Origin of the sequence: Mycobacterium sp. (assembly GCF_004298145.1) — a bacterium.
GTDB lineage: Bacteria > Actinomycetota > Actinomycetes > Mycobacteriales > Mycobacteriaceae > Mycobacterium.
On the sequence record NZ_SCRH01000052.1, the window covers coordinates 57,114 to 140,583 of the forward strand.

An 83,470-nucleotide genomic window follows, 5' to 3' on the forward strand; every position below is an offset into this window, starting at 1 on the left:
CGCCACCTGACCATCCACCGCGCCGACGGCAGCGAGAAAATCCGCCTCGACGACGCGGCGGCGGTCGTCGACGTGCTCGGTGAGCGATTCGGCATCGACATGGCCGGTATCGGCGAGCGGGGTGCGCTCGAGGCGCGCATCGGGCAGGTGCTGGACGCTTAGTCCGCTGCCGCTAGCGCGCCGAAAGCCACGGACCGAGCCGTCGCACCGCTTCCTCGATGTCGTTGGTGGGGCCGGCGAAGGACAGCCGGACGAACGAATTGCCCCGGGTGGTGTCGAAGTCGATACCCGGTGCGATGGCCACGCCGGCCTCTGCCAACAGTTTTGAACAGAACTCGAACGAGTCCTCGGTGAAATCAGAGACGTCGGCGTACACGTAGAAGGCGCCGTCGGTGGGCGCCAGCCGCTCGACGCCGATGCCGCGCAGCCCGTCCAGCAGCAGCGAGCGGTTCCTCGCGTAGTGGTGCAGGTTGCCGTCGGCTTCGGCCGTCGCCTCCGGGGTGAACGCCGCCACCGCGGCGAGCTGCGACAGCACGGGCGGGCAGATGGTGAAGTTCCCGGTGAGGCGATCCACGGCGCGGCGTAACTCGGCCGGCACCAGCAGCCAGCCCAGCCGCCAGCCCGTCATCGCGTAATACTTCGAAAAGCTGTTGACCACCACGGCATTCCGCGACGTCTGCCACGCACAGCTCGTCTGCGGTGCGCCTTCGTAGACCAAGCCGTGGTAGACCTCGTCGCTGATCAACCGCGCCCCCGACGCGTCGCACCAGGACGCGATCGCGGCCAGCTCCTGTGGCGCGATGACCGTTCCGGTGGGGTTGGCGGGGCTCGCCACGATGACGCCCTGCACCGGGGGGTCGAGCTCGGCGAGCATCTGCGCGGTGAGCTGGAAGCGGGTCTGCGGCCCGCAGGGGATCTGGACCACCTCACATCCCAATGCCGACAAGATGTTTCGGTAGCACGGATAGCCGGGGCTGGCCAGCGCCACCCGATCACCGACGTCGAAGCAGGACAGGAAGGTGAGCAGGAACCCGCCCGAAGAGCCCGTGGTGATCACCACCGCGTCGGGTTCGACCTCGAGCCCGTGCTGGCGCTGGTAGTCCGCGGCGATCGCGGCACGCAGCTCGGGGGTGCCCAACGACACCGAGTAACCGAGCTCGTTGGAGCGCACGGCCGCCGCCGCGGCCGCTCGCACCGGCTCGGGTGCTCCGACGCTGGGCTGGCCCGCCGACAAGTTGACCAGATCACCGTGGCTGCGCTGGCGTTCGGCCGCCGCCAACCAGACATCCATCACATAGAACGGTGGGATGCCGGCGCGCAGCGAGACTCGATCGGTCACGGCGTCTTGAGTACCTCGGATTCCAGTCGGCTAAGCAGCTCTCGTGGCGTATCCAGCAGATGCGCGCTGCCGTGGGCGCGTTTGAAGTACAGGTGCATGTCGTGTTCCCAGGTGATCGCGATGCCGCCATGCAGCTGGATGCCTTCGCCGGCCACGGTGTTCAGCGCCTCGGTGGCTGCCAGGCGGGCGGCGGCGGCGTTGGTGGGAGTGGGGTCCTCACACGCGTCGGCGACGACGGCCTTCGCCGCCGCGACCGTGACATACAGGTCGGCCATCCGATGCTTGAGCGCCTGGAAGCTGCCGATCGGCCGGCCGAATTGCACTCGGTCCTTGGCGTATTCGACGGTCAGCTCCAAACAGCGTTCGGCGGCACCGATCTGCTCGGCGGCCAGCAGGACGGCCGCCTTGCTCGCCAGGCCCGGGTCCGGGCCGATCGCCTCGGTCTCCTCCGGTTGCACCCGCGCCAGACGCCGGGTCGGGTCCATCGTGGTTACGGCCTGCGCGCTGAATCGGGTCCACCTGCTCAGCCGGCCATCCTCGACGGCGACCACGACGTCGGCGATGTCGCCGTTGACCACGTAGTCGGCATCGAGCACCAGCGCGCCGATCGAGGTGCCCTCGGCCAGGCCTCCCAGCGTCGCGGCGTCCGGCTCGGCGGCGCTCAGCAGCGCCAGCTCGGCCAGCGTGGTGCCCAGCAGCGGGGACGGCACCAGGGCACGACCCAGCTCCTGTAAAACCGCTGCGGCATCGGCCAATTCACCGCCCGCACCGCCCAACTCCTCGGGTATGACCAGGGCCGCGGCGCCGACCTGCTCGCACAGCAGTTGCCAGAGCGACTCGTCGTAGCCGCGGTCAGACTCCATGGCGGCGCGCACCGCCGCCGGACCGGCGTGCTTGGCCACCAGGGCGGCGACGGTCTCGGCCAGCATCTGCCGTTCTTCACTCATGCTCATAACGCCTCCAGCACTCGCCGCCGATGGTCCTCCGGCGTGCCCCAGGCGGATCGCAGCGCCTGCACCCGCAGCAGCAACAACGACAGGTCGTGCTCCTGGGTGAAACCGATCGCGCCGTGGGTCTGCAGCGCCGAGCGCGCGGCCAACAGCCCCGCCTCGGACGCCGCCGCCTTGGCCGCGCTGACGTCGCGCGGGTCCAGCGACAACGCCGCGCCGTGCACCAGCGGCCGGGCCAGTTCGATGGCGATGTGCACATCGGCGAGCTTGTGTTTGATCGCCTGATACGAGCCGATGACCCGGCCGAACTGGGTGCGTTGCTTGGCGTAGTCGACGGCGGCGTCGCGCAGCGCCTCGGCGGCGCCGACCAGTTGCGCCGCGGTGGCCAGCGCGCCGAACTCGTAGGCGCGCTTGACATCCGCCTCCCACGCCGGCCCAGCCGCGGTCACGTCGAACAGGCGCCGGCTGGGGTCGACGGACTCGTGCTCGTCACCCGCGGTGGCTTCGGCGACCCCGTCATCGTCGGCCAGCAGGACCAGCCCGGCCGCGTCGGCGTCGACGGCGCGCGGTACCCGCGGCGGCAGCGCGACGGTGGCGATGAGCTCACCGGAGGCCAGCGCGGCGCTGTGCTCGGCGTGATCGTCGGAGGCCAGCAATACCGGTGCCACAGCGATGGATTCGACCACCGGGCCGGGCACACACCAACGCCCGAGGCGCTCGATGGCGACGACCAGGTCGATCGGATGAGCCTCGATGCCGTCGAATTTCTCCGGCACGGCCAGGGCGGTGACGCCCAGGTTGGCCAGCTGCTCCCACACCTTGCGGCCCGGCGCGGTGTCGCCCGCGGCCCACGCGCGCACGGCGCCGGGCAGGTCCGCCGCGCCGAGCGCGGCGTCGATGCTGGCCGCGAAGTCACGCTGCTGTTCGTCTAGCGCAAATTTCACTGCTTGCCCCCGGACCTTTCGCGCGGCAGGCCCAGCAGCCGCTCGGAGATGATGTTGCGCTGAATTTCGTTGGTGCCGGCGTAGATCGGGCCGCCCAGAGCGAACAGCAGCCCCTCGGTCCACGGGCCGGCGAGCTCCCCGTCGGCGGCGAGGAGGTCGAGTGCCGTCTGGTGCAGTTCGACGTCGAGATCGGACCAGAACACTTTGGTCACCGACGATTCGGCACCCAGCTCACCGCCGAGGGCCAGCCTGGTCACCGTCCCGAAGGTCTGCAGCCGGTAGGACTGCGCCTTGATCCAGCCGTCGGCGACGCGGTCGGCGAACGCGGCCGGTGAGCCGCGGTCCTTCCACAGCCGCACCAACCGTTCCGCCGTCGCCAGGAAGCGGGCCGGGCTGCGCAGCGACATGCCGCGCTCATTGCTGGACGTGCTCATGGCCGCCCGCCAACCTTCGTGCGGGGTGCCGATCACGTCCGCGTCGGGCACGAAAACGTCGTCGAGGAAGATCTCACCGAAGCCGGTGTCGCCCCCCAGCTGGACGATGGGCCGCACGGTGACACCCTTGGCTTTCAGGTCGAACATAAAGTAGGTGAGCCCGTTGTGGCGCTCGGCGCCGGGGTCGGACCGGAACAGCCCGAATCCCCGCTCGGCGAACGGGGCTCGCGAGCTCCAGATCTTCTGCCCGTTGAGCAGCCAGCCGCCGTCGGTCTGGGTGGCGGTGGATCGCAGCGACGCCAGGTCGCTGCCCGACTCGGGCTCCGACCATGCCTGCGCCCAGATCTCTTCGCCGCTGGCCATTTTCGGCAGGATCCGGTCCTGCTGTTCTTCGGTGCCGCGCGCGAACAGCGTCGGGGCCAGCATCGAGGTGCCGTTGGCGCTGGCGCGGCCGGGCGCCCCGGCGCGAAAGTACTCCTCTTCGAACACCACCCAGTGCAGCAGCGGCGCATCGCGGCCGCCGTAGCGCTTCGGCCAGGTGATCACCGAAAGGCCGGCATCGAACAGCACCCGGTCCCAATACCGGTGCTGGTCAAAGCCTTCGGCGTTGTCATATGACTTCGTCGGGATCGACTCGGCGTTGGCCGACAAGAATTCCCGGACCTCGGCCGCAAACGCCGAGGTGTCGTCGTCTAGCTCCAGATCCATCAGTCCAGCTCTCGCAGTTGTGGTTTGACCACCTTGCCGCCCGCATTGCGCGGCAACGCGTCGACGAACCGCACCGACCGCGGTGCCTTGAAGTTCGCCAAATACTCACGGGTGTAAGCGATCACAGATTGTTCATCGAGCTCGGCGCCGGGCCGGGTGACCAGGAAGGCCCGGCCGACTTCGCCGAGGCGCTCGTCGGGAACCCCGATCACCGCGGCGTCGGCCACGCCCTCCATCCGGGCCAGCACCTGCTCGATCTCGGCGGGGTAGACGTTGAATCCGCCGCAGATGTACATGTCTTTCAGCCGGTCGGTGATGCGCAGGTTGCCGGCCGTGTCGAGCACACCGATGTCACCGGTGTGCAGCCAGCCGTCGGCGTCGATGGCGGCCGCGGTGGCCGCCGGGTCGTCGAGGTAGCCCAGCATCACATTGGGCCCGCGCAGCAACACCTCGCCCGATTCGCCGGATCCCTCGGCGTCGATGCGCAATTCGAAGTCGGCGAACGGGTGCCCACAGGTGGTGGCGACGGTGACCGCGTCGTCGTCGGCGCGGCACATGGTTCCCATGCCGTTGGCCTCGGTGAGGCCGTAGGCGGTCAGCACGATGTCGATGTCGAGTTCGGACTGCATGCGCTCGACCAGCACGACCGGCACGGTGGCAGCCCCGGTCACGGCGAAGCGCAGCGAGCTCAGGTCGTAGTCGTCGCGTGCCGGATGGTCCAGCAGGGTCTGGTAAATCGTCGGCGGCCCGGGCAGCACCGTGATGCGGTGTTGCTCGATCGCCTGCAGCGCGCGCAGCGGGTCGAAGGTCAGGTGCGGGATCAGCGTCGCGCCGGTCTGCAGGCAGGCCAGGATGCCGGCCTTGTAGCCGAAGTTGTGAAAGAACGGATTGATGCACAGGTAGCGGTCGTCGCCGGTGATCTTGCCGTTGGCCGCCCACGACGCCGAGGCCGACAGCGACTGCCGGTGCGCGCACAGGACGCCTTTGCTGCGGCCGGTGGTGCCCGAGGTGAACAGGATGTCGCTGACGTCGTCGGGCGTGACCGCCGCGGCGCGGGCGGCCACCGCGTTGAGATCGGTGCCGTGCGCGAGGAATTCGTCCCACGTCCCGTCTGGGGCGTCGATCGGTATCCGCACGACGTGCCGCAAAGCGGGCAGCGTCGCACGATCCAGATCGGCGACGCGGTCGTTGCCCAGGAATTCGCCCATGCCGAACAGCACCGGCGCCTCGACGCGGGCCAGAATGTCGCCGGCCTCTCCGGCCGTGTAGCGGGTGTTCAGCGGAACCATCGCGGCGCCGGCGTGGTGGATGGCCAGGCAGGCCACCACCCAATGCCAGGTGTTGGGCGACCAGATCGCCACCCGGTCGCCGGCCCGCACACCGAGGCCGATGAGCGCCGCCGCCGCCCGGCGCACCTCATCGCGCAACGCCGCGGCGGTGAAGGACCGTTCCTCGGTGATCAGGGCGTCGTGATCGGGGTGCTGGCGCGCGAAATGATCCAGCGCCGCGGGCACGGTGCGGGGATCGGTGGTCATCGGCGACGCTCCTCGAATGCTCTGAGTCAGATCGCTCGGCTCCTCACTCATGCCGCCACGCGGCATGCATCGTCACCGAGCTACAAAGCAAGTGCTTGGTAGGTTAGCCTACAAGGCATGCAGGATGTCGAGGAGTTCCGGGCCGAGGTCCGCTCGTGGCTCGCCGACAATCTGGTCGGTGAATTCGCAGCTCTGAAGGGCCTCGGTGGCCCGGGCCGTGAGCACGAGGCCTTCGAGGAACGCCGGGCCTGGAACCAGCACCTCGCCCAGGCCGGACTGACCTGCCTGGGCTGGCCGGTCGAGCACGGCGGCCGCGGGCTTTCCACCGCGCACCGGGTGGCGTTCTACGAGGAGTACGCCCGGGCCGACGCCCCGGACAAGGTCAATCACTTCGGCGAGGAGCTGCTGGGCCCGACCCTGATCGCGTTCGGGACGCCCGAGCAGCAGCGGCGTTTCCTGCCCAAGATCCTCGACGTCACCGAGCTGTGGTGCCAGGGCTATTCGGAGCCCGGCGCAGGCAGCGACCTGGCCAACGTGGCGACCACCGCCGAACTGGACGGCGATCGATGGGTGATCAACGGCCAGAAGGTGTGGACGTCGCTGGCGCACCTGTCGCAGTGGTGCTTCGTCGTCGCGCGCACGGAGAAGGGTTCCAGGCGGCACGCGGGGCTCTCGTATCTGCTGGTGCCGCTGGACCAGCCGGGCGTTCAGGTGCGCCCGATCGTCCAGATCACCGGCACCGCGGAGTTCAACGAGGTGTTCTTCGACGACGCCCGCACCGACGCCAACCTGGTGGTCGGTGAGCCGGGCGACGGCTGGCGGGTCGCGATGGGAACGCTGACCTTCGAGAGGGGCGTGTCGACGCTCGGACAGCAGATCCGTTATGCCCGTGAGCTTTCCAATCTGGCCGAGCTCGCGCAGCGCACCGGCGCCGCGGACGACCCGTTCATCCGCGAGCGGCTGACCCGGGCGTGGACCGGGCTGCGGGCGATGCGCAGCTACGCGCTGGCCACCATGGATGTCGAGCAGCCGGGCCAGGACAACGTGTCGAAGCTGTTGTGGGCCAACTGGCATCGCGACCTGGGCGAGTTGGCGATGGACGTCATCGGCAAACCCGGTCTGGCGTTGGCCGACGGCGAATTCGACGAATGGCAGCGGCTGTTCCTGTTCACCCGCGCCGACACCATCTACGGCGGATCCAACGAGATCCAGCGCAACATCATCGCCGAGCGGGTGCTCGGCCTACCCCGAGAGGTTAAGGGATGAGCGCTTGCGCGAAGACACGGGAGGAAGCATGAGTCTGTCCGAAGCTCCCAAAGAGATTGCCGGACACGGACTTCTGCAGGGCAAGGTGGTGGTCGTGACCGCAGCCGCCGGCACCGGTATCGGCGCGGCGACCGCACGGCGGGCGCTGGCCGAGGGGGCCGACGTGGTGATCTCGGACCACCACGAACGGCGGCTGGGGGAGACGGCCGACGAGCTGGCCGCGCTCGGGCAGGGCCGCGTCGAAAGTGTGCTGTGCGACGTGACGTCTACCGCCCAGATCGACGCGCTGTTCGCGTCGGCCACGGCCCGATTGGGGCGCATCGACGTCCTGGTCAACAATGCCGGGCTGGGCGGCCAGACGCCGGTGGTCGACATGACCGACGAGGAATGGGACCGCGTCCTGGACGTGACCCTGACATCGGTGTTTCGCGCCACCCGCGCGGCACTGCGCTACTTCCGCGAGGCGTCGCACGGTGGGGTGATCGTCAACAACGCCAGCGTCCTGGGCTGGCGGGCCCAGCACTCGCAGGCGCACTATGCGGCCGCCAAGGCCGGCGTGATGGCGCTAACCCGGTGCAGCGCAATCGAAGCCGCGGAGTACGACGTCCGGATCAACGCGGTGTCGCCGAGTATCGCGCGGCACAAGTTCCTGGACAAGACGACCTCGTCCGAACTGCTCGATCGGCTCTCGGCCGGCGAAGCGTTCGGCCGCGCCGCCGAGCCGTGGGAAATCGCGGCCACCATCGCGTTCCTGGCCAGCGATTACTCGAGCTACCTCACCGGCGAGGTCATCTCGGTATCGAGCCAGCACCCCTAACTAGCCAAGCAAGCGCTTGGTTGATACTCTGGTCGGGTGGACCGCGTGACCGGTCAGGCCAATAGCCGACGAGACGAGTTGCTGGAGCTTGCCGCGACCATGTTCGCCGAGCGCGGGCTGCGCGCCACCACCGTGCGCGACATCGCCGACAGCGCCGGCATCCTGTCCGGGAGTCTGTATCACCACTTCTCGTCCAAAGAGGAGATGGTCGACGAGCTCCTGCGCAGCTTCTTGGACTGGTTGTTCAACCGCTATCGCGAGATCGTGGCCAGCGAGTCCAACCCGCTGGAGCGGCTCAAGGGCTTGTTCATGGCCTCGTTCGAGGCGATCGAACACCGGCATGCGCAGGTCGTCATCTACCAGGACGAAGCCCAGCGGCTGTTGTCCCAGCCCCGGTTCTCCTACATCGAGGACATGAACCGGCAACAACGCAAGATGTGGCTCGAGCTGCTCCACCAGGGCGTCGACGAGGGCTACTTCCGGCCCGACCTCGACGTCGACCTTGTCTACCGCTTCATCCGTGACACCACGTGGGTGTCGGTGCGTTGGTATCAGCCCGGCGGACCGCTCACCGCGCAGCAAGTGGGCCAGCAATACCTCGCCATCGTTCTTGGCGGGATCAGCAAAGAAGGAGTCTGAAACATGCCCCGTGTCGGCGACGATGCAGAGCGAAGCGATGAAGAGGAGCGACACAAATGACAGAGGCGTACGTCATCGACGCTGTGCGTACCGCGGTCGGCAAGCGCGGCGGATCGCTGGCCGGGGTACATCCGGTCGACCTAGGTGCCTATGCGTGGCGCGGACTGCTCGACCGGGTCGACGTCGACCCCGCCGCCGTTGAAGACGTGATCGCCGGCTGTGTCGATGCCATCGGCGCGCAGGCGGGGAACATCGCGCGCCTCTCGTGGCTGGCCGCCGGCTATCCCGAAGAGGTGCCCGGCGTCACCGTCGACCGCCAATGCGGGTCCAGCCAGCAGGCCATTTCCTTTGGTGCACAAGCGATTTTGGCCGGGACCGCCGACCTGATCGTCGCCGGCGGCATGCAGAACATGAGCCAGATCCCGATCTCGTCGGCCATGACCGTGGGCGAGCAGTTCGGGTTCACCTCACCGACCAACGAGTCCAAGCAGTGGTTGCACCGCTATGGCGACCAGGAGATCTCGCAGTTCCGCGGTTCGGAGCTGATCGCCGAGAAGTGGAACCTGTCGCGCGAAGAGATGGAGCGCTACGCACTGACCAGTCACGAGCGCGCGTTCGCGGCGATCCGTAGCGGCCATTTCGACAACGAAATCATCACGGTCGAAACCGAATCCGGGCCGTTCCGGGTCGACGAGGGGCCGCGCGAGTCGTCCCTGCAGAAAATGGCCGGGCTCAAGCCGCTGGTCGAGGGCGGCCGGTTGACGGCGGCCATGGCCAGCCAGATCTCCGACGGTGCCAGCGCCGTGCTGTTGGCGTCCGAGCAGGCCGTCAAGGAGCACAACCTGACACCGCGGGCCCGCATCCACCACATCAGCGCCCGCGGCGCCGACCCGGTCTTCATGCTGACCGGGCCCATTCCGGCGACCCGCTACGCGCTGGACAAGACCGGGCTGTCGATCGACGACATCGACACCGTCGAGATCAACGAGGCCTTCGCGCCCGTGGTTATGGCCTGGCTCAAGGAAGTCAAGGCCGACCCGGAGAAGGTCAACCCGAACGGCGGCGCGATTGCCCTGGGGCACCCGCTGGGCGCCACCGGCGCCAAGTTGTTCACCACCATGCTCAACGAACTCGAGCGCATCGGCGGCCGCTACGGTCTGCAGACGATGTGCGAGGGCGGGGGCACGGCCAACGTCACCATCATCGAGCGCCTGTAACTGTTCGCTTTCGCGCTGAACGTGCACTCAGCGCGAGAATCTCGTCGTTCACTTTCCGCAATGAATGCACGCTCGGCGCGGTGGTTTGGGTCACGGGTCGCCGGCACCAGACCGATCCCGCCGAGGGCCGGTCGAGATGCTGTTCAGTTCGTCGGCTGGTCCTTGACCCGGAGGAAATGCTCGATGCCGAGCCGTGCGAACGTGCGGCGGTGGTCGGCCGGCAACATGGGCAAGGCGACAGCCTGGTCGACGACCTCGGGCTGCGCCACGTCGTAGCTCTCGCCCTGGGAGGAGATGGTTGCGTGTCCCGCGGCGAGGACGTTCCGCAACCAGTCCACCCGGGTGCCATACGGCAGCGGTACGACGAACCCGCCGTCCGTCCGGTCCGCGACGACCGGCGTGGCGTACTGTTTGCCTGACCGTCGCCCGGTGTGGTGGACGGCCGATGCGTACCAATGCTTACGGCCGGCCAGCCGCAACATGAACGGGTTGAGCAGGTATCTGTTGGAGACGCGGACCGCGCCGAGCAACGGCTTGGGCCACGCTTCGGGTATCAGCGTATTCATGACTCCACGATGAGCCGGGGCCCGCGCCGATGCCAGGGTCTTTGGTCGCCTGTCTAGCGTCCTTCGACCAGCGCGGACGCCGCCTGCAGGTGCTCGATCGCGTCACGCACGATCGAGCTGATCAGTTCGGCGCAGGACGGCAGGTCCTCGAGAATGCCGGCCACCTGTCCGGACGCCAGCACGCCGGCATCGGTGTTGCCCTCAACCAGCCCGGCTTTCAACAGCATTGGGGTGTTGGCCGCCATCACCACCTGCGACCAGGTCAGCTCCTTGCCGTGCCGCATCGCGAGGCCGTCGCTGATCATCGACCGCCACGTCATCCGTGACATCTGCTTGAATTTGGCCGCATTGCGCACGGCCGCGGACAGACCCCGTACCGGCGAACCGTTTTCCAGCTTCTCGACCAGGCCGGTGCGCAGCACCCGGTGCGGCATACCGTCCACGCGGGTGGTGACGACGGTGCCGTCCAGGGCGGCGTCCAGGTAGCGCCGCTTGACCGCATCGGGCACGGTCGAATCCGAGGTCAGCAGGAAACGCGTGCCCATCGCCACGCCGGCGGCGCCGTAGCTCAATGCGGCGGCAAGGCCGCGCCCGTCGAAGAACCCACCCGCCGCGATCACCGGGATCCCGGTGCCCTGCACGGCGTCCAGCACCGACGGCAACAGCAGCGTCGTGGCGACCGGCCCGGTGTGCCCGCCACCCTCACCGCCCTGCACGATCATCGCGTCGGCGCCCCAGCCCGCGACCTTGCGTGCGTGCTTGGCCGCGCCGATCGACGGAATCACCACCGCACCGGCATCTTTGAGCCGGGCGATGAGTTCCTGCTTGGGCGCCAGGGCAAAGGACGCGACCTTGACGCCTTCGCGGATCATCAAATCGACGCGGTCGCCGGCGTCGGCGGCGTCGGCGCGGATGTTCACGCCGAACGGCTTGTCCGTGGCGGCCTTGACCTTGGCGATCGCCGTCGCCAATTCGTCCAGCGTCATGGTGGCCGAGGCCAGGATGCCCAGCCCGCCCGCGTTGGCGGTGGCGGACACCAGTCGGGCGCCGGCGACCCAGCCCATCCCGGTCTGCACCACCGGGTGCTCGACACCAACCAGTTCGGTCAGCGGCGTGCGCAATCTCATGACCGGCATATTCATCAACGTATCTCTCGGTCGCGCAACGACTTCGGGTCGATCCTTTCCCGGATCAGGCGCAGCTCTTCGTCGGTCGGCAGCCGGGTCCCCCGGGCCTCGTCGAGGCCATGGATCTCAAACGAGGTGTTCTCGCGGACCTCGGCTGCCGAAACACCGGGGTGCAGGGACACCGCACGCATGGTCCGGTCGGGGCCGCCGAAGTCGAACACGCCGAGGTTCGACACGACCCGGTACGTGTTGGCGAAGCGAAACGCCGGATTGTCGGCATCCACCCTGTCCCAGCCGACACCGCAGACCACGTCCACCTTTTCGCTGAACACCCGCTTGGAATGGTTACCCACCCAGTAGCTGGTCGCGTGGTTGATGGCGTTGCCGGGGGCGCCGCGCACGCCGAACATCTGGCGTTTGGGTTGCTGTAGCGGGCCGAACGCCGAGATGTTCTGATTGCCGAACCGGTCAACCTGATTGGCGCCCATCACCACGTGGCGGCGACCCCAGGCCAGCGTCTCGAACACGCGGCCGAACGGCATCCATCCCTCGACGGCTCCGGTCGCGCCCAGCGCCGGGGTGTCGGCCAGCAACTGGGCCTCGCCGTCGGTCAGCAAGATGTCGGGGGAGAAGGTCAAGCGGGCCAGCCGCGCTCCGACCGAGGCCATGTTGGTCATCGGGCTGACCATGATCTCGCCTGCTCCGGCAAACAATTCGGCGCAGGCGACTGCGCACACCTCGGCGCGGGTGCTGTTCACTTTTCAGGCCTCCTCTGCGAATGCGCGGACCGCCGCCTGATAGTCGTCTTCGTTGCCCGACAAGTAGGTCTGGGTGAACTTCTCCCAGCCCTCGTCGGTCGAGGCCGCCTCGGCGTAGTGCCGCTGGAACTTCTCATCGCGACCGTAATCCGGTGCGGCAGTGGTGAAGTGGGCACCGCCAGGCGCCTCCACGACGCTGTCGACCATCATGCGGTTGACCAGCAGCGCCTGCGGCGGCACCGCCTTGACCAACTCCTGGGTGGAGACGATGCGCTCCACCGACAGGTGGCGCTTCTGTGCGGCCATCAGGAACAGATCGTCGAAGTAGGGATCGATGCCGGTGTAGGCGGCGTTGCCCTGGCTGTCGCCGAGGTGCAGGTGCACGAAGGCGGCGTCCAGGCGCAGCGCCGGCATGGCGATCAGGGTTTCGTGGCCACCGCCGGGCACCGGATACGGGCTGGTGACGGTCTGCAACTCACCCTCCCAGAAGTCGGGCACCGAACTGCCCAGCCCGGCCCGAATCGGCAGGAACGGCAGTCGTTGTGCGGCGGCCTGCAACCCGCAGCGCAGCATGCCCTCGTCCATTTCGCGGGCCTCGATCGCGCCGGCGGACCGGGCCTTGGCGAACCATGGGTCGTAGAACGGCGGGGAGTCCAGCGAGACGAACCCGTAGTAGGCGCGCTTCACCTTGCCGGCCGAGCACAACAGCCCGAGGTCGGGGCCGCCATAGCTGACCACGGTCAGGTCAGTGACATCGGTGCGCAGCAGGGCTCGCACGAATGCCATTGGCTTGCGCCGCGATCCCCAGCCGCCGATGCCGATGGTCATGCCGCTGCGCACCTGCGCGACGGCCTCGTCGACGCCGGTTCTTTTGTCGGTCATTCCTTCTTGCCCTTTGCCGTACCCGCGAATGCATCCCGGTGCTCGTCGGACACCCCGGCGAGATTGAGCTCGAACGTAAAGCCTTGCTCCATGCGGTAACTCGAGTTGACCCGTTGCACGTCGATGAGGTTCAGCGCCTCCTTGGCCGCGCGGATCACCCGGGTGTCCTTGGCGGCGATGTCCCGCGCGACGCGCAACGCCGCCTCATCCAGCTGATCCCGCGGCACCACCTCGTGCACCGAACCGAAGTGGTGCAGGGTGGCGGCGTCGACGGTGGCGGCGGTGAAGAACAGGCGTCGCATCAGGTGCTGGGGAACCAGCCGGGACAGATGGGTGGCCGCGCCGAGTGCGCCGCGTTCCACCTCGGGTAGCCCGAAGGTGGCGTCCTCGGAGGCGACGATGACGTCGGAGTTGCCGACCAAACCGATGCCGCCACCGACGCAGAATCCGTTCACGGCCGCGACGACGGGCACCGCGCACTCATAGACCGCGCGGAACGCGGCGAAGCAGCCGCGGTTGGCGTCGATCAGCGCGCTGAATCCCTCGGTGCGCTGCATTTCTTTGATGTCGACCCCGGCGTTGAAACCGCGGCCCTCGGCTCGCAGGATGACGACGTGGGTTTCGGGGTCCTGGCCGGCGGCGGTGATGGTGTCGGCAAGGTCGAACCAGCCGCGCGACGGGATGGCGTTGACGGGCGGGAAGTCGACGGTGACCGCGACGATGCCCGATTCGGTGGTTTTGGATGTGATGGGCAAGGTGCCACTTCCTTGTGGGGGGTAACTACCTAAGCAAGCACTTGCTTGGTACGCTAGCACAGTGACTGGCGCCGAAGCATGCCCCCCGCTTGAAGAAGCCATGAACTTGGGGCTGGCCGGGCGGGTGGTTCTGGTCACCGGCGGTGTCCGCGGCGTGGGCGCCGGCATCAGCTCGGTTTTCGCGGCGCAGGGCGCCACCGTCGTCACCTGCGCACGACGGCCGGTCGAGGGATTGCCGTATGAATTCCACTCCTGCGACGTGCGCGACGACGACGCGGTCACGGAATTGATCGACACCGTCGCGGACCGGCACGGCAGCCTCGATGTCGTCGTCAACAACGCCGGGGGATCGCCCTACGTGCTGACCGCGGAGTCCACCGCCAAGTTCAACCGCAAGATCATTGAGCTCAATCTGATTGGTGCGCTGTCGGTTTCGCAGCACGCGAACGACAAGATGCAAGCCCAGCAGCGTGGTGGGTCGATTATCAACATATGCAGCCTGAGCGGCCGGCGGCCGTCCCCGGGCACCGGCGCATACGGGGCGGCCAAGGCGGGTCTGGAAAGCCTCACCCAGACTTTGGCTGTCGAGTGGGGGCCGAAGGTCCGGGTGAACGCCTGTGTGGTCGGCATGGTGGAGACCGAACAGTCAGAACTGTTCTACGGTGACGCCGAATCGATCGCCGCGATCTCGAAGAATGTGCCATTGGGTCGCCTGGCCAAGCCCGAGGATGTCGGTTGGGCCGCAGCATTTTTGGCCTCGGACGCGGCCTCCTACATCAGCGGGGCCTCGTTGGAGGTGCACGGCGGCGGCGAGCCGCCGCACTATCTGTCCACCACGACCGCCAGTGCGGTCAAGTAGAGGAGACACGAACTATGGGAGTGGTTGACGGCCGTGTCGTCATCGTCACCGGAGCGGGCGGCGGTATCGGCCGCGCGCACGCGCTGGCCTTTGCCGCCGAGGGTGCGCGGGTGGTAGTCAACGACATCGGGGTGGGTCTGGACGGTTCACCGGCGGGCGGCGGTAGCGCCGCCCAGGGTGTGGTCGACGAGATCACCGCCGCCGGTGGCGAAGCCGTCGCCAACGGATCCAACGTCGCCGACTGGGACCAAGCCGCCGGCCTGATCCAGACCGCGGTCGAAAACTTCGGCGGCCTGGACGTTTTGGTGAACAACGCCGGCATCGTGCGTGACAGGATGATGGCCAACACCAGCGAGGACGAGTTCGACGCCGTCATCGCCGTGCACCTCAAGGGGCACTTCGCCACGATGCGCCACGCCGCGTCGTATTGGCGTGGCCTGTCCAAAGAGGGCAAGGCGGTCGACGCCCGGATCATCAACACCAGTTCGGGCGCCGGCCTGCAGGGCAGCGTCGGGCAGGGCAACTACAGCGCCGCCAAGGCCGGGATCGCGGCGATGACGCTGGTCGGCGCGGCGGAAATGGGTCGCTACGGCGTCACCGTCAACGCTATCGCGCCCTCGGCCCGCACCCGCATGACCGAGACCGTGTTCGCCGAGATGATGTCAACCCAGGACCGGGATTTCGATGCGATGGCCCCGGAAAACGTTTCCCCGCTGGTGGTTTGGCTGGGCAGCGTCGAATCGCGCGACGTGACCGGCAAGGTGTTCGAAACCGAGGGCGGCAAGATCCGGGTCGCCGAGGGCTGGGCGCACGGGCCGCAGATCGACAAGGGGGCGAAGTGGGATCCCGCGGAGCTGGGGCCCGTCGTCGCCGACCTGCTCGCCAAGGCGCGCCCGCCGGTCGCGGTCTACGGCGCCTAACGCATCGCCTGCGCCGAACGCACCGCCTGCGCCTAACGCATCGCCTGCGCCGAACGTGCACTCACGGTGACGATTTCGGTGATCTCTCACCGCCAGTGCACGTTCGGGGAGGTGGCTCGCACACCACGAGCGGGATGACTCGGTCGGCGGCTTCGCGGTACTTCCGATAGGGCGAGTACAGCCGCATCAGCGGCGGCCAATAGCGTTCGCGTTCAGCGTCCGTGGCGTCGCGGGCGACCAAATCCAGGCGCTGGGCCCGGATCTGCACCCGCACCTCGGGATTCTCTTTGAGATTGCGATACCACAACGGATCTTCGTCTCGCCCGGCGAAGGACGCCGGCAGGATCACCCGGTCGCCGTCGCGCAGGTACAAGGTCGCGGTGGTCCGCGGCTCGTTCGATTTGCGTCCGGTCGTCGTCAGCAGCGCCGCCGGAAACCGCAACAGCTTCGCGCCGAGTCTGCCGTTGGTTCGGCGGTATACCCAAATGTGCAGGCGTGCGAAGTACTTGAGCAGCAGCGCAATCGGACGAGAATTGCGAATCCAGTCGGGCATGCTGCCCAGGATAGTTCGGCTCAGGGGTCGCAGATCACGACCGGGATGACCCGATCGGTCCAGGACCGGTAGTCGTCGAACGAGGGATACATGGCGTTCAACTTGGGCCAGTACTCGGCGCGCTCGGCCTCGGTGGCATCGCGTGCCTGCAGTTGCAGCACCTCGTCTTTGATCTGCACCGAGACTTTCGGATTGGCCTTGAGATTGAGGTACCACAGCGGGTGTTTGTCGCTGCCACCTTTCGAGGCGACCAATACCACCCGACTCCCCTCGCGCAGGTAGAGCAGCGGGCTCACCCGCGGTTCACCGGTCTTGCGGCCCGTCGTGGTCAGCAGCGCGACCGGAGCCTTCTGGAACGTCCCGCCGAATTTTCCGTTGCTGCGTCGGTAGATCCACGTGTTGCCCTTGGCCATCCATTTGATGATGAAGCCGACCCAGGGTGCATTCAGTGAACGTGGCTTCGGTTTCGGCATGATGTTCCTCTGTGCTCGATCTGGCCGGCTCCTCCGCATCCCGCTTTGCGGGCGGCGTCGTTACCGGCGCTGCTGAATGAAGGGTCGGAAGCGAACCTTGATGTGGTGGATTTCGGCTTTCCCGCTTGCACTTTCGGCCGGAATCACGAAGGTCTCGTCGACGTGCGCGGCGAGCCGACGGCTACCGAACGCCGCCTTGGTCAGCACCTGGTACGCCGCGTGCACCTCGTCGCCGTCGATGCGGTAGTCCGGCGGCGTCGTGTGCGCCAGCAGACGATACTGGATTCCGCGATTCAGGCTGCGCCGCAGATGATTTCCCGAGAACCCGTTCTTGATTCCCTGCTCGATGCGGGTGCAGTGGGCCGCGAACGGGACGGCGTCGCCCTCATGGCTGACCAGGGCGTCGATGTAGGTCTGCGCCGCGGCGATGCGGCTCTCTTCGGAGACGATCAAGTCGCGAGCTAGATGCGCTCGATGATGGTGCCCGTCGACAGGGCGCCGCCCGCACACATCGTGATCAGGGCGGTGGTCTGGTCGGTGCGCTCGAGTTCGTGCAGCGCGGTGGTGATCAGCCGGCTGCCGGTGCTGCCCACCGGGTGGCCCAACGCGATCGCGCCGCCGTTCACATTCACCTTGTCCATGTCGGGGTTGTGCACTCGCGCCCACGACAGTACGACCGACGCGAATGCCTCGTTGATCTCGGTGATGTCGATGTCGCCCATCTTCATGCCGGCCTTCTCCAGCACCTTGGCCGTCGACTGCACCGGGCCATCGAGGTGATAGTAGGGCTCGGCGCCGACCAGCGCCTGGCTGATGATGCGGGCGCGCGGCCGCAGCCCCAGGGCCTTGGCTTTGTCCTCGTCCATCCACAGCACGGCCGCCGCGCCGTCGGAGATCTGCGACGACGTTCCGGCGGTGTGGATCCCGCCTTCGATGACCGGCTTCAGCGCGCTCAGACCCGCCAGGGTCGTCTCGCGCAGGCCCTGGTCGCGGGAGATGGTGACACGCTCCGACGTCGGCTGCTTGTTCTCGTCGAGTGCCGGGGCTTCGATCGGGGAGATCTCGCGGTCGAATCGTCCCTCGGCCCAGGCCTGCTTGGCCTTGGCCTGCGAGTAAAAGCCGAACTCGTCGATGTCCGCACGGGTGATGCCACGCCGCTTGGCGATCCGCTCCGCGGCGGTGAACTGGTCGGGCAGATCGATGTCCCACGAGGCGGGCCGCAGGATGGTGCGGTCGGGGCCGGCGTTGGCGCCGAGCCCGACGCGGCTCATGGCCTCGATTCCGCAGGCGATGCCGATGTCGATGGCACCCGCGGCGATCAGGCCGGCCACCAGGCCGTTGGCCTGCTGGCCGCTGCCGCACTGGCAGTCCACGGTCATGGCGCCGACGTGGTCCGGCAGCCCGGCGACCAGCCAGCTGACCCGGCTGATGTTGTTGGACTGCTCTCCGTACTGCGTGACGCAGCCGCCGATGACCTGTTCGACTTGGCCGGCTTCAAAGCCGGAATTGCTGCCGGCCTTCTCGACCAGCGCCTTCTGGACCGCTCCCAACAGCTCGGTGGCGTGCAGGCCGGACAGCCATCCGTTCCGCTTGCCGATGGGGCTACGAGTGGCTTCAACAATGACAGGGTTACCCATTCCGTCAGGCTAGAACACGTTTCATTACTCTGACAAGCGAGGATGGTGACCTGCCTTTTATCTGCGCAGGAGGCGTGTTTTACTGGCACTAGAACACGTTGCAATTAGTGTTGTAAAAGGAGCACACCCCACATGGCACCCCCCAACATTCCCGCCGACTTCGACTTTCTCGACCCCGACCTCAACCTCGCCGGATTACCCGTCGAGGAACTCGCCCAGCTGCGCAAGGCAGAGCCGATCCACTGGGTTGACATCCCGAATGGCGCGGGCGGGTTCGAGGACCACGGATATTGGATCGTCACCAAGCACGCTGACGTCAAGGAGGTGTCGCGCCGCAGCGACGTCTTCTCGAGCTGGTTGAACGGCGCCATCCCGACCTGGCCGCCGGAGATGAAGCGGGAACAGGTCGAACTGCAGCGCAGCGTCATGCTCAACATGGACGCACCCCACCACACCCGGCTGCGCAAGATCATCTCCCGCGGGTTCACGCCACGGGCCATCGGTCGGTTGGAAGCCGAACTTGCTCAGCGCGCCCAGAACATCGCCAAGGCCGCGGCGGCCGAAGGTAGCGGCGACTTCGTCGAGCAGGTGTCGTGCGAGCTGCCGCTGCAAGCCATCGCCGGCCTGCTCGGTGTTCCTCAGGAAGATCGCGACAAGCTGTTCCGCTGGTCCAACGAGATGACCGGCGGTGAGGATCCCGAGTACGCCGACATCGATCCCGCGCAGTCGTCGATGGAACTGATCATGTACGCGATGGCGATGGCCGAAGAGCGGGGCAAGAACCCGACCGACGACATCGTCACCACGCTCATCCAGGCCGACATCGACGGTGAGAAGCTCTCCGACGACGAGTTCGGCTTCTTCGTGGTCATGCTTGCGGTGGCAGGCAACGAGACCACCCGTAACTCGATCACCCACGGAATGATCGCCTTCGCCAACAACCCGGATCAGTGGGAGCTGTTCAAGAAGGAGCGCCCGTCGACAGCCGCCGACGAGATCGTCCGCTGGGCGACGCCGGTATCGGCGTTCCAGCGCACCGCCAACGAGGACACCGAGTTGAACGGCGTCCACATCAAGAAGGGCGAGCGGGTCGTCATGTCCTACCGGTCGGCCAACTTCGACGAAGAGGTCTTCGACGACCCGCACACCTTCAACATCCTGCGCGACCCGAATCCCCATGTCGGATTCGGTGGCACCGGCGCCCACTACTGCATCGGCACCAACCTGGCCCGGATGACGATCAACCTGATCTTCAACGCGGTCGCCGATCACATGCCGGACCTCAAGCCGATCGGCGAACCCGAGCGGCTGCGGTCGGGCTGGCTCAACGGCATCAAGCATTGGCAGGTCGACTACACCGGGAAGCCCGCGGTGACGTCCTGATGGACTTCGATCTCACTGCGACGCAACAGGCCGTCGCCGATGTGGTGACGTCAGTGTTCGAGCGTGAGTTGAGTTGGGACGCCTTGGTCGACGGGGGTGTGACGGCGCTCCCGGTGCCCGAACGCCTCGGCGGCGACGGCGTGGGCCTGCCCGAGGTCGCCACCGTGCTGACCGAGATCGGTCGTCACGGCGCCATCACCCCGGCCCTGGCCACCCTGGGTTTCGGCGTGGTGCCGCTGCTTGATCTGGCCTCCGACGAACAACAGGACCGGTTTTTGGCCGGTGTCGTCCAGGGCGGCGTGCTGACCGGGGCGCTCAACGAGCCCGGTACCGCGCTGCCGGACCGGCCGTCGACCGTGTTCGCCGACGGTCGGTTGTCGGGCACCAAGGTCGGTGTCGGCTATGCCGGACAAGCGGATTGGATGATTGTCACCGCCGACAGTGCGGTGGTCGTGGTGTCGCCGAAGGCCGACGGTGTCGAGGTGGTTCAAACCCCGACCTCGAACGACTCCGAGGAGTACACGGTCACGTTCGCCGATGTCGCGGTCGGGGACTCCGGCGTTTTGGTGGGCGCGACGGCGGCCCGGGTCAACCAGATGGTCCTGGCCGCCATCGGCGCCTACGTCGACGGCCTGGTGGCCGGGGCGCTGCGATTGACCGCCGACTACGTGGCCAACCGGAAGCAATTCGGCAAGCCGCTGTCGACGTTCCAGACCGTGGCCGCGCAGCTCGCGGAGGTCTACATCGCCTCGCGCACCATCGATTTGGCGGCGAAGTCGGTCGTGTGGCGGCTGTCGGAGGGACGGGACGCCGACAACGACCTGGATGTCCTCGGCTACTGGATCACCTCCCAGGCGCCGCCGGTGATGCAGCTCTGCCACCACCTGCACGGCGGCATGGGCATGGACATCACCTATCCGATGCACCGGTACTACTCCACGATCAAGGACCTGACCCGGCTGCTGGGCGGCCCGTCGTATCGCCTCGACCTGGTGGGAGCGCAATGTTCATAGACCTGACTCCCGAGCAGCGCCAGCTGCAAGCGGAACTGCGGGAATACTTTTCGAACCTGATCTCGTCCGACGAGATGAAGGCGATGGAGCAGGACCGTCACAACGAGGCCTATCGCGCGGTAATCCGGCGGATGGGCCGCGACGGCAAGCTCGGCGTCGGGTGGCCAAAGGAGTTCGGCGGCTTGGGCTTCGGCCCGATCGAGCAGTCGATCTTCGTCAACGAGGCGCATCGGGCCGACGTGCCGCTGCCCGCGGTCACGCTGCAGACGGTCGGCCCGACGCTGCAGCAGTTCGGTAGCGAGCTGCAGAAGAAGAAATTCCTGCCGGCGATCCTGGCGGGCGAGGTGCACTTCGCGATCGGCTACACCGAGCCCGAGGCCGGCACCGACCTGGCTTCCCTGCGGACCACCGCCATGCGTCAGGGCGATGAGTACATCGTCAACGGGCAGAAGATCTTCACCACCGGCGCGCACGACGCCGACTACATCTGGCTGGCCTGCCGCACCGATCCGGAAGCCGTGAAGCACAAGGGCATCTCGATCCTGATCGTCGACACCAAGGATCCCGGCTACTCCTGGACTCCGATCATCTTGTCCGATGGCGCCCACCACACCAACGCCACGTACTACAACGACGTGCGGGTGCCCGCCGACATGCTGGTCGGCGACGAGAACGGCGGGTGGCGGCTGATCACCACCCAGCTCAACAACGAACGGGTCATGCTGGGCCCGGCGGGCCGTACCGCCGGCATCTACGACCGGCTTCGCGCCTGGGCGTCCAAGCCGGGGAGCGACGGGGTCACGCCGATCGAGCACGCCGACGTCAAGCGCGCGCTCGGTGAGATCCATGCGATGTGGCGGATCAACGAGCTGCTCAACTGGCAGGTGGCCGCCGCGGGTGAGGACATCAACGTCGCCGACGCAGCATCAACCAAAGTCTTTGGTACGGAGCGCGTTCAGTACATCGGCCGGCTCGCCGAGGAAATCGTCGGCAAGTACGGCAACCCCGCGGACTCGGACACCGCCGACCTGCTCAACTGGCTGGACTCCCAGACCAAGCGCAACCTGGTGATCACCTTCGGAGGTGGCGTGAACGAAGTGATGCGCGAGATGATCGCCGCAGCCGGACTCAAAGTGCCGAGGGTGCCTCGATGACCGAGATCCAGGACGCCATCGCGGAAATCACAGCGGCCGGCGGCCCCAAGCCCCGCGCCGGCCGTGATGCCGTGAACCAGCCGATGATCAACAACTGGGTGGAGGCCATCGGCGACAGCAACCCGATCTACGTCGACGAGGCCGCGGCCCGCGCCGTCGGGCACCCCGGAATTGTGGCCCCGCCGGCCATGATTCAGGTGTGGACCATGTTCGGCCTGGGTGGGGAGCGTCCGAAGGACGACCCCATGGGTCCCATCATGGAACTGTTCGACGACGCCGGCTACATCGGCGTGGTCGCCACCAACTGCGAGCAGACCTATCACCGCTACCTGCAGCCCGGTGAGCACGTCAGCATCACCTCGGAAATGGGCGACGTGATCGGGCCCAAGCAGACGGCGCTCGGCGAGGGCTGGTTCATCAACCAGCACATCATCTGGCGGGTGGGCGACGAGGATGTGGCCGAGATGAATTGGCGCATCCTCAAGTTCAAGCCCGCCGAATCCGAGGTTCCCGCGTCGTCGGTGCCCGACGACCTCGACCCCACCGCCATGATGCGACCGTCGTCATCGCGCGATACGGCGTTCTTCTGGGAGGGCGTCAAGGAGCACGAGCTGAGGATCCAGCGGCGCCCGGACGGCAGCCTGCAGCACCCGCCGGTGCCGGCGGTGTGGCAGGACAAAGCCGCCCCGATCGACTACGTGGTGGCCGGCGGCAAGGGCACGGTGTTCAGCTTCGTGGTGCACCACGCCCCGAAGGTGCCCGGCCGCACACTGCCGTTCGTCATCGCTTTGGTGGAGCTCGATGAGGGCGTGCGCATGCTGGGCGAGCTGCGCGGAGCCGACCCGGCCGAGGTGAAGATCGGGATGCCCGTGCACGCAACCTATATCGACTTCCCGGCCGGTGACAGCGGACCGGAGTGGAGCCTCTACGCCTGGGAGCCTGACGCATGAGCGCACCGGTCATCGACGTCGGCACCACGCTGCCCGAGCTCAAGCTCTACGGCGACCCGACGTTCATCATCTCGACGGCCCTGGCCACCAGGGACTTCCAGGACGTGCACCACGACCGTGACCTCGCGCAGGCCAAGGGGTCGAAGGATATTTTCGTCAACATCCTCACCGACACCGGGCTGGTGCAGCGCTACGTCACCGATTGGGCGGGTCCGTCGGCGCTGATCAAATCCATCGGGCTGCGCCTGGGGGTGCCGTGGTACGCCTACGACACCGTGACGTTCTCCGGTGAGGTGACCGCCGTGGAGGATGGCCTGGCCACCGTGAAGGTGTTTGGCCGCAACAGTCTTGGCGACCATGTCATCGCGACCGTGACGCTGACGATGGGGGGCGCGTAGATGTTGTCGGGTAAGGCTGCGATTGTCGGCATCGGCGCGACCGATTTTTCGAAGGACTCCGGTCGCAGCGAGCTGCGGTTGGCCGCCGAGGCGGTGCTGGATGCGTTGGACGACGCCGGGTTGAGCCCGGCCGACGTCGACGGGCTGACCACGTTCACGATGGACACCAACAAGGAGATCGCCGTGGCCCGGGCTGCGGGTATCGGGGACCTGAAGTTCTTCGCGCAGACGCACTACGGCGGTGGTGCGGCCTGCGGGACCGTGGCGCATGCCGCGATGGCCGTCGCCACCGGGGTGGCCGACGTCGTGGTGGCTTACCGCGCGTTCAACGAGCGGTCCGGGATGCGGTTCGGCCAGGTGCAGATCCGGTTGGTGGGAAGCGCTGGCGTTGAGGCTGATTCGACGACGGCGGACAACTCCTTCTCGTATCCGCATGGGCTGTCCACGCCGGCCGCGCAGGTCGCGATGATCGCCCAGCGTTACATGCACTCCTCCGGCGCGACGAGCCGCGACTTCGGCGCCATCTCGGTGGCCGATCGCAAGCACGCCGCCAAGAATCCGAAGGCGTACTTTTACGAGAAGCCGATAACCATTGAGGACCACCAGAATTCGCGGTGGATCGCCGAGCCGCTGCGGCTGCTGGACTGTTGCCAGGAGACAGACGGGGCGGTGGCGATCGTGGTGACGTCGCCCGAGCGCGCGAAGGATCTCAAGCAGCGACCGGCGATCATCGAGGCGGCGGCGCAGGGCTCCAGCCCCGACCAGTACACGATGGTCAGCTACTACCGGTCCGAGCTCGGCCTGCCGGAGATGGGGGTCGTCGGCCAGCAGCTGTGGGCGCAGTCGGGGTTGAAGCCGACCGACATCCAGACCGCTGTGTTGTACGACCACTTCACGCCGTTCACCCTGATTCAGTTGGAGGAGTTGGGGTTCTGCGGTAAGGGCGAGGCCAAGGACTTCATCGCCGACGGTGCCATCGAGATCGGCGGGCGGCTCCCCATCAACACTCACGGTGGCCAACTCGGTGAGGCCTACATCCACGGCATGAACGGCATCGCCGAGGGTGTGCGGCAACTTCGGGGTACGTCGGTGAACCCGGTGCCCGACGTCGAGCACGTCCTCGTCACCGCGGGTACGGGCGTGCCCACGTCGGGCCTCATCCTCGGCTAGCGGCTCTCGGCTCGCGCCCGGCCTTGCGCCCCTCGCGGCCCGGCCTTGCGCCCCTCGCCGCGGGGTTTCCTGCCGAGCGTGACGCTGCAGTCACGCTCGGGCGTCAACGTGACTGCTCTGTCACGCTCGCGGCGGTGTCAGTGGGCGATGGCACACTCCCGCCATGGGAGAACCGTTCATCGGCAGTGAGGCCGTAGCGGCCGGCGTGGCTTCGCATAGCCAGCTACGCCGCAAATACACGCGTGTCTTCCCCGATGTCTATATCGCTCAAGGCACTGAGTTGACGCACGTGGTGCGCTCCCGGGCCGCTTGGCTGTGGTCGCGGCGTCGTGGCGTGCTCGCGGGCTTTTCGGCTGCGAGCCTGCACGGCAGCAACTGGGTAGACGCGGCGCGGCCCGTTGACATCATTCATGACAACCGGCATGCACCATCAGGTCTGAAGACCTGGGGCGACCGGCTCGAGGGCGACGAGTTCGTATTGATCGACGGAGTCGCCGTGACGACTCCAGTACGCACCGCTCTGGACCTCGCATGTTGGTATCCGATTACGACAGCAATCGCCGCGATCGACGCGCTGGCGCGGGTGACCGATGTCAAGATGGCTGATGCGGAGCTGCTAGCTGCGCGATATCGCGGACGTCGTGGGATTGACGGTGCACGCGCCTCGCTCGACCTCGTCGACGCGGGTGCCCAATCGCCCAAGGAGACCTGGTTGCGGCTGGTATTGGTGCGGGCCGGATTGCCGCGGCCACAGACCCAGATCCCGGTGGTCGATGAATTCGGCAGTACTTTTGCCTTTCTTGACATGGGTTGGGACGACGTTAAGGTCGCTGTCGAATATGACGGGGACCAGCATCGTAGCGATCACTCTCAATACGCCTGGGACATCACGAGACTCGAAAGGCTGCGGCGTTGTGGGTGGATTGTGGTCAGGGTGATTGCCGGTGACCGGCCCGCCGATATTGTTCGCAGGGTGCGTGACGCGCTTGCTTGTCGAGCGTGACAGTGGAGTCACGCTCGACGTCGAATGTGACTGTGGCGTCACACTCGAGCCGTTGCCGCACACTCGGCGCACGCAGGCCGCACACTCGGCGCACGCAGGCCGCACACTCGGCGCAAGAAGGGCGCAGGAAGGCCGGAGAGGCCCCTAGGCCGGAACCAACTCGACGCCGGAGAGCACCACGGCGTTGTCGCGCGAGGGCGCGACAACGCTGGCCAAAAAGCGGCCGCTCTCCTTCCAGATGCCGACCCTGAGCGTTTCGCCGGGGAATGCGACCCCGGCGAAACGCGCGCCGTAGGCCGCCACCGCGCCGGTGTCACCGTCGAGCAGCGCGTCGGTGATCGCCTTGCAGGTCATCCCGTACGTGCACAGCCCGTGCAGGATGGGCTGGGAAAAGCCTGCGGCAGCGGCGAATTCGGGGTCCGAGTGCAGCGGGTTGCGGTCGCCGCACAGCCGGTAGAGCAGCGCCTGCTGCGGCAGGATCGGCACGTCGACCTCGAGATCGGGAGCCCGGTCGGGCGCGGCGTCCGACGTTGACGGGCCGCGCTCACCACCGAAGCCGCCTTCGCCGCGGGCGAAGATCGACCGTCGCTGTGTCCACAACAGCGTGCCGTCGGGCGCGGTCACCTGCGTCTCACTCCAGATCACCGCTGCCTTGCCCTTGTCCCAGATGTCCGTGAACCGGGTGACGGCCTTGCCCGAGCCCGACGGCGGCAGCGGCGCGGGCGCCTCGACCCGCTCGCTGGCGTGCAGCACCTTGCCCAGCTCGATGTCGATGCCCGGGAACCGTACGGTCGGCGGTTTCGTGGCGTGGAAGGTCGCGGCCACGTTGCCGAACGTGGGTAGCACCTGCGGGGTGTCGTCGATCAGGTAGCGAAGCTCTCGCGGATCCATCGGATCTGCGCCCGCGCCGAGTCCGAGGTGGTAGAGCTGCACATCACTACTGACCCAAGAGAATTCGATGGGATCCAGCTCGGCATTCAGCGCGACGTCTACGTCGATTGGCATTTCGGTTACCTTTCCCCGGCTCCGCCGGCAATGTGCAATGCCGCCAGGTAGCCGAACGTCATCGCCGGGCCGATGGTGCCACCCGGGCCGGGGTAGGTGTGGCCCATGACCGGGGCACTGACATTGCCTGCGGCGTAAAGGCCTTCGATGATACTGCCATCGTCGCGCAGCGCCCGGCCATGGACATCCGTGCGGATACCGCCCTTGGTACCCAGGTCGCCGGGCACCATCTTGGCGGCGTAGTACGGTGCGCGACTGATCTCGCCGAGGTTGGGATTCGGCTTGTTGGTCGGGTCCCCGTAGTACCTGTCGTAGGCGCTCTCGCCGCGCTGGAAGTCCAGATCGATACCGGAGCGCGCGAAACCGTTGAAACGCTCGACGGTGGCGGCGAATTCGCTCACCGGAAGACCGGCCTGCTGCGCCAGCTCCGAAAGTGTGTCGGCCACGATGATGACGCCGGACTCCAGCCACTTACGCGGAATACGTTGTCCGGGCTGTAATCCCGCGAAGATGTAGCGGTCCCGGTACTGCTGGTCGAATACCAGCCATGCGGGGATGTTCTCGCCGGGCCCGGGGCCCTGACCGTATTCACCGCCATACATGTGATGGCAGGCTTCGACGTAGGGCATCGATTCGTTCATGAACCGCTTGCCCGACATGTTGACGATGATCGACCCGGGCGAGTTGCGCTCGGACAACGCGAACCACGGTGCACCCACCAGCGGGACGGTCGGGCCCCACCAGGCGTCTTCCATGATGTCCAAGGCGGCGCCGAGCTTTTCGCCCGCCAGAATCCCGTCACCGGTGTTGGCCGTCGCGCCGACCGTCCACTCGGTGCTGATCGGCGCGCGCTGGTATTTGACCCGCATCTGTTCGTTGTGCTCGAACCCGCCCGACGCCAGGATCACCCCGCGCCGGGCCAGGATCAGCCGGGGCTCATCCGATGCCTGCTCCGTTCCGGGCGCTTCGGCGTGCGTTACAAAGACGCCGCGCACCACACCGTCTTCGACGTACAGGTCGGTGAGCGCGGTGTCGAGCACGACCGGAACCCCGGCGTGTTGCAGCCCGATCCGCAGCGGCCCGATCAGCGCCCGTCCCATGCCGACGAGGTTCTTACCGGTCGCCTTGGCCCACATTGTGCGGGCGCCGACCTTCAGGCTGCGCAGCACGCCCCGGGGGTGGCGCTTCAGCTGGTTCAACCGCACGTAATCCTGTTGCATCACCACGACGTTGAGCGGCACTTTGCCGTACGCGGGCTCCAGGCCGGACTCATCGGCGCCGAGCTTGCGGGCGTTGAACGGCTTCGGCTCGATCGACCGGCCCTCCGCGCGGCCGCCCGGCGACTCGGGGTAGTAGTCGGAGTAACGCGGCACCCAGCACATCTTCAACGGTGTGTGCTTCAGCACGAAAGACAACATCTCGGGCCCGCGCTCGAGGTAGGTATCGATGCGCTCCGGCTCGACGACGCTGCCGATGATTCCGTGCAGATAGGTGCGGGCCGCTTCGGCGGTGTCCTTGACCCCGTCACGCTTGAGCACTTCGTTATTTGGGATCCAAACGCCGCCGCCCGACCGTGCGGTCGAGCCTCCGAAGTGGGGGGCCTTTTCGATGACTATGGTGGAAAGACCCCGGTGAGCGGCGGTAAGGGCGGCCACCATGCCGGCTCCACCGCTCCCGACCACGACGACGTCGTACTCCTGCGCTGACATGTAGAACACGTTATAGAATTGCCCGGGGCGGCCGCTACTGGGCCGGCCGACCGTACGAGGAGAGTTTGAAAATGCTCAGTGTTGTCACCCGCGACGAGCTCGCTGCCGACTTGGCGCAGGCCGAGCGGAGCGGTGAGCCGATCGCCCCGTTGACTGCCGCCTATCCGGACATCGACGTCGTCGACGCGTATGAGATTCAGCTGATCAATATTCGTCAGCGGGTCGCCGAGGGTGCCCGGGTGCTGGGGCACAAGGTGGGGCTGTCGTCGTTGGCCATCCAGCAGATGATGGGGGTCGACGAGCCGGATTACGGGCATTTGCTCGACGACATGCAGTTGTTCGAAGACACCCCGGTCAAGGCGAACCGCTACCTGTACCCCCGGGTCGAGGTCGAGGTCGGTTTCGTCTTGAACGCGGACCTGCCGGGTGCGGGCTGCACCGAGGACGACGTGCTGGCGGTGACCGAGGCGTTGGTCCCGTCCATCGAGCTGATCGATACCCGCATCACCGACTGGCAGATCGGATTGTGCGACACCATCGCCGACAACGCCTCGTCGGCCGGTTTCGTGCTGGGACAGGCGCGCGTTTCCCCCCGCGACATCGACGTCAAGGGGATCGACGCGGTGCTGCGCTGCAACGGTGAGGTCGTCGCGCAGGGCCGTACCGATGCGGTGCTGGGCAACCCGGTCACCGCGGTGGCCTGGCTGGCGCGCAAGGTGGACGGCTTCGGCGTGCGGTTGCGCAAGGGTGACGTGGTGCTGCCCGGATCGTGCACGAAAGCGATCGACGCACACCCGGGCGACAACTTCGTCGCCGACTTCGCGGGCCTCGGTTCGGTGCGTCTATCGTTCGAATAGGCTCGAATTAAATCGACTAACTTAAATCTCAGGAGCTTCGAAAAGGGGCATCATGCCGGCTAAGGCGAGTGTGGCAATTGTCGGGTCGGGCAACATCAGCACCGACCTGCTGTACAAGCTGTTGCGATCGGAGTGGCTGGAGCCGCGCTGGATGGTCGGCATCGACCCGGACAGTGAGGGCCTGGCGCGGGCCCGCAAGCTGGGCTTGGAGACCACCCACGAGGGGGTGGACTGGCTGTTGGCGCAGTCGGAGAAGCCCGATCTGGTGTTCGAGGCCACCAGCGCCTACGTGCACCGCGACGCGGCCCCCAAGTACGAGGCCGCCGGCATCCGGGCCATCGACCTGACGCCGGCCGCGGTGGGCCCCGCGGTGATCCCGCCGGCCAACCTGCGCCAGCATTTGGATGCGCCCAACGTCAACATGATCACCTGTGGCGGGCAGGCCACCATCCCGATCGTGTTTGCGGTCTCGCGTGCGGTGGCCGACCTCGGTGGCGTGCCCTATGCCGAGATCGTCGCCTCGGTGGCCTCGCTGTCGGCAGGGCCGGGCACCCGGGCCAACATCGACGAGTTCACCAAGACCACCAGCAGGGGTGTGGAGACCATCGGCGGCGCCAAGCGGGGCAAGGCGATCATCATCTTGAACCCGGCCGACCCGCCGATGATCATGCGCGACACCATCTTTTGCGCCATTCCCGAGGACGCCGATCGGGACGCGATCGCCAAATCCATCCACGACGTGGTGGCCGAGGTGGCGACCTACGTGCCTGGCTACCGGCTGCTCAACGAACCCCAATTCGACGACCCGTCGATCAACTCCGGCGGCCAGGCCCTGGTCACCACGTTCGTCGAAGTCGAGGGCGCCGGCGATTACCTGCCCCCGTATGCGGGCAACCTGGACATCATGACCGCTGCGGCCACCAAGGTCGGTGAACAGATCGCCAAGGAATCCTTGACCGCGACGGCCCGAGGAGCCCAATCATGAGTGACATCTTCTTCAACCCGGTGTGGGACGTCCGGATGACCGACACGTCGTTGCGGGACGGCTCCCATCACAAACGCCACCAGTTCACCGCCGACGAGGTCGGCGCGATCGTGGCCGCCCTGGATGCCGCGGGGGTGCCCGTCATCGAGGTCACCCACGGCGACGGCCTGGGCGGCTCGAGCTTCAACTACGGGTTCTCCAAGACCCCCGAGCAGGAGCTGATCAAGCTCGCCGCCGAGACCGCCAAAGAGGCGAAGATCGCCTTTTTGATGCTGCCCGGCGTGGGCACCAAGGAAGACATCAAAGAGGCCCAGAACAACGGCGGCTCGATCTGCCGGATCGCCACGCACTGCACCGAGGCCGACGTGTCGATCCAGCACTTCGGCCTGGCCCGCGAACTCGGCCTGGAAACCGTCGGGTTCTTGATGATGAGCCACACCATCTCGCCCGAGAAGCTGGCCGCCCAGGCCCGCATCATGGCCGACGCCGGCTGCCAGTGCGTCTACGTGGTCGATTCGGCCGGGGCGCTGGTTCTCGAAGGCGTGCGGGACCGGGTCGCCGCGCTGGTGGCCGAACTCGGCGACGACGCCCAGGTGGGCTTTCACGGGCATGAAAACCTCGGGCTCGGGGTGGCGAACAGTGTCGAGGCCGTGCGGGCCGGCGCCAAGCAGATCGACGGCTCCTGCCGCCGCTTCGGCGCCGGGGCGGGCAACGCCCCCGTCGAGGCACTGATCGGGGTGTTCGACAAGATCGGCGTCAAGACCGGCATCGACTTCTTCGACATCGCCGACGCCGCCGAAGAGGTCGTCGCCCCCGCCATGCCCGCCGAGTGCCTGCTCGACCGCAACGCCCTGATCATGGGCTACTCCGGGGTCTACTCCAGCTTCCTCAAGCACGCCATCCGCCAGGGCGAGCGCTACGGCGTCCCGGCGCATGAGCTGCTGCACCGCGCCGGCCAGCGCAAACTCATCGGCGGCCAGGAGGACCAGCTCATCGACATCGCGCTCGAGATCAAGCGCGAGCAGGAGAGCGGCGCCGCGGCCTCGCGTTGACCCGCCGTTTCCGGGGCGGCAGGCACAGGCCAGGCAAAGCTACCGCGCGTAGCCTGGTACGCATGAGCACATCCAACGCAGTCGGCGCTCGTCGCCGCGGACTGTTCGGCCTGCTCGCCGGGGGGCTATTGACCGTGACCGCCGCGACGGTGATCGCGCTGCCCCTGGCGACCACGGCCAGCGCCAGTCCTCCGTGCGATCAGACCGTCGGTAATTCCATCGACTCGTACCTGCAGAAGCACCCGGACCTGCACCAGCAACTGCAGGCGAAATCCCAGGCCGAGGGCGGCAACGGCAACGTCATGGACTACCTGAACCGGCATCCCGACGTGCGGCAGCATCTGATCGACCTGTCGCAGCAGTGCGCACCCTAGCGAATCTGCGTCGTCTTTGAACCCCGCGGCCGACGCGCGGGAACGTTGGCCATTGACGAAAAAGTAGAACACGTTCTAGCGTCTAGGCGTGTTCTCTGATCCTCTCACCTCCGCGATCGCCGAGGCCGAAGAACTTGTCGCCGCCGCACCGCACATCGAGACCGAAGCCGACCTGCTCGAAGGACTCCAATATCTCGCCGGGTGTATCGCGGCGTGCACGCATCTGGCCTTCGACTACGACCGCGACCACCCCTTCCTGCAGTCGGGCACCGGGCCGTTCACCAAGATGGGCCTGGACAACCCCGACACGCTGTACTTCGGGACCCGGGTGCACGCCGACCACGATTACGTCGTCACCGGCCGGCGCGGCACCACCACCGACCTGAGTTTCCAGTTGCTGGGTGGCGAGTACACCGACGACAACGTGCCCGCCAGCCAGGCCGCGTTCGACGACCGGGAGCTGCAGATCGCCGCCGACGGCAGCTTCGAGTGGCGGGTGCGACCGACCAGCCCCGGACAGCTGGTCATCCGCGAGGTGTACGGCGACTGGGCGGCGCAGCGTGGCACGCTGGCGATTTCCCGGCTGGACACCGCGGGCACCGCCCCGCCGCCGCTCACTCGCACAACCATCGAAAAGCGTTTTGCCACAGCCGGAAAGCAACTTGTGAACCGGGTAAAGACGTGGCTGCAGTTCCCGCAGTGGTTCTATTTCAACATCCCGGTCAACACGATGGTCGCACCCCGGTTGACGCCCGGCGGGCTGGCGACCCAGTACTCGTCGGTCGGGCACTACGAGCTGCGGCCCGACCAGGCGCTGGTGATCACCATCCCGGTCACCGACGCTCCCTACCTCGGGTTCCAGCTGGGCAGCCTGTGGTACATCTCGCTGGACTACATCAACCACCAGACGTCGCTGAACAACACTCAGGCGCAAGCGGATCCGGACGGCAAGGTGCGCATCGTCGTCGCCGACCAGAACCCCGGCGTGACCAACTGGGTGGAGACGCTCGGGCATCGGAAGGGCATCTTGCAGTTCCGCTGGCAGCGGGTGTCGCGTCAACTGACCGATGCCGACGGTCCCACCGTCGAGCTGGTCGACTGCGACGCCGTACCGGCAACGCTGCCGTATTTCGACCATAACAAAATTTCCGAGGAAGACTGGCGCGCGCGAATCGCCCTGCGTCATCAACAAATTCAGGCGAGGATGCTGGGATGACGAAGTTGCTCGATGGCAAGGTTGTGGTGATCAGCGGCGTCGGCCCGGGTCTGGGTACGACGCTGGCGCACCGATGCGCGCGAGAGGGTGCCGACCTGGTGCTGGCGGCCCGCACGCCGGAACGCCTGGACGACGTCGCCAAGCAGATCGCCGACATCGGGGGCCGTGCGACGACGGTGCGCACCGATATCACCGATGACGGCCAGGTGAACCACCTCGTCGCCGCCACGCTGGACGCCTACGGCAAGGTCGACGTGCTGATCAACAACGCGTTCCGGGTGCCGTCGATGAAGCCGTTGGCCGGCACCACGTTTCAGCACATTCGCGACGCGATCGAACTCAGCGCGCTCGGTGCGCTGCGGCTGATCCAGGGCTTTACCGAGGCGCTGGCGGAATCCAAGGGCTCGGTCGTGAACGTCAACTCCATGGTGATCCGGCACTCACAAGCCAAGTACGGCGCATACAAGATGGCCAAATCTGCGCTACTGTCCATGTCGCAGTCGCTGGCCACCGAGCTCGGCGACCAGGGAATCCGCGTCAATTCCGTTGCGCCCGGATACATCTGGGGTGACACGTTGCAGGCCTACTTCAACCATCAGGCCAGCAAGTACGCCACCACGGCCGAGCAGATCTATGCGGCCACCGCGGCGAACTCCGACCTCAAGCGGCTGCCCACCGAGGACGAGGTCGCCTCGGCAATTTTGTTCATGGCCAGTGACTTGTCCAGCGGCATCACCGGACAGACCCTGGACGTCAACTGCGGGGAGTATCACACCTGATGATCGGCGCTGACGATGCAGGGCGCGGCGATGAGCAGGAGGCGGCGCGACAATGAGCGATCGCACCGATATCGGTACCGTCGACGAGCTGCACGCATCGGCCACCAAGCTGACCGGGCTCGACGACTTCGGCGTCGACGACGACAACTATCGCGAAGCGCTTTCAGTGCTGCTGGACTCCTACCGGCGTGAAGCCGGCCTTACGGTGTTGGGCAGCAAGATGAATCGCTTCTTCCTGCGCGGCGCGCTGGTGGCCCGGTTGCTGTCCGAGGCATCGTGGAAGCAGTTCCCGCAGCACGCCGACGTCGCGATCGAACGCCCGATTTTCGTCACCGGACTGGTGCGCACCGGAACCACGGCGTTGCACCGTCTTCTGGGTGCCGACCCGGCGCATCAGGGCCTGCACATGTGGCTGGCCGAATTCCCGCAACCGCGTCCGCCGCGCGAGACGTGGGAGTCGCACCCGCTGTACCGCCAGCTCGACGCGCAATTCACCAAGCACCACCGGGACAACCCCGGCTACACCGGCCTGCATTTCATGGCCGCATACGAGCTGGAGGAGTGCTGGCAGCTGTTGCGGCAGTCGCTGCATTCGGTGTCCTATGAAACGCTGGCGCATCTCCCGACTTACGCGCACTGGCTGTCGGGGCAGGACTGGACACCGTCATATCGGCGGCACCGCAGGAACCTTCAGCTGATCGGGCTCAATGACGCCGACAAGCGGTGGGTGCTGAAAAATCCCAGCCACCTGTTCGCGTTGGACGCGTTGATGGCGACCTACCCCGACGCACTGGTGATCCAGACTCATCGACCGGTCGAAACGATCATGGCCTCGATGTGCTCGCTGGCGCAGCACACCGCCGAGGGATGGTCGACATCGTTCACCGGGGCCCAAATCGGTGCTGACGCAATGGAAACCTGGTCGCGAGGATTGGAGCGTTTCAACACCGCCCGAGCCAAATACAGTCCCGCCCAGTTCTACGACGTCGACTACAGGGAACTGATCGCCGATCCGATGGGCACCGTGGCCGATGTCTACCGGCACTTCGGTCTGACACTGACCGATGAGGCCAGAGCCGCCATGGAACGGACCCACGCCGACAGCCAGTCCGGTGAGCGCGCGCCGAAGCATTCCTACTCGCTGGCCGACTATGGCCTCAGTGTCGAGACGGTCAAGGAGCGCTTCGCCGGGCTGTGACCGCGGCGAGAGCGCAACTGGCGACACCTTTCCAAGTGGCGCCGACGGTACGCGGTGACTAGGCGTCGGCCTCGTTTTCGAGGTAGCCCTCGGCGACGGCGTGCTCAATGCTGTCGGTCAGTTTGGGGCAGGACCGGGTGCGCGCGGTATCGCCACCGGACGCGCGCACTTCGGTGAAGTGCGCGCAACGCTGCCACGCTTCGGTGTTCCATTGCACGGCAGTGTGCCCCGGCCCAAGCCGGCGCACCGTGACGCGGACGTGGCAGAAACGGCAGTCCACCGGTAACAGACCCGAGTTGAGGTAGCGCTCACGGTCGGCGCGGCTGGCATTGGCCACCGCCGCCGCCCGCTGCGGATCATTGGCGAAATCCCTTGACTTCGACCATGATCCAGAACCACCGTCGCGGGCGGGCTCCTCCTTGTGGTCGTGATGATCGCCGTGCAGCTGCAACATCGACCGCGCAAGCCGATCGACGTCAGGTACCGCTGGCTGATCGTCGCCCATGATTCCTAGTGGTGCTCCGCCGGGACGTCGCCGGAAACCGTCTCGTCCGCCTCTGTTCCGTTGGCCTTGAGATTCTCCTCGACCTCGGAGTTCCAATATTCGTTGGCGCGGGTGGTGTCCACCTCGATCTCGAAGCGTTCCACCATTTCCGGCTCGATGTCGGCGACGTCGACATAGAACTGTTGATACCAACGGCGTAGCTGGTAGACAGCGCCGTCTTCCTCGACCAGCAGCGGATTGTCGATGCGGGTCTTGTACTTCCAGATCTCGACGTCCTGCAGGAATCCCTTGCTGACGCCCTCGGTGAACACCCTCGACAGCTTGTCGGTCATCTTGTCATCCATGCCCTTGGGCTTTTCCACGGTGACGCCCCACTGCAGCACGAACGAGTTCTGGGTCACCGGGTAGTGGCAGTTGATCAGGATCGACTCGGCCTTGTAGTCGCCGTAGCTGTTGTGCAGCCAGTTGATCATGAACGACGGCCCGAAGTAGGACGCCTCGGAATCCAGGTGTGCCTCACCGTAAGACGTGCCGAGATCGCTCACGTCGGGCCGGCCCACGTTGTGCAGGTACTGCGACGCGATGTGACCCTCGAAGACGTTCTTGAAGTACGTCGGCAATCCGAAATGGATGTAGAAGAAGTGCGCCATGTCGGTGACGTTGTCGATGATGTCGCGGCAGTTGGACCCCTCGATGAGGATGCTGTTCCATCGCCACTCGGTCCATTCGTCGCTGTGGGCTTCCGGGATGTCCGGGATTTGCACGGCGGGATCCGGCGGATTGTTTTCGTGGTCGTGCCAGACGAACAGCAGCCCGCCGCGCACGTCCGTCGCCCACGACCGCGTGCGCGCCGTCTTGGGCGTGCGCTTGGCGTACGGCACCAGCTTGCAGCGGCCGTCGCCGCCCCAGCGCCAGTCGTGAAACGGGCAGGCGACCTCGTCGCCCTTGATGGTGCCCCTCGACAGGTCTCCACCCATGTGCCGGCAATAGCCGTCGAGGACCTTGATGTCCCCATGGGAGTCGGCGAAGACCACCAGCTTGGTGCCGAAAGCCTCGATGGAATGCGGCTTGCCGTCCTGGAAGTCTTTCGCGACGCCCAGGCAGTGCCAGCCGCGGGCGTATCTGGTCGGCAAAGCACCGGGATCGATTTCCCGGATGCCAACCGCCTTGGTGTCGGTACTCACCTGTCACCTCCAACTAGTGGCCCTCTAACTAGAACACGTTACAGTTTTGCGCCGGGGGCGCGCAACGAAGGCAAGCCTGGCTCGGTCATATGCATCCTGGGGTATATCTAGACGATGCCGCTGTTTGCGTTCGAGGGCCGGTCACCACGGGTCGATCCCACCGCTTTCGTGGCCCCGACGGCCACTCTGATCGGCGACGTCGTCGTGGAGGCGGGGGCCTCGATCTGGTTCAACGCCGTACTGCGCGGCGACTACGGGCCCATCGTGGTGCGCGAGGGCGCCAATGTGCAGGACGGGTCGGTGCTGCACGCCCCTCCCGGCATCCCGGTGGACATCGGTCCCGGTGCGACGGTGGCGCATCTGTGCGTGATACACGGCGCGCACGTGGGGTCCGAGGCGCTGATCGCCAACCACGCCACCGTTCTGGACGGCGCGGTGATCGGCGCGCGCAGCCTTGTTGCGGCGCATTCACTGGTCACGGCCGGCACCCAGATCCCGGCCGGGATGCTGGCCGTCGGCGCGCCGGCCCAGATCAAGGGCCCGGTCGCCGGAACCGGCGCCGAGCTGTGGGTCACGGTGAATCCGCAGGCCTACCGTGATCTCGCCCAGCGGCATCTGGCCGGGTTGGAGCCGATCTAGACCTTGCGCGTGTTGGCCGCCGCGCGGTCCATCTCCCAATAGGCGCGCAGGGCCGCGAGCTTGCCCTCGTCGTTGGCTTTGTAGGTGAACACGCCCTCGGCGGTCGTCTGGTATTCGCCCGTGGTGATGAGGATGTGCCCGACGTTGGCTTCCTCGTTGCCGCACTGATACGTGTCGCGGAAAACGAACTCGATCTTCGCGGTGGGGGCGATGGCCTTGTCCCAGAACGCCGAAATCGCGTCCCGGCCGCGGTGCCCTTTGCCTTCGGGGTCGAACGCCGAGGGGCCGATCGGGTCCTCGACGATGGCGTCGTCGGCGAACACCGCCAGCCAGGCATCCTTGTCCCTGGCCGCCACCGCCTCGCGGGAGCGGCGGCCGGCCTCGTGCGCGGGATGCTCAGTCATCGGCGCGCTCACGCGTCGAGCTTTTGGGCCGCGGGCTTGTCGGCGCCGACCACCCACATGGAGTAATACTGCGAACCGCCACCGTAGGCGTGTCCCAATGCCTTTCGCGCCCCCGGCACCTGGTGGTCGCCGCCCTTGCCCATCACCTGGATCGCCGCTTCGGCGAAGCGAATCAGGCCCGAGGCGCCGATCGGGTTCGACGACAGCACACCGCCCGACGCATTCACCGGCAGCCGGCCGCCGATCCGGGTTTCGCCCGCTTCGGTGAGTTTCCAGCCTTCGCCCTCGGGCGCAAACCCGAGGTTTTCCAACCACATCGGCTCGAACCAGGAGAACGGCACGTAGATCTCCGCGGCGTCGATCTCGTCGATGGGGCTGGTGATGCCGGCGGCCTTCCACAGCGCGGCGGCCGCGTCACGGCCGGCCTGCGGGCTGACCTGGTCGCGCCCGGAGAACTGCAGCGGTTCGGTGCGCAGCGCCGTGGCATGGATCCATGCCACCGGATTGCCTTGCGCCAAGCGGGCTTCGGCGGCCTCCTCGTTGCCGATCACGACGGCGGCGGCGCCGTCCGACGAGGGGCATGTCTCGTCGTAGCGGATCGGGTCCCACAGCATGGGCGACGCCATCACCTTCTCCAGGGTGATGTCGGGCTGGTGCAGATGCGCCAGCGGATTCTTGCTGCCGTTGAGCCGGTCCTTGACCGCGACGATGGCACCGATGTTCGTCGGCGCGCCGGATCGACGGATGTATGAGCGCACGTGCGGGGCGAAGTAGCCACCCGCGCCAGCACCCACCGGCTTGATGAAGGGGATCGGAATTGACAACGCCCACATCGCGTTTGATTCCGACTGTTTCTCCCAGGCCATCGCCAGCACGCGCCGGTACTTGCCGGACTGCACCAGGCTGGCGGCCACCACGCCGGTGGAGCCGCCGACCGATCCCGCGGTGTGCACCCGGATCAGCGGCTTGCCGGTGGCGCCCATGGCGTCGGCCATGAACAGCTCGGGCATCATCACGCCCTCGAAGAAGTCCGGTGCCTTGCCGACCACGATGGCGTCGATGTCGTCGAAGGTGGAACCGGAGTCGGCCAGCGCGCGATCGATCGCCTCGCGCACCAGGCCGTTCATCGAAACATCCTGGCGCTTGGCGACATACTTCGTCTGTCCGGTACCTAGTACCGCAGCAATGTTCGGCCCTGCACCGGCCATCAGTTCTTCCCTTCCATGACCGCGACCAGGTTCTGTTGTAGCGCGGGCCCGCTGGTGGCGTGCGCCAGCACCCGCTCGGCGGAACCGTTCCAGATATGTTGTGCTGCAAAGCCGATGCGCTCTAGGCCGGCGACGAACATGGGGTTGGCCGCCAGCGCGCCGCCGGACGGATTGACCTTCGTCGGTCCCGGTACCCGGATGGCTTCGGCGATGATCAGGTGCTGGTGGGTGAAGGGCGCGCAGATCTCGGCCACGTCCAGGTTGTCGGTCCTGCCGCCGGTGGCGATGCGGGCCGCGGCCTTGGTCGACGTGGACTCGGTGAGATCGCGCGCGCCCAGCGACGGGGTTTCGATGCGGTGCTCGATCCCGGTGATCCAGGCGGGGTTCTTGCGCAGCTCGCGCGCCCGGTCCCCGGCCGCGAGCACTATCGCCGCGGCGCCGTCGGTGATCGGTGCGATGTCGTGCCTCCGCAGCGGATCGGCGAAGTACGGCCGGTCGAGCAACTCGGCCACGCTGATTCCCGGTTCCAGCCTGTCCACCCGGCGGGCGTTCGCCCAGGAGTCGAACGCCACGCGCGCCATCTGCTCCTCGGTCCACTTACCGGTGTCGAGCCCGACGCGGGCCTGCAGCCCCGCCATCGAGATCGAATCGGGCCACAACGGCGCCACGGTGTACGGGTCGGTCTGCCGCGACAGGATTTGGCGCAGGTTTCCGGCTGAAGACTTCCCGAAGCCGTACACCAGCGCGGTGTCGACCTCACCGGTCAGGATTTTGATGTAGGCCTCGTAGAGGGCCCACGCCGCGTCCATCTCGACGTGCGATTCGTTGATCGGCGGAACGGCGCCAATGGAGTCGATCGCTGAGATGAACGAAAAGGCCCGCCCGGCAAGGTAATCGGACGATCCCGAACACCAGAAGCCGATGTCGGTCCTTTCGATGCCCAGCTCCTCGTACAGCTCGGCGAAGCACGGTATCAACATCTCGACGCCGTTGGTGGTGCCGTCGGTGCGGCGGACGTGTGGTGCGTGGGCAAAGCCCACCACCGCAACGTTGCGAGCGCTCATGTGTTCCTAAGCCCTTTACAGGTGGTGCTTATAGGTGTCGTAGTCGGCGTCGGGTTCCCCGGTCGGCCGGAAGTACTCGATGTTGTCGATGCCAAAACCCCACTCCTCGCGGGGTTTCCACACCGCTTCCACCCGCATGCCCATCCGTACCTCGTGGGCGTCGATGTCGGCGACCAGATGCAGGAACGGGATGTCGGATCCGTCGAGCAGCACATAGGCGGCCACGTACGGCGGCTTGATGCGCTGGCCCTGGAACGGGATGTTGATGATCGCGAACGTCGTCACGGTGCCCTTGTCCGGCAGCTCGACGAACTCGGTCGTCGGCTGGCCGGTGGCCGGGTCCGCGCCGTGCGGCGGGAAATAGACCTTCCCGTTCTCGCCGGTGCGCGCGCCCAGCAGCTTGCCCTGCGCGATGGCGCGCAGGTAGGCGCTCTCCTCGTGCGAGGCGGTGTGCTGAATGGTCAGCGAGATCGGCGTGACGATCATGGTCACCGGGTCTTTTTCACCGTCAGACTGTTCCGCGACGGCTTCGGCCTCATCGCCCAGCTCGAAGTACGCGATGTCGGTGATGGCGCCCACCGGCTCGTCGGCCCAGTGCACATGCACCCGGGTGCCGGTCTTGATCGCGGAAGGATCCGCAGCTCCGACATCGATGGCATGGATCAACGGGGTGTCCGCGCCGTCGAGCTTGATCAGCGCCCAGGCGAACGGCCGGTCCAGTGGCTGACCCTCCATCGGTTCGGGCTGCCACGTCCAGGAGACGACGGTGCCCACACTGGACACCGGTACCATCTCGCCCAGCGGCTCATAGGTGACCGGGTCATATTCCGCCGGTGGCACATGCACCCGGCCATCCGATCCGCGCACCCCCAGGACCTGGCGATCACGCAGTGCGGTGAAGAACTTGCTCAGCGTGGGGCCGACCGAACGGGTGTAGTCGAAGGACAACGTCAATGGCGCGGAGAGCGGTGGCTCAGGGTGATCCATCAGGGGCGGGCTACTCGAGCTGGCTGTCACGCCATCGAGTAGAACAGGTTCTAAGAACGGATTCAACATCGGGTCTGCGGAAGGGTTAAGACGATGAAGCTGGGACTGCAGCTGGGATATTGGGGCGCTCAGCCGCCGGAGAACCACGGCGAGCTCGTCGCCGCGGCCGAGGAGGCCGGATACGACGCCGTCTTCACCGCCGAAGCGTGGGGATCCGACGCCTACACACCGCTGGCCTGGTGGGGCTCGTCGACGTCCCGGGTGCGGCTGGGCACCTCGGTGGTCCAGCTGTCCGCCCGCACCCCGACGGCCTGCGCCATGGCCGCTTTGACGCTCGATCACCTGTCCGGCGGCCGACACGTCCTCGGCCTCGGCGTCTCCGGCCCGCAGGTGGTCGAGGGCTGGTATGGCCAGTCGTTTCCCAAGCCACTGGCCCGCACCCGTGAATACATCGACATCATCCGGCAGGTGTGGGCGCGGGAGGCGCCGGTGACCAGCGACGGGCCGCACTACCCGCTGCCGCTGACCGGCGCGCGGGCGACAGGTCTGGGCAAGCCGCTCAAGTCCATCACCCATCCGCTGCGGGCCGACATCCCGATCATGCTGGGCGCCGAGGGTCCGAAGAACGTCGCGCTGGCCGCCGAAATCTGCGACGGCTGGCTGCCGATCTTCTACACGCCGCGCATGGCCGACACCTACAACGAATGGCTGGACGAGGGGTTCGCCCGCCCGGGCGCACGCCGCGGCCGCGAGGACTTCGAGATCTGCGCGACGGCCAACATCGTCATCACCGAGGACCGCAGCGCCGCGTTCGCGGCCATGAAGCCCTACATCGCGCTCTACATGGGCGGGATGGGCGCCGAGGACACCAACTTCCACGCCGACGTCTACCGCCGGATGGGCTACTCCGAGGTGGTCGACGACGTGACGAAGCTGTTCCGCGGCAACCAGAAGGACAAGGCCGCGGAAATCATCCCCGACGAGGTGATCGACGACGCCGCGATCGTCGGCGACGTCGACTACGTGCGTAAGCAGATCAAGGCCTGGGAGGCCGCCGGCGTCACCATGATGGTGGTGTCTGGCCGCAGTACGGAGCAGGTCCGCGAGCTGGCGAGCCTGATCTGACAGTCGCGCACGGAAAACTGGAACACGTTCTAGCTTTCTTGCCAGTGGCTTAGAACGCGTTCTAGATTGTCGGGATGGCCCGCCCGGCGACGATGCAGCGCGATGAGGTGGACGCGGGCAATCGACACCGGTCCGGCCGGTCAGCCGAGCGGGTGGGCGTCGCCGAATGTCATCTCGACGTGGCCGACAGATCCAGAGACCATCGCCCGCTTCGGCAGGCCCAGCGATGCCAGCTCTTTGGCGTAGGCGTGATCGCCAAGTCGCAACGTCGCGCCGCCGACCCGACCGCGCAGCCCGCGCACCCGCATCTCCCAGGGCACTTCGCGGGTGGTGCCGTCGGCGAAGGTGTACGTCTTGAGCACCTGCGGCCGCGACGTGAACAGGGACGGCACCGGCAACCCCCGGGCGAAGTCGATGCCGGCGATGTGCGCGCCGTCGGCGCTGACGTCGAATCCGAACCGGCCGTGCTCGCGAACGGTGAAGTCGGCCATGATCTTCGGGAATCCCCAGATGGAGCGCCCGGCTTCCAGGGTGAAGCTCTGGTCGACCGGCAGATGGTGGATCAACGCGGCCGCGTCGCCCAGCGCCCGCCAGCCGCGCGCCGTCGAACCGGGCGGGTTGACCATCACACAGGTGCCGAATTCGTGGTACTGCCCCAGGTCGCCGTCGATATAGCGGGCCAGCATCAGGTTGACCACCGCCCGGCCGGGCCGGTGCTGGCAGACCTGCAGGCCGCTGTAGTCGATAAGGCGTTGCGCCGCTTGCGCATCCACCGAAAACATCGCGGTGTGCACGTCCGCTTTTCGTATCCGCACCGGCATGGTGAGGACTGTCCCCGCAACGATGTGTTGTGACTCAGCCATGCCGGTTACTGTAATCCGTTCGTCAACATTTGGAGGCTGTAGATGACTTCGACCATCCCGGAAGCAATTTCGAACATCGACCTGACCGACGGCAATTTCTACGCCGACCGTCGCGCCTCACGCGAGGCCTATCGCTGGATGCGCGCCAACCAGCCGGTATTTCGCGACCGCAATGGCCTGGCCGGTGCCACCACCTATCAAGCCATCCTCGACGCCGAGCGCAATCCGGAGTTGTTCTCCAGCACCGGCGGGATCCGCCCCGAGCAGCCGGGTATGCCCTACATGATCGACATGGACGATCCCGCACATCTGTTGCGGCGCAAGCTGGTCAACGCCGGCTTCACCCGCAAGCGGGTGAAGGAGAAGGAGCCGTCCATCGCGAAGCTGTGCGACACCCTGATCGACGCGGTGTGTGAGCGCGGCGAGTGCGACTTCGTCCGCGATATCGCCGCCCCGCTGCCGATGGCGGTGATCGGCGACATGCTGGGCGTGCTGCCCTCCGAACGCGGCATGCTGTTGAAATGGTCCGATGACCTGGTCTGCGGGCTGAGTTCGCACATCGACCCCGCGTCGGACGAAGCCCAGGCGGTGATGGCCGCATTCGCCGCGTACACCGAATTCACCATGGACATCATCACCAAGCGGCGAGCCGAGCCCACCGATGACCTGTTCTCCATCCTGGTGAACGCCGAGGTGGAAGGGCAGCGCCTCCGTGACGACGAGATCGTCATGGAGACGCTACTCATCCTCATCGGCGGCGACGAGACCACGAGGCACACCTTGAGCGGCGGCACCGAACAGCTGGTCCGCCACCGCGACCAGTGGGATGCGTTGGTGCGCGACCCCTCGTTGCTTCCCGGCGCCATCGAGGAGATGCTGCGCTGGACGTCGCCGGTCAAGAACATGTGCAGAACCTTGACTGCTGATACGGACTTTCACGGCACCTCACTGCATGAGGGCGAGAAGATCATGCTGCTGTTCGAATCGGGCAACTTCGACGAGTCGGTGTTCGAAGATCCGGACAGCTTCGACATCCGGCGAAACCCGAACAGCCACGTGTCTTTCGGCTTCGGCACGCACTTCTGTCTGGGGAATCAGCTGGCCCGGCTGGAGCTGTCGATGATGACCGAGCGGGTGCTCAAGCGGCTGCCGGATCTGAGACTGGCCGACGACTCGGCTTTGCCGCTGCGGCGAGCGAACTTCGTCAGCGGCCTGGAAGCCATGCCGGTGGTGTTCACCCCGAGCGCCCCGCTGTTGGGCTGATGCGTTTGGGCCCCCGCGCCGAGCGTGTTCTCACGGCGAGATTTCGGTTGATTTCTCGCCCTGAGATCACGTTCGGCGCGCCCACGCCGCCGCCACCCGCCGGAGAATCCCGCCGGGAACGTCCACCGTGGTCACCCGGACGACGATCCACCCCAGTTCCATCGTCAGCGCCTCAATACGGGCGATGTCCCTGTTGAACTGCCTCGTATCGCTACGGTGGTGATCTCCGTCGTACTCGACTGCGACTTTGATGTCTTCCCAACCCATATCGAGTACGGCGACAAGCTCGCCGTACTCGCCGTAGACGGGAATCTGCGTCTTCGGGCGCGGATAACCGCCGTCAATGAGCAGCAGTCGCAACCACGTCTCGCGTGGTGACTCCGCCCCCGCGTCGACCATTGTCAGCGCGCGCCGCGCCCGGCGGACATTCCGATGGCCCTTGTAGCGCTGGGTGAGCGACTCGACTTCGGCGACGTCGAGTCTCGTTGCCCGGGCAAGCGCGTCGAGAGCCGCGACCGCCTTGCCGATGGGGTTGCGGCAAGCGATATCGAAGGCCGTACGAGCCGCGGAGGTCGCGGGTATGTCGCCGATCAACCGGATTTCGTTGTGTGCCAGTGAATCCGACCAAGTGTTAATACCGACCGGCGGGCGGCGGTGCTGGTAGACCAATTGCGCCGGCGCCCGGTGGTCGACCCATTTGGCCCCGTGCAGTGCCGAGGCGGAGCGCCCCGCGACGATGCCCCGTCGTCGCGACCACAGCCACGCGGCGCATGCGCGTGTTGTGGCGGTCAGTTCCGTGCCGGGGTCCACGTAGACGTCGGGGTGCAGCGACACGAACCGGCTCCGCAGCCGATACCGCGTCAGGGTGCCGGCCGCGAGCGCCTCGCTGCCGATGAAGGGTTCGCGCACGCAAGCAGTGTGGGGTCAAGCACTGACAGCGACGCCGAGTGTGACGTCAGGGCGAAAAATGAGCCAAAAAGCCGCCGTGACGTCACGCTCGGCGCAAAGGGGGCGGCCAAAGGGGGCGGCCAACGGGCCGGCGAAAGAGACCGTCTAGCGGTTTTGGAAGTTGGGCTTGCGCTTCTCGGCGAACGCCCGCGGGCCTTCCTTGGAGTCCTCGGAGAGGAACACCGGTATCCCGTTGGCGGTATCGGGCTTGAAGGCCTCTTCCTCGTGCATTCCCTCGGTCTCGCGGATCGTCTTGAGAATCGCCTGCACGGCCAAAGGTCCGTTGTTCTCGATCACTTCCGCGATCTCGAGCGCCTTGGTCAGCGCCTGCCCGTCGGGAACGACGTGGCCGATCAGGCCCATCTCCTTGGCCTCGGCGGCGGTGATGTGCCGTCCGGTCAGCAGCAGGTCGCACGCCACCGTGTAGGGGATCTGGCGCACCAGCCGCACTGCCGACCCGCCCATCGGGTACAGGCTCCACTTGGCCTCGGATATGCCGAATTTGGCGCTCTCACCGGCGACCCGGATGTCGGTGCCCTGCAGGATCTCGGTGCCGCCGGCGATGGCCGGCCCTTCGACGGCCGCGATGAGCGGCTTGGTCAGCCGCCGGCCCTTCAACAACGCGTCGATTCGCGACGGGTCGTAGCTGCCGTCCTTGAATGAGTCACCCGGCGGCTTTTGGGTCGCGGCCTTGAGGTCCATGCCCGCGCAGAAGTAGCCACCGGCCCCGGTCAGGATGCAGCAGCGAATATCGGGATCGTTGTCGACGCGATCCCAGGCCTGGACCATGATTTCCATCATTTCGGTGCTCAAAGCGTTGCGGCGGTGCGGCCGGTTCATGGTCACGATGAGGGTGTGACCACGCTGTTCCACCAGCGCGTCAGGTCCGGTTTCGCCGTTTTCTGTGTTTGCTGGGGCTCCGGCATTCTCCACGGCCACGGCAACCGCCTTTCCCTCGACAGTGGTCACGAGCTTGCCACGAAATGTAACACGTTCTAATTTGGTGGCCGTGGCCTTGAATATTGCCGATCTCGCAGAGCACGCCATCGACGCTGTGCCCGACCGTGTCGCCCTGATCTGCGGCGACGAGAAGTTGACCTACGCCCAGCTGGAGGAGAAGGCCAACCGCCTTGCCCACTACCTGATCGATCAGGGGGTGAAAAAGGACGACAAGGTCGGCCTCTACTGCCGAAACCGCATCGAGATCGTCATCGCGATGCTCGGCATCGTCAAGGCGGGCGCCATCCTGGTGAACGTCAACTACCGCTACGTCGAGGGCGAGCTTCGCTACCTGTTCGACAACTCCGACATGGTCGCGCTGGTCCACGAGCGGCAGTACTCCGACCGGGTGGCCAACGTGCTGCCCGAGACCGCGGGCGTCAAGACGATCCTGGTGGTGGAGGACGGCAGCGACAACGACTACCAGCGTTACGGCGGCGTCGAGTTCTACTCGGCGATCGCGCAGGGTTCGCCCGAGCGCGACTTCGCCGAGCTGCTGGGCGAGCGCAGCGCCGACGATATTTATATCCTGTACACCGGCGGCACCACCGGCTTCCCGAAGGGCGTGATGTGGCGCCACGAGGACATCTACCGGGTCCTGTTCGGTGGAACCGACTTCGCCACAGGCGAATTCGTCAAGGACGAGTACGACCTGGCCAAAGCCGCCGCGGCCAATCCGCCGATGGTCCGCCACCCGATTCCGCCGATGATCCACGGCGCCACCCAGTCGGCCACCTGGATGTCGATCTTCTCGGGCCAAACCACCGTTCTCGCACCGGAATTCAATGCCGACGAGGTCTGGCGCACCATCCACGACCACAAGGTGAACCTGCTGTTCTTCACCGGCGACGCGATGGCCCGGCCATTGCTGGACGCGCTGCTGGCGCAGCAGGACAAGGGGAACGGGTACGACTTGTCGTCGCTGTTCCTGCTGGCCTCCACCGCGGCCCTGTTCTCGCCGAGCCTCAAGGAGAAGTTCCTCGAGCTGCTGCCCAACCGGGTGATCACCGACTCGATCGGCTCGTCGGAAACCGGGTTCGGTGGCACCAGCATCGTCGCCAAGGACGCACCGCACAGTGGCGGCCCACGCGTGACGATCGACCACCGCACCGTCGTCCTCGACGAGGACGGTAACGAGGTCAAGCCCGGCTCCGGGGTGCGCGGCTTCATCGCGAAGAAGGGCAACATCCCGGTCGGCTACTACAAGGACGAGAAGAAGACCGCCGAGACGTTCAAGACCATCAACGGCGTCCGCTATGCCATCCCCGGCGACTTCGCGACGGTCGAGGAGGACGGCACCGTCACGATGCTGGGCCGTGGCTCGGTGTCGATCAACAGCGGCGGCGAGAAGATCTACCCCGAGGAGGTCGAGGCCGCGCTCAAGGGGCACCCCGACGTCTTCGACGCATTGGTGGTCGGCGTGCCCGATCCGCGTTACGGCCAGCATGTCGCCGCGGTCGTCCAGCCACGGCCGGGCACCCGCCCCGCGCTGTCGGAGCTGGACAGTTTCGTGCGCTCCGAGATCGCGGGATACAAGGTGCCGCGCAGCCTGTGGCTGGTCGACGAGGTCAAGCGTTCGCCCGCCGGCAAACCCGACTACCGCTGGGCCAAGGAGCAGACCGAGGCGCGACCGGCCGACGACGTGCATGCCGCTCACGTAACTGCGTGACGCGCTGGGCCCGCGCCGTGTGACCGACTTCGTCAAGCACAATCCGGACGCGCCCGCCGGTTTCTTCGCGGCGGAAGCCGCGGGGTTGCAGTGGCTTTCCGGCGTCGACGGCGGCGTGCCCTGCGCGCAGGTCGTTTCCGTCACCGCGACGAGCCTGACGCTGCGGCGGCTCGATTCGGTGAGCCCGATCCCCGAGGCGGCGCGCGCGTTCGGCGGCCGGCTCGCCGTCACGCACGACGCCGGCGCTGCGGCCTTCGGCGCGGGCCCCGACGGGTGGGACGGGCCCGGCTTCTTCGGGCCGCTCTCGCAGCCCCTGCCGATGTCGCTGCGGCCCCACCGACGCTGGGGCGAGTTCTACGCGCAGGAGCGGCTGTCCCCGATGGCCGAACTCGCGGCGGCGCGGCTCGACGCCGCGACCCGCGAGGCCGTCGACGCCGTCGCGGCGCGCTGCCGGGCGGGCGACTTCGACGACGACGACGACCGGCCGGCCCGGCTGCACGGTGATCTGTGGAGCGGCAACGTGATGTGGACGCCCGGCGGGGTGGTGCTGATCGACCCCGCCGCGCACGGCGGTCACCGCGAGACCGACCTGGCGATGCTCGCGCTGTTCGGCTGCCCGCATTACGACGCCGTCCTCGACGGGTATCAGCGGGTGCAGCCGCTGAAACCCGGCTGGCGCGACCGCATGGGGCTGCACCAGCTCTTCGGGCTGCTGGCGCACGTCGTGCTGTTCGGCGGCGGGTACACGCGACAGACCGCCGCCGCCGCCCGCGCCGCGCTGGCAGCCTGAGCGGCGGCTACGGTCGGATCGCCCGCCTTGTCTCCCGCCGCTACGCGGCGCGCATCGTCGCCGGGCTACTGTCGATCCCGATGACGATCGACGTCTGGATGCAACACCCGACGCTGCGGTTCCTGCGCAGCGACATGCTGGCGTCCCTGCGGCGCTGGACGGGCGGGTCGATCCCCGACACCGAAATCCCGATCGAGGCCACGCTGGCGTCGATGGACGCCGCCGACGTGCAACTGGGCATACTCAGCGCCTGGCGCGGCCCGAATGGCCAGGACCTCGTCTCCAACGACGAGGTGGCGCAATGGATTGCCGCGCACCCGAACCGGTTCGCCGGGCTTGCCGCCATCGATCTCGACCGCCCGATGGAGGCGGTCCGCGAGCTGAGACGGCGAGTCGCAGAAGGATTCGTCGGCCTGCGGGTGGTGCCGTGGTTGTGGAACGCCCCGCCCACCGATCGCCGCTACTATCCGTTGTTTGCCCAGTGCGTGGAGTCCGGGGTGCCGTTCTGCACCCAGGTCGGTCACACCGGCCCGCTGCGCCCGTCGGAAACCGGCCGGCCGATTCCCTACATCGACGAGGTGGCCCTCGATTTTCCCGAACTGGTGATCGTCTGCGGCCACGTCGGTTACCCGTGGACGGAAGAAATGGTCGCGGTGGCCCGTAAGCACGAAAACGTCTACATCGACACGTCGGCGTACACGATCAGGCGGTTGCCGGAAGAACTCATCAGATTCATGAAAACTCGTACCGGGCAACGGAAAGTGTTGTTCGGCACCAATTACCCGATGATCATCCACGAGCACGCGTTGGCGGGGCTGGACGAACTCGGGCTCTCCGAAGAGGCTCGCCGAGACTTCTTGCGCGGCAATGCCGAACGAGTGTTCCGACTGGAGGCAATCAGGTGAACGGCGCCCAGGCCCTGATCAACACCCTGGTCGACGGCGGTGTCGACGTGTGTTTCGCGAACCCGGGCACGTCGGAGATGCACTTCGTCGCGGCACTGGACAGCGTTCCGCGGATGCGTGGCGTGCTGGCCTTGTTCGAGGGGGTCGCCACCGGGGCGGCCGACGGTTATGCCCGCATCGCCGATCGCCCGGCGGCGGTGCTGCTGCATCTGGGCCCCGGATTGGGCAACGGCCTGGCCAATTTGCACAACGCGCGGCGCGCCCGGGTGCCGATGGTGGTGGTCGTCGGTGACCACGCCACATATCACAAAAAATACGATGCCCCACTGGAATCCGACATCGACGCCCTCGCCGGCACCGTTTCGGGATGGGTGCGCCGAACGGGTGACGCCTCCCACGTTTCGGCCGACGCCGTCGAGGGCATCGCGGCGAGCCGATGGAGGTCGGAGATCTCGACGCTGATCCTGCCCGCCGACGTGTCCTGGTCCGACGGCGCCCAGCTGATGTCGACGCTGGAGGCGGAGCCGGCGGGTGCCGACCCGCTGCTGGCGCCGGAGGTGGCCGAGGTGCTGGGCTCCGGGGAGCCGACGGTGATCATGGTGGGCGGCGACGCCACCCGCCACGCCGGCCTGGCCGCGGCCACCCGGATCGCCGCGGCGACGGGCGCGCGCGTGCTGTGCGAGACCTTTCCCACCCGGCTGGAGCGCGGCGCCGGTATCCCCGCCGTCGACCGGCTCGCTTATTTCGCCGAGGCCGCCACGGCCCAGCTGGACGGCGCCAAGCATCTGGTGCTGGCCGGCGCCAAGTCGCCGGTGTCGTTCTTTGCTTACCCGGGCATGCCCAGCGACCTGGTGCCGGCCGGGTGCGAGGTGCACGTGCTGGCCGAACACAGCGGCGCGGCGGATGCGTTGATCGCCCTGGCGGATCAGGTGGCGCCGGGGACCGTGGCACCGGTGGCGGCCGCGTCGCGTCCGAAGCTGCCGACGGGCGCGCTGACGTCCGCGTCGGCGGCCGACGTGATCGGGGCGGTGATGCCGGAACGGGCGATCGTGGTCGACGAGTCGAACACGTCGGGACTGCTGCTCGCCCAGGCCACCGCCGGGGCGCCGGCGCACGACTGGCTGACGCTGACCGGCGGGGCGATCGGCTACGGCATTCCGGCGGCGATCGGTGCCGCGATCGCCGCCCCGGATCGTCCGGTGCTGTGCCTGGAATCCGACGGCTCGGCCATGTACACCATTTCCGGATTGTGGACCCAGGCGCGGGAGAACCTCAACGTCACCACCGTGCTGTACAACAACAGCGCCTACGACATCCTGCGAATCGAGCTGCAACGGGTCGGTGCCGGATCAGCCCCCGGGCCCGAGGCGCTCTCCCTGCTCGATTTATCTGACCCCACAATGGATTTCGTGAAGCTCAGCGAGGGCATGGGAGTGCCCGCCCGTCGGGTCACCACCACCGGGGAGCTCGCCGATGCGCTGCGCGCCGCGTTCTCGCAACCCGGACCGCATCTGATCGACGCCGTCGTGCCGTCAATAACGGGCTAGGCTCGGCACCCGGCTCAGCAGCCAGTCGGTCAGCGTATTGACCACGTCGACTCCCGTGTCGAACGCGCCGTCGTGCGCGTCCGCCGCCAGCGCCACGCCCCACTGCCCGGATTGGGTTCCGACGATCCCGAATTGCCGGACCAGGTACCCACCGTGCACCCCTGGCCCCCAACCCCCCTTCGCGGCAATCCCTTTGGCGGCCAACCCCCACTGGTCACCGGTGGTGAGCTGTTGCATCAGGTCGATCACCTCGGCGGCGTCGGGGATGGTCGGCAGCTCTGCGGCGAATCGCGCCTGGCGCTGCAGATTCCACTGGGTTTGGCCGAAAGCGGTGAAACCACGGCGGAGTCGGCGTGACTCGACCACCGTCGCGGTGTCACCGCCTTCGGCCACCACGACCTGAACCTGCCGTGCCGCATCACCCGGCCCGCCCAATTGCGACCACAACTGCTCGGACGCGCGATTGTCGGATTCGGTGATGGCCTTCACCGCGAAATCGCGGGCACCCAGCCAGTCGTTGCGCAGCGCCGCTATTGCCAGGGGCACTTTGATCGTCGACCATGCCACGCCGGACCACCAGCTCCCCAGCGAAAACGTTCTGTCCGGCCGGGCGATGGCGACGCCGACGCTCGCCGGTAGCGCAGCGGAAAGCTGTTCAAAGCTCGCCTCGAGCGCGAGCTCGAGAGGGCGTGCAGTCATGCGCCGGTTTCGGTATCGGCGTGCGTGACCATGGTGCCGAGGCGGGGATCCGGCGCATCAACCATCGCATCTCCTTTTGTTAGCGGCATGTTCATGCAGTGTCGCACAACGCGCGCGGGCCACGATCGATATGCATCGCGACGCCCGCCGGGCAGGTTGTTAAAACGCGCGTCCGCCTCGGTTCCTTAGCGGTGGATCTTCCACACGGGGTCGGCGCAGTCGACACCCTGGGCGGCCAATTGTCGCTTCAGCACTTTGAAGGTCACCGTCCGCGGGAGCTCGGCGCTGACCCGCACGTACGACGGCCACTGCTTGGGTCCCAAGTCCGGCTGCTCGGCCAGGAAGACACGGAACTTCTCGTCATCGAACTCGGTGCCCGGCGCCATCACCACCGCGGCCATGACTTGGTCTCCGACTATCGCGTCGGGCACCGGGTAGACCGCCACCTCGGTGAGGTCGGGGTGGCGCAGCAACACCCGCTCGATCGGCGCCGCACCGAGGTTTTCACCGTCGACCCGCATCCAATCACCCAGCCGCCCAGCGAAATACGCGTAGCCGGCGTCATCGCGGTAGGCGAGATCGCCACTGTGGTACACCCCACCGGCCATCCGCTCGGCCTCGGCCGCCTCGTCGTTGTAGTAACCCTCGAAACGCCCGGACCCGGCGGTGTTCACCAGCTCGCCGACCACGCCCGACGGGCACGGCACGCCGGTTTCGGGATCGACGATGTCGATTCCCTCCGGAAGGGGGCCCAAGGAACCCGGCGGTGTGTCGGGCGTGCGTGCGATGGCCACGCCCCCTTCGGTGGAACCGAACCCGTCCTGGACGACGCAGCCGAACCTGCGGCCGAAGAGCTCGATGTCACCGGGCACGCCCTCGTTGCCGTACACCGCGCGCAGCGGGTTGTCGGCGTCGTCGGGCCGCTCGGGTGTGGCCAGCACGTACGACAACGGCTTGCCCACGTAGTTCGCGTACGTGGCGCCGTAACGGCGCACATCGACGATGAAGTTCGACGCGGAAAACTTGCGTCGCAAGACCATTGATCCCTCGCACGCCGCGGCCACTGCCCAACCGACCAGGACGGCATTGGAATGGAACAAGGGCATCGACACGTAGCAGACGTCGTCGCGGCCGAGCCCGAAGCGCTGCGACATCGTCACGCCCGCGATCGCGACCTTGCCGTGGCTGCACTTGACCGCCTTCGGCTCGCCGCTGGTACCCGACGTGAAGATCAACATGAACAGGTCGGCCGGCGAGGCGGATTGAAAGGAGATCCGGGCGTCGCGGTGCGCGGCGAGGGTGTCGGCCCACTCGGAGGAGTCGGCGTTCAGGTGCTCGATACCGGCCAGCGTCTCAGACGATTTCGAGTCGGCGAGCACCAATTGGCAGTCGGCTCGGTCGATGTCGCGCTGCAGTGCCTCGCCGCGGCGCACCGGGTTGAGCCCCACCGGCACGATCCCCGACATTCCCGCCGCCACCAGCATCGCCGAGAAGAAGGGCGTGTTCTCCAGCAGCACGCCGACGTGCGGCGGCCGGGTGGGGTCGAGGCGCTCACGCAGCGCCGCGGCGATCGCGGAACCGTGCCGCAGGTGATCGCGCCAGCTGATGAACGAGTCCTCGAAGTAGATACCCCGGTCGTCGATCTCGGTCAGCGGCGCCAGCAGCTTGGTGACCGTCAGGTCGTCGGTGAGTTCCATTTCGCCTAAGCGGGCGTCTCCGCCAGCTCACGGCCGATGCGGCGCAGTTGCCCGGTGGCGCCGCCCAAGGCGAACTCGGTCTCCTTGGCGGCCAGGAAGTAGCGGTGCGCCGGATGGTCGGTGTCGACACCGACGCCGCCGTGCACGTGCACGATGGTGTGCGCCACCCGGTGACCGGCGTCGGCGGCCCAGAACGCCGCGCTGGCGACGTCGATCTCGGCCGGGACGTCTTCCGAGACTCGCCAGGCCGCCTGGGTGAGCGTGAGCCGCAACCCCTTGACGTCGATATAGCCGTCGGCCAGTCGCTGCGACACCGCCTGGAAGCTGCCGATCGGGCGGTCGAACTGCTCACGCTCGCGCGCATATTCGGCGGTCATCTGCAGGCCACGCTCGAGCACCCCGAGCTGGAAAGCGCTGCGGCCCAAGGCGCCGAGAGTGCCGAGCCACGTCACGACCTCGGCGCCGCCGACCCTGCGGCTTTCGTCCACCTCGGTTCCCTCCAGCGCGAGGTGCCCGACGCTGCCCAGGCCGGTGGTTTCCAGCGTGGTCACGGTGACGCCTGGGTCACCGGCGGCAACCAGGAAAACCACAGTGCCGGAGTCTGTTTCGGCGGGAACCAGGAAAGCGTCGGCGACCGGGCCGAATCCGACCTGGGTGCGCGTTCCGGTCAGGCGGTAGCCGGCGCCGGCGCTGACCGCTTGCACCGGGCCCTCGCCCATCTCGCCGTCGAGGGCGACGCTGAGCGTCTTCTCGCCGTTGACCGCCGGCACGCCCCAGCTTTGTTGCAGCTCTTCGGAGCCGAATCGGGCCAGCGCTCCGGCGCCCAGCACCACCGACTCCAGGTAGGGCACCGCGGCCAGCCGGTGTCCCAGCGCGACCAGGATCGCGATTTGCTCGAGCGCACCGAAGCCGTCGCCGCCCAGCGACGATGCCGACGCGCTGGACAGGATGCCGGCGTCGATCAGCTTTTGCCACAGGTCGCGATCGAACCGCTGATCGAGCCCGTCGAGCTCACGTTGGTGTTCGGGTGTGCACACCGAGTCCACGATGGTGTCGACCAGGTTGCCGAGGTCGTCCGCCGCTTCGGTTGTGGTGAAATCCATGAACGTCCGTCCTTCTGTTAGGTAGCGGCTCAGCGGTTTCGGGGCAGGCCGAGGGCAACCATGCCGATGATGTCGCGCTGCACTTCGTTGGTGCCGCCGCCGAAGGTCAGGATCAAACACGCCCGATGCATCCGCTCGACCCGGCCGGCCAGCTTCGAGCCCGGCGAATTCTGGCGCACCGTCGCCGCGGTACCCAGCACCTCCATCAGCAGCCGATAGGCCTCGGTGGCCAGCTCGGTGCCATACACCTTGGCCGCCGACGCATCGGCGGGCGAGAGGGCTTCGCTCGCTGCGGATGCCAGTTCCCAGTTGATCAGCTTGAGGACCTCGACCTTGGCGTGCACCCGGGCCAGGTTGAGCTGCACCCACTCCGAGTCGATGAGCCGCGCACCGCCGGCGTCCTTGGTGTTCTGTGCCCATTCGCGAACCTCGCGCAGGGCCAGGAAGATCGGTTGCGCAGAGACGAGGGCGACCCGCTCGTGGTTGAGCTGGTTGGTCACCAGCTTCCAGCCGCCGTTCTCCTCGCCGATCAGGTTGGTCGCCGGGACGCGCACGTCGGAGTAATAGGTGGCGCTGGTGTCCACGCCGGCCATGGTGTGCACCGGCGTCCAGGAGAAGCCTTCGGCGGTCGTCGGCACCGCGATCATCGAAATGCCGCGGTGTTTCTTGGCCTCGGGGTTGGTGCGCACCGCCAGCCATACCCAGTCGGCGTAGGCGATCAGGCTGGTCCACATCTTCTGGCCGTTGATCACATAGTCGTCGCCATCGCGCACCGCGGTGGTGCGCAGGTTGGCCAGGTCGGTGCCGGCGCCCGGCTCGGAGTAGCCGATCGAGAAGTGCAGCTCGCCCGCGGCGATCTTCGGTAGGAAGAATTTCTTCTGCTCGTCGGTGCCGAACGCCATGATCGTCGGCGCCACGCTGTTGATGGTCAGAAACGGCACCGGCACGCCGGCGATGGCGGCCTCGTCGGTGAAGATCAGCGAGTCCATCGGGGAGCGGTCCTGGCCGCCGTACTCCTTGGGCCAGTTCAGGGTGAGCCACCCGTCCTTGCCCATCTGCGCGACGGTGTCACGGTAGGCGGTGCCGGTCCCGACCTCGCCCTGTGTCGAGGTCAGCGCCTCGCGACGCTCCGGGGTCATCAGCCTGGTGAAGTACGACCGCAGCTCGCGACGCAGCTCCTCCTGTTCCGGGGTATAACTGATACGCATTTCAGCCGTCCTTCACGTTAGCGACGTTCGGAGTGACAAGCCTCGTCACAGCCTGCAGCTCGACCAACGGCTACCCGTTCGTCTTCCCGGTTGTAACACGTTCTAGTCTGGGAATCCAGCGACCGTTTCGCCAGAGGTGTCGGGGCCCTATGGTGGACCCACATACTGATGAGGCGAGTCCTGCGGTGAAGGCCACGTTCAAGGAGGTTGTGCTGTGCGGGTGATCGTGGACCATGACCGGTGCGAAGGTAACGCAGTGTGCTTGGGAATTGCCCCCGATATCTTCGACCTGGACGACGAGGACTACGCCGTGGTGAAACTCGACCCCATTCCCGCCGAGCAGGAGCAGTTGGTCGAGCAAGCGATCGCCGAATGCCCGCGCGCCGCGCTTTCCCGCGGCGACTGATCCGAGCCTAGAGCGCGCAACCCGAAACTAGAGGTATTCATAAATTGACTAGCAGCACGAACGCGACCGATCTCTCCGGCAAGGTCGCGGTGGTGACCGGTGCGGCCGCGGGCCTGGGACGGGCCGAGGCGCTGGGCCTGGCACGCCTGGGAGCGACCGTCGTCGTCAACGACATCGCCGCCGCGTTGGATGCCTCCGACGTCATCGACGAAATCAACTCCGCGGGCTCGAAGGCCGTTGCCGTGGCCGGCGACATCAGCGAACGCGCCACCGCCGACGAGCTGGTTGCACAGGCCGACGGGCTGGGTGGGCTCGACATCGTGGTCAACAATGCCGGGATTACCCGGGACCGGATGCTGTTCAACATGTCCGACGAGGAGTGGGACCTGGTCATCGCCGTGCACCTGCGCGGTCATTTCCTGCTGACCCGCAACGCCGCCACCTACTGGCGCTCCAAGGCCAAGGACGCGGGCGGCCGGATCTTCGGCCGGATCGTCAACACAGCGTCGGAGGCCGGCCTGGTCGGCCCGGTCGGGCAGGCCAATTACGGCGCCGCCAAGGCCGGCATCATTTCCCTCACGCTGACGGCTGCGCGGGCGCTGGGCCGCTACGGCGTGTGCGCCAACGCCATCTGCCCCCGCGCGCGCACCGCGATGACGGCTGACGTCTTCGGTGACGCACCGGATGTGGAAGCGGGCGGTATCGACCCGCTGTCGCCGGAGCACGTCGTCAATCTGGTCACGTTCCTGTCGTCTCCGGCGGCAGCGGAAGTCAACGGCCAGGTGTTCATCGTCTACGGTCCACAGGTGACATTGGTCGCTGCACCGGCCGTGGAGCGCAAATTCAGCGCCAACGGTGCCGCTTGGGAGCCTGCACAACTGAGCGCGACACTGCAGGATTACTTTGCTGGCCGTGATCCTGAGCACAATTTTTCGGCGAGCGGACTGATGGAACAATAACCATTTCCGGCCAGTCGATTTGGGGGAATCGGCAGGTAGAACGTGTATCAGTTTGACACGTGACAAGTGCGTCTGACCTGGCGAATTAACGGTTGGGATAAGAGATGCTGTTCATTGACATGGCGAACTTGTTCTGAGTTAATATGATCCGGCTCACACCGAGCCCCGTTCGACCGTAGACAACGCAAAGGCCAGCCATAGACTTCGCCGAGACCAGCCGAGGGGGGAGGGAACTGAGTTGATTGAGCAACTTGCGGTCCCCGCCCGCGCCATCGGCGGATTCTTCGAAATGATGATGGACACCGGCCGGGCAGCTTTTCGCCGGCCGTTCCAATTCGGTGAGTTTCTCGATCAGACGTGGATGATCGCTCGCGTGTCGCTGGTTCCGACGCTGCTGGTGTCCATCCCGTTCACGGTGTTGGTGGCCTTCACCCTCAACATCCTGCTGCGCGAGATCGGCGCCGCCGACTTGTCCGGCGCCGGGACGGCATTCGGCACCATCACTCAGCTGGGTCCGGTGGTGACCGTGCTCGTCGTGGCCGGCGCCGGTGCCACCGCGATCTGTGCCGACCTCGGCGCCCGCACCATCCGCGAAGAGATCGACGCGATGCGGGTCCTGGGCATCGACCCGATCCACCGGCTCGTCGTACCCCGTGTGTTGGCGTCGACGGTGGTGGCGCTGCTGCTCAACGGCTTGGTATGCGCCATCGGTCTTTCCGGTGGTTACGTATTCTCCGTCTTCCTGCAGGGCGTCAACCCGGGCGCGTTCATCAACGGCTTGACCGTGCTGACCGGTCTGCGCGAGCTGGTTCTCGCCGAAGTCAAAGCGCTGCTGTTCGGTGTGATGGCCGGGATGGTGGGTTGTTACCGCGGCCTGACCGTCAAGGGTGGGCCCAAAGGCGTCGGTAACGCGGTCAACGAAACCGTGGTGTACGCCTTCATCTGTCTGTTCGTGATCAATGTGGTGATGACCGCCGTCGGCGTGCGAATTTCGGCGAAGTGATGAGACGGGTGCCCACGCAATGAGTTACGACGCCACACTGCGATTTCGTCGCATCTTTTCGCGGCTGCAAGAGCCGGTTGACGACTTCGGCGAGCAGGCGTTGTTCTACGGGCAGACCATCCGCTATGTCCCCAACGCGCTCACCCGGTACCGCAAGGAGACGATCCGGCTGATCGCCGAGATGACCATGGGCGCGGGAGCTCTCGTCATGATCGGCGGCACGGTCGGTGTTGCGGCCTTCCTGACCCTGGCCTCCGGCGGTGTCATTGCCGTGCAGGGGTATTCGTCGCTGGGCAACATCGGCATCGAGGCACTGACGGGGTTCCTGTCCGCCTTCCTGAACGTCCGCGTGGTCGCGCCGGTGATCGCGGGTATCGCGCTGGCGGCCACCATCGGCGCCGGCGCCACCGCCCAATTGGGTGCCATGCGGGTGTCGGAGGAGATCGACGCCGTCGAGTGCATGGCGGTGCACTCGGTGTCCTACCTGGTATCGACCCGCCTGATCGCCGGCCTGATCGCGATCATTCCGCTCTACTCGCTGTCGGTGCTGGCCGCCTTCTTCGCCGCCCGCTTCACCACGGTGTACATCAATGGGCAGTCAAAAGGCCTCTACGACCACTACTTCAATACGTTCCTGATCCCGTCGGACCTCCTGTGGTCGTTCCTGCAGGCCATCGTGATGTCCATCGCGGTCATGCTCGTGCATACCTATTACGGCTACAACGCCAGCGGCGGTCCGGTCGGCGTCGGGATCGCGGTCGGCCAGGCCGTGCGGACGTCGTTGATCGTCGTGGTCGTCATCACTTTGTTCATCTCGCTCGCTGTGTATGGGGCGTCCGGTAACTTCAACCTCTCCGGATAAGAGGACCGCTTAAAAGGACATGGCAGACACAGGGGCGAAACGCACAACCGTCCGGTTGGCAGCAGCGGTGCTGGCCAGCCTGATGGTGGCGTTCGTTGTGCTGACGTACCTTTCGTATACCGCGGCCTTCGCGTCGATCGACACCGTCACCGTGTCGGCGCCCCGAGCCGGGCTGGTGATGGAGAAGGGCGCCAAGGTCAAATACCGCGGCATCCAGATCGGCAAGGTCGAGACCATCGACTTTTCCGGTGACCAGGCGCGGCTGACGCTGGGCATCAACAGCGATGACATGCATTTCATCCCATCCAACGCGACGGTGCACATCGCGGGCAACACCATTTTCGGTGCCAAGGCGGTGGAATTCATTCCGCCTCAATCGCCTTCGCCAACCTCCCTGCATCCCGACGCGCACGTCGCGGCCTCGGCGGTGCAGCTGGAAGTCAACACCTTGTTCCAGTCGTTGATGGATCTGCTGCACAAGGTCGACCCCGTCGAACTCAACGGGACGCTGAGCGCGTTCGCCGAAGGCCTGCGTGGCCACGGCGACGACCTGGGCGGCATCTTGTCGGGGTTGAATACGCTGACACGCCAAGCGAATCCGAAGCTGCCCGCCTTGCAGGAGGACTTCCGTAAGGCCGCGGTGGTGGCGAACGTCTACGCCGACGCCGCCCCCGACCTGACCACCGTGGTCGACAACCTGCCGACGATCAACAAGACCGTCGTGGACCAGCAGAAGAATCTCGACAACACGCTGTTGGCCACCATCGGCCTGGCGAACAACGCCTATGACACGTTGGCGCCGGCCGAACAGGACTTCATCGACGCCATCAACCGGTTGCGAGCCCCGCTCAAGGTGGCCGGCGAGTACTCACCGGAATTCGGCTGCCTGTTCGCCGGTATCGACCGGGGCCTCAAAGAATTCGGACCGATTCTCGGTGTTCGCAAGGCGGGCCTGTTCACGTCGTCGAGCTTCGTGCTGGGTGCGCCGTCGTACACCTACCCGGAATCACTGCCGATCGTCAACGCCTCGGGCGGTCCGAACTGCCGTGGGCTGCCCGACATCCCGAACAAACAACACGGCGGGTCGTGGTACCGGGCGCCGTTCCTGGTGACCGACAACGCGAACATCCCGTACGAGCCGTTCACCGAATTGCAGTTCGATGCGCCCTCGACACTGCAGTTCTTGTTCCACGGCGCCTTCGCGGAACGGGACGACTTCTGATGGCCGCCTCGGGAATGCCGTCGCACCGCTCGATGATGATCAAGGTCAGCATCTTCGCGGTGGCCATGTTGTTGGTGTCGGCGGGGCTGGTGGTGGTCTTCGGTGACTTCCGGTTCGGCCCCGAAAGCAGGTACCACGCAACGTTTACCGACGTATCGCGGCTCAAGTCCGGCCAGAAGGTGCGTATCGCCGGGGTGCCGGTCGGTGCGGTGTCGGACATTAAGCTCAATCACGACAACACCATCGACGTGACGTTCGGGGTCGACAAGCGCTACGCGCTCTACTCGTCGACGCGCGCGGTGATCCGCTACGAAAACCTGGTTGGCGACAGATATTTGGAGATCACGTCCGGCCCGGGGGAGCTGCGGAGGCTACCGGCGGGTGGGACGATCAACAGCCAGCACACCCAGCCCGCACTGGATCTCGATGCGCTGCTGGGCGGGCTGCGGCCGGTGCTCAAAGGCCTTGACGCCGACAAGGTCAACACCATCAGCAGCGCGGTCATCCAGCTGCTGCAGGGCCAGGGCGGGGCGTTGTCGAATGTGCTGGCCGACACGAGTGCGTTCTCCTCGGCGCTGGGCCAGCGCGACCAGCTCATCGGTGACGTGATCAACAACCTCAACACGGTGCTGACGACCGTGGACCAACGCAGCGCACAATTTTCGACCAGCGTCGACCAGTTGCAACAACTGATCACCGGGCTGGCCGAGCACAAAGACGACATCGCGGGCGCCATCCCCCCGCTGGCCTCGACAACGACGGATTTGACCGAGCTGCTGAAGAATTCGCGCCGGCCGTTGCAAGGCATCCTGGAGAACACCCGTCCGCTGGCCACCGAGATAGACAACCGCAAGGCCGAGGTGAACAACGACATCGAGCAGCTGGGCGAGGACTATCTGCGGCTGGCCGCCCTCGGCGCCTACGGGTCGTTCTTCAACATCTATTTCTGTTCCGTGACGATCAAGATCAACGGCCCGGCCGGTGGCGACATCTTGCTGCCGCTGGGCGGTCAGCTGGATCCCAGCAAGGGGAGGTGCGCTTTTGCCAAATAACGGAGAGGCGCCAAGTACACAACGGCGGGAGCGCGATCCACTGCGCACCGGCATCTTCGGCGTGGTGCTGGTGGTCTGCGTCGTGCTCATTGCGTTCGGCTACTCCGGATTACCGTTCTGGCCGCAGGGCAAGATCTACGACGCCTACTTCACCGACGCGGGTGGAATCAATCCCGGCAACGCCGTTTACGTCTCGGGTTTCAAGGTCGGCAAGGTGACCTCCGTGGGTCTGGCCGGCGACAGCGCCAAGATCAGCTTCAGCGTCGACCGCCACGTCGCGGTCGGTGACCAGTCGCTGGCCGCGATCCGCACCGACACCATCCTCGGTGAGCGCTCCATCTCGGTGAGCCCGGCCGGCGGCGGCAAGGCAACCACCATCCCGCTCAGCCGTACCACGACGCCGTACACGCTCGCCGGCGCGCTCGAGGACTTGGGTTCCAACGCGAGCAACCTGAACAAGCCGCAGTTCGAGAAGGCATTGAACGTGCTGACCAGCACGTTGCACGACGCCAACCCGGAGCTGCGGGGTGCGCTGGACGGTGTGACCTCCCTGTCGCGCACCCTGGACCGCCGCGACGAGGCGCTGCAAAGCCTTCTGGCGCATGCGAAGTCGGTCACCGGCGTGTTGTCCCAGCGCGCCGAACAGGTCAACAAGCTGGTCGATGACGGTAACGAGTTGTTCGCCGCGCTCGACGAACGCCGCCATGCCCTGGGGCAGCTGATCTCGGGCATCCAGGATCTCTCGGCGCAGATCTCCGGCTTCGTCGCCGACAACCGCAAGGAATTCGGCCCCGCACTGAACAAACTCAACGACGTGCTGTCCAACCTCAATGAGCGTCGCGACTACATCGCCGAGGCCCTCAAGCGGCTACCCACCTACGCCACCGAGTTGGGCGAGGTGGTCGGGTCCGGCCCCGGCTTCAACGTGAACGTCTACGGTGTGATCCCGGCGCCGTTGATTGCCACGATGTTCGACTTCTTCTACCAGCCGGGCAAGATGCCGGCCAGCCTCGCCGACTACCTGCGCGGGTTGATTCAGGAACGCTGGGTCATCAGGCCGAAGTCACCATGATGCAGCGAATCATCGGCAGTCGGGGGCTGCGCTATGCCACCATCATCGCGCTCGTCGCGGTGCTGGTGGGTGGCGTGTATGTGCTGTCGTCGCAAGCAAATAACCGCAAGATCGTCGGCTACTTCGCGTCGGCCGTCGGTCTGTATCCCGGTGACCAGGTTCGCATCCTCGGTGTCCCGGTCGGCACCATCGACACGATCGAGCCGCGTCCGTCCGACGTCAAGATCACCATGGCGGTGTCCACGGACGTGAAAGTCCCGAAGGACGCCAAGGCCATCATCATGTCGCCGAACCTGGTGGCGGCCAGGTTCATCCAGTTGACACCGGCGTACACCGGCGGGCCGGCGATGGCCGACGGCGCCAGCATCGGCCCGGACCGCACCGCCGTCCCGGTGGAATGGGATGAGGTCAAGGAGTCGCTGACCCAACTCGCCGTCCAACTCGGCCCGACGGCCGGATCGATGCAGGGTCCGCTGGGCTCGGCGATCAACCAGGCCGCCGACACCTTCGACGGCAAGGGCCAGTCGTTCCACAGCGCCTTGCGCGAGCTCTCGCAAGCCGCTGGGCGGCTGGGGGATTCGCGCGGCGACATCTTCGGCACGGTCAAGAACCTGCAGGTGCTGGTCGACGCGCTCTCGTCCAGTAACGAACAGATCGTCCAATTCGCCGGAAACGTCGCCTCGGTGTCGCAGGTGCTCGCCGACAGCTCGCGCCATCTCGACAGCACCCTGGGGACCCTCAACACGGCGCTGTCAGACATCCGTGGGTTCCTGCACGAAAACAACTCGACGATCATCGATACGGTCAACAATCTCAACGACTTCGCGAAGACGTTGAGCGACCAGAGCGACAACATCGAACAGGTGCTGCACGTGGCGGGTCCGGGTATCGCCAACTTCTACAACATCTATGACCCCGCGCAGGGCACGCTCAACGGCCTGTTGTCGATACCGGAATTCGCCAACCCCGTGCAGTTCATCTGCGGTGGCTCCTTCGAGACCGCGGCCGGGCCGAGGGCGCCGGACTACTTCAAGCGCGCCGAGCTCTGTCGTGAGCGGCTGGGGCCGGTGCTGCGGCGGCTCACCGTGAACTATCCGCCCTTGATGTTCCACCCGCTCAACACCATCACGGCGTACAAGGGCCAGATCATCTACGACACCCCGGAAACCCAGGCCAAGGCGGCGACCCCGGTCCCGGAGCTGACCTGGGTCCCGGCCAAGGGCGCCCAGTCCCCGGGCGCCCAGAACCCGGCGGATCTGCAGGCGTTGCTCGTCCCGACGGCCCCCCAGGCCGGTCCCGCGCCGGCCGGCGCCGCTCCCGCCCCCGGCCCCGCGCCTCCAAGCGCGTTCGGCCCGCTGCCGGGTCCGTCACCGGGCCAGGCGCCTGGCGGGCCGTCCGCCGGCTTGGGCGGTGGTGGATGACTCGAATGTGGTTGCGCGCCGGCGGATTAGCGGCGGGCGGCATGCTGCTGGCCGGCTGCCAGTTCAACGGCCTGAACTCATTGGCGATGCCCGGCACGGCCGGTCATGGCAGTGGCGCCTATTCGGTCACGGTCGAGCTGCCCGACGTGGCGACCCTGCCGCAGAACTCACCGGTGATGGTCGACGACGTCACCGTGGGCAGCGTTTCCGGAATTTCGGCCGAACAGCGGGCAGACGGATCGTTTTATGCGGCAGTGAAATTGGCGCTGAACAAAAACGTCGTGCTGCCCGCCAACTCGACCGCGACGGTCGCCCAGACGTCGCTGCTCGGCTCGATGCACATCGACTTGGCGCACCCCAAGGACAAGCCGGCCGTCGGCAGGCTGACCGACGGGTCGAAAATCGCGGAGGCCAACACCGGTCGCTACCCCACCACCGAAGAGGTGCTCTCGGCGCTCGGCGTTGTGGTGAACAAGGGCAATGTCGGTGCCCTGGAAGAGATCACCGACGAGACCTACCGGGCCGTCGCGGGCCGAGGGGACCAGTTCGTCGACTTGGTCCCCAGGCTGGCGGAATTGACCTCGGGGCTGAACCGTCAGGTCAACGACATTATCGATGCGGTTGACGGATTGAACCGATTCTCGGCCGCCTTGGCGCGCGACAAGGACAACCTGGGCCGGGCGCTGGACACACTGCCCGAAGCGGTTCGTGTGCTCAACAAGAACCGCGACCACATCGTCGAGGCCTTCGGCGCGCTGCACAAACTCGCCAACGTCACCTCGAACGTACTGGCAAAGACCAAGGTGGACTTCGCCGCCGACATGAAGGACCTGTACTCGGTCGTGAAGGCGCTCAACGACAACCGAAAGAACTTCGTCACCTCGTTGCAGATCTTGCTGACATTCCCGTTCCCCAATTACGGCATCAAACAGGCCGTCCGGGGTGACTACCTCAACGTGTTCACCACGTTCGACCTCACCCTGCGCCGGCTCGGTGAAACGTTCTTCACCACGGCGTATTTCGACCCGAACATGGCCCACATGGACGAGATCCTCAATCCGCCGGACTTCTTGACCGGGGAACTGGCCAACCTGTCCGGACAGGCCGCGGATCCGTTCAAGATTCCGCCCGGCACGGCTTCGGGTTCGCAGGGACAGTAGGGGGCGGACGCAGATGCATGACAGACTGACCAAGATCCAGCTGGCGATCTTCGCCGTGATCACGGTCATCACCCTGACCGTGATGGCGATCTTCTACCTGCGGCTGCCCGCGACCTTCGGTATCGGAACCTACGGCGTGAGCGCCGATTTCGTTGCCGGCGGCGGCCTGTACAAAAACGCCAACGTCACCTACCGCGGCGTCGCCGTCGGCCGCGTCGAGTCGGTGGGCCTGAGTCCCAACGGCGTGATCGCCCAGATGCGGCTCAACAGCGAGACCGCCATCCCGTCGAACGTCACGGCCACCGTCAAAAGTGTGTCGGCGGTCGGGGAGCAGTACATCGACTTGGTCCCCCCGAAGGGACCGGCAACGAGCAAGCTGAGCGACGGATCTCGCATCGAGCGGCAAAGTACCCGGATCGGCCAGGACGTCGCCGACCTGTTGAAGCGCTCGGAGACGTTGGTCAACAGCCTGGGTGACACCCGGTTGCGTGAGCTCCTGCACGAGACGTTCATCGCGGCCAACGGCTCCGGCCCCGAGCTGGCCCGGCTTTTCGAGTCGGCCCGGCTGCTCGTGGACGAGGCCAACGCCAACTATCCGCAGGTCTCGCAGTTGATCGATCAGGCCGGCCCGTTCCTGCAGGCCCAGATTCGCGCCGGGGGCGACATCAAGTCGCTGTCCGATGGCCTGGCGCGCTTCACCTCCGAGGTGCGTCAGGCCGACCCGCAGCTTCGCGACACGCTGGCGACCGCCCCGGGCGCCACCGACGAGGCCAGCACCGCGTTCTCCGGTATCCGCCCCAGCTTCCCGGCACTGGCCGCCAGCCTGGCCAACCTGGGCCGGGTCGGCGTGATCTACCACAAGTCGATCGAGCAACTCCTGGTGGTGCTGCCGGCGCTGTTCGCCGCGATCATCACGATGGCGGGCGGTCCTCCTCTCGACGAGGGCGGGAAGCTGGACTTCAAGCTCGACCTCAACGACCCGCCGCCATGCGCCGTCGGCTTCCTGCCCCCGCCGTTGATGCGCACACCGGCCGACGAGACGGTGCGCGAACTTCCGAAGGACATGTACTGCAAGACCGCGCAAAACGATCCCAGCACCGTGCGCGGCGCCCGCAACTACCCGTGCCAGGAGTTCCCCGGAAAGCGCGCCCCCACCATTCAGCTCTGCCGCGACCCGAAGGGCTACGTACCGATTGGCCGCAATCCGTGGCGCGGTCCGCCGGTGCCCTACGACACACCGATGACCAATGGGTTGAACACGTTGCCGCCCAACAAGTTTCCCTATATCCCGCCGGATGCTGAACCCGATCCCGGTACCCCCATCGTCGGGCCGCCGCCGCCGGGTGTGGTGCCCGGGCCGGGTCCGCTGCCGAACAAGCAGCCGGCCTACGCTCCGCCGCCCCCCAACGACAACGGGCCGCCGCCGCCATTCACGTCGTGGCAGCCCCCCGGGGTGCCCCCCGTACCGCCCCAGCTTCCGTATCCGAAGTGGCTCCCCCCTCCGGCACCGCCGCAGGGGATCAATCCGCCGCCGGCGGGCCCGGGGCCGGAGAAGCCGTGGGGTCCACCGCCCGGGCCGAAACCGCAGGCCAGCGGCCCGGCCTACGCCACCTATGACGAAAAGACCGGCGCGTTTGTCGATCCGGCCGGTGGCACTGGTATCTTCGCGGCCGGCGCCACCGGCACATCCGGCGCCGAGAAGTGGGTGGACCTCATGCTTGATCCAAGGCCTATGTAATGGACCCTGTAATGGACCTTGCCGCGGCAGACGGACAAACAACCAAGCCGCGCGTTCGTCGTCGAGCGTCGCGCGCGGCGGGTCCCGCCAAGGGTGAGTCGACCCAGGACGTCACGGTCCACACCGAGGCTCCGGTCACGCCGAAGAAGCAGGCGAAGGCCGTCAAGTCCCTCAAGTCCATCAAGCCGCCGCCACGGCGGCAGCCGCACCGCACCCTGGTCGCGTGGATCTCGTTTGCGGCGGCGTTGTTGGCGGTGGGGGTGCTGGCCGGATGCGTGGCCTTGCTGATCGTCCAGCACCACCACGCCACCGCGGCGCAAGCGCGCGATCAGCGTTTCGTCGACACCGCCACGCAGACGGTCGTCAACATGTTCAGCTACAAGCAAGACAACATCGACGAGAGCGTCAACCGCTTCATCAACGGCACCAGCGGTCCGCTGCGCGGCATGCTCGGCGCCAACAACAACGCCGAGAATCTCAAGGCGCTGTTCCGCTCCACCAACGCGACTTCCGAAGCCGTCGTCAACGGTGCCGCACTGGAAGGCATTGACACCGTTAGTGATAACGCGTCGGTGTTGGTGTCGGTGCGCGTCACGGTCGCCGACATCGATGGGGTCAACAAGCCGTCGATGCCCTACCGGTTGCGCGTCATCGTGCACGAAGACGAGGCCGGACGGATGAGCGGCTACGACCTGAAGTACCCAGACGGGGGTAATTGATGCGATGGCGGCGTCGGCTGCTCATCGTCGCGGGTTACCTTCTGGCCGTGGCGTTCGTCGGGCTGTCCGCGGTGGCCGGCTGGATGTACTGGGAGCGGGTCGAGGGTCGCGGTGAGCAGGCGGCGCGTGCGGTGTTGCCCGGCCTGGCGGCGAAGGAAATACCCGAGGTCTTCGCCTACGACTACCAAACCGTGGAACGGAGCCTGTCGGCCGCGTACCCGCTGTTGACCCCCGACTATCGCGCGGAGTTCCAGAAGAGCGCCAACACGCAGATCATCCCCGAGGCCAAGAAGCGCGAAGTGGTCGTGCAGGCCAACGTCGTGGGCGTGGGAGTCATGTCCGCCAAACGGGATTCGGCAGCCGTGATGGTCTACATGAACCGGACGGTCACCGACAAGTCACGCCAGCCGCTCTATGACGGCAGCCGGTTGCGGGTGGACTTCAAAAAGATCGGCAAGCAGTGGCTGATCGCCTACATCACGCCGATCTAGCCCCGCCGACAACCGGTCGAAGTCAGTAGCACATCGCAATTCCGTTGCAGTACATCGGGTAACGTTCTACCGGGCTGGGCGGTGGCCCGGCCATCGCCAGCGAGAACGGTTGCTTCTTCATCTCCGGCTGCATCCCGCACACGGCGCCGTGCAGCGTGGTGTGGGTGCCGCTCATCGTTTCGTCGCTGAACGCGAAGGTTTCGGTGGACGGTGCGGTGCCGCCGCCCGGACAGGACACACCGTTGTCCTTGTCGATCTTGAAAGTCCATAGCATGCCGGACATCCGCGCCCGGCCACTGAAGTTCTGTAGCTTGTCGGCGGCGCTAATCCGCTCATCCGTGAAACTCACGATGTTCAGCGCGCAGTTCATGGCAAAGACGATGGGGTCGGAATAGTCGTTCATGTTGCGCGTTCCGGAGGGCTGATCGCATATCGCCGTAACGGTCCAGGTAACCCCCGACACCCCCGCCTCGTTGAAGGAGTAGTTGCCGTCCGCCGGCGGCCCGAGCGCTTTGGCCGGTTCGCCGGATTGCAGCGCGATTCCCGTTGCGACGGCCGTGAAAATGCCGGCACCCGCGGCAAGTCCGTGACGGAGCTTCATCTGATTCCTCCCAGCACGCTGATTTGAGTATCACAGCGTCGGCGCGCAAACACCACGGGTCCTTGCGCATCCGGGCTAATCGGCATCATGGGGTCGCGCGTCGGCGAGCGCATCGAGGAATGACCGCGCCCACCGGTCGACGTCGTGAGCGAGCACCTGGCGGCGCAGTGACCGCATGCGCCGCCGTCCTTCCTCGACGGACTGGTTGAGCGCGGCCTCGATCACGTCCTTGACCCCTTCGAGGTCGTGCGGGTTGACCAGATACGCCTGCCGCAATTCGGCGGCGGCGCCGGTGAATTCGGACAGGACGAGTGCACCGCCGAGATCGCTGCGGCAGGCGACGTATTCCTTGGCGACCAGGTTCATCCCATCGCGCAGCGGGGTGACCAGCATGACGTCGGCGGCCACGAAGAACGCGATGAGTTCGTCGCGGGGGACCGGTCGATGCAGGTAGTGCACCACCGGATGCCCGACCTCGCCGTATTCGCCGTTGATGTGGCCGACCTGGCGTTCGATGTCGTTGCGCAGCTGCTGGTAACTGTCCACCCGTTCGCGGCTCGGTGTCGCCAGTTGGATCAGCACGGTGTCGTCGCGCTTGGCGCGGCCCTCCGCGAGTAGCTCCGAAAAAGCTTTGAGGCGAACATCGATGCCCTTGGTGTAGTCGAGCCGGTCGACCCCGAGCAGCACCTTGCGGGGGTTGCCGAGCTCGGCACGAATCTCCTTGGCGCGGCGCCTGATACCGCGGTGCCGGGCCGTCTGGTCGAGTGCACTGGAGTCAATGGAGATGGGGAAGGCGCCCACCCGAGCGACACGGGACCCGAGGTCCACCTCGCCGTACCGCGCCCGCACGCCGACCGCCCCGCGCGACGTGTTGGCACCTATCAACCGCCGGGAAAGGAACAGGAAATTCTGGGCCCCGCCGGCCAGTTGGAATCCGACCAGGTCGGCACCGAGCAGGCCCTCGACGATCTCGGTTCGCCATGGCAGCTGCATGAACAGCTCGACCGGCGGGAAGGGGATGTGCAGAAAGAAGCCGATGGTCAGGTCGGGCCGCAGTTCGCGCAGCATCTTCGGGACCAGCTGTAGCTGATAGTCCTGCACCCACACGGTCGCACCGCGCGCGGCGGCACGGGAGGTGGCTTCGGCGAAGCGGCGGTTGACGACGACGTAGCGCTCCCACCATTCGCGGTGGTAGATCGGCTTGACGACGACGTCGTGATACAGCGGCCACAGCGTGGCGTTCGAGAACCCCTCGTAGTATTCGGCGACGTCGTCCGCGCTCAGTTTGACCGGCCGAAGTTCCAGGTCTTCCTGGACGATGGGTTCGCCTTCGTGGTCCTTACTATCTTCGGCGGCCTCATCGACGACGCCGGGCCAACCGACCCACGCCCCGCGCCGGCGGCGCAGCAGCGGTTCCAGCGCCGTGACCAGTCCTCCGGGGCTGCGCTTCCATGCCGTGGTGCCGTCGGAAAGCAGCTCCTGATCCACCGGCAGCCGGTTGGCGACGACGACGAAGTCGGAATTCCCGAATTCGGCCGCCTTCGAGCTTCGCCGTCCCCCGGGAGCCATCTACGTGTCGAGTTTCGCCGGCCCAATACCCAGCATGGACAGAAAAACCCGGCATTCGTCGGCATCGGTGGCATACGCCGCGACGACCCGCCTGGCCTGGCTCGCAGTGCTGTCCGCCACCGGCTCGACATCGCCGATTTCGCCAGGATCAGATTTCGTAGGCATGACTTAACTGTAGGTGACGCGCGTGATCGGCCGCAGTCCGTCTCACCAGCTAACGGGTGTCGGACGCATTTATGGCTGGTTTGTAGGGATTCGCCGGGCCGCTCGCGAAGACACGATCCGCCGTCGCCGCCAGGGAGCGTGCGGTTGGTAGGGGCCGCGGCCCGTCCCCCCAGCGCGGGTCCGATTACACACTGGCCGTAATCTGTAAACAATTCGAGCTGACAACGAGCGAGGTGGCCCAATGACTCTCTCCGAGCAAGCCGGCGCGCAGGCGGGCAACGCCAACGCCGAGGAGCTGGTGACCTACGAAACCCTCGACGAGGGCAGCATCGCACGCATCTGGCTCAACCGGGCCGACGCCCACAACGCGCAGAACCGCGGCCTGCTGGTTCAGCTCGACGAGGCGTTCCTGCGCGCCGAGGCCGATGACGCCGTCCGGGTGGTGATCCTGGCCGCCCGCGGCAAAAACTTCTCCGCCGGCCACGACCTGGGCTCGGAGCTGGCGCTGGCAGAGCGGGCACCCGGAGTGGGGCAGCATCCGACCTTTCGGATCAACGGCGCCACCCGCGATCCGGTCGCGGAGAAGACCTACCTGCAGGAATGGCATTACTTCTTCCAAAACACTTGCCGCTGGCGCGATCTGCGCAAGATCACGATCGCCCAGGTCCAGGGCAACGCGATCTCGGCGGGCCTGATGCTGATCTGGGCGTGCGATCTGATCGTCGCCGCCGACAATGCGAAGTTCAGTGACGTGGTCGGCGTGCGGATGGGCATGCCGGGCGTCGAATATTACGCCCACCCTTGGGAATTCGGTCCGCGCAAAGCCAAAGAGTTGCTGCTGACCGGTGATGCGTTGGACGCCGACGAAGCCTACCGGCTTGGCATGGTGTCCAAGGTGTTCCCCGTCGACGAATTAGCCGACAAGACACTGGAATTCGCGCGTCGGATCGCCGAGCGGCCGACGATGGCGGCCATGTTGATCAAGGACTCGGTCAACGCCGCCTCCGACGCGATGGGCTTCACCGAGGCGCTGCGGCACGCGTTCCACATCCACGAGCTCGGCCACGCGCACTGGGCGGCCCACAACGAGAACAGGTATCCAATCGGCCTGCCGCCCGACGTCGAGGACTGGCGCAACGCGAAGCCGACCAAGCTGGCCCGCCGCGACACCCCGTAGCCGGAGCCCGTTCTGGCCGCACGCCCGGGGGAGCGTCACCACCGGAATCGGCACATGGTTCGATGACGAGAACCTGTTCCAGTTGAAAGGCGGCTCGAGTGCAGCTTTCTTTCCAAGACCGGACGTATCTGGTCACCGGCGGCGGTAGCGGAATCGGCAAGGGAGTGGCCGCCGGACTGGTCGCGGCCGGCGCCTCCGTCATGATCGTCGGGCGCAATGCCGATCGGCTCGCGGCGGCCGTCACGGAGATCGAAGCCCTCCCCGGCGATGGCTCGATTCGTTACGAGCCGGCCGACATCACCAACGAAGAGGAGGCGACGCGCGCCGTCGAAGCCGTGACGGCCTGGCACGGCCGCCTGCACGGGGTGGTGCATTGCGCCGGCGGATCGGAGACCATCGGGCCGATCACCCAGATCGACTCGGAGTTGTGGCGACGGACCATCGACCTCAACGTCAACGGGACCATGTACGTGCTCAAGCACTCCGCACGCCAGATGGTGCGCGGTGGCGGCGGGTCGTTCGTCGGCATCTCGTCGATCGCGGCCAGCAACACCCACCGCTGGTTCGGCGCCTACGGCGTCGGCAAGTCAGCGCTGGACCACCTGATGCAGTTGGCCGCTGACGAGCTCGGAGCGTCATGGGTGCGGGTCAACAGCATTCGCCCGGGACTGATCCGCACCGAGCTGGTCGCCCCCATCCTTGATTCGCCCGAGCTGAGCGCGGACTACCGCGCCATCACGCCGCTGCCCCGACATGGCGAGGTCGAGGACATCGCGAACGTGGCGATGTTTCTGCTCAGCGATGCGTCCAGCTACGTCACCGGGCAGATCATCAATGTCGACGGCGGGGTGCTGCTGCGTCGCGGCCCGGATTTCTCGGCGATGTTGGAACCGGCCTTCGGCGCCGACGCGCTACGCGGAGTGGTGGCAACCTGAACCGTCGGCCCTAGTGAACGGGAGAGGCGATGAAGCGACTCGAGGGCAAGCGGATCCTGGTGACCGGCGCCGCGTCGGGGATCGGCCAGGCCACTGCGCTGCGCTTGCTGGACGAGGGCGCCGCCGTGGCGGCCTCCGACGTCGCGGCCGACGGCTTGGACAACACCCGGGCGCAGGCGCGGCAGGCCGGCATCGCCGACCGGCTCAGCACCGTGCCGATGGACGTCGGCAGCGAACGTTCTGTGATCGACGGCGTGTGCCTGGCCGTCGAGCAACTGGGCGGCCTTGATTCGCTGGTCAATGCCGCCGGCATACTGCGGGCCGCCCACACCCACGAGACCAGCCTCGAGCTCTGGAACCAGATCGTCAGCGTGAACCTGACCGGGACCTTTTTGGTGGTCCGCGAAGCGCTACCGGCCTTATTGGCGAACCCGCGCAGCGCGATCGTGAACTTCAGCTCCACGTCGGCCTCGTTCGCACATCCCTATATGGCCGCCTACGCCGCGAGCAAGGGCGGCATCCAGGCCTTCACCCACTCGCTGGCGCTCGAATACGCGCGCGACGGCGTGCGCGCGGTGTGCGTGGCGCCGGGCAGCATCAAGTCCGGGATCACCGACGCCACAGGCGGATACATCCCCAAAGACGCTGACTGGTCGCTGTTTTCGAGGCTGATGCCGGTCCTGCCCACCACCGTGGAATCCAGCGGAACCGGGATGGCCGAGCCCACCGCAGTCGCCGGTGTGATCGCCATGCTGGTATCCGACGACGGGGCATTCATCACCGGCACCGAGATCCGTATTGACGGCGGCACCCACGCTTGACGGCGGCGACCCGCTGCGCCCGGCTTCGCCGCGCTTGCGATCGCCGCGGGCTTGACGACGGCGACCCGCTGCGCCCGGCTAACTGGCGACCCGCCGCGCTAATTGACGCACGGCACGCCGCCGCCGTCGATCGGCTTGCCTTGATCGGGCGTCGGATAGGTCGTGGTGGTGCCGTTGTAGTAGTAGGACTTGGCCTTGGTCGATGTCGCAGTGCTGGTGCTCGTCACGTCGTCCATCTGGGTCTCGTCCGGGGCGGGGATCGAGAAATTGGTGTCCACGGTGACCCGGATGTGTCCGGGCTGGATGTTGGGGTTGGGTTGCTTGGGTGCGTCGAGGCCAAGCAGGTTGGCCACCCGTTGCGCATCGGTCTGTGCGCCGGCGCCGTACTCCACCGTGGTGGCCGTGGGTTCACCGACCTCGCGGTCGCGGACTTGGCCCTGGGTGTAGCCGCGCTTTTTCAGCGCGTGCGATACGTCGGTGGCCAGACCGCTCATGCTGCCGGAGTTGATGACGTCGACGACCGTGGACGGATCGGGCTTGACAACCGTGGTGGCGGGCTCGGTGGTGGGTGTGTCGGCGCCGATCGCCGCCGCCACCTCGGCCTTGATCGCCGCCGGATCGACGATGTTGACGTCCTGTCCGTCGATCGTGTCGTAGCGCACCACCGGCAGCGTCCGGAATTCGACGTTTCCGCCCGCGAGACCCCCCAGGCGCTGGACCATGTCGTCGTTCCAGCCGGATGAGAGCACCACGTCCTTGCGCGCCACGGCCATCAGGTTCTTGAGCTTGTCGATGTTGGTGAAGGTGCCGGCGACCTGCAGCTCCTGCATGACCGACGAGATGAACGCCTGCTGCCGGTGAGTGCGGTCCAGGTCGCCGTTGTCCAGGCCGTGACGCTGCCGGACGAATGACAGCGCCTCGGAAGCGTCCAGCCGCTGTCGCCCGGCCGGGAAGTCGGCGCCCGAATACGAGTCGTAGACGGCGTGGTTCAGGCAGACCTCGACGCCGCCGAGAGTCTGTGCCAGATCGAAGAAACCGGCCAGATTGACCTCGGCGAAATAGTCGATGGGGACGCCAGTCAGGCTGCGCACCGCGCGCAGCGTCGCCGCCCGGCCGGCTTCGCGGCCCTTGGTTTCGAGTTCTTTCTGACTGCTCGTCCCTTGGTTGGCCAGCTTTTGCGCGACGTATTGCTTGGTCAGCCCGTAGGCCTCTTTGATCTTGATGTGGTTGTATCCCGGGACTCCGGTGAAGGGAACCCAGTCGTCGCGCGGGATCGAAAAGGCGACGACTTTGTCGTCGGCGCTGACATGCACGAGGATCATCGTGTTGGTGTTGTAGCCGCCGTCGTCGGAATCGCCGGCGTGCAGATGCTTGAGGATGGAGTTGGGCAGGTCGTTGCCGTCCTGGTCTTTACGCGAGTCCAACCCGATCAGCAGGATGTTCATGTTGTCGCCACTGGACCGTGGGTCGTCGGGCTGGAGCGCATTCGAAACGGTGATGCCGCCCAGCGCGCCGTGCGCCACGTAGTACCCGGCCCCGGTCAGTCCCACCGCCGCCACGGAGACCAGCGCGCCAAGGGTACGCGTCAGCCCTTTACGGAAGCGGGAGGGTTGACGGACGGCTCGATGGCGGCGATGGGCGCCGCCCGAGCGGGCCATCACAAACCTCTGCCCACACCCAGCGCATCACCGGACCCCGCAACGGCGGTTAGCGGCGATATCGCTTCAGGCATGGTGACAAGTATGCGTTAGCTTGCTGTGAAGCCCCCAATCGAGAGCGCCCGCCAACGGCCGCCGCGAGCGGATTCAGCAGGCCGAACGGGTGCGATCCACGGGGGCGATCGCCGCTCCACCTGCATGTTTTGGGTGGGCAGTGCCCAGGCGTGGCCGCGACGATCCCCGGGCGGTCTCGAGCGGAACGCGGATCGAGCTGAACTTGTGATCGCGCGGATACCTGGGGCCGGACCGCTGTCGCCTGGGGCCGGCCAGCAAACCGTCGCCGTCAGCAGTACGGGTACTCGACGTGCCACCGACCGTCGACATAGTCGGCGCGATACTGACCGCCCAGCGCCGGGTTGGCGTCCTGAACGAGGCCGGAGCCGCCGACCCCGGGGGTGAAGCCTGGGGGATCCCAGGTGACGGACACCGGGTTGGGCGCCATGGTCGGCGTGCATCCGACTTGCTTCTTGACGTAGCCGTCGATGATCGCACGCTCCGCGGTGGCCCGGTCAGCACCATCGGGTGCAGGGGTGTTGGCGCACAGCGCATGTGCCCCACAGGCGCGTTGGCCCACGGTGGCGAGCGCCACCTGCACCGGCGTGCCCGTCATCAGCATTGCCCCCGCGAGCAACCCCGCGGCCGCCACCGTCCTGCGGATACGCATCCTGTCTCCCAGCACTGCTATCTGGCTTTGACCAGTCCTTCACCCGACGTGTAAAAGAGCGTGATGTTGGCGCCCGTGATGATTTCAGCGAGGTAGACACCGACCGGTTCGACCTCGTAGTAGTAGTGGGTGTTGCCGTCGGTGTCCAGGGTCGATGCGCACGAGTAGCCCGGCGCGCCGCATCGTTGCTTGATCGGTATCGCGAACACGGCAAGCAGCACGAAAATGGCGATTCCGATGCCCAGCGGGACTCTGTGCACTGCCGATCTCGTTTGCGCCAGACCTGCCACCGTTGGAGTGTAAGCGGCCGATCCCGCTGCTGACACGTGCGACGCCGCGGGACATTTTCGGGGCCGACACCGTTTGGATGCCCGGGCGCGGCGGGTACGCGGATGTGAGCCATTGAAGGACTGAGCATGAGCGACACGCGGGCGGCCGGCCCGGCGGTTCACCAGCCCGTGGCGGGGGCCGCGCGGCCTGCGGGAAGGCGACTCTGCCGCCAAATCGGTTGCGGGAAAATCTAATCCGGGGCCGGCGCGGGATGCCGGTGGGCCCACGGGCTCGCCTCTTCGAGCTGGGCGGCCAGTTGCAGGAGGCCGCCGTCCGCGCCCAGCTTCCCCACGAATTGCAGACCCAGGGGAAGCCCGTCCTCCGTCCAGTGCAGCGGGACACTGATCGCGGGGCGTCCGGTGAGGTTGGCCAGCTGCGTGTAGGGCACCCAGCCCAGGCTCTCCTGGATGAGGTCGTCGAGAATCCCGCTGAGCCGCATGAGTTTTCCCGCACGCAGCTTGCTGATCACCCGGGCAGCGCGCTGCAACGCCGCCGAAGTCGCCGTGGCGCCCACCTCGAGGGGCGGGGTGGCCAGGGTAGGGGTCAGGAAGTAGTCGTAGGCGCCGTGGAACTCGGCCAGGGATTGGATGTAGCTGTTTCTGTTCTCCAGCGCAGACATCACCGCCAGGACACCGCCGGATCGGCCGAGTTCGCTGATGGCCAGGGTGTCGGCCTCAAAGTCGCTGTCCCGGGCGCCGGTTCGCCGCTTGGTGTCGGCGACTTGCTGGTGAAGCTGTGCGAACCAGATTGTCAGAAAGTCACGGCCCAATGCGGCGTCATCGTAGGGCGGAGCGATCTCTTCGACCTGATGGCCCAATTCGTTCAGTAGTACCGCGGCCTTCTCGACCGCGGCGACGGCCTCCGGGCTCGGCTGTGAGTTGATGGCCGAGCGAGCCGAGTACCCGATTTTCAATCTTTCCGGACGGCGCTTGACGAGTTCGCTGAAAGGCATGTCGGGCAACGCAACTCGGTAGGCTGCACTCGGATCATGCCCGACGATCGCGTCATAGAGCGCGGCACTGTCGCGCACGGTGCGTGACACAACCCCCTGGGTCGCCATGCCCAACATCATTTCGCCCGTCTGCGGGCCGTAGGGAGCCAACCCCCGGCTGAGCTTGAGGCCGACGAGTCCGTTGCAGGCGGCGGGAATTCGGATCGACCCGCCACCGTCGTTGGCCCCGGCGGCCGGAACGACGCCGGCCGCCACCGCTGCCCCGGATCCGCCCGACGAGCCGCCGGGCGTGCGCTCGGTATTCCACGGGTTGCGGGCCGGACCCCAGTAGTCGGGTTCTGTCACGCCCTTGGCCCCGAATTCCGGGGTGTTGGTCATCCCGAAGATCACCAGGCCCGCGTCCAGAAACCGCTGCGTGACCAGCGCGTGCCGGTCGGCTACCTCGCTGGCCAGCGACCGGGATCCGCACGACGTGGGAAAGCCGCGGTATTCCTGGCCGAGGTCTTTGAGCAGGAATGGGACACCGGCGAACGGCCCGCTCAGGCCCGGATCGGCGGCCTGCGCGTCGGCGACATCGCCGAGGCGGCGGACTATAGCGTTCAACCGTGGATCGACGGCGTCCGCCCGTTGCCGTGCCAACGCGAGAAGTTCAGCCGGGGTGACCTGCTTGCGCTCGACCAGCTCGGCCAGAGCGGTCGCATCCAGGGACATGTACTCGTCGAGATGCATGCCTTCTCCTCAGCCCCGGCCCGATTCGCTTGCCGCCGGCACCGCCCGGGTGCGTCGACGTCTCCTCAATTGACGCCGCTGCACGCCGTTGACGTCAAGCGAATGCAGGCGCTGGTTGGGGGCGCCTTAGTATCACCTGATGCCCGCGGCAGCTGAACCGTTCACGATCAGGGGCCCCGACGGGGTCCAGATCGTCGCCGATCGCCTCGGGGATCCTCAAGCGCGCGCCGTGGTGTTCTTGCACGGCGGCGGGCAGACGCGCCGTTCGTGGGGCAAGGCCGCCGCCGCGGTCGCCGGGCGCGGGTGGCAGGCCGTCACCGTCGACCTGCGTGGCCATGGCGAATCGGACTGGTCCGGCGACGGCGACTATCGCGTCGTCAGTTTCGCCGGCGACGTCCAAGAGGTGCTGCGCACGCTGCCTCCACGACCGGTGCTGGTCGGCGCCTCCCTGGGGGGCTTCACGTCGATGCTGCTCGCGGGCGAGCTGTCCCCGGGCATTGCGAGCGCGGTCGTGTTGGTGGACATCGTCCCGAACATGGACCAGTCCGGAGCGAACCGGATACATGCCTTCATGGCCGACCGGGTGGAATCGGGGTTCGGCTCCCTCGACGAAGTCGCCGACGCGATCGCCGAGTACAACCCGCACCGGCCGCGGCCGGCCGATCTGGAAGGCCTGACCACCAACCTGCGTCGCCGCGGCGACCGCTGGTATTGGCACTGGGATCCGCAGTTCATCAGCGGCACTGCGGCATTCCCGCCATTCGAGGTCACCGACCCCGATCGGATGCACGCGGCCGTGGAGGCGATCTTGCGCGATGGGGTGCCCATCCTGCTGGTCCGCGGCCAGATGAGTGACCTCGTCAGCCAGGACCGCGCCGACGAATTCCTGGCGCGTTTTCCGCAAGTCGAATTCACCGATGTCCGCGGTGCGGGCCACATGGTCGCCGGCGACCGCAACGACATCTTCGCCGGCGCCGTTCTGGACTTCCTTGCCCGGCACGTCGACGCCGGATGAACCACCCGTACGGAACCGGCTGGCCGCCAGCCCATCTCAGGCGGGTGGCGCTGCTACGATCTGCCGTGCACAAGCGGAGGGGGACGGCGTGACCATGCCGTGGTTGCGGGGGCTGGGACTCGTCGGGGCTGTGATAATTGCCGCGACGACGGTGGCGAAAACCGCTCCGGCAGCGCCGCCCCCGGCTCTGCCCGCGCCACCCCCGGCGCCGGGCATGGGCGTCGATCATGAATCCAACAGGTGCACAGCAGGATTCGCGGCGCAGGGTACCGACGGCAGCTACTACCTGATGACCAGCGGACACTGCGACGCGCACGACGGCTCGGAGTGGACGTACGGCAACGATGCTCCGCTCGGCAAAATCTCGGCCAGCGAGCATGACGGCGACAAGCGGGACGCCGCGATCATCCGCCTCGAGCCGAGTGTCGGCATGCCGGTGGGTGACGTCGGCGGCAGGTATCAGGTTCGGGATGTGTTGAGCCGCTCGCAGATTCAGCCCGGCATGCCGTTCTGCAAGATCGGCGCGGTGACGGGTGAGACTTGCGGTGCCATCAAAGGCATCGATGGCGACGTGGTCGAAGCCGGCGTGTTCAGCCTGGACGGCGACAGCGGCAGTCCCGGCTTCGTGATGAACCCGGACGGCACCGTGAGCGCGGTCGGTCTGTTGATGTCCTCACCCGACGGTGACGACTACACGACCTACTTCATGCTGATCAATCCGCTGCTGGACAGGTGGGGCCTGCGTGTTCTTCCGTGAGAGATGCTCATGCGACCAGCGCATCCGGTGGCACGTAACGTACCGTTAGCGGGTATCGGGTATCCGGCCGACCGGCCTCGAACGCGTCCACCTGCGGTGATGCGGCCAAGGTGAAGCGGCAGCGGAACCAGCGACACGAAGGGGAGAGTAGTGAAGCGTGGGATCGTAGTCGGCGTGGCCGGCGTGGCCCTGGTGATCGCGGCCAGCGCCGGATGTTCGAGCAACAAGTCCAGCACGGGATCGTCCGGCTCGTCTTCCGCGCCGGCGGCGACAGGTCCGCGGGTGATCGTCGACGGTCAGAATCAGAACGTCAGCGGGCAGGTCACCTGCACCGCCGCGGGTGACAACACCAACATCGGGATCGGCGACCCGACCGCCGGGCTGGGTGCCGTGGTCAGCAATGGCAACCCGCCGCTGGTCCATTCGGTTGGGCTGGGCACCGTCAACGGTGTCGCGCTCGGATTTTCCGACGCCGCGCCCAACCAGAGCGGCAGTGCCGGGGCCGCGGTCAACGGCAAGACATGGGCGATCAAGGGCACCGCTACGGGTGTCGACATGAGCAACCCGCAGCAACCGCAGCAGGTAACCAAGTCATTCGAGTTGGACGTCACCTGCCCGTAGCGCAGGCCATCGACACCCTAGGGGGACGCAGCTATGTCCATGAAACGTATCGTCAGCGCTGCCGCGGTGGCCGCTGGCCTGAGTATCTCGATGGCGGCTCTGAACGCCGGTTCGGCCTACTCCGCTCCACTTGACCCGCCGCCGCCGTGCCCGAATTGCCAAGGCGGCGGTGGCGTCGGCGGGGGCGGCGGTGGCAGCATCGCCGGGCCGGGCGTGCAGGCGGGCGGTGGCGCGCAGGCGGGCGGCGGCGTGCAGGTTCCGCAAAATCCCCCGCAGACCACTCAAGCGCCGGCCACCCAAAGCCAGGCGCCGGCCACGCAGAGCACCGAGGCGCCGGCCACGAGCACCCAGGCGCCGGCCACCCAAACCACCCAAGCGCCGGCCACGAGCACCCAGGCGCCGGCCACTCAAACCACGCAGGCACCGGCCACCCAAACCACGCAGTCCGGTGCGCAAACGACATCGCCGAGTGCGCAAACCACCGCGCCGGCGAGTGGACAGACCACAACGCCGCAACTCGGCGGGGAGGCGTACGCGTCGCTGAATGCGCCGAGCACCCAGCCTGAGCACCCGCCGTACATTCCGCCGCGCGGCGTTTACGCGAGCGGTAACGCCCAGGTCGGCGGGCCGGTGGACCTCGACACCGGGTTCAGCATCGTGGGCCACGGGGCGCCCACGCCGCCGCGCCAGCATGGCTATGGCTGGAACGACGGCCGGGCTCCGGGCCACCCGCCGCCGTATTGGGAGGGCCCGCCGCCGCTGGGTGGCTGGGACGGTCCGCCGCCCCCGGGTGGCTGGAACCGGCCGTGGGCCGGAGCGCCGCGTGACGTGGCTGTGGCGCGGGCCGATTTCGGAGCCTTCAGCTACAACACCTTTACCGTCACCCCGGTCTTCAACTGGCAGTACGGCGGCTGGGGTTACTGGTACTTCGGTGTCTGGGTGCCCCTGTACTGATCCTGCGCTGATTGTGGACTACTGCGGGTGGGCCGCCACGTAGTCCGCGGCCGGGATCGGTGAAGACGCGTCGTAGCCGATGGGCAACAAGACGTCGCCCGCCGTCGTGCGGCAATAGACGTCCCACCGGTAGTACGCGGCGAACGTAGCGGGATCGGCGGCGATCAGCGCCGCGTACTCATTGACCGCGCGCACGTATTCGGTCGCGTGGTTGTAGCCGTAGATGGCGTGATCGCGATCGTTGGCAAAGCCATTGGCGGCGAGGTAGCGGCCGGCGGCCAGGATGCTGTCGCGGGGTGAGTGAATGTCGCCGCCCTGCCCGTAGCCGGCGAACGTCGACGGCAAGAACTGCATGGGTCCCTGCGCGCCTGCGGTGCTCGCTCCCACGATGCTGCCCAAGCGGGTCTCGATGAAATTGATCGCGGCCAGGTAGTTCCAGCCGACGCCGGATTCCGACTCCGCCTGGTGGTAGTAGTTCAGCAGCTCGTCGGCCGGGGCCGGCGGCTCGATGCGCCACGCCGGCAGGCTGTCTCGCATCGGGGTCAAAGCGGTGAGTTGACGACGGGCGTCGACGTTGCGGTCGTAGACATCGACCAGCTCCGCCGGGATGCGCGGGCGCGTGGTCGCGTCCCATTCCAGATGGCGTCCGATGGCGCGGTAGGCCGCCTGCTCGCGGTGCGCCGCCGCGGTCAGTGCCGGGTCCGGCGTCCCGGGATCACGCAGCGCGCGCTCGTCGGCGACGAGGTCGTCGGCCAGCTGTGCCGGGTCCGAGGCCAGCTGAGGTTGCGCGCCGCCGGTGCCCGCGTCTGCGGGCACCATCCGTGCCGGCGGCGCCGGCGGTGCGACGGCTCGTGCTGATGTGGTTGGGCCGGTCGCGCTGACGGGATGCGATACCGAACAACCGGTGAGGGCGAACATGATCGCGGCGAGGACGAGCGGCGCGGTGTGTCGGTCACGGCCCACGGTGATCACGTCCGTCCATTGCCTCGGTTCCTACGGCGCCGGTTGGTTGGCTCTCAGCGAGTCTTGCGCATCGGAGCGCGTGACAGCAATGCGGATGAAGCACAGGGTCTTGTGGCAACGTCGTGACACTCTCAAACTGGTTGATATGCGCGACCGCGAGACGATCGACTCAGAATTGCGGCGCATCGCTCTTGGGCGCCGATCGATTCGCGAGCAGGGCGGTCAGCCGTCGTCGCGCGGTGTCGACGAACTGCTCGACGAGCTCCTGGCCCACAGCGCGGGGGTGTCTCTCCTGAACGCGCCGACCGCGGCTAAAACCGAGGTCGTCGCCGACACCTGGTCGCGGGGCAGCAAAACCGGCACCACGCTCCACCGGCGGATGGGTGCGCTGCGCCGCCTGGGCCTGGTGGCGGCGTTGCCGCTATCGCTGGTGGCCGCCGCCGTCGCGGTGATGGTCATGTTCGCGGTCCGCCACCAGGATTCATCGGCGCAGCCGACGGAAACCCCGCCGCCGGCCACGTCGCCACCGAGTCGCATCGCGCCGCAGGCGCCCGCTCCGCGGATTGACATTGCCGACATGGCGTTCATCGGCGCGTTGAAGCACGAAGGCGTACCGGTTCCCAGCCAGGAATATGTGATCGCGCAGGGGCACGCAGTCTGCGACTACCTGGCGCAGCAACACAGTTTCGCCGATGCCGTCGGATTCGTGCAGCGTTCGTCGATATGGGACGCCGATCAAAGTTCCCATGTCACCGCGGGTGCCATCGTCTCGTACTGCCCTCAGTCGCAACCTAAAACCCTGGACGAGATGCAGCCGGCCTATCAAAACACTCTCTCCGATTTGCAGGCCATCGAAGGAAAACTGCGAGGCATCCAAGGGGATCTGCAAGGCATCCAGGGAGGTCTGGAAAACCTCCCCGGCCACCCGTAATCGGGGTCAATGCGTCGGACGCCGATGTGCCGGGCGTCGGTCGTTTCCAGCTGATCGTCGCCGGAGAACGGGCTGACAGTTGCCTGAGAGTGCGAAGAATGCGCGCAGAAATAGTGACCTGGATTTATTGTTTTCGCGATCATGGGTTGAGTGGCCTGACCGATACAGGAGGACTCGTGAGCTACATCACCTCTAACGACCCCGTCGACCACCAGCGGACTAGCCGTCCATTGGTGGGGCAAGCATTGAAGAGCCCGGCCAAAGAGCCCGGGCTCATCTTGATGGCGGCCGCGTTGGCGGCATACGGGATTTGCCTTGTGAGCTTCGCCGACAGCCAATTCGGGGCCGGGGTCATCGCCGCCAGCATCTCGGCGGTGGCGATGGTGGCGGGCGGGACCTGGTTGTGGAAAGAAGCCAGGCGAGTCCGAAAACTTGAAAGGGACTGGAACCTTAACGACCGCGGGGCCCCGGCCAGTATTCCGTGCGCCCCAGTGTCGGTGTCGCAGCTAGACGTTCGGGAAGTCTGAGCAAGTCCGAGCCCCCGTCAGGATTGAACTGACGACCGCTCGCTGACGAGGTGGTGGGATTCCCCCGAGTCGGTGGAGGTATCAGCTGTAAGGGGTAGCGATGCCAGGGAAGCGGAAGAAGTACGACCGGGAGTTCCGTGAGGGAGCGGTGCGGATCGTGCAGGTCGCGCATGAGCTTGGGGTTAACGAGGGCACCTTGGGCAATTGGGTGACCCGGGACCGGGAAGCCCGCGAAGGTCGAGTCGGCGGGCGATATCGATGGCCATCACAATCACAGTCATCAACGCCTGATACCTCTGCTCGCGGCGGCGGGATCGACCTGGCCGTCGGCATCGCCGCGAACTCAGTTCGCACGGTGATCGGCAGCTGACGTTTGCACATGGAGTGTCGGCTCCGGTTGAAAAGTGAGCAGGTAGTTCCGGTCGAAAAGTGAGCACCCTTCTGATTGGAGAGTGATCACTGTGGAGGATTGGGCGGAGATTCGTCGGCTGTATCGGTCGGAGA

Annotated in this window: 87 protein-coding genes (1 of these 87 running past the window's edge); 50 read left to right on the forward strand and 37 right to left on the reverse strand. The window is 66.6% G+C overall.

Translation table 11 applies throughout. From position 1 onward, the window contains the following. On the forward strand, positions 1-162 hold the 3' portion of the coding sequence (locus EPN51_RS21815) for an arylamine N-acetyltransferase (RefSeq protein WP_293046849.1). The gene continues 669 nt to the left of window position 1, outside the view; only the last 162 of its 831 coding nucleotides appear in the window; its start codon lies off the left edge, out of view; its stop codon occupies positions 160-162. A gap of 10 nt (positions 163-172) precedes the next feature. Here EPN51_RS21815 and EPN51_RS21820 read toward each other — a convergent pair whose 3' ends face one another. From EPN51_RS21820 to fadD3, 5 genes are read right to left on the reverse strand one after another with little or no spacing between them, the layout of a single operon-like run. Then, on the reverse strand, positions 173-1,339 hold the full coding sequence (locus tag EPN51_RS21820; protein WP_293046851.1) for a pyridoxal phosphate-dependent aminotransferase: 1,167 nt from the start codon (positions 1,337-1,339) through the stop codon (positions 173-175). Next, a complete protein-coding gene (locus tag EPN51_RS21825; protein ID WP_293046853.1) occupies positions 1,336-2,292 on the reverse strand; it encodes an acyl-CoA dehydrogenase family protein in 957 nt (318 codons plus the stop codon). Before EPN51_RS21825 ends, EPN51_RS21820 begins: the two co-directional genes overlap by 4 nt. Continuing rightward, positions 2,289-3,233: an acyl-CoA dehydrogenase family protein gene (locus EPN51_RS21830; RefSeq protein ID WP_293046855.1), complete on the reverse strand. Its 945-nt coding sequence runs from the start codon at positions 3,231-3,233 to the stop codon at positions 2,289-2,291. Before EPN51_RS21830 ends, EPN51_RS21825 begins: the two co-directional genes overlap by 4 nt. After that, a complete protein-coding gene (locus EPN51_RS21835) occupies positions 3,230-4,375 on the reverse strand; it encodes an acyl-CoA dehydrogenase family protein (protein ID WP_293046857.1) in 1,146 nt (381 codons plus the stop codon). The genes EPN51_RS21830 and EPN51_RS21835 overlap by 4 nt, the downstream gene beginning before the upstream one ends. Continuing rightward, positions 4,375-5,910 (reverse strand): 3-((3aS,4S,7aS)-7a-methyl-1,5-dioxo-octahydro-1H-inden-4-yl)propanoate--CoA ligase FadD3, encoded by a 1,536-nt coding sequence (fadD3, locus tag EPN51_RS21840; protein ID WP_293046859.1) that lies wholly within the window; start codon positions 5,908-5,910, stop codon positions 4,375-4,377. Before fadD3 ends, EPN51_RS21835 begins: the two co-directional genes overlap by 1 nt. A gap of 117 nt (positions 5,911-6,027) precedes the next feature. Here fadD3 and ipdE1 point away from each other — a divergent pair, with 117 nt between their 5' ends. From ipdE1 to fadA6, 4 genes are read left to right on the forward strand one after another with little or no spacing between them, the layout of a single operon-like run. Next, positions 6,028-7,176 (forward strand): acyl-CoA dehydrogenase IpdE1, encoded by a 1,149-nt coding sequence (gene ipdE1 / locus EPN51_RS21845; RefSeq protein WP_293046861.1) that lies wholly within the window; start codon positions 6,028-6,030, stop codon positions 7,174-7,176. 28 nt (positions 7,177-7,204) lie between these two features. After that, a complete protein-coding gene (gene ipdF, locus EPN51_RS21850; RefSeq protein WP_293046863.1) occupies positions 7,205-7,993 on the forward strand; it encodes a (5R,7aS)-5-hydroxy-7a-methyl-1-oxo-2,3,5,6,7,7a-hexahydro-1H-indene-carboxyl-CoA reductase in 789 nt (262 codons plus the stop codon). 36 nt (positions 7,994-8,029) lie between these two features. Continuing rightward, entirely contained in the window at positions 8,030-8,632 is a 603-nt protein-coding gene (kstR2, locus tag EPN51_RS21855; protein WP_293046865.1) for a TetR family transcriptional regulator KstR2, read from the forward strand. Positions 8,633-8,688: 56 nt separating this feature from the next. After that, on the forward strand, positions 8,689-9,849 hold the full coding sequence (gene fadA6 / locus EPN51_RS21860) for a steroid 3-ketoacyl-CoA thiolase FadA6 (protein ID WP_293046867.1): 1,161 nt from the start codon (positions 8,689-8,691) through the stop codon (positions 9,847-9,849). A 143-nt stretch (positions 9,850-9,992) separates the two neighbouring features. On the opposite strand, the gene EPN51_RS21865 is transcribed toward fadA6, so the two are convergent. Genes EPN51_RS21865 through echA20 form a run of 5 tightly spaced genes read right to left on the reverse strand, consistent with a single transcriptional unit; the run spans position 9,993 to position 13,937 of the window. Further along, positions 9,993-10,415, reverse strand: a complete 423-nt coding sequence (locus EPN51_RS21865; RefSeq protein WP_293046869.1) for a nitroreductase family deazaflavin-dependent oxidoreductase — start codon at positions 10,413-10,415, stop codon at positions 9,993-9,995. A gap of 53 nt (positions 10,416-10,468) precedes the next feature. Next, the gene (gene ipdC, locus EPN51_RS21870) at positions 10,469-11,542 is read right to left on the reverse strand and encodes a (3aS,4S,5R,7aS)-5-hydroxy-7a-methyl-1-oxo-octahydro-1H-indene-4-carboxyl-CoA dehydrogenase (protein ID WP_293046871.1); all 1,074 of its coding nucleotides are present in this window, start codon (positions 11,540-11,542) and stop codon (positions 10,469-10,471) included. A gap of 14 nt (positions 11,543-11,556) precedes the next feature. After that, the gene (ipdB, locus tag EPN51_RS21875; RefSeq protein WP_293046872.1) at positions 11,557-12,300 is read right to left on the reverse strand and encodes a cholesterol ring-cleaving hydrolase subunit IpdB; all 744 of its coding nucleotides are present in this window, start codon (positions 12,298-12,300) and stop codon (positions 11,557-11,559) included. A gap of 3 nt (positions 12,301-12,303) precedes the next feature. Further along, positions 12,304-13,182, reverse strand: coding sequence for a cholesterol ring-cleaving hydrolase subunit IpdA (ipdA, locus tag EPN51_RS21880; protein ID WP_293046874.1), 879 nt, complete (start codon positions 13,180-13,182; stop codon positions 12,304-12,306). Further along, positions 13,179-13,937 carry a (7aS)-7a-methyl-1,5-dioxo-2,3,5,6,7,7a-hexahydro-1H-indene-carboxyl-CoA hydrolase gene (echA20, locus tag EPN51_RS21885; protein ID WP_293046875.1) on the reverse strand — a complete coding sequence of 253 codons (759 nt, stop codon included), beginning with the start codon at positions 13,935-13,937 and terminating at the stop codon, positions 13,179-13,181. The genes ipdA and echA20 overlap by 4 nt, the downstream gene beginning before the upstream one ends. 100 nt (positions 13,938-14,037) lie before the next feature. On the opposite strand from echA20, the gene EPN51_RS21890 reads away from it, so the two are divergent. Together EPN51_RS21890 and EPN51_RS21895 are read left to right on the forward strand one after the other, a co-directional pair. After that, on the forward strand, positions 14,038-14,796 hold the full coding sequence (locus EPN51_RS21890; protein ID WP_293046997.1) for an SDR family oxidoreductase: 759 nt from the start codon (positions 14,038-14,040) through the stop codon (positions 14,794-14,796). 14 nt (positions 14,797-14,810) lie between these two features. Next, positions 14,811-15,716 (forward strand): SDR family oxidoreductase, encoded by a 906-nt coding sequence (locus EPN51_RS21895; protein WP_293046877.1) that lies wholly within the window; start codon positions 14,811-14,813, stop codon positions 15,714-15,716. A gap of 61 nt (positions 15,717-15,777) precedes the next feature. On the opposite strand, the gene EPN51_RS21900 is transcribed toward EPN51_RS21895, so the two are convergent. Genes EPN51_RS21900 through EPN51_RS21915 form a run of 4 tightly spaced genes read right to left on the reverse strand, consistent with a single transcriptional unit; the run spans position 15,778 to position 18,379 of the window. Continuing rightward, positions 15,778-16,269: a nitroreductase family deazaflavin-dependent oxidoreductase gene (locus EPN51_RS21900; RefSeq protein WP_293046879.1), complete on the reverse strand. Its 492-nt coding sequence runs from the start codon at positions 16,267-16,269 to the stop codon at positions 15,778-15,780. Positions 16,270-16,289: 20 nt separating this feature from the next. Next, the gene (locus tag EPN51_RS21905) at positions 16,290-16,742 is read right to left on the reverse strand and encodes a nitroreductase family deazaflavin-dependent oxidoreductase (RefSeq protein ID WP_293046880.1); all 453 of its coding nucleotides are present in this window, start codon (positions 16,740-16,742) and stop codon (positions 16,290-16,292) included. A 60-nt stretch (positions 16,743-16,802) separates the two neighbouring features. Continuing rightward, the gene (locus tag EPN51_RS21910; RefSeq protein WP_293046882.1) at positions 16,803-17,195 is read right to left on the reverse strand and encodes a hypothetical protein; all 393 of its coding nucleotides are present in this window, start codon (positions 17,193-17,195) and stop codon (positions 16,803-16,805) included. 8 nt (positions 17,196-17,203) lie between these two features. After that, positions 17,204-18,379, reverse strand: coding sequence for a steroid 3-ketoacyl-CoA thiolase (locus EPN51_RS21915; RefSeq protein WP_293046884.1), 1,176 nt, complete (start codon positions 18,377-18,379; stop codon positions 17,204-17,206). Positions 18,380-18,511: 132 nt separating this feature from the next. Between EPN51_RS21915 and EPN51_RS21920 the strand changes: the two genes are divergently transcribed. From EPN51_RS21920 to EPN51_RS21950, 7 genes are all read left to right on the forward strand, one after another. Then, a complete protein-coding gene (locus tag EPN51_RS21920; RefSeq protein WP_293046885.1) occupies positions 18,512-19,762 on the forward strand; it encodes a cytochrome P450 in 1,251 nt (416 codons plus the stop codon). Beyond that, complete coding sequence (locus tag EPN51_RS21925) at positions 19,762-20,775, forward strand: acyl-CoA dehydrogenase family protein (RefSeq protein WP_293046886.1); 1,014 nt, start codon at positions 19,762-19,764, stop codon at positions 20,773-20,775. Before EPN51_RS21920 ends, EPN51_RS21925 begins: the two co-directional genes overlap by 1 nt. After that, the gene (fadE29, locus tag EPN51_RS21930) at positions 20,766-21,929 is read left to right on the forward strand and encodes an acyl-CoA dehydrogenase FadE29 (protein ID WP_293046888.1); all 1,164 of its coding nucleotides are present in this window, start codon (positions 20,766-20,768) and stop codon (positions 21,927-21,929) included. The genes EPN51_RS21925 and fadE29 overlap by 10 nt, the downstream gene beginning before the upstream one ends. Further along, a complete protein-coding gene (locus EPN51_RS21935; protein ID WP_293046890.1) occupies positions 21,926-22,879 on the forward strand; it encodes a bifunctional MaoC family dehydratase N-terminal/OB-fold nucleic acid binding domain-containing protein in 954 nt (317 codons plus the stop codon). Before fadE29 ends, EPN51_RS21935 begins: the two co-directional genes overlap by 4 nt. Continuing rightward, positions 22,876-23,277, forward strand: coding sequence for a MaoC family dehydratase (locus tag EPN51_RS21940; protein ID WP_293046892.1), 402 nt, complete (start codon positions 22,876-22,878; stop codon positions 23,275-23,277). Before EPN51_RS21935 ends, EPN51_RS21940 begins: the two co-directional genes overlap by 4 nt. Next, the gene (locus EPN51_RS21945; RefSeq protein ID WP_293046894.1) at positions 23,278-24,447 is read left to right on the forward strand and encodes a lipid-transfer protein; all 1,170 of its coding nucleotides are present in this window, start codon (positions 23,278-23,280) and stop codon (positions 24,445-24,447) included. Between the two features lie 163 nt (positions 24,448-24,610). Then, on the forward strand, positions 24,611-25,450 hold the full coding sequence (locus tag EPN51_RS21950; protein WP_293046896.1) for a hypothetical protein: 840 nt from the start codon (positions 24,611-24,613) through the stop codon (positions 25,448-25,450). 144 nt (positions 25,451-25,594) lie between these two features. Here the strand turns inward: EPN51_RS21950 and EPN51_RS21955 are convergent, their stop codons facing one another. After that, on the reverse strand, positions 25,595-26,455 hold the full coding sequence (locus tag EPN51_RS21955; RefSeq protein ID WP_293046898.1) for a MaoC family dehydratase: 861 nt from the start codon (positions 26,453-26,455) through the stop codon (positions 25,595-25,597). 5 nt (positions 26,456-26,460) lie between these two features. Next, entirely contained in the window at positions 26,461-28,164 is a 1,704-nt protein-coding gene (gene kstD / locus EPN51_RS21960; protein ID WP_293046899.1) for a 3-oxosteroid 1-dehydrogenase, read from the reverse strand. A gap of 71 nt (positions 28,165-28,235) precedes the next feature. Between kstD and EPN51_RS21965 the strand changes: the two genes are divergently transcribed. The 7 genes from EPN51_RS21965 to EPN51_RS21995 all read left to right on the forward strand — a co-directional run bounded on the left by EPN51_RS21965 (position 28,236) and on the right by EPN51_RS21995 (position 34,625). Beyond that, complete coding sequence (locus EPN51_RS21965; RefSeq protein ID WP_293046901.1) at positions 28,236-29,021, forward strand: 2-keto-4-pentenoate hydratase; 786 nt, start codon at positions 28,236-28,238, stop codon at positions 29,019-29,021. Between the two features lie 52 nt (positions 29,022-29,073). Further along, on the forward strand, positions 29,074-30,006 hold the full coding sequence (locus tag EPN51_RS21970) for an acetaldehyde dehydrogenase (acetylating) (RefSeq protein WP_293046903.1): 933 nt from the start codon (positions 29,074-29,076) through the stop codon (positions 30,004-30,006). Further along, positions 30,003-31,058 (forward strand): 4-hydroxy-2-oxovalerate aldolase, encoded by a 1,056-nt coding sequence (dmpG, locus tag EPN51_RS21975; RefSeq protein WP_293046905.1) that lies wholly within the window; start codon positions 30,003-30,005, stop codon positions 31,056-31,058. Before EPN51_RS21970 ends, dmpG begins: the two co-directional genes overlap by 4 nt. A 62-nt stretch (positions 31,059-31,120) precedes the next feature. Beyond that, positions 31,121-31,432 (forward strand): hypothetical protein, encoded by a 312-nt coding sequence (locus tag EPN51_RS21980; RefSeq protein WP_293046907.1) that lies wholly within the window; start codon positions 31,121-31,123, stop codon positions 31,430-31,432. A gap of 88 nt (positions 31,433-31,520) precedes the next feature. Next, positions 31,521-32,648, forward strand: a complete 1,128-nt coding sequence (locus EPN51_RS21985; RefSeq protein WP_293046909.1) for a hypothetical protein — start codon at positions 31,521-31,523, stop codon at positions 32,646-32,648. Then, positions 32,645-33,427 (forward strand): SDR family oxidoreductase, encoded by a 783-nt coding sequence (locus EPN51_RS21990; RefSeq protein ID WP_293046910.1) that lies wholly within the window; start codon positions 32,645-32,647, stop codon positions 33,425-33,427. The genes EPN51_RS21985 and EPN51_RS21990 overlap by 4 nt, the downstream gene beginning before the upstream one ends. A gap of 52 nt (positions 33,428-33,479) precedes the next feature. Beyond that, positions 33,480-34,625, forward strand: coding sequence for a sulfotransferase (locus tag EPN51_RS21995; RefSeq protein WP_293046912.1), 1,146 nt, complete (start codon positions 33,480-33,482; stop codon positions 34,623-34,625). A 58-nt stretch (positions 34,626-34,683) separates the two neighbouring features. Here EPN51_RS21995 and EPN51_RS22000 read toward each other — a convergent pair whose 3' ends face one another. Both EPN51_RS22000 and EPN51_RS22005 read right to left on the reverse strand, forming a co-directional pair. After that, positions 34,684-35,130, reverse strand: a complete 447-nt coding sequence (locus EPN51_RS22000) for a hypothetical protein (protein WP_293046914.1) — start codon at positions 35,128-35,130, stop codon at positions 34,684-34,686. 5 nt (positions 35,131-35,135) lie between these two features. Next, entirely contained in the window at positions 35,136-36,314 is a 1,179-nt protein-coding gene (locus EPN51_RS22005) for a Rieske 2Fe-2S domain-containing protein (protein WP_293046916.1), read from the reverse strand. Between the two features lie 114 nt (positions 36,315-36,428). Here EPN51_RS22005 and EPN51_RS22010 point away from each other — a divergent pair, with 114 nt between their 5' ends. Next, a complete protein-coding gene (locus EPN51_RS22010) occupies positions 36,429-36,953 on the forward strand; it encodes a gamma carbonic anhydrase family protein (RefSeq protein ID WP_293046918.1) in 525 nt (174 codons plus the stop codon). On the opposite strand, the gene EPN51_RS22015 is transcribed toward EPN51_RS22010, so the two are convergent. Genes EPN51_RS22015 through EPN51_RS22030 form a run of 4 tightly spaced genes read right to left on the reverse strand, consistent with a single transcriptional unit; the run spans position 36,950 to position 40,646 of the window. Next, positions 36,950-37,357: a nuclear transport factor 2 family protein gene (locus tag EPN51_RS22015; RefSeq protein WP_293046920.1), complete on the reverse strand. Its 408-nt coding sequence runs from the start codon at positions 37,355-37,357 to the stop codon at positions 36,950-36,952. The two genes, EPN51_RS22010 and EPN51_RS22015, sit on opposite strands and share 4 nt — an antisense overlap. An 8-nt stretch (positions 37,358-37,365) precedes the next feature. After that, positions 37,366-38,565 carry a thiolase domain-containing protein gene (locus EPN51_RS22020; RefSeq protein WP_293046922.1) on the reverse strand — a complete coding sequence of 400 codons (1,200 nt, stop codon included), beginning with the start codon at positions 38,563-38,565 and terminating at the stop codon, positions 37,366-37,368. Then, entirely contained in the window at positions 38,565-39,629 is a 1,065-nt protein-coding gene (locus EPN51_RS22025; RefSeq protein WP_293046924.1) for a thiolase domain-containing protein, read from the reverse strand. The genes EPN51_RS22020 and EPN51_RS22025 overlap by 1 nt, the downstream gene beginning before the upstream one ends. 15 nt (positions 39,630-39,644) lie before the next feature. After that, entirely contained in the window at positions 39,645-40,646 is a 1,002-nt protein-coding gene (locus EPN51_RS22030; RefSeq protein WP_293046925.1) for an OB-fold nucleic acid binding domain-containing protein, read from the reverse strand. Between the two features lie 63 nt (positions 40,647-40,709). On the opposite strand from EPN51_RS22030, the gene EPN51_RS22035 reads away from it, so the two are divergent. Next, on the forward strand, positions 40,710-41,741 hold the full coding sequence (locus tag EPN51_RS22035) for an LLM class F420-dependent oxidoreductase (protein WP_293046927.1): 1,032 nt from the start codon (positions 40,710-40,712) through the stop codon (positions 41,739-41,741). A gap of 140 nt (positions 41,742-41,881) precedes the next feature. Here the strand turns inward: EPN51_RS22035 and EPN51_RS22040 are convergent, their stop codons facing one another. Beyond that, entirely contained in the window at positions 41,882-42,604 is a 723-nt protein-coding gene (locus EPN51_RS22040) for an acetoacetate decarboxylase family protein (protein WP_293046928.1), read from the reverse strand. Positions 42,605-42,658: 54 nt separating this feature from the next. On the opposite strand from EPN51_RS22040, the gene EPN51_RS22045 reads away from it, so the two are divergent. Further along, positions 42,659-43,867 (forward strand): cytochrome P450, encoded by a 1,209-nt coding sequence (locus EPN51_RS22045; RefSeq protein ID WP_293046999.1) that lies wholly within the window; start codon positions 42,659-42,661, stop codon positions 43,865-43,867. A gap of 66 nt (positions 43,868-43,933) precedes the next feature. Here the strand turns inward: EPN51_RS22045 and EPN51_RS22050 are convergent, their stop codons facing one another. Then, positions 43,934-44,776: a hypothetical protein gene (locus EPN51_RS22050; protein WP_293046930.1), complete on the reverse strand. Its 843-nt coding sequence runs from the start codon at positions 44,774-44,776 to the stop codon at positions 43,934-43,936. A 144-nt stretch (positions 44,777-44,920) separates the two neighbouring features. Beyond that, a complete protein-coding gene (locus tag EPN51_RS22055) occupies positions 44,921-45,748 on the reverse strand; it encodes a crotonase/enoyl-CoA hydratase family protein (RefSeq protein WP_293047000.1) in 828 nt (275 codons plus the stop codon). 70 nt (positions 45,749-45,818) lie between these two features. On the opposite strand from EPN51_RS22055, the gene EPN51_RS22060 reads away from it, so the two are divergent. The 4 genes from EPN51_RS22060 (at position 45,819) to EPN51_RS22075 (ending at position 50,725) form a co-directional block, all read left to right on the forward strand. Then, positions 45,819-47,483: an acyl-CoA synthetase gene (locus tag EPN51_RS22060; protein WP_293046931.1), complete on the forward strand. Its 1,665-nt coding sequence runs from the start codon at positions 45,819-45,821 to the stop codon at positions 47,481-47,483. Between the two features lie 19 nt (positions 47,484-47,502). Next, on the forward strand, positions 47,503-48,273 hold the full coding sequence (locus tag EPN51_RS22065; RefSeq protein ID WP_293046933.1) for a fructosamine kinase family protein: 771 nt from the start codon (positions 47,503-47,505) through the stop codon (positions 48,271-48,273). Between the two features lie 80 nt (positions 48,274-48,353). Continuing rightward, the gene (locus EPN51_RS22070; RefSeq protein WP_293046934.1) at positions 48,354-49,178 is read left to right on the forward strand and encodes an amidohydrolase family protein; all 825 of its coding nucleotides are present in this window, start codon (positions 48,354-48,356) and stop codon (positions 49,176-49,178) included. Further along, positions 49,175-50,725: an acetolactate synthase large subunit gene (locus EPN51_RS22075; RefSeq protein ID WP_293046935.1), complete on the forward strand. Its 1,551-nt coding sequence runs from the start codon at positions 49,175-49,177 to the stop codon at positions 50,723-50,725. Before EPN51_RS22070 ends, EPN51_RS22075 begins: the two co-directional genes overlap by 4 nt. Here EPN51_RS22075 and EPN51_RS22080 read toward each other — a convergent pair. The 4 genes from EPN51_RS22080 to EPN51_RS22095 all read right to left on the reverse strand — a co-directional run bounded on the left by EPN51_RS22080 (position 50,711) and on the right by EPN51_RS22095 (position 55,432). Then, a complete protein-coding gene (locus EPN51_RS22080; RefSeq protein WP_293046937.1) occupies positions 50,711-51,424 on the reverse strand; it encodes a hypothetical protein in 714 nt (237 codons plus the stop codon). The genes EPN51_RS22075 and EPN51_RS22080 overlap by 15 nt on opposite strands. A 185-nt stretch (positions 51,425-51,609) precedes the next feature. After that, positions 51,610-53,121, reverse strand: a complete 1,512-nt coding sequence (gene fadD17 / locus EPN51_RS22085) for a long-chain-fatty-acid--CoA ligase FadD17 (RefSeq protein ID WP_293046938.1) — start codon at positions 53,119-53,121, stop codon at positions 51,610-51,612. A 5-nt stretch (positions 53,122-53,126) separates the two neighbouring features. Beyond that, positions 53,127-54,224, reverse strand: coding sequence for an acyl-CoA dehydrogenase family protein (locus EPN51_RS22090; RefSeq protein ID WP_293046940.1), 1,098 nt, complete (start codon positions 54,222-54,224; stop codon positions 53,127-53,129). Between the two features lie 29 nt (positions 54,225-54,253). Then, positions 54,254-55,432: an acyl-CoA dehydrogenase gene (locus EPN51_RS22095; protein WP_293046941.1), complete on the reverse strand. Its 1,179-nt coding sequence runs from the start codon at positions 55,430-55,432 to the stop codon at positions 54,254-54,256. 214 nt (positions 55,433-55,646) lie between these two features. On the opposite strand from EPN51_RS22095, the gene EPN51_RS22100 reads away from it, so the two are divergent. From EPN51_RS22100 to EPN51_RS22155, 12 genes are all read left to right on the forward strand, one after another. Continuing rightward, positions 55,647-55,838 carry a ferredoxin gene (locus EPN51_RS22100; RefSeq protein WP_293046942.1) on the forward strand — a complete coding sequence of 64 codons (192 nt, stop codon included), beginning with the start codon at positions 55,647-55,649 and terminating at the stop codon, positions 55,836-55,838. 44 nt (positions 55,839-55,882) lie between these two features. Beyond that, positions 55,883-56,797: a 3-oxoacyl-ACP reductase gene (locus EPN51_RS22105; RefSeq protein ID WP_293046944.1), complete on the forward strand. Its 915-nt coding sequence runs from the start codon at positions 55,883-55,885 to the stop codon at positions 56,795-56,797. Positions 56,798-57,035: 238 nt separating this feature from the next. After that, positions 57,036-57,800, forward strand: coding sequence for an ABC transporter permease (locus EPN51_RS22110; protein ID WP_293046945.1), 765 nt, complete (start codon positions 57,036-57,038; stop codon positions 57,798-57,800). A 19-nt stretch (positions 57,801-57,819) separates the two neighbouring features. Further along, on the forward strand, positions 57,820-58,662 hold the full coding sequence (locus EPN51_RS22115; RefSeq protein ID WP_293046947.1) for an ABC transporter permease: 843 nt from the start codon (positions 57,820-57,822) through the stop codon (positions 58,660-58,662). Between the two features lie 19 nt (positions 58,663-58,681). Beyond that, positions 58,682-59,884, forward strand: coding sequence for an MCE family protein (locus EPN51_RS22120; RefSeq protein ID WP_293046948.1), 1,203 nt, complete (start codon positions 58,682-58,684; stop codon positions 59,882-59,884). Next, positions 59,884-60,936 (forward strand): virulence factor Mce family protein, encoded by a 1,053-nt coding sequence (locus EPN51_RS22125; protein WP_293046950.1) that lies wholly within the window; start codon positions 59,884-59,886, stop codon positions 60,934-60,936. The genes EPN51_RS22120 and EPN51_RS22125 overlap by 1 nt, the downstream gene beginning before the upstream one ends. Then, positions 60,926-62,008 (forward strand): virulence factor Mce family protein, encoded by a 1,083-nt coding sequence (locus EPN51_RS22130; protein ID WP_293046951.1) that lies wholly within the window; start codon positions 60,926-60,928, stop codon positions 62,006-62,008. The genes EPN51_RS22125 and EPN51_RS22130 overlap by 11 nt, the downstream gene beginning before the upstream one ends. Further along, on the forward strand, positions 62,005-63,429 hold the full coding sequence (locus EPN51_RS22135) for a virulence factor Mce family protein (protein ID WP_293046953.1): 1,425 nt from the start codon (positions 62,005-62,007) through the stop codon (positions 63,427-63,429). The genes EPN51_RS22130 and EPN51_RS22135 overlap by 4 nt, the downstream gene beginning before the upstream one ends. Further along, positions 63,426-64,589, forward strand: coding sequence for an MCE family protein (locus EPN51_RS22140; RefSeq protein WP_293046954.1), 1,164 nt, complete (start codon positions 63,426-63,428; stop codon positions 64,587-64,589). The genes EPN51_RS22135 and EPN51_RS22140 overlap by 4 nt, the downstream gene beginning before the upstream one ends. 13 nt (positions 64,590-64,602) lie before the next feature. After that, positions 64,603-66,327 carry a virulence factor Mce family protein gene (locus EPN51_RS22145; protein WP_293046956.1) on the forward strand — a complete coding sequence of 575 codons (1,725 nt, stop codon included), beginning with the start codon at positions 64,603-64,605 and terminating at the stop codon, positions 66,325-66,327. Further along, on the forward strand, positions 66,327-67,046 hold the full coding sequence (locus EPN51_RS22150; RefSeq protein WP_293046957.1) for a mammalian cell entry protein: 720 nt from the start codon (positions 66,327-66,329) through the stop codon (positions 67,044-67,046). Before EPN51_RS22145 ends, EPN51_RS22150 begins: the two co-directional genes overlap by 1 nt. Then, entirely contained in the window at positions 67,046-67,537 is a 492-nt protein-coding gene (locus EPN51_RS22155; RefSeq protein WP_293046959.1) for a mammalian cell entry protein, read from the forward strand. The genes EPN51_RS22150 and EPN51_RS22155 overlap by 1 nt, the downstream gene beginning before the upstream one ends. A gap of 22 nt (positions 67,538-67,559) precedes the next feature. On the opposite strand, the gene EPN51_RS22160 is transcribed toward EPN51_RS22155, so the two are convergent. The 3 genes from EPN51_RS22160 to EPN51_RS22170 all read right to left on the reverse strand — a co-directional run bounded on the left by EPN51_RS22160 (position 67,560) and on the right by EPN51_RS22170 (position 69,872). Beyond that, positions 67,560-68,138 (reverse strand): hypothetical protein, encoded by a 579-nt coding sequence (locus EPN51_RS22160; protein WP_293046960.1) that lies wholly within the window; start codon positions 68,136-68,138, stop codon positions 67,560-67,562. Positions 68,139-68,213: 75 nt separating this feature from the next. Next, on the reverse strand, positions 68,214-69,707 hold the full coding sequence (locus EPN51_RS22165) for a trehalose-6-phosphate synthase (RefSeq protein ID WP_293046962.1): 1,494 nt from the start codon (positions 69,705-69,707) through the stop codon (positions 68,214-68,216). Beyond that, the gene (locus tag EPN51_RS22170; RefSeq protein ID WP_156660697.1) at positions 69,708-69,872 is read right to left on the reverse strand and encodes a hypothetical protein; all 165 of its coding nucleotides are present in this window, start codon (positions 69,870-69,872) and stop codon (positions 69,708-69,710) included. Between the two features lie 241 nt (positions 69,873-70,113). Here EPN51_RS22170 and EPN51_RS22175 point away from each other — a divergent pair, with 241 nt between their 5' ends. From EPN51_RS22175 to EPN51_RS22185, 3 genes are all read left to right on the forward strand, one after another. Beyond that, a complete protein-coding gene (locus EPN51_RS22175; RefSeq protein WP_293046965.1) occupies positions 70,114-71,049 on the forward strand; it encodes an enoyl-CoA hydratase in 936 nt (311 codons plus the stop codon). Positions 71,050-71,147: 98 nt separating this feature from the next. Next, the gene (locus EPN51_RS22180; RefSeq protein WP_293046967.1) at positions 71,148-71,984 is read left to right on the forward strand and encodes an SDR family oxidoreductase; all 837 of its coding nucleotides are present in this window, start codon (positions 71,148-71,150) and stop codon (positions 71,982-71,984) included. Positions 71,985-72,013: 29 nt separating this feature from the next. Then, entirely contained in the window at positions 72,014-72,805 is a 792-nt protein-coding gene (locus EPN51_RS22185; protein ID WP_293046969.1) for an SDR family NAD(P)-dependent oxidoreductase, read from the forward strand. 98 nt (positions 72,806-72,903) lie between these two features. On the opposite strand, the gene EPN51_RS22190 is transcribed toward EPN51_RS22185, so the two are convergent. From EPN51_RS22190 to EPN51_RS22205, 4 genes are all read right to left on the reverse strand, one after another. Next, positions 72,904-74,463: an LCP family protein gene (locus tag EPN51_RS22190; protein ID WP_293046971.1), complete on the reverse strand. Its 1,560-nt coding sequence runs from the start codon at positions 74,461-74,463 to the stop codon at positions 72,904-72,906. Positions 74,464-74,806: 343 nt separating this feature from the next. Further along, a complete protein-coding gene (locus EPN51_RS22195) occupies positions 74,807-75,187 on the reverse strand; it encodes an integrase (RefSeq protein WP_293046973.1) in 381 nt (126 codons plus the stop codon). A 17-nt stretch (positions 75,188-75,204) separates the two neighbouring features. After that, positions 75,205-75,447 carry a hypothetical protein gene (locus EPN51_RS22200; protein WP_293046975.1) on the reverse strand — a complete coding sequence of 81 codons (243 nt, stop codon included), beginning with the start codon at positions 75,445-75,447 and terminating at the stop codon, positions 75,205-75,207. Between the two features lie 260 nt (positions 75,448-75,707). Next, a complete protein-coding gene (locus EPN51_RS22205; RefSeq protein WP_293046977.1) occupies positions 75,708-77,198 on the reverse strand; it encodes an amidase in 1,491 nt (496 codons plus the stop codon). A gap of 139 nt (positions 77,199-77,337) precedes the next feature. Here EPN51_RS22205 and EPN51_RS22210 point away from each other — a divergent pair, with 139 nt between their 5' ends. From EPN51_RS22210 to EPN51_RS22225, 4 genes are all read left to right on the forward strand, one after another. Then, complete coding sequence (locus EPN51_RS22210) at positions 77,338-78,213, forward strand: alpha/beta fold hydrolase (RefSeq protein WP_293046979.1); 876 nt, start codon at positions 77,338-77,340, stop codon at positions 78,211-78,213. Positions 78,214-78,301: 88 nt separating this feature from the next. Next, positions 78,302-78,970 carry a S1 family peptidase gene (locus EPN51_RS22215; protein ID WP_293046981.1) on the forward strand — a complete coding sequence of 223 codons (669 nt, stop codon included), beginning with the start codon at positions 78,302-78,304 and terminating at the stop codon, positions 78,968-78,970. A gap of 150 nt (positions 78,971-79,120) precedes the next feature. Further along, on the forward strand, positions 79,121-79,591 hold the full coding sequence (locus EPN51_RS22220; RefSeq protein ID WP_293046983.1) for a lipoprotein LpqH: 471 nt from the start codon (positions 79,121-79,123) through the stop codon (positions 79,589-79,591). 39 nt (positions 79,592-79,630) lie between these two features. Then, complete coding sequence (locus EPN51_RS22225) at positions 79,631-80,545, forward strand: MAP_0585 family protein (RefSeq protein WP_293047002.1); 915 nt, start codon at positions 79,631-79,633, stop codon at positions 80,543-80,545. Between the two features lie 18 nt (positions 80,546-80,563). Here the strand turns inward: EPN51_RS22225 and EPN51_RS22230 are convergent, their stop codons facing one another. After that, the gene (locus EPN51_RS22230) at positions 80,564-81,463 is read right to left on the reverse strand and encodes a lytic transglycosylase domain-containing protein (RefSeq protein WP_293047004.1); all 900 of its coding nucleotides are present in this window, start codon (positions 81,461-81,463) and stop codon (positions 80,564-80,566) included. 190 nt (positions 81,464-81,653) lie between these two features. On the opposite strand from EPN51_RS22230, the gene EPN51_RS22235 reads away from it, so the two are divergent. From EPN51_RS22235 to EPN51_RS22245, 3 genes are all read left to right on the forward strand, one after another. After that, positions 81,654-82,439 (forward strand): DUF732 domain-containing protein, encoded by a 786-nt coding sequence (locus EPN51_RS22235; RefSeq protein ID WP_293046985.1) that lies wholly within the window; start codon positions 81,654-81,656, stop codon positions 82,437-82,439. A 176-nt stretch (positions 82,440-82,615) separates the two neighbouring features. Beyond that, on the forward strand, positions 82,616-82,966 hold the full coding sequence (locus EPN51_RS22240) for a LapA family protein (RefSeq protein WP_293046987.1): 351 nt from the start codon (positions 82,616-82,618) through the stop codon (positions 82,964-82,966). Between the two features lie 100 nt (positions 82,967-83,066). Next, complete coding sequence (locus EPN51_RS22245; RefSeq protein ID WP_293046989.1) at positions 83,067-83,336, forward strand: transposase; 270 nt, start codon at positions 83,067-83,069, stop codon at positions 83,334-83,336. The last annotated feature ends 134 nt before the right edge of the window (positions 83,337-83,470 follow it).

Excerpts from the sequence above, each read along its gene's own strand:
- EPN51_RS21825 (WP_293046853.1), bottom strand. The coding sequence starts at position 2,292 with ATGAGCATGAGTGAAGAACGGCAGATGCTGGCCGAGACCGTCGCCGCC.
- EPN51_RS21835 (WP_293046857.1), bottom strand. The coding sequence starts at position 4,375 with ATGGATCTGGAGCTAGACGACGACACCTCGGCGTTTGCGGCCGAGGTC.
- fadD3 (WP_293046859.1), bottom strand. The coding sequence starts at position 5,910 with ATGACCACCGATCCCCGCACCGTGCCCGCGGCGCTGGATCATTTCGCG.
- ipdE1 (WP_293046861.1), top strand. The coding sequence starts at position 6,028 with ATGCAGGATGTCGAGGAGTTCCGGGCCGAGGTCCGCTCGTGGCTCGCC.
- ipdF (WP_293046863.1), top strand. The coding sequence starts at position 7,205 with ATGAGTCTGTCCGAAGCTCCCAAAGAGATTGCCGGACACGGACTTCTG.
- fadA6 (WP_293046867.1), top strand. The coding sequence starts at position 8,689 with ATGACAGAGGCGTACGTCATCGACGCTGTGCGTACCGCGGTCGGCAAG.
- EPN51_RS21865 (WP_293046869.1), bottom strand. The coding sequence starts at position 10,415 with ATGAATACGCTGATACCCGAAGCGTGGCCCAAGCCGTTGCTCGGCGCG.
- ipdC (WP_293046871.1), bottom strand. The coding sequence starts at position 11,542 with ATGAGATTGCGCACGCCGCTGACCGAACTGGTTGGTGTCGAGCACCCG.
- ipdA (WP_293046874.1), bottom strand. The coding sequence starts at position 13,182 with ATGACCGACAAAAGAACCGGCGTCGACGAGGCCGTCGCGCAGGTGCGC.
- EPN51_RS21890 (WP_293046997.1), top strand. The coding sequence starts at position 14,038 with ATGAACTTGGGGCTGGCCGGGCGGGTGGTTCTGGTCACCGGCGGTGTC.
- EPN51_RS21895 (WP_293046877.1), top strand. The coding sequence starts at position 14,811 with ATGGGAGTGGTTGACGGCCGTGTCGTCATCGTCACCGGAGCGGGCGGC.
- EPN51_RS21900 (WP_293046879.1), bottom strand. The coding sequence starts at position 16,269 with ATGCCCGACTGGATTCGCAATTCTCGTCCGATTGCGCTGCTGCTCAAG.
- EPN51_RS21905 (WP_293046880.1), bottom strand. The coding sequence starts at position 16,742 with ATGCCGAAACCGAAGCCACGTTCACTGAATGCACCCTGGGTCGGCTTC.
- EPN51_RS21915 (WP_293046884.1), bottom strand. The coding sequence starts at position 18,379 with ATGGGTAACCCTGTCATTGTTGAAGCCACTCGTAGCCCCATCGGCAAG.
- EPN51_RS21920 (WP_293046885.1), top strand. The coding sequence starts at position 18,512 with ATGGCACCCCCCAACATTCCCGCCGACTTCGACTTTCTCGACCCCGAC.
- EPN51_RS21925 (WP_293046886.1), top strand. The coding sequence starts at position 19,762 with ATGGACTTCGATCTCACTGCGACGCAACAGGCCGTCGCCGATGTGGTG.
- fadE29 (WP_293046888.1), top strand. The coding sequence starts at position 20,766 with ATGTTCATAGACCTGACTCCCGAGCAGCGCCAGCTGCAAGCGGAACTG.
- EPN51_RS21935 (WP_293046890.1), top strand. The coding sequence starts at position 21,926 with ATGACCGAGATCCAGGACGCCATCGCGGAAATCACAGCGGCCGGCGGC.
- EPN51_RS21940 (WP_293046892.1), top strand. The coding sequence starts at position 22,876 with ATGAGCGCACCGGTCATCGACGTCGGCACCACGCTGCCCGAGCTCAAG.
- EPN51_RS21945 (WP_293046894.1), top strand. The coding sequence starts at position 23,278 with ATGTTGTCGGGTAAGGCTGCGATTGTCGGCATCGGCGCGACCGATTTT.
- EPN51_RS21950 (WP_293046896.1), top strand. The coding sequence starts at position 24,611 with ATGGGAGAACCGTTCATCGGCAGTGAGGCCGTAGCGGCCGGCGTGGCT.
- EPN51_RS21955 (WP_293046898.1), bottom strand. The coding sequence starts at position 26,455 with ATGCCAATCGACGTAGACGTCGCGCTGAATGCCGAGCTGGATCCCATC.
- kstD (WP_293046899.1), bottom strand. The coding sequence starts at position 28,164 with ATGTCAGCGCAGGAGTACGACGTCGTCGTGGTCGGGAGCGGTGGAGCC.
- EPN51_RS21965 (WP_293046901.1), top strand. The coding sequence starts at position 28,236 with ATGCTCAGTGTTGTCACCCGCGACGAGCTCGCTGCCGACTTGGCGCAG.
- EPN51_RS21970 (WP_293046903.1), top strand. The coding sequence starts at position 29,074 with ATGCCGGCTAAGGCGAGTGTGGCAATTGTCGGGTCGGGCAACATCAGC.
- dmpG (WP_293046905.1), top strand. The coding sequence starts at position 30,003 with ATGAGTGACATCTTCTTCAACCCGGTGTGGGACGTCCGGATGACCGAC.
- EPN51_RS21980 (WP_293046907.1), top strand. The coding sequence starts at position 31,121 with ATGAGCACATCCAACGCAGTCGGCGCTCGTCGCCGCGGACTGTTCGGC.
- EPN51_RS21990 (WP_293046910.1), top strand. The coding sequence starts at position 32,645 with ATGACGAAGTTGCTCGATGGCAAGGTTGTGGTGATCAGCGGCGTCGGC.
- EPN51_RS21995 (WP_293046912.1), top strand. The coding sequence starts at position 33,480 with ATGAGCGATCGCACCGATATCGGTACCGTCGACGAGCTGCACGCATCG.
- EPN51_RS22000 (WP_293046914.1), bottom strand. The coding sequence starts at position 35,130 with ATGGGCGACGATCAGCCAGCGGTACCTGACGTCGATCGGCTTGCGCGG.
- EPN51_RS22010 (WP_293046918.1), top strand. The coding sequence starts at position 36,429 with ATGCCGCTGTTTGCGTTCGAGGGCCGGTCACCACGGGTCGATCCCACC.
- EPN51_RS22015 (WP_293046920.1), bottom strand. The coding sequence starts at position 37,357 with ATGACTGAGCATCCCGCGCACGAGGCCGGCCGCCGCTCCCGCGAGGCG.
- EPN51_RS22020 (WP_293046922.1), bottom strand. The coding sequence starts at position 38,565 with ATGGCCGGTGCAGGGCCGAACATTGCTGCGGTACTAGGTACCGGACAG.
- EPN51_RS22025 (WP_293046924.1), bottom strand. The coding sequence starts at position 39,629 with ATGAGCGCTCGCAACGTTGCGGTGGTGGGCTTTGCCCACGCACCACAC.
- EPN51_RS22035 (WP_293046927.1), top strand. The coding sequence starts at position 40,710 with ATGAAGCTGGGACTGCAGCTGGGATATTGGGGCGCTCAGCCGCCGGAG.
- EPN51_RS22040 (WP_293046928.1), bottom strand. The coding sequence starts at position 42,604 with ATGGCTGAGTCACAACACATCGTTGCGGGGACAGTCCTCACCATGCCG.
- EPN51_RS22070 (WP_293046934.1), top strand. The coding sequence starts at position 48,354 with ATGACGATCGACGTCTGGATGCAACACCCGACGCTGCGGTTCCTGCGC.
- EPN51_RS22080 (WP_293046937.1), bottom strand. The coding sequence starts at position 51,424 with ATGACTGCACGCCCTCTCGAGCTCGCGCTCGAGGCGAGCTTTGAACAG.
- fadD17 (WP_293046938.1), bottom strand. The coding sequence starts at position 53,121 with ATGGAACTCACCGACGACCTGACGGTCACCAAGCTGCTGGCGCCGCTG.
- EPN51_RS22090 (WP_293046940.1), bottom strand. The coding sequence starts at position 54,224 with ATGGATTTCACCACAACCGAAGCGGCGGACGACCTCGGCAACCTGGTC.
- EPN51_RS22095 (WP_293046941.1), bottom strand. The coding sequence starts at position 55,432 with ATGCGTATCAGTTATACCCCGGAACAGGAGGAGCTGCGTCGCGAGCTG.
- EPN51_RS22115 (WP_293046947.1), top strand. The coding sequence starts at position 57,820 with ATGAGTTACGACGCCACACTGCGATTTCGTCGCATCTTTTCGCGGCTG.
- EPN51_RS22120 (WP_293046948.1), top strand. The coding sequence starts at position 58,682 with ATGGCAGACACAGGGGCGAAACGCACAACCGTCCGGTTGGCAGCAGCG.
- EPN51_RS22125 (WP_293046950.1), top strand. The coding sequence starts at position 59,884 with ATGGCCGCCTCGGGAATGCCGTCGCACCGCTCGATGATGATCAAGGTC.
- EPN51_RS22135 (WP_293046953.1), top strand. The coding sequence starts at position 62,005 with ATGATGCAGCGAATCATCGGCAGTCGGGGGCTGCGCTATGCCACCATC.
- EPN51_RS22140 (WP_293046954.1), top strand. The coding sequence starts at position 63,426 with ATGACTCGAATGTGGTTGCGCGCCGGCGGATTAGCGGCGGGCGGCATG.
- EPN51_RS22145 (WP_293046956.1), top strand. The coding sequence starts at position 64,603 with ATGCATGACAGACTGACCAAGATCCAGCTGGCGATCTTCGCCGTGATC.
- EPN51_RS22150 (WP_293046957.1), top strand. The coding sequence starts at position 66,327 with ATGGACCCTGTAATGGACCTTGCCGCGGCAGACGGACAAACAACCAAG.
- EPN51_RS22155 (WP_293046959.1), top strand. The coding sequence starts at position 67,046 with ATGCGATGGCGGCGTCGGCTGCTCATCGTCGCGGGTTACCTTCTGGCC.
- EPN51_RS22160 (WP_293046960.1), bottom strand. The coding sequence starts at position 68,138 with ATGAAGCTCCGTCACGGACTTGCCGCGGGTGCCGGCATTTTCACGGCC.
- EPN51_RS22165 (WP_293046962.1), bottom strand. The coding sequence starts at position 69,707 with ATGGCTCCCGGGGGACGGCGAAGCTCGAAGGCGGCCGAATTCGGGAAT.
- EPN51_RS22170 (WP_156660697.1), bottom strand. The coding sequence starts at position 69,872 with ATGCCTACGAAATCTGATCCTGGCGAAATCGGCGATGTCGAGCCGGTG.
- EPN51_RS22175 (WP_293046965.1), top strand. The coding sequence starts at position 70,114 with ATGACTCTCTCCGAGCAAGCCGGCGCGCAGGCGGGCAACGCCAACGCC.
- EPN51_RS22185 (WP_293046969.1), top strand. The coding sequence starts at position 72,014 with ATGAAGCGACTCGAGGGCAAGCGGATCCTGGTGACCGGCGCCGCGTCG.
- EPN51_RS22190 (WP_293046971.1), bottom strand. The coding sequence starts at position 74,463 with ATGGCCCGCTCGGGCGGCGCCCATCGCCGCCATCGAGCCGTCCGTCAA.
- EPN51_RS22195 (WP_293046973.1), bottom strand. The coding sequence starts at position 75,187 with ATGCGTATCCGCAGGACGGTGGCGGCCGCGGGGTTGCTCGCGGGGGCA.
- EPN51_RS22205 (WP_293046977.1), bottom strand. The coding sequence starts at position 77,198 with ATGCATCTCGACGAGTACATGTCCCTGGATGCGACCGCTCTGGCCGAG.
- EPN51_RS22210 (WP_293046979.1), top strand. The coding sequence starts at position 77,338 with ATGCCCGCGGCAGCTGAACCGTTCACGATCAGGGGCCCCGACGGGGTC.
- EPN51_RS22225 (WP_293047002.1), top strand. The coding sequence starts at position 79,631 with ATGAAACGTATCGTCAGCGCTGCCGCGGTGGCCGCTGGCCTGAGTATC.
- EPN51_RS22230 (WP_293047004.1), bottom strand. The coding sequence starts at position 81,463 with ATGTTCGCCCTCACCGGTTGTTCGGTATCGCATCCCGTCAGCGCGACC.
- EPN51_RS22235 (WP_293046985.1), top strand. The coding sequence starts at position 81,654 with ATGCGCGACCGCGAGACGATCGACTCAGAATTGCGGCGCATCGCTCTT.
- EPN51_RS22245 (WP_293046989.1), top strand. The coding sequence starts at position 83,067 with ATGCCAGGGAAGCGGAAGAAGTACGACCGGGAGTTCCGTGAGGGAGCG.